Here is a 111,280-nt window from a genome sequence, read left to right as displayed (position 1 = left end):
GCGACAATCAAAATCGGCACTGATTGACGCGCCGCGACAATCACATTCTCATCCTGATTGACGCGCAATTCTCATCTGGTTTGTCGCGCTACACCCAGAAGGTTTCACAGCTTGCGATTCCCGGAACGGAATGTCGCGGTCCCACTCTACTTCACGAGGGAGATTGAGCACGCGTTCGCCAATAATGTTGCGCTGGATCTGGTCGGTTCCGCCACCGATCGAGTTCATGTAGGCGTGAAGCGAACGGTAATTCATGTCTTGCGCGTCGGCAAAGCTTGGATCGTCGAACAGCGCCTGCGCGCCCAATATCTCCCGCATGATCCGTGTATCGTTGTGCAATACACGCGACATGGCGAGCTTCCCGAGCGACATGAGCGGCGAAGCCTCGCCTGACGCTACGGCAGCTTGCGCGCGTTGGCCGTTGTATTCGTTCAGGCGACGCCAGGCGATCGCCTGTGCAATCTCCTGGCGTAGGCTGGCATCACCCAATCGGCCGTGCGCCTTGGCGAGCGTCACCAAATCGACCCGGCTGTCCTGGCTTTGCTTGCTCCTGGCTCGCTCGGCTGAGCCTTCGCCCATGATGAGGCGCTCATAGGCCAGCGCCTTTTGCATGACTTTCCAGCCGTTACCTTCGGTAGACAGCAGATAGGCCGCCGGTACCCGAACATTATCCATGAACACTTCATTGAAGTGACTGTCGCCATTGATCTGATGCAGCGGCCGAACCTCGATCCCCTCCTGCTTCATTGGGCAGACCAGGAAACTGAGACCGGCGTGTTTGGGCACGTCCCAGTCGGTGCGCGCAAGCAGCAATCCAAAAGTGGCGGTGGCAGCGCCGGAAGTCCACACTTTCTGGCCATTGATGACATAGTGGTCATCGGCCAGGTCCGCGCGGGTGCGCACAGCTGCAAGGTCAGAACCTGCGCCGGGCTCGCTGTAAAGCAGGCAATAGGTGAACTCGCCGGTAATCAAACCTTCCAGCAGATCCGTGCGGGCTTGGTCCGTGCCGTATTGCATCACGAGATTGGCACCAATCTGTGACCGGTCCTGCCCGGAACCGGGCGCGCGAACTTTGCGGAACTCGGTCTCCACCAGCTTGCTCTGGTCCGGCGTCAGGCCCAGCCCGCCAAAGGCGGTAGGCCAGCTTGGAACTGCAAAGCCACGCGCGTGGACCATCTGCCGCCAGATAAGAGGCCCGTTGGAATGGGTATCTTGGAACCTAACGGGTTCCCAGTTATCAGCCAGCCAATCGCGGACTTCGGTTATCAGATCCTCGTCAGTCATGCGGTTTTCTCCAGGATCGAGACGAAGCGCTCGCGCGCATGCGCGTTGGAGCCGAGAAACATCTGGTCGTGGCGTGCGCGGCGCAGATAAAGATGGGCGGGATAGTCCCAAGTGAAGCCAATGCCGCCGTGCAGCTGTATGGAATCGCTTGCGATCTTAAGCTGAGCCTCGCTGACGGCGAAGCTGGCCATTGCCACAAGTTCGGCAGAATCGTCGGCGCCCGCCGCCAGTCGTTCTGCTGCGATGCGCGCGCCCGTCAACGCCGATTCCCGCTCGATCAACAGATCAGCCGCCATATGTTTTATCGCTTGGAAGCCACCGACCGGGCGGCCGAACTGGACGCGATTGCGCAGATATTCCACGGTGAAGTCGAAATTGCGCTGCGCCGCACCTGCCTGCCTGCCTGCCAATGCCACGCGGGCGATGTCGAGAGCGTGATCGATCGCCGTTGCATCGGCCCCAACGATTGCTCGCGCTTCCGCCTTGTCGAGGACCAGCTTGGCGAGCGGTTGTGTCATGTCAAAGGTCTTGAGCGGAGTTAGGGCCACACCGGTTCGGTCGGTGACTTCGTACAGCTGGCGACTGGTGCCCGTCCCTGTGACCACGAGCAGAAGGTCTGCCAGCGCGCCATCGCTGACGTAATGCGCCGAGCCCGACAGCAGGCATCCATCTGTCACAACGATCTCGCCATCTGTGGCATCCCACAAGCCCGCAGGACCCGCCAGCGCCACTGTGCCAATGATCTCGCCTGAGGCCAGAGCAGGAAGCAGACGCTGCTTGGCATCATCGTCCTGGCTCCCGACCAACATTGCGGTCGCGAGAACTGCACTAGAGAAAAAAGGGCCAGGAAGTAGCGCGGCACCGGCTTCCTCCATCAAAGTCTCGGCCTCCAGTGCACCTCCGCCAAGGCCGCCGAATGTCTCGGGTATCAGTGTTGCCAGCACTCCAAGGTCCGCCATGGCCCGCCACAGGTCTGGATCATGGGCGGTGTCGGCAGCCATGATTCTGCGCACGTCGGCTTCTGTGCAGCGGTCGGCAAGCAGCCTGGCAAAGCTCTCGCGCATCGCCTGCCGCGCTTCAGGGTCGATCAGCGACATTACACCTCCTATTTCGGACTATATCGTCCGTAAATAGCCGAGGTGGGACGGTCAAGCATGAAATGATTGAGGCCAAGGGGCAAAAGACGTTAGATTGCACCGCTGTAATGGCCACATCGGCCCGCCGTGTTGCAGGTGCGTCAGGAAGCCACCCGGACAGCGGCGCGCGCCGTGCCGGGAAGCTTCATGCGGTAACAACGATGGATCAGATAAACCCGACGATGCTCTAGCAACCGGTGCTCGTCCAGAGCACTAGACCACCATCACCGGCTATCGCCTCCCCGGCGGTGCCCACCGGTTCGTTCTGGCCATTGGTCAGAAAGGCGATTGTCTTCTCATCACTTGCAGGCACTTGGGCAAGGAAGCGTTCGCCAGCCGGTGAACGTCCCACAACCACGCCGAAGCTGGGTTCGCCAACGCGATCATAAATGACGGTGTAGGTCTCTATGGTCCCCGGCCCACAATAGCCGGGCACAAGAGGCGGAACTGGCCCGCGCGCAGCATCGGCCTCGGCTTGGAAGTGGTAGTCCTGGGGGAAAGCCGCTGCAGCGATAGGCGTGCTGCTCAGAACGATGGAATGATTGTGCGTCGCGTATCCGCCGTTCGCAAAGAGGAGGCCTTTGCCGCCCTCGCTGCGCAGTTTCTGAACCATGCCGACGACGGCATGGCTCATGTAATTGCCGATCGGGCCTCCGCCGAAAGTCAGCCCGCCGAAGACCGTTGCTGGCTTGTCGATTGGCCAGTCGAGCACCCGACGCGCCATCTTCGGAACGCATGGAAAACAGCTGTAGAGTTCGACGAAATCGAGTTCGGCCGCTTTGAACTGGTTCAGCTCCAGCGCCTTGTTCAGCGAAACCGCCATGGCCGGTGTACTGGCATAGCCATCACGTGCTAGCGGGTCTTCGGGCTCGTGGGCAGCAGCACCAAGGCCGACAAATACGATCCGTTCTTCTGGCACGCCGCGCCTGCGGGCTTCGGCCAGGCTCGTCACGATGAAGCCCGCGCCTTGGTTGACCGAACTGTTGGCGACCATGAGCTTGTTGTAAGGAAACGCGATCCGCCGATTACCGGCGTTGGGTTCGATGATTTCCTCGGCGCTGACCGGCTTGCGGATCCAGGCGCCCGGATTTTCTTGGGCAGCTTCGGCAAAGCGCGACCATATCGTGCCACTTTCCCGCTGGGCTTCGTCCAGGCTTTGGCCCCAGGCAGCGCGACAGCCATTCTCGTACAAGGGATAGACATCGGTGGGCGTGGCCAAGCCATAGTCGAAGCGGTAGCCTGTTCTTTTGCTTGCTCCGGCTCGGACGATGTTCTGGCGCTCACCGCCCGAGGCTGCGGCTGCTCGGGCTGCAGCGGTGCGCAAGGCTTCGCCACCGACAATGGCCGCGACCGACACTTCGCCCGAAGCGATCCGGTTTGCGGCTTCGTTGAGCAGAATGGTGGGACTGTCACCGCTGGGAATTTCGGTCTGCTCGATGATGCGCGGCGTTGCGCCGACCGCATCTGCGACGAGCGCACCGACTGGGTTGAGCTCCCGGAATGACATCTGGTCCACTATTGCCAGCATGTCAGCATCTGCCAACCAGCCGCCTCCGGCGTCCTGATCCGCGAGCAGCAAGGCGGCTGCCATGAGCTGGGCAGAATCAAGTCCTTCGATCGGATTGGCTGGGCGGTCATTGATCTGGCCTACCCCCACAATCACTGGAATTCGCGATGAAACGTCCGTCATCTTTCAAAATCCTCATCAATCTGGCGTTCAGGGCTGGCGCTCGCGCTGAAAGGCCGGGGCGGATACGAAACCGCCGCCGACTGTTGGTCGGCGGCGGCAGAAAGGCAAAGCGCCTCGATCGTAAGGCAGTGCGTCAGAACTGCTGGGTGACGCTCAAACCGTAAGTCCGAGGTGTGCCCGTAATCGAAACGTTGACGCCCAAGGTGTCCGAAAGGTCCGAACTGGCCGCACGATAGCGCTTGTCAAAGATGTTCTGTGCCCACAGGGCAACCTGCGTGCGCGTGGCGGCGTGATTTGCGGTCAAGCGCGCACCAGCAAGACCAAAGCCGTCTTGGAAGTGATCAGCCGGATCGTTGCGGCTCGCGTCCTCGTACACGTTAAACCGACTGCGATAGGAATAGTTGCCTGAAAGATCGACCTCGGTCGGTCCATCAAGCACGCGAAAGTTGCCGGAGATGCTGCCGCGCCACTTGGACACGCCCTGGAACTTTCTATCCGACAGGTCGCGCGCAGTCGCTCCAACGCCCGTTATATACTTCTTGTACTTCGCGTCCGTGTAGCTGCCAGTCATCACGATGGTGAAATGGCTGATCGGCTGAACGGTGACTTCCGCCTCAAGGCCTTGGATGCGCGCGTTGGCGGCATTCGTTACGCGAGTAACCGGTGCACCGCTTGCATTCACGGTTACAACGCTGCGCTGCAGATCGCTGTAATCCACATAGAAGCCTGCACCGTTGACGCGCAGCTTGCGGTCAAGCAGGTCAGCCTTGAAACCGACTTCGTAATTCTTCGCTTTCTCGGGGAGAAACGGATCATACGAACCCGGTGCAGCTGAACCTGCAGAGATGCCGCCGCCCTTGAAGCCAGTGGAATGGACCGCGTAGAAAAGAAGGTCATCGCTGGGTTTGTATGTCACACGGACGAGATAGGAAAAGTTATCTGCTTCTGCACGGAATCGGCCGAGGCAAGCACCGTTAATCCGGTCTGCAACGGGAACTTGGCATCCACCGGGGTTGAAGCTCCGCGATACTTCCGTTTTTCGGTCATCGGTGTAACGAAGCCCGCCAGTTACGTCCAACTTATCGGTCAGGGAAAATGTCGTCTGGCCGAATACTGACCAACTTTTCGTCCCGAGATCGTTGAGAAGCGTGTTGGGATTGTTAGGGTTGATCGTCGGCAGAGCCCGGGCGAAGTTGTATTCATAGCCAGTCATGCGATAGTAGTAGGCGCCGAGGATGTAATCCAGCCGGTTATCTATCGCCTTGCCGAATGCTTGCAATTCTTGCGAGAAGGTACGGGCGTACTGATGGTTGGGGCTGAACAGAATATTCTGCGGCAAGCCATCAAGATCGCTTTCGACGATGTTGTCCAACCAGCGCAGACCCGTGATCGAACGCAGCGTCACCGCGCCGACATCGGTCGACAGATCGAGCGAAACACCACCGAACTGCACGTCGCTCTTGCCGGGCGAACTGAAAGCGCGGTCAAGGACGTTGGGGGCCTTGCCGGCGCCTTGTTCGGATGCCGCCTGCCCAGGCGCGGCGGCCAGCAAGGCGCCAAACGTCTGCGCAGCGGTAAGACATGCAGGCGAAGTAGAGGTCAGGCGACCGCACCCGCCAGATGCCACCGGCGTGTTGAACAAAAAGAATGGCGTCGTGAAGGCGGCGCCGTTCTTTTGCGCGGCGTACTCGGTTGCAGCAGGACTGTTGGGAAGAATCCCCACCGGCTGCCACGGTGCGCCATTGCCCTTGGCGTGGGTGTAGTCCCCGCGGACAACTGCGGTGACGGCGCCCATTTCCGCCTTCAACGTGCCGCGCGCAACGAAGCTTTCGGCATTGCCGAGCCGCTGGCCCGACCGGAGATCCCGAACAAACCCATCATCATTGGTGTAACCGGCGACGAACCTGGTCGAAAGTCCTTCGGCCAAGGGGATATTGATAACCCCGTTGAGTTCCCGGCGCCCGAAATTGCCGATGCCGGCGTTAACGCGACCTTCGAATTCGTCAGTAGGCTGCGCCGTGGTGATGCTGATCGCGCCGCCAGTGGTATTGCGGCCGTAAAGCGTTCCCTGCGGCCCCTTCAACACTTCGATCTGGGCAACATCCAGAACGTTTCCAGCCGAGAAGCCGCCTTGACCCGGCATATACACGCCGTCGAGGTATACGCCCACGGTGGGCTCGAGCTGCAGAATTCCGCCTGTTGTGGCCTGCCCGCGCAGGTTCAGAATGCTGCCGAAGGCAGGCGAACTTGGCGATGGGTCCAAGCTGAGGCTTGGCGTGAACTTGGCAATGTCCGCAACGCTGCGAACGCCGAGCGTTTCGAGACGTGCGGCGTTGATCGCGGTCACCGCGATCGGCACGCGCTGCAGGTTTTCAGCCCGACGCTGCGCCGTAACGACGATATCCGCCACGCCTTCCTGCGGTTCATCGGCGCTAGCCGACGCCTGTGCTGCGGTGGATCTCGCCGTGCTCTGAGCAAATGCCAAGCCCGGACACGTGGCGACGCCGATCGCACAAGTGGCAAGCAGAAAAGTACGCATTATTTTTCCTCCCCTTCCGAAATTCCGGAATTGCGACCTGCGTCGCATTGTAACCAAAAAATGTGTCCGCCCTCGCTGCAACGCTCGTTGACGGTTATCCGCAGTCGCTTGCAGGCTGGTCGTTTCCAAACCCCTTCAGCGCGAGCAGATGGAGGCTGGTAGCGCATCAACTGATCTCAATCGTCTGCCGCCCGCCTTTGTTCGTCCCGACAGGTTCGCCGCTGCATGTTGACATGTATAACGAGGTGCAATGAGTCAAACAAGGCCCAAATGTAGGGCGGCGGTGTGGAAGCTGAAATTGCCTTGGCGTCCAATTGTTCGGGGACGGCCGCCTGAGGCACGCAAGCGCAGCGTCGGGCTTGTCGGAAACGAGGTAAAGCACTTAAAAAACAAACATATCAAAGGTTTTCCTCGTGCGGCAGTCCCTTGCATGCAGCGCTCCGTTATTCGGCGTCTGCGCGAAGCTAGCATTACACTGGAATCTTCCCGTCATCCCAAATGCTGCGCCATTGAAGTGCTTCCTGCCGCTGCAGCATTCGACGATCTCGGATTATGACTTGTTTAGAGATCAGTTCTCGCACCATAGTGGGATTGGAGCTTCGCATGCGCGTAGCATGGCAACCGACTCGATCCAAAGCCGATGCGCAGATCCGTAGCTCAGAATGGCAGGATCGTGGCCGGTCCACGGATGGCACGAAGCGCTATGTGGGCGGGATAGGGCGCAGTCTTCCAGTATGACGCCGCCCTTGCCGGCGAGTTCAGGTGCGGTCGCGGCCCAGACGGCAGTTGCTGCACCTTGGGCCACGGTTTTTACCAGCGGATCGGGTTTGCCGTCGGTACCAATGAAGCCCATGGCCTGCTTCAGATCGGCACCGTGATAGCGCTGCAACCCGGTAAGGATCGTACCTGGTAGTACTGCACTGGCTGCGATCCGGTCTCTCTCCCAGCGGCGGCTCGCTTCCATTGCAAACAGTATGTTTGCGGTTTTTGATTCTCCGTACGCCGCGAATTCGTCCATCGGCCGCTCGATCCATGCGAGATCGTCGAATCGCACCGGGCGCCCGCGGTGTGCAGCCGAAGTGAGCATGACGATACGCGCGCCTCGTTGGCGGAGAAGCGGGTGGAGCAGGTTTGCCAACAGGAAGTGTCCCAGGTGGTTGCCGGCAAACCGCACGTCGATGCCATTGCCCTGATGACTTTCGGGGGTTTTCGATGCGCCCGCATTTGCAATGAGCAGGTCGAGCGCATCGTGACGTGCGCAGATGGAGTCGGCCGCTCTTGCAACTGAAGCGAAGTCACACAGATCGACCGTTTCGACTTCAACGTGGCGGCCGCTCTGACGCCGCAACGATTCGGCTACGGCGTTCCCCTCTATCCTGTTTCGTACGCCCAGAACGAGGTTGGCGCCGGCTGCGGCAAGTGCTGCCGCTATCTCGACGCCCAGTCCCGACGTCGCCCCGGTGACCAGCGCCAGCTTTCCGGAAAGGTTCGCGGAAGCTGCAACCGCCATTGCTGTGCTCGAACGATCGAAGCGTGCCGCAGGTCTGCTCAAGGTTGAATCCGGTGCTTGGGCAGCGACCGCTCGATCATGCCATAAGTAGTCTCGCCATCCCACTCGTAAAGCACGCCGCCCTGATGGAACGGCAAGCCCACACCGCCATCGTAGGACCAATCCCCAAACAACGGTGTCCCCTGATCGAAAAAGGCTGATTCCCTGACCGTACCCGAAATCCGGATGCGCTCGCCATCGCTGGTTTCGAGCACCACATCCGCGTTTGCTCCGTTCAGATGCAGACGGTTGAGCCACGGCGCTTCGATGACTTTCGCGTAGCGTTTGCGTGCGCCGTCCCACACGAAGGCTTCGTTATAGGCCGAGGTGCCATCGCTGCGGGGCGGAAAGGCGGTCAGCCCGAAGGCCTTGCCGCTCGGGAACAGGGCAGATTGCCAGCAATGCCCGGGGAAGTCGCCGACGTTGCGCACGCCAGTACGCCGGATGCGCAACCCTGGGCCGGTGAACGGCATGCGGTCTTCGCCCTCGATTTCAAGAAAGCCGCTGCAGCGAAACAACTGTTCGTGACGGTGGCCGCCGATCGCGCCGATAGCGCTGGCGGTAGACGTGTCGCCCGCCGCGACAGCCTGCTCGCCAGCAATCCACGGCGGGACAGCCATTACCGCTTCGATCTCCACCCGAACGCGTTTCTCCGGCCCACCCGGATCGTTGCCGATCTGGCGCTGCACCGTCGTGTCGGTCGCCTTGCCGTCGAAGCGCATGGTCCAGCGCCGCAGTGGTTCGATCACCCGGAACGCCAGAGGGCCGGCATCGATTATCTCATGACGAGGCTGGTCGGCGGCAGGGTGAGTTGGGGCGTATCCCCCAGCGCCGTTGAGAATGCGCCCATCCGGAAAGCCAATGTTGGCTTGAATGCCGCGGTTTTCCCATATTTCGGCAACCGCCTCGATGCATACCCGGGGCAAGCCGAAGCGCCCCTGATCGTCCGAAATCCACATCGACACGCTGTCACGCATCTGCGGATTCTCCGGCCTTCGGGCCAGCGGGTAGTCGAGCGAGGCGTCCAAGCCTCCAGTCAAATCGATATTACCCATGCTTCACTCCCCGCGTACTTTCGCAATAAAGTCATTCTAGACCTATCGGTCAAATAATGCCAAGCCCCCAATGCGTTTTGCTCATGCTGCCTGTAAGGGCCTCGGCATGGAGAAAGGACTTCGATGGAACGACCGTATCCAAGGCTGACGCCAGAGAACGCCTTCTTTTGGACTTCGGGGAGCGACGGCACCTTGCGCTTCCTGCGCTGCGCTTCGTGCGGGCATTTTCTGCACCCGCCGTTGCCACGCTGCCCGATTTGCCTTGGCAGCAAGATTGCGAGTGTTGCGGTATCCGGACGCGCAAAAGTCGTGGCCCGCACGATCAACCATCACGCTTGGCACGCCGCGTTTCCGCCACCCTACCTGATCGCCTTGGTTGAAATCGCCGAAGCGCCTTACGTGCGGCTGACCACCCGTATCATCAATTGCGAGCCCGATGAGGTCGAGATTGGCGCACCCGTGCGGGTCGTGTTTGAACGACAAGGGCCAGCCTGGTTGCCTCTGTTCGAGTTGGAGCCGAAGTGATGGACAAGTTCGAAAGCAGGAGCCGCATCACGGGTATAGGGATGTCCCAAGTCGGGCGGCGCCTCGGAGTCGACCCGGTCGGCCTTGCGATTGATGCCTGCATTGCGGCCCTTGCCGACGCAGGGCTTACGCGTCGGGATATAGACGGCCTTGCCTGTCACATGGGCCCCGTATCGTCGGACGGATACAGCGGGGCAGGGATCATCGATGTCGAGGAGGTACTGCGAATACACCCTCGATGGTTCGTGTCTGGCCACGAGATGGCGGGGCACAGCGGTCCACTTTTGCAGGCAGCGCTGGCGATTGCGGCCGGTCTGTGCCGCCATGTCCTTATCTTCCGCTGCACATGGGAGACCACGGCGCTGGCGCGGGCACGCTCGGATCGTGATCCGGCACCGCAAGCCCCATGGGTGGAAGGAGATCATCAATGGCGCCTGCCTTTTGGCGCCTTTTCGCCAGCAAACTGGATCGCGCTTTACGCTGACCGACATTTCAACAAGTACGGAACAACGCGCGAACAGCTGGGTGCAATTGCGCTGAATGCCAGAGCCAATGCGGCGCTCAACGCGTATGCGGTCTACAAGGATCCGCTGACGATGGACGATTATCTGTCGGCGCGAATGATCTCGACGCCGCTCGGGCTCTATGATTGCGACGTGCCTTGCGATGGCGCAGTTGCCATGGTGCTTTCCGCCGCCGACGCCGCCAGGGATACGCGCCGTCCAAATCCGATACGGATTGAAGCGATGGGAGGTCAGACGACCGAACGCTGGAGCTGGGACCAGGATACCATTGATCATGAGCCTTTGATGAAAGGTGCTGCCAGTTCGATGTGGGCGCGTACCGATCTGAAGCCGGCCGACGTCGCAATGGCGCAAATCTACGATGGCTTCACCTTCAACTGTCTCAGCTGGATTGAAACATTGGGGTTCTGTCCGACAGGTGAGGGCGGGCGGTTTGTTGAAGGGGGAACACGGATCGCGTTAGATGGGGAGTTGCCCATCAACACCCACGGCGGACAGCTTTCTGCAGGACGGTTGCAGGGCTATGGTTTTCTGCACGAAGCATGCGTCCAGCTTTGGGGCGAAGCAGGTGATCGACAGGTGCCCGGCGATCCCCAGGTTTCAGTCGTCACAACCGGGGGCGGCGCGCCTGGGGGGGCGATTTTACTGACACAAGGGTGAGCACAGACAAGCTGCCGCCATTGCGCTTGCCAGATCTTGTCCGTAGAGCCAGACCAAATAGTGAAACATGAGGTGATCAACAACCCGTGGCTGAAGATTCCTTCCCCCAGACGGCGAGCGCAAGCAGCTTTACCGGCATATCACTGCAGGTCCTCAAGGCTTCACAGATCGTGGCGAACGATCTCAAAGGTCGGATCGCACGCGGCGAGATCAAGGCGGGGGAATGTCTTCCGCCTGAACCTGAGCTGATGACTCAGTACGACGTATCCCGCCCGACCTTGCGAGAGGCAATCCGCATCCTCGAAACGCAGGGTCTCATCACCACAACCCGAGGGGGTCGCAAGGGTGCGAGGGTACATTACCCTTCGTACGAGCAAGCGGCAGAACAGGCAGCACTGGCGCTGCAGCTCCATGGTGCTTCGCTGTTGGATATAATGCAACTGGCCGCCGCGCTGACGCCAACTGCGGCGCGCCTTGCAGCTGAGCGCAGCCCCAAGCCCGATTTGACGACGGCGTTGCGATATTACGAAGACGTCCCCCGCGGCGCGGGCAACCCGCGCCATGCAACCTTGGCCCTGCACCGGTTAAAGGCCGAGATCTGCGCCATGTCCGGCAACGAGGCGCTGAGGCTGATTGGCGGCATGATGACAATGATCGTCGAGCTTCAGCTGGAAGCCGTACCCAAGACTGCCGAAGATCTGCCCGCCGAGAATCTGGAGCCCTGGCAGAAAACCTACGCCAGAATTGGCGAAGCCTTGCGAGCTATCAAGACGGGCGCGGGTGCCAAGGCGGAACGCTTGCTGCGCCAAAGCCTTGATGAAACCGTCATATACTACCAGCGCATCGTTGCGCCCGATCCGCTTCGATTCGTACCAGACTGGACGCGCCTCACAAACGCGTAAACCCGCGAGCCTGAGGTTTGTCAGGAGCATCTGGTGGGCCTGCTTCGGCAGGCTGGTTTGACTGCACCTGTGCAAAGCATGGCGTGCTCGCGGGTCATGATAAGCGTGCAGCGAATAGCAGGGCGTGGATCATACTGGAACCAGCCTGGCTGCCCATGCAGCAGATATTGCCCGAAGGTTCGGAATGCTTAGAAGCACGCCTTGGTGACCTTTGCGAACATGAAGTGCGCCGTGTAGCGCCTTGTTTGGCTTTTTAAGCGACCCGGATGTGCGCTATACAGCGAACTGGCGTACCATGAAGCTTGCCGGGTGCGAGCTCGAATGATAGTGACATAAGTGTAACTGTTGTGCGAACAACAAGCGATGGGCAGGCAAAATTGAACACTAAGTTGTCGAAACCGGTCCGCGTACCCAAGACAGCCGAACTGGTTGCTGATCATATCCGCCGCCGAATTGTGACCGGCGAACTGAACGAGGGCGATTTTCTTCCGCCCGAGGGCCAGCTTATAGCGAGTCTCGGCATCTCGCGGCCAACTTTGCGCGAAGCGTTCCGCATTTTGGAAGCCGAGGGCTTCATCAGCGTGGTTCGTGGCTCACGGACTGGCGCCCGCGTGCACAGTCCCAAGGTAGATGCGGTGTCTCGCTACGCCGGTTTTGTCCTTCAGTCCAACGGCACACGGATAAGTGACGTCTATGAGGCCCGGCTGGCCTTCGAGCCTCATGTCGCCGCACGGTTGAGCCAGTTGCGTCCAGAAGGCGCGGTCGAGCGATTGCGAAATGAAATCAGTCGTTTGCATGGCTTCATCGACCAGGAGGATTTTGTCAGCTTCATGATCGGAGTGGCCAGTTTCCACCGCCTGCTGATAGAATTGAGCGGGAACCGCACTCTGCTTTTTGTTAGCGATATGCTGCAAGACGTGCTGGCAAGCCACCAGGTACGGTTCGTTTCGCAGGAACTGATGTCTTCCCAAGATCAGCGGAAGATGGGCGAAGCAGGGCTGCGTTCGTTCAATGCGCTCGTCAATCTGATCGAAAACGGTAACGCTGCTGGTGCAGAGGCCCATTGGCGTCTGCACATCCTGAATGCCAACAAGGCTTGGCTTGCCCAGGCAGACGAAGGCAAGCTTGTGGACGTCTTCGAAGCCTGATCACAAACGCGACCATCTGCCTTCCATAATTCCCAGCGGCAGATCGGCTTGCAGGCGGCTTCTGTCTCTCTGCGCTCGCGATTCTTGTCATCGCGCGGCCGCTGGCGTTTGGCAAGTGGGGCGCCCGCGAAATCCCCTCCACCTCACCGACAGCCTGATCGTTGTTTGCCGAAACTTCCCACAGTTGCGCTCAAGCCATATTGACACACATAGTCCAACTTGACACATTAGTTCCAAACATTGGGAGCGCGTGTGAGTCTTTCGCCAAGTTTCATGGAAAACCTCGAAGATGCCGGGAAGCTTTCCGAATGGCTTGACGCATCCGTGCCCCAGCTTGGTGGCGGGTCTCTGCGTGTCGAGGTCATCAGCGGCGGCACAAGCAATATCATTCTCGGACTCGACCGGGGCGGTCCTGCCGCAGTATTGCGTCGTCCATCGGCCGTACCACCGCCGGGAAGCAGCGGGTCCATCCAGCGTGAAGCACGAGTCCTCGCCGCGCTGAACGCTACTGATGTTCCTCACCCACGTCTGTATGCCCGCTGCGATGACTACAGCGTAATCGGCGCGCCGTTTTACGTGATGGAGCGGGTCGACGGTTGGGCAGCCCAGCTGACCGATGTGGACACCGTCTATCCTGCGCCTTTCGACAAGGCGCCGTGGCGTTACGGTGTGCCTTTTGCGCTCACCGATGCACTGATTGCCTTGGCTAGAGTTGATTACAAAGCTGTGGGTCTTGATGGCTTCGGCAAGCCGGAAAACTTCCTTGGTCGGCAGGTCGAGCGTTGGTCAAGCCAGCTTGCCAGCTACAAATCGCTCTATGGTTATGCAGGGCGGGCGCTGCCGGGCTACGACTACGTGCGGGACTGGTTGGCTGCCAACACACCCGAAGCCGGTCCTCCCGGGATCATGCATGGCGACGTGGGAACACCCAATGCACTGTTCTCTCATGATGCGCCGTGCCGCGTTAAGGCGTTGATCGACTGGGAACTCTCGACAATCGGTGACCCCATGCTGGACTTCGCCTGGTTCGCCAATGCGCTGCGCGACGAACGCGAGCCACACCGAACTCCGCCACATGGGACTTTTGATCCGGGCGACTTCCCGACACGGCAGGATCTGGCGCGCTACTATGCTGCTGGCACCGGGCGTTCGATCGCTCACCTCGATTACTACCTGGTCCTGGCACTGTTCAAGGGTGGGTGCATACTGGAGTACAAGGTGGCAGAAGTAATGGCAGGGATAAAATCGGACTGGGCCGGAAACTTCTTCGGTCCAATGGTGCTGGCGATGTTCACCGAAGCCGAGCGCATTGCGCGCCGCGCTGAACGCGAACCGCAACGGCTATGAGTGAACTGGCCGTTTCGTTTGTCCGCTTTCTGGACGAGTTCGCGCGTCTTCGCGGGCGCATTCAGTCGGCATTCCAACCGGTCGAAGGCCAATCCCAACTAAGTGAGCTGGAGACCGTGGTGCTCAACGCGGTCACCGGCGCTACCTCGCCGCCTACCGTGCCACAGATCGGGCGGAGCCTTGGCCACGCGCGACAAGTGATCCAGCGAGCAGCCAATTCGTTGGCCGAGCGCGGCCTGATCGAGCCCGTATCGAACCCTGATCACAAGCGGGCGCATCGTCTTGTCGCAACTGTTGCGGGCATTGATCTCAAGGCTGAGCTTGATCTGGCCGGACTTTCACGAGCGGCTGAACTGACTGCGGGGCTCGATGCCCAGACCCTCGGGCAGGCAACCTATGCGTTGCATGTGATCCGCGAAACCCTCGAAGCAAATCTGCGGCGCGAAGAGCACCGCTAGACACGGAGCTGTACTATGTGGGGCTTTTCCACCGAACCCGAATTCCAGGCCAAGCTTGACTGGATGAAGCACTTTGTGAAGGACGAATGTGAGCCGCTGGACTTGCTGTTTCCCCACAACGGCGATCCGTATGACACGGGCAATGCCACGGCGCGAGCCATCCTCAGGCCGCTTCAGGAGGAGGTCAAGCGACAGGGTCTGTGGGCTTGCCACCTTGGTCAGCACCTTGGTGGGCCAGGTTATGGACAGCTCAAGCTGGGGTTGATGAACGAAATTCTCGGCCGATCGTACTGGGCGCCGACGGTTTTCGGAACGGCTGCGCCCGATACGGGCAATGCCGAGATTCTGGCCATGTTCGGCACCGACCAGCAAAAGGCCCGCTACCTGCAGCCGCTCATGGATGGCGAGATCGTCTCCTGCTTCTCCATGACCGAGCCACAAGCGGGATCTGATCCCAAGGAGTTCGTCTGCCGGGCCTGGCGCGACGGCGACGAGTGGGTGATCGACGGCGAGAAATGGTTTTCGTCCAACGCCAGGCTGGCTTCGTTTCTGATTGTCATGGCTGTGACCGATCCCGGGGCATCAGCTTACAATCGCATGTCGATGTTCGTCGTTCCGGCCGACACTCCGGGAATCAACATCGTGCGCAACGTCGGCACGCTCGACGAGCCGTTTGACGATGACCGGGGAACTCATGGCTACATCCGCTACGAGCAGGTGCGAGTCCCGCTGGATGCGATACTGGGCGGGCCGGGCGAAGGTTTCAAGGTTGCCCAGGCCCGTCTTGGCGGCGGCCGCATCCACCACGCCATGCGCACAGTCGGGCAGTGCAGCCGTGCGATCGAAATGATGGTCGAACGGGCGGTTTCGCGCCGCACGCAAGGCAGGCTGCTGTCCGAACATGAGTTCGTTCAAGGAATGATCGCGGACTCGATCATCGAACTGGAGCAGTTTCGACTCATGGTCCTGAAGACTGCCTGGATGATCGACAACGAGCCCCATGGCGCCGCGCGCACGCATATCGCGATGTGCAAGGTGGCCATGGCCAAGGTCTATCACGACATCGTCCAGCGCGCGATCCAGCTCCACGGCTCGCTCGGAGCGTCGAACGAAACTCCGCTCGCGCGGATGTGGGCGCTGGTGCCCAGCCTGGCTCTTGCTGACGGCCCAACCGAGGTTCATCGGATCCAGATCGCCAAGTCTGCGCTCAAGGATGCGCAGCCTGCTCCGGGCCTGTTTCCCACCGATCACAATGTTACCCGTCGCGACGCCGCCCGTCGGCGTCATGCCGATGTACTCGTTGCAGCAGGGGCCGCCTGATGATCGACCCGCTCTTCGACCTCACCGGCAAAGTGGCGCTCGTTACCGGCGGCAGTCGTGGTCTTGGCTACGAAATGGTGAAAGCCTTTGCCGAGCATGGCGCCGACGTGATCATTGCCAGCCGCAAGCTCGCCAATTGCGAGGCAGTGGCCGAGGAATGCCGTGCTCTTGGACGCCGTGCGCTTGCGGTAGCGGTCCACGCCGCGAAGTGGGCCGAACTCGATGAATTGGTCGAGCGGGCATATGCTGAATTCGGACGTATCGACATTCTCGTCAACAATGCCGGCATGGGACCCATGATGCCCAGTCATGATGTTACCGAGGACCTTTTCGACAAGGTAGTCGGACTCAATTTCAAAGGCCCGTTCCGCCTGGCCTCGCAGGTTGCAAGACGGATGTCCGAAGGTGAGGGCGGGGTAATCATCAACGTCTCCTCAAGCGGGGGGACCATGCCGTTGCCGGCGATCGTGCCTTATGGTTCGGCAAAGGCTGCACTGAACGCAATGACACTGTCGATGGCACACGAGTACGGACCCACAGTGCGGGTGAACACGCTTTCGGCAGGACCCTTTCTGACCGATATCGCCAAAAGCTGGGCGCCTGAAGATCGCAAAACCGCACGCAATGCGGCCGGCCGGCCCGGGCAGCCGCATGAGATTGTCACTGCAGCACTTTTCCTGGCCAGCCCGGCGTCGAGCTATACGACCGGCGCCATGCTGAAAGTGGACGGAGGGATCTGGTGAGCGAGGATCTCACCGGATTGAGGGTCCTTGTCACAGGTGGTGCGAGCGGAATGGCTGCAGGCGCCGTGGCCGACTTTTCTGCCCGCGGTGCCCGGGTCGCTTCGCTTGACGTTGATGTCGCAGGACAAGCCCTTGCCGAGCAGGCAGGCAATCTTGTGAGCTTCTTCCCTTGCGATGTGAGCGATGAAGACCAGGTGACGGATGTCTTTGGCCGCGCCGTTGCTTGGCTCGGCGGACTCGATGCGCTGGTCCATGCCGCTGCCATTGCTCCCGGAGCGCCTGCTGCGGACATCACACTGGCCGAATGGGACCGGGTCTTTGCGATCAACACACGGGGCACCTTCCTCACCAACCGTGCGGCATTCCACCACCTGAAGGACAGGGGCGGACGCATCGTGAACTTTGCTTCGGGCGCTGGCGTTTCGGGCCAGGTGGGAAAAGCGCATTACTCCGCCAGCAAAGGCGCGGTCCTCAGCTGGAACCGCGTCGTAGCCCGCGAATGGGGTTGTCATGGTATTACCGTCAACGCAATCTGCCCGGCCATAGTGACCCCGATGTACAACCAGACCCGGTCGTTGATGACCGCCGAACAACTTGCCGCGCACGATCGGCAAATGGAGCAACTGATCCCGCTCGGCGGGAGGCTGGGCACGGTTGAAGACGACTTTCTGCCGGTCCTGCGATTTCTCGTCGGCCCGGGATCTCGCTTTGTCACGGGCCAGGTTTTCCAAGTCGATGGCGGCATGGTGATGGTTCGTTAATACGAAGAGGCTGGTGCAGGTGCGATCGAGCCTGCACCGAGCGGTCAAGATCGTTCACCGTAGTGCATGTTGCTCGCGGGAATGAAGCACCGAGGTCTGCCAATGCCCGCCGGATCATTTGAACCACCGACCGCCGCCCGCGTCACGGCGCGGCAATGGTACGCCTTGCTGATCCTCACCGTCATCTATGCCTGTCATTCGCTTGATCGCGCCGTTGTCTCGGTGGTAATCGAACCGCTGAAGCATGAGCTCGGACTTAGTGATTCCCGAATCGGTGTCATTACCGGTTTGGGGTACGGACTGATCTACGGCCTGTCCGCACTCCCGCTGGGGTATCTCGTAGATCGCGTGAATCGCGTGCGTTTGCTTACGATACTCGTTGTCGTCTGGAGCGGCACGACCGCTCTTGCCGGGTTTGCACGGGGGTTCTGGGATCTGCTGCTGGCGCGCATGGGTGTGGGCGCGGCCGAAGCGGGCGGGCAGCCTACCGCGCTTTCGCTGCTGGCTGATTACTTTCCGGAAAGCCGGCGTTCAACGGCACTCGGCATATTCTATCTCGGGACTTCGGTCGGCTATGCAGCCAGCTTCCTTATCGGCGGCTTGGTGGCATCGGCATATGGTTGGCGCGCTGCGTTCTTCGTCGCCGGCGTGCCAGGGCTGATTCTCGGGGTAATGCTTTACCTGACGGTCGGCGAACCTGTGCGGACCAGCGACACCGGCGCGGCACGTGATGATGCCCCGCCGCTCCTGGCGGCGTTCCGTTTCCTCTCGCGGATGCCAGCGATCCGGCATCTGTTCGCTGCCATGTTGCTCGCCTCGTTTTCGGTCAGCGTCATGTTGATGTGGATGGTGCCGCTCCTGATGCGCGAGCATGGACTGACACTGGCGCAGGCCGGGACAGTAGGGGCCATCACCATGGGTGTCAGCCAGTCGCTCGGAGCGATCGTTGCCGGGGTTCTGGCCGACAGAATTGCCCGGCGGGGTCGTCATCGGCGTGTTCTGATCCCTGCAATCGCCATGACATGCAGCGTACCGCTTGCCATTGGGGGGGCACTTTCGCCTCAAGCTGTCGTTGCTGTCGGTTGCCTATTGGGCTTCGGGCTGTTCACGAGCGCATGGACTGCGGCGGGCTATACGACGATGATCGGCGAGGTCGAGAGCCGTATGAGAGGCACCATGCTTGGCGCCATGCAGGTTGGGGCCACACTGCTCGGCTCGGCGCTCTCACCCTTTATCACCGGCGTACTCAGCGACACGATCGGTGGAAGGCACTCACTTGCGGTCGCGATTGCGATCCTGTCGCTGACAGGCCTGTGGGCAGCGCTGCACTTCCTGCTGGCCGGGCGCGCGATTGCGCGTGGCCCACTGCCCGGAGCCTGATTGGGCAGCGGATATGTGGCTGCTGTTGCATCCTCATACCCGCTGAATCGATTGTGGTTCTTGTCGGGATCAGGCGCTGGCGAACATTGCCTTGATCTCGCCGGACGTCACCGGTCGCCGCGCTTCGCCGATCAGGTTCATCGAGTCTGTCTTGAGCCCGCCCAGATTCTCGCGCGGGCTTACGTCGACGTGCCGGCCTTCCTCGCGTAGGGCGCTTACCGTGCAGTTCTCTCGTCCACCTCGGAGCGTGAACGGATCGAAGCTGTATTCGCGCAGTGCGTTGAGGTGGGTCAACTTGTCGATCACAGCCGGTTCGAGCCAGTGCAGGGAAGCCCAAAGGTATTCCGGGCAGTTTGGCCACAAGGTGTCGGAGTGCGGATAGTCAGCCTCGTAGCAGACCATGTCGGTGTTCATGTAGTCGAGCGACTTCAGGCCAAACTGGTCGTCGATGAAGCAGGTTATGATGTGGCGTTTGAACACGTCGCTGGGACGCTCCTCGCCAAAGTTCGAAAAAGTCCACTCGCGGTGGTGCTCATAGGTAAAGTCCGCGCGTTCGAGGAGATAGGGAATCCAGCCGATTCCGCCTTCAGATAGCGCCATCCGAAGGTCCGGGTAGCGTTTCCAGAAGCTGGCGAACAGCCAGTCCGCCGCCGAGTTGGAGATCGACATCGGCATGGTCGTGATCCAGGCGTCGATAGGCGTTTCGTCGGACGCGTGCATTGCTTGCGAGCCTGTGCCGATATGGCAGTTCAAGACCATCTTCAGGTCACAGCACTTTTTCCAGAATGGTTCCCAATAGGCATTGTGAAGGCTGGGCAGGCCAGCCATCGCAGGGTTGTCCGGGAAACTGACGGCGTGGACGCCAAGCTTTGCCATGCGGTCCATTTCCCGCAGCGTCTCCGGCATGTCCCACAACGGCAGCAAGATCAGCGGAATCATCCGTCCGGGAATGGTGCCGCACCATTCTTGCAAGTGCCAGTCGTTGTAGGCGCGAACTGCCGTCAGCGCCGCTTCGGCGGCGCCAGTCTGCGCGGCCTTTATGAAATTGCCCCCTGCAAAGGAAGGGAACGTCGGAAAATTGAGTGAGGCCAGCACCCCGTTGGCGTTCATGTCGTCCACGCGGGCCTTTGGATCGAACGTGCCGGGACGAAGCTGCTCATAGCGGGTCGGCTCGACACCGTATTCACTGCGCGGTCGCCCGACCACGGCGTTCAGTCCGATCGTGGGGTAGATCTGCCCGTTCCAGACCCACACTTCCTTCCCATCCTTGTCGATGATTCGCGGCGCTTGGTCCTTTTCGCGCTCGGGATAGTGGCGAATGAAGGCTTCTGGCGGCTCGATGTTGTGATCATCGACACTCACGAGGATCATGTCATTCATGTCCATGGCATTGTTCCTTTCGATTCCTGCAATCTATCATAAATGACGAATCGTTAGTTTTAAACAAAAATCGGTTTGATACGGTCTTGCGGGCAAAGTGTCCGATTCTCTGCCTCGGAGGCCTGGCTTCGTGATGCAGCTATTAAATATATGATGTGACGACGTTTTCTCGGCTTACACTGGGCCGCTCGCTGCGCGCTTTGCCGTTTGCCGCAACAGTTCTGCTTGCCAACCTGTATTACCTAGTAGACTATCGTCGCAGGTCGGGTATGGGCACACGCGTACGCCCCGAGTGGAGAGAGACGATGGCTGACATTCTGGAAAGCGATGAGTGGAAGAAGGCAGTCGACTTCTCCATCACGGACGATGACATCGAACGAGCGAGGAAGCTAACCGGCTACGACGAAGCTTCGCGTGAAGCCGAGTACGTCCAGACGGCGACGGTCGACACCATCCGGAACTTCGCCCACGGCGCTGGCAACGACAATCCCTTGTTCTGCGACGCCGCTTACGCTGCGCAGACGCGCTGGGGCGGTGTTATCGCGCCGGGCATGATGGCCGGAATCATCAACACCCCGATGAAGGGCGACAAGGCGCCGGACGACATCAAGGCCCTTCGCAAGTCGCTGTTCAAGGGCGTGCACGTTTTCGTCTCGGGATCGACCTGGGACTGGTATCGTCCGATTTACCCTGGCGATACACTCTACAGCTTCCGTGGTCAGGACAGCCTCGAGGTAAAGACCTCGGAATTTTCCGGCCGCTCTGTCATTCAGGTACTGCGCGACGTGAAGGTAAACCAGCGCGCCGAGGTTGTGGCAGTCTACAAGATCCTCCAGGTGCTGACCGAGCGCAAGACTGCTGCCAAAAAAGGCAAGTATGCCGGGATCGAGCCTGCCACCTACACCGACGAAGACATCGCCAAGATCGACGCGATCTACGCCGCCGAGCAGGTCCAGGGCGCCGCGAAGCGTGATTTTGCCTCCGTCCAGGTGGGCGACAGTGTCGGCGCCATGGCCAAGGGTCCGCTTACCGTTACGGACGTGATGTGCTTCCACTCGGGGGGCTATGGCTTTGTCCCTTATCGTCCCTGCGTCGGGCGCATAGCCTACAAGAACCGCCAGCGGATTCCGGCGTTCTACGTCAAGAACGAGCAGGGCATTCCCGACGTGGCGCAACGCCTTCACTGGGATCCGAAGTGGGCCCAGGCGATCGGTAATCCGATGGCCTACGATTATGGCGTGATGCGTGAGAACTATCTCTACCATTACCTCACTGACTGGTGCGGTGATGATGGCATCGTCGTCCACATGCACGACGAGATCCGCAAGTTCAACTACATGGGCGACACGCAGACAATCACTGGCGAGGTGACTGGCAAGCGCGAGGAAAACGGGCAGAGCCTTGTCGATGTGGTTGTGCGCATGACGAACCAGCGCGGCGAGGAAACGGTGCGCTGCACTGCCGTCATCGCCCTGCCGAGTGGCGGGCGACCCGCTTTCTATCCGCAGGTTCCGGCAGACCTTGCCGAGCGCGCCGTCAAGATGATGGCTCGCCATTGGGAACTCAGCGCCAAGCGCTGAGGTGCCTGCCAGTCGCGCCCATGCTGCCGTTGACGTCTACAAGGAAAGACAATGCTCGATCTCAGCGCCCGTACTGCTTTCAACGAAGACCATGCGATGTTTCGCGATACCGTGCGCAAGGTGTTCGAACGGGAATTGATCCCCAACCTGCCGCGCTTTGAGCAGGAGGGGATCGTTGATCGCAAGTTCTGGCTGGCCTGCGGAGAGGCAGGGTTGCTTTGTCCGACCGTGAAGGAGGAATACGGCGGGTTAGGCCTCGACTTCGGCTACAACTGCGTGGTCGATGAAGAACTGGCCTACGCCGGCTCGGTCGCGGGCATCACGCTGCAGAGCGATATCGTAGCCGACTATATCGAGGCTTATGGCTCGGAAGAGCACAAGCGCAAGTATCTGCCGCGAATGGTCAGCGGCGAGGTGATCACGGCTATCGCCATGACAGAGCCGGGCACCGGGTCCGACCTTCAGGCGATCCGCACCACCGCCCGGAAGGACGGCAACCACTACGTCATCAACGGCTCCAAGACCTATATCACGAACGGCCAGAACGCCGACGTTTGTATCGTGGTTGCCAAGACCGATCCTGACCTGGGCGCGAAAGGTATTTCGCTGATCCTCGTCGATTCCGACACGCCCGGGTACCAAAGGGGCCGCAACCTCGACAAGGTGGGGCAGCATCAGGCTGATACGTCGGAGTTGTTTTTCGAAGACGTTCGCGTCCCCATTACCAACTGCCTGGGCGAGGAGGGCAAGGGCTTTTCCTACCTCATGACCCAACTGCCGCAGGAACGCCTGTCGATAGCGGTATCCTGCCAAGGGGCCGCGCAGCGCGCCTTCGACGAGGCCGTGAGCTTCACCAAGGAACGCAAGGCGTTCGGCAAGACCGTGTTCGATCTTCAGAACACCAGGTTCCAGCTGGCACAGCTCAAGACGGAGCTGCAGGTCGGCTGGGCGCACCTCGACTGGGCCATCAAGCGTCACCTTGCGGGCGAACTGACCACGGCAGAGGCTTCGGCGTCGAAGCTGTGGCACTCCGAACTTCAGGGCCGCGTTTGCGATGTGGCGCTCCAGCTGCATGGCGGCGCGGGCTACATGAACGAATACCTTGTAGCCCAGCTTTGGCGGGACGCGCGCGTCACCCGCATCTTTGGCGGCACCAGCGAAATCATGAAGGAAGTGATCGGGCGGTCGATCTGAGCATCGGCACGGGAGGGACGCTGACATGCAAGACAAGGTAATTCTGGTGACCGGCGCATTTGGCGCCTTGGGCCAAGCGGTGGTGAAGGAACTGTCAAACCGCGGCGCAAAGGTTGTCGCCATCGATGTCGCCCCTGAAGGAGAAGCCGAAGGAGCGGTTTTGGCGCTGGCGGGAGTGGACATCACCGACCCCGCAGCCACTGCGCGAGCGGTCGCCCGATCGGTCGAACGGGTCGGGCCTCTTGATGGACTGGTCAACGTTGCTGGCGGTTTTACCTGGGAAACCGTTCTCGATGGCAGTGTCGACAGCTGGGATGCCATGTACCGGATCAACGTGCGCACTGCCATGTTGATGAGCCAGGCTGTGGCACGCGAACTTTCGGGGCGTGGTGGGGCTATCGTCAATATCGGCGCCGGGGCTTCTGCCAAGGCGGCAATGGGAATGGGCGCCTACGCAGCGTCGAAGGCCGGCGTCGCACGCCTTACCGAAGCTCTTGCCGAGGAATTGAAGGACAGCGGCGTTCGCGTAAACGCCGTCTTGCCGAGCATCATCGACACTGCAAGGAACCGGGAAGATATGCCCGACGCTCAATTCGACCGTTGGGTCGCTCCGTCGGCTCTTGCCACGGTCGTCGCGTTCCTGCTCTCGGACGATGCCGCCGCGATAACCGGAGCATTGCTGCCGGTAAACGGACGGGTCTGACGGCCCCCCGCCCCCCGTTTCGTAGATCGTAAGAGGTGTAGTCCGCGGCGCTGGTGCTAGCTTTCGCAGGCACTTCCGGCGAGGTCGGGGGACGGCCGCCCCACGAGTGACTGGTCGATCAACGACTGGTCAACCTGTGCCTGATAGCCGCGAAAGGTCATTTGCACCAGCGGCCGCATATTCGCGATGAAGTTGCGAAAGTGGTCCGTCTGCTTGTGCAGTTCGAGCGCTTCCTTGCTTTCCCAGCATTCGGTGACCTGAATCAGATTCGGATTGAGCAGGTCTCGAGCAAATCCATACTCGATGCATCCCTCTTCCGCATGCGTCAGTGCAGCAAGCTCGGCCAAGCCCGTGTTGTAGGCATCGACGTCTTCGGGCGCGAATTCCAAGGTGACATGCAGCACAATCATTGATCTTCGCCTTATGTGGGTTAGCCAGATTCCTGAAAGTCATGCGAGTTCTGGCCAAACTTTCGCCGCCAAATTGCGCTGTGCAGGCGGAAATCTCACTCGCACAGCATGCGTTACATTTGACCTATCTGTCAACAATCTCGTCTCTGGTGACAGTCCCTCCACTCTCACCTTCGGGTATCTCCAAGCGGATCAGCCCTTCCTGGGCGACGCTTGCCAGCAAAGTTCCGTCGTTCGCAAAAATGCGTCCGCGCGCAAGGCCACGGGCGCTTCCGGTCCATTCTGTGCTGAGATCCCATAGCATCCACTCGTCGAACCGGGGCGGCGCATGAAACCAGACGGCATGGTCGAGGCTTGCTTCCTGCATCGGGGTCGTTGTCCAGAAAACACCATGAGGCAGCAGGGTGGTACTGAGCAGCATGATATCCGTGAGATAGGCGAGCATGGCTTGGCCCGCCTTGGCGGTAGCCGGCGGACTTTCGTCGAGGCGGAACCAGAATGCCTGCTTCGGCGACTGCTTTTCCGGCCTTGCGAACTTGCGCGGATGCACGGGTCGCAGATCGTAGTGAAGATGAGGAAACAAGGGGCTCCGGACCCACTTGGTATCGCGACCTGCGGCTAACTCGTCGATGCGGACTTGTTGTTCAGTGCGCAACCCTTCCGGGGCTGGGACCTGCGGCATAGCCGGTGCAAAGTTCAATCCCGGCTCCGACGCCTGACATGAAACAGTGGCGACCAGGGCGGTCTTGCCGTTCTGCAGAGCCGCAACCCTGCGGGTCGAGAAAGTGCGGCTCTCGCGCAGGGTTTCGACATGGTACTGAATCGCTGTCTGCCCATCGCAAGGGCGCAGGAAATGTGCGTGAAGGGAATGAGCCGGGCGGTCGTCCCTGACCGTGGCAAGTGTCGCTGCGAGTGCCTGTGCCACAAGCTGGCCGCCGAAGAGGCGCGGCGGCGGGTTGGCCGGCAGTAGGGCTTCGAAGCAATCGCCGCCCAGCGGACGCAGAGATACCAACTGCTCCAATGTGTTGGGTGCGCTCATGCATGTTCTCCCTTGAACTGGCAACATCTGGCGAAATGCCGAGGTAAACTGCTGAACCACATCCCGGTAGCTGCAAGATCAACGGCACGTGTTGCCTGGCAGAATCCCGGTTTGACGAACAGTTCGAATCATTAGAAAGGTAGATAAGTTTACTTTCAAGGATCAGAAGAATGGCACTCAAGGGATTGGAACCAGGCAAACGGGCTGCTTTGCTGGTGGTCGAAATGCAAAACGGAATAATCAATCCAGCGTTCACGGCGGGGCCGCTCGTGGATCAAGTTGAAGCGCGTGCGATCGTTCCAAAGATCAACAGCTTGGCAGCCGAGTTCCGGGCGCATGGATACCCGGTGGTCCATTGCATCATATCGGCACGGCCCGGCTTTGCGGGCTGGAATAACAACTGTTATCTCGCCCACCACATTTTGCGCGAGAACAGGCTCATCAGCGGTTCGGTCTATGCCGCGCTTCACGATGGCATCGATTTTCAGCCCGAAGATTACATTGAAGAGCGTCATCATGGCATGTCGGCGTTTACCGGTACCCGGTTGGCGCCGCTATTGAGAGCGCACCGCGTCGATACCGTGGTCCTGTCAGGAGTGTCTACCAATGTGGCTCTGATCGGCAGCGCAATCGAGGCCGTGGGGCTCGGCTACCAGGCTTTGCTGGCCGAGGACTGTTCAGCCGGCGCGACTGCGGAAAGCCATGCCATGCAGATCGGCATGAACTTGTCTGCCGTGGCCTCTGTCGGTCGGGCGGACGAGATCATCGCGGCGCTGAAAAATCAGGATGGCAGATAATCTACAGTCGAAAGCCGCACCGACCTGTTGGTCGGCGCGGCTTGTCGCTTATCGTGTAGATCAGGGTATCAGACGTCCCATTCGACCGGAAGCTCGGTCAGGCCGATCAGGCCGCCAGCATAATACTTCAGATCAGTGCCTGGCTGCAGGCGCAGGTTCGGCAGGCGCGGCAGCACCTCCTGCATCACGGCAACCAGTTCCGTCCGGGCGAGGTGCGAACCTGCGCAGCGGTGCGGTCCGGCCCCGAACCCGATATGCCGGTTATTCTCACGTTCAAAGTCAACCGTGAGGGGGTCGGGAAATTCCTTTCCGTCTACATTGGCGAAGGCTGTCCCGGCGACGAACTGGTCCTCCGCCTTGATCTGGACGCCCCTCCATTCGAAATCGCGTGTCGCAGTACGCACCGAGTTCACGACGCTGTAGCGACGCAGGATTTCTTCGGGAAAATCGATCAGAAACGAGCGATTTTCGAGGAGTTTGTCCTGCGCGCCCGGGTGGGTGGCGATGTAGTGGAAGCAATTGGTCATCGTCGCGGTGACCGTATCCAGCCCGGCGATGAAGAACAGGAAAGCATATGCCATGAGATCGGCCTGGGTGATCGGCTCGTCGTCGATACGACCCTCGTTGACAAGGTAGCCGAGCAGGTCGTCGGCGCCCCCATCCTTCCGCTTCAGTGCGATCGCCTCTTCCAGGTAAGCATTGATACGCTGCTGCGCGCCGATGCGGATCTCATTGTTCGAGCCCTGGAAAAGTTCGTCTTTCCACTGCACGAATTCCTCAGTCCGTTCCGACGGCAGGCCGACCATGTCGAGGAACAGCGAGCACGGCAGCGGGATCGTCAGCGCCTGCATCAGGTCGCATTTGCCCGCTGCCTGGACGCGGTCAATCAGCTCATTGGCCATCGCCCGGGCACGCCCGTCGAAGTATTTGATCATCTTTGGTCCCAGCCGCTTGTTGAGCTGGCTGCGGTACTTGGTGTGCTCGGGTGGATCGAGTTCTTCGGGGATCAGCTTCGCTGCGCCCGGGCGCGGCGGGATACCGGTGTGCTTGCTCGAAAACAGCTCAGGGGTTTGCAGCGCCTCGACGATCGCTTCGTTAGACAGGATCATCCAGTGACCGCCGTTTGCCGTCGTCCAGACCACTTCGTGGGGGGCTTCTGCGGTCCATTTGGCATAAAGACCATGCGGGTCTATCTGCAACCGGGGGTCCTTCAGGTAGTCCCAATCCACCACGTAGGTGGGTTCGACGTGATCCGGGACCGGACGGTCCTGCGTCTGAATCACTCCTCCAACCATTTTTCTTGTCCTTCCGTGAGGGATTTTTTGACTATGCTTCGATCACGCTGATTGCGCGTTCGGGGCACGCTTTCATGCCGTGGATGACCTGGGTCCGCAGGCTTTCGTCAGTGACGATTTTGCCGTCCGAGATGCAGAAGCCCTCGTCATCCAGCTCGTAAACATCGGGGCCCTTCATCGCACACCGGGCATGGCCACTGCACTTGCTGCGATCGACCGTGATTTTCAGTTCCATGTTCGTTTCCAATCAAGCCATCAGTTCGGAAAGGCGCTGTGCGACCACCATCGCTGGTCCGTTCGTGTTGCCGGACACCAGCGTCGGGAAAATCGAGGTGTCGCAGACTCGCAACCCCAGGACTCCGCGCACGCGGAGCTCTCCGTCCACCACCGAGCCTTCGTCGGCGCCCATCCGGCACGTCCCGGCAACGTGGTAGGCTGTCCCGCCCCGTTCGATTAGCGCATCGAGGATTTCCTCGTCGGTCTGGACCGCCGCGCCTGGTGTCACTTCGCCGACGACGTATGGCTTCAGCGCTGGCTGGTTCATCAGTTCCCGCACGCGCCGGACCATGTCGATGCCACGTTCACGGTCGATTGCCGCATCGAAATAGTTTGCGTCGATCATCGGCGCTTCTGCCGGATCAGCCGAGGCAAGCCGGATCGTTCCCTGACTTTCTGGACGGGTAAAGTAGGCGAAGACGGTAAGCCCCGGCTCACGCTCGATCTCGTATCCCGCCTTGCCCATCGACATGGTGAAGAGCCCGAAGCCGACCTGAACGTCGGCGTGATCAAGATCCCGCCGTGATTTGAGGAAGGCCACGGCCTCGTGCGCTGTGTGGGTGAGCGCCCCCTTGCGAAACACGAAGTAATTGAGGACCGACCTTATCAGTCCGCCGCCCCGCAGATCACGGTTGTTGCTGCCCCGGCCACGGAGCCTGTAGCGCATGGCGAATACTCTGTGTTCGCGCAAGTTGCGGCCCACATCCGGAGAATCCACCAGGACGGGGATGCCAAAGCCTTCCAGCAGGCCCTTCGGCCCGATACCGGATAGCTGAAGCAGCTTGGGGCTTTCGATTGCGCCGGCCGACAGAATGATTTCGCCATCAACATTGATGGTGCGGTCGCCGCTGGCATCGCGCACTTCAAGCCCGACGGCGCGGTTGCCATCAAAGACGATCCGACGAACGGCTGTGCCGGTGACGATCTTCAGGTTGGCCCGGTTCTTCACCGGATCGAGGAAAGCCCGCGCCGCACTGAACCGCTGGCCCTTGTGCGTGGTCTGGCAATTGTATCCGATCCCCCCGTCGCGCACGACATTGACGCTGTTGACGTCGTCCGTGCGTTGGATGCCGAACTGTACACCTGCCTCCATGAGGGCCTCGGTCAGGGGACTTTTGACCGCATGGACGCTGACCTTGAGCGGTCCACCGGCACCACGTACGGCGACTTCGTCTGCACCGAGTTCGTGATCTTCGAGCTCAGTGTAGCATCGACCGATGTTGTCCCAGCCCCATTCGGTGCAGCCCGCAGCCTTCCAGCTGTCATAGTCCAGAGGTGCGCCGCGCACGTACACCATGCCATTGATCGAGCTGGACCCGCCGATCGTCGAGCCTTTGTACCAGACTTCGTTTGCACGGTTGCCACCCCGGCTCGCCTGGTAGAACTTCACATGGGGATACTTGGGATTATGCAGCTTGCCGATGCCGCGCGGCATCGAGATCAGGAACGTGTTGTCAGCCGGCCCGGCCTCGATGAGCAACACCGACTTCGCTGAATCTTTCGACAGACGGTTCGCTAGGACGCACCCCGACGAGCCTGCTCCGACGATGACATAATCGAACCGCTCCACACCCGCTCCTCGGCTTCTGGCCACTCTGTCCCGCTTCGAGTCAGGTAGGTGCCAACCATCTTTGAGTAGCTATAATCGCTAGACACTATATGGGCAACCTAGTTATACAGTTTATATGAAAAGCGCTCCCGCGGCCAACGGGAGCGCCGCGTGGAAATCGCGCAGCTATGACCTGCTTTGTGTACCGGTCGTCTTCGTCTTCTCGCCGTCAGGAGGGGGGGCAACGCAGCAAGACCGGCATTTTGACAATCAAACGGGAGTTACCGGGATGGGCAAGCTTGATGGGCGTTTTGCGGCGATAACCGGGGCTTCCAGAGGCATGGGCCGCAGGTTTGCTGAAGCACTTGTCTCTGAAGGCGCGACAGTTGCGCTGTTTGCCAGGCCATCGGACAAACTCGACGAAGCCGCAGCGATCCTTGGCGACCGCGCACTTCCTGTCGCTTGTGATGTATCGGATCCCGAATCGGTCCGCGCCGCATTCGCAACCGTGGAACGCGTTTTCGGAGGACTGGATATACTCGTCAACAACGCCGGCGTATCGTTGATAAGCAAGATCGATGAGGTCAGCGACGAAGACGTTCAGAGCGAGGTCGGAATCAACCTGATGGGCCCTATCTACATGTGTCGGTCGGCTTTGCCGCTGCTGCGCCGATCCGGACGGGCGGATATCATCAACATCTCTTCCGAGGCGGTAAAGCTGCCTTGGCCGTCGCAAAGCATATATGCGGCAACCAAGGCGGGGCTCGAAGCGTTTACAACCGGGTTGCGCGCCGAAGTCCGCAGGGATCTCATTCGCGTCACAACCCTGCGCTCGGGTTATGTGTCAGGCGGAGAACTGGCCAGGCACTGGTCAGAGGAGAAAACTGCCGAGTTCTTCCGCGTGGCTGCGGAGACGGGGCACGCCCGGCTTGCGGGTACGACCGGTATTTCCCCGCACTCCATGGCCGAGGCGCTGGTTGCCATCCTGACCCTGCCACGCGACGTGGATGTCGACCTGATCGAGCTTCGGCCCACTGCACCCTGATCATCGCATCAGGGCGGCGAGGCCCGCTGAGAACCTCGCATAACCCCGGCTGTTGTGCGCGTCAGGTGCTTTCGCCGCTCATGGCGTTCTTGATCATGAGGGCAAGAGTCTGGTTGAACGCCATGTCGTCAGACTTCACGCGCGCCGAGGTTCCCTTGTACCAGTGAACCTCGCGACGCTTGAACCGCCACTGCCCTTCTTCCCGCACGAGATCGTCCACGTATTGACCCGCGCCCCCCAGTGTCCACCCCTCTTCCGGGCGCACCTGGATGGTCAGCAGATCGGTAACCGCAGTTGCCGTATCGCCCTCGATTTCGATTGCCGAGTTCATCTGAAGATGCTTGGCACCGAAGGGCTGCGGCTGTTGTTTCTTAAGCTCGCAATAGAGCTGGCGCAGCAGTGGCAGGCGGTCGGCCGGCAAAGAAACGCCCCCCTCAACGAGAACCCCGTCCCTGGCGAAAAGCGCGCGGTACTCCTGTGATCTGTCGTCATCGTCTGCGTAATGGCTATAGCGGGCGATCAGGTTACGGATCTGGTCATAGTCCGATATGGTCATGGTTTCATACTCTCTCTTGCAACGGGGCAGCCTTTGCCGTTCCGCATATTCATACGTGCGTGATGCAAACCGGGTGGGTCTGCCTGTCAGGCCGCCAATGCGGTGAACAGATTGCGACGCGGTTCGCTGATGCCATCCCAAGCTTCGCTTTCGGCTTTCATCCGGCTGTAAAGCCGCTGCACACCAGCGTTGAACGCCATGATCTCGGTGTAGGCCCCAGTGGCCGTGCGCGTGTCGATGATCGAGAATGGGCTGCCGCCGAAACTACCGGATTGGACAACCGGATAACCTTGTGCGGCATAGCGGGCCACCTCGGCGTCGTGGTCGGGCAATTCGAACATCAGATGATGAAAGCCAGGGCCGGCCTCTGAAAAGATGTTGTCGCCGGTGTCCAAAGGCTGGATCAGTTCCAGCAGCGCACCATTGGTAAAACTGAAGGCGACTTCCATTCTGGCTGGCGCAAGCTGGCCGCGGTAGGTCTGATCCGGCACGTCGAAGATGCCTGTGAAAAAAGGTCCCACGCCGAATGTGGTAGTCCACCGTGCAATGGCTTCAGCCATGTCGTCCACGACAAAGGCCACCTCGATCAATTTGCCACTCATAACCTCTCCTCAGGCCCCTTTTTGGATATCGAACCGCTTCATGTATGCGGAAAAACGCTCATGGATCTCGTCGCGGTTCAGGCCGAAATCTTCCAACGCATAGCTCGATCGGTAAACGTGCTTACGCTCCCCTGCGCCTTCTTCGCCCCCGGCGAACCGGCGCATGCCTTCGCGCGCCACATCGGACAGTGGCATTCCCATTTCGTCATAGACCCGTTCGGCAGTCTCGATCGGAGCTCGGGCGACATCGCGCAAGTGAACGTCCACAATCTTGCGGTTGTCGCCCCAGGCATCGCGCGCGGCGAGCGCGCAATCTGTAGCGTGCGCCCACAGTTCAAATTGCTCCCGGCCCACTTCCACAGGATCGACCGAGTCCGATTCCAAGCGCCGCAAGGCGGTGATCAGCGACGATACCGATCCCAGCACGAGCGCAGGATCGCGGTGCGTGTGCAGGATGACAGCGTCGGGATACGTCTTCACCAAGGTGGCCGCAGAAACCAGATGCTCGGGAGATTTCAATAGCCAGCGCTCAGCGCGGTAGTGGGTTTGCAAGTGCTGCAGGAACCGCTTGTGATAAGCGAAGGCCGGCTCCCAATCTGCTTCATGGTCGCGCCAGCGCGCCCAACTCTGCGCCCGCGCGCCGGCTTGACGGTGCTGGCTCATGAATGCGCCATCAATGATGGCGCCGCACTCTGCCGGGCTGGTGGCATGATAGGGCAGGGCGGCCTGAATCTCGTCGGCCATCATGCCCCGCCCGGCAATGAACTGCTGCACTGCGTCGATGCGCGGATCGGTCCAGTAGGTTTCTGGACGGGCTGGGGGGAACGGGGCCGCGATTTCCCAAGTGCGCGCAACGCGATGGGCCGGGTCCTGCGCCAAAAGCGAATGCAGGTTTGTAGTCCCGCTGCGCGGTAGTCCGAGGATTACGATCGGTGCTGCGACGGGCGCGGACCCAATGTCGGGATTTTCGGCGTGAGCATGCTGGATCCGCAGACGGGTGGACAGGCTCTTTACCAGCGCTCGCTCCAGCCGTGACGTACCTTCTGGCGAAAGTTCAGCCTCGGCCCGCACAGATGTGACAAGCCGCTCCAGCGGTTCGCGAAAATCCACCGGCCCCCAGTCCGAGAGACCGGTTTCGGCCATCGCCTGATCACAGAGGGCGTCGGGACAGGGCAAGCTTGGCAATGCGGTCATCGTTTCTGTCTCGGCGTCGGTCATCGGTGGCATGTCTCATCCAGGGGTGGGGTATCCAAATTTGTCATGTTCGCTCTCCAACCCGCATCTCTGGCCTCGAGTTGAACAGAATTTGACAGATCAGTCAATCGTGGACATAGCGCGATGAAATGGTGGACGGAAACACTGTCTGGATCTCGTAGAATAAATGGCAGCCTTGCCATCCGGATATCCGTCTTCCGTCAGAACTTCGAACGGCAGGAGAATGAAGAGCATGTCACGGCAATTCGAAACGATCCGCTACGATGTCTCGGACAACATCGCGATGCTCACTCTGGACCGGCCGGATCGGCTTAATGCTTACACTGCGCAGATGTGCGACGAAATTATCGCCGCCTTCGAACTGAGCGATGCCGACGACGATGTCAGAGCCGTGATTGTGACAGGTGAAGGGCGGGCTTTTTGCGCGGGCGCTGACCTCGAGAACGGTGCACAGACCTTCGACTATGCTGGCAGCGACCTTGGCGGGCCTGTCCGCCCGGATGGCAGCATTGATTGGTCGCACGAAGATGTGCGCGATAGCGGAGGCAAAGCCAGCCTGCGCATCTTCGAAAGCCTCAAGCCGGTTATCGGGGCCATCAATGGTCCTGCGGTAGGGATCGGGATCACCCTGACGCTGCCAATGGACATTCGTCTGGCCGCGAATACCGCAAAGATCGGATTTGTCTTTGCCAGGCGTGGCATCGTGCCCGAGGCCGCGTCTCACTGGTTCCTGCCGCGGATCGTCGGTATCTCACGTGCGCTGGAATGGTGCGAAACAGGAAGGCTCCTGACAGCCGAGGAAGCGCTTGCTGGAGGGCTGCTCCGCTCCGTACACGCGCCAGAGGAGCTTTTGCCCGCTGCCTACGCGATCGCGCGCGAGATTGCTGACAATTCGGCGCCGGTTTCGGTCACGCTGACCCGCCAGATGATGTGGCGGGGCCTTGGATTGAGCCATCCCATGCTTGCGCACCGGATCGACAGCCGCGCAGTCTATGCCCGTGGTCGAGCGGGAGATGCCCGTGAAGGCGTCATGAGCTTCCTCGAAAAGCGCCCGGCGGTCTTTCCCGACCGGGTGAGCAAGGATTTGCCAGACTTCTATCCCTGGTGGGAAGAACCCGGCTGGGCATGATGAAACGCTCAGGGGCCGAGGGCCGCTGAGGCCGCCCGGATCCCTGAAGAACGCCAATGCTCGATGTTGCGACGGACAGCGACTTCGTCGGCAAAAGTGGCGAACTGGCCTGTGGTCCGGCCGCTGGCCAGCGCAGCGGCGATGTCCTCGATCTCGGCGGCAAACAAGCCATGCTGATATTCGCGGTTACCGCCGTCGCCAAACACGCAGGGATTGTATTCCGGCAATTGGTCGACGTCTCGCAAGGCGAAGTCGGAGGTGACGAGGCCCAGCTTTCCCCCATTCAGCAAGCCGCCGGTCCGGTAGATCACACTTTCCTTGCTTCCGGTGATTGTCCACTGCGCTCCGGTCGGGGCAGCCGCGACCCACGACGCGCTGATCGCCACCGGTGCGCCGTTTGGCAGGAAGCCGGAAAGCGCACAACTGTCCTCTCCGTCCACGAACGCAAGCGTTGGATCGGTCGGTGACAGTGGCTTGTATGGAATCATTGTCGCCAAGGCCGCGCCGCTGGCCGCAAGGCCGCCGAACATGAACTCGAAGAGGTCGCAGAAGTGAGAGAGGAGCTGGGGCACGACGCCCCCGCTCTCCGCCAGCATCGTGGCAAAACTGGCATAGAATGGCGGCCAGCCTTCAACCACGCCGTAGTTGACGCATACCGAGACATTAACATTGCGGACGGTACCCAAGGTCCCATCCTGAACCATCTGGCGGATAGTCCGATACGCAGATGTGTATCGCCATTCATGATCCACGGCGTGGAGCAGGCCGCGTGCCTCTGCGCGCGCCTGCGCAGTCTCGACTTCTGCGGTCGTGGAGCACATCGGCTTTTCGCACAGTACATTCCGCCCTGCGTCGATCACCCGATCCAGCAGCACTACGTGGCTGCTGGGCGGAGTGGACAGATAGACAAGATCGGGCCCCGAAGCGAGAAGCGCATCCAGGCTATCAAAGCAGGTCGTGTCATACGCCTCGGCAGCCGCGCGGGCGGCTTCAGGGGCAAGGTCGAAGACGCCGCCCAACTCGGCCGTTTTTGCCAGGGCAATCCCGGGCAAGGCGGTGATGCGCGAAAACATACCCGTCCCGACAACGGCGACCCTCATGACCATGTCCCCTTCGAGCCGCGTCTGGGCTGAACGTCAGGTCTGGCGCTGGCGCTGGCGACGGCCCGGACCGTGACCAGGATTACGCCTGGTAGCCTCCGTCGACCGGCAAGGCCACGCCCGTCACGTACGATGACTTGTCCGAGCAGAGCCAGGCGGCGGCATCGGCGATCTCGTGCGGCTGTCCGGCGCGGCCGATCGGGCAGAGCTGCGCCACGTCCAGCGTCCGGACTTTGGCGGCGGCTTCGGTCATCGCAGTCAGGATGTAGCCAGGACAGATCGCGTTGACTCGGATGTTCTCCTGGGCATGATCGATCGCTGCCACCTTGGTCATACCGACCACCGCGTGCTTTGCTGCCACATAGGCGCCGGCGCGGGGCACTGCCGCTAGACCCGCGCCCGACGAGATGTTGACGATGCTGCCGCTGCCCTGTTTGCGCATCTCCGCCAGTTGGTACTTCATGGACCAGCGGACGCCGTTGAGGTTGACCGCGATCTGCCGGTCCCAGGCTTCTTCCGGAATATCGGCGAACGGTTGGGCCACGGTGCCGACACCGGCCGAGTTTACGGCGCAGTCGAGAGATCCGTAGGTCGCGACAGTCTGGCGCACCGCCTCTGCGACGGCTGCGCTGTCGGATGTGTCGACACCCATCGCCAGCGCCTCTCCCCCGGAATTGCGCACCTCTTGTGCAACTTCCTCGGCATTTGCGAGATTAACGTCGACGACTACGACCCTGGCTCCCTCAGCTGCGAAACCTACGGCGCAGGCCCGTCCGATGCCCGATCCACCACCGGTAATGAATGCCACTTTGCCCTGCAGCAGTGCCATGTCAGCTCCTCTTTTAATGATTTCAATTTGAAGCCGCTTGTTTCGACATTTGACGGATCTGTCAAGTTCTGGACAGATCGATGGATTGCGACACTGGGGCACGTGCGAACGGAGGACGGCGTTGCATCCACATCTTTGCAGCAGCATTGGGGCCGACCATGCCCGCACTTTGCAGTTGACGATCTGTGCCATTCCGTTTCAGTCCGGTCGCTCGAATTGCGCGGTTGGGCTTGAGCAACCTGATGCCGCTTGGGGGTTTGGATGACGGTGACTAAACAGGCTGAAAAATTGGACGTGAGCGGGGATGGTGCCGCCAGAACGTCGCGCGGAAGGGCGACGCGCGCGCGAATCCTGAATTGCGCGCTGCGCCTGATGTGGCGTTATGGCTATTCCGAAATCGGCGTTAACCGGCTGATCGAAGAGGCGGGGGTTCTCAAGGGAAGTTTCTACCACTTCTTCCCATCAAAGCTGGACCTGTTGTTGGCCATGTTCGATCACCTGTGGAGCATACAACGGCGCCAGATCGAACGGATCTACCAGACCAAACTCGCTCCAGCCGAGTCACTGCTCGCTCATATCGACTGGATGTGCCGTGCGCAGATCGCGGCAAAGCAGGAAGAGGGCTTTGTGCCGGGCCATCTGCACATGGCTGCCGGTGTCACCTTGATCGAAGAGTATCCGGAGCTCGCCGAAAAAGTGCGCAGCATGGCGCAGGAACACAACGCCTTCATTTTCCAGACGTTGATGCAGATTACGCCACATGGTGAGGCGGTCGCCCGACGGCAGACCAACATCCTGTTCTATTTCATTGCAGGAGCCATGATGCAAGGGCGGTTGTACAACTCGCTTGACCCGATCAACGAGATCCCGGTTTTCGCCGAAAGTCTCATCCGCTTGCTCCAGTCCGGCAAAGCGTTAGATACACCGGGCGATTCAGCCGATAGAGCCAGCTTTCCCGCTTCAGGGCAGGAGAAAGGGACCGTCTGACCAACTCGGAACTGCAACACCTTCAAGGGAACAGCAGGCCGTGCCAGCGTGGACTGCTGGCGCGTTTCCAGGGTCTATCAAGCTCACAGCTCAGGCGCCGCCACTTGCAACGATATCCTGGCCGGTGATCCAGCGACCGTCTTCACTGCAGAGGAAGGCCACGGCAGCGGCAATATCCTCTGGGGCTCCAAGACGCCCGAGCGGAGCCACGTAGGCCGAAATGCGCTCCTCCGGTGTGGTCTGGCGCAACAGATCGGTATCTACGACACCGGGGACCACAGTATTGACAGTGATGCGACGGGGCGCAAGCTCGGTAGCCCAGCACCGGGTGAACGCTTCAACTGCTGCCTTGCTACCAGCATATACCGAAAGGCCTCCGGATCTTGATCGTGCGGCCATGCTGGAAATACTCACGATACTCCCACCGTCACGCATGTGCTGTGCCGCCGCTTGGCTCATCATGAGCAGCCCGATGGTGTTGAGCGCGAAAACCTCATGGAGCGTCTCTGCAGCCACGCTTGCAAGGGGGGCGAAATCGGGCCGGCCGGCATTGTTTATCAGGATGTCGAGCCCGCCGAACCGTTCCACGGCCGCATTTACAAGAAGAGGACCGGATCCGGCATCTGCGATGTCGGCCCGCAAGGCCAAGGCGTTGTCCCCCAGTTGACCGATCAAGGCCTCCGCATCGTCGGCCCGTGAGCGGTAGCTAAGCACCAGCTTTGCGCCCTCTGCGGCCAAGCGGCGGGCAATACCTGCGCCAATGCCGCGCGTGCCCCCTGTTACGATTGCAACCTTTCCCTCAAGATTCATTCGCCTTGTCCTCGGTTGGTATCATCGGGTGAGCGCCGGCACTGTTGTACGCGTCAGAACGGACTTGGCCAATTGGTCAACTTAATGCCGCGTACCCGTACAATCGGTCAAGGGGCTTTCTTGACAGGTTGGTCATTTCCGGCTTTCGCGACGGTCATGGCGGGTGAGCAGATGGCGAGGGAGTATTCGTAATGAAGACACAGTTTATTCACCACGAGGAAAACGACCGGGTAACGACTCTGACTTTGGCGAGACCGGAGCTGCTTAACGCCATTTCACCGCCCTTGATGACGGAGTTGCTCGCAGCCGTAGCGAGCGTTGCGGCTTCTGAAGCACGAGTGCTGATTCTGACGGGCCAAGGCAAGGCTTTCAGCGCCGGGGTCGATCTGAAGTACGCCCAGTCGCCCGAGTTCAGCCCTGCCGTTCAGAGTCAATTTTCGCAAGAAGCACGTGAATTGTGCAAAATGCTCGAAACAATGCCGCAAGCGGTGATTGCACGCGTAGATGGATTCTGCCTCACCGGAGGACTTGAGATAGCGTTGGCCTGCGACCTGATAGTCGCTTCGGAGCGATCCCGCTTTGCAGACACCCATGCCAGGATTGGCTTGTATCCGGGATGGGGCGGGAGCCAGCGCCTTCCGGCGCGTGTCGGCGCCATGCGCGCACGCGAGATGAGCTTTACGGGGCGGCACTACACCGCTGCGGAGGCGGCCACGATCGGCCTGATCCTTGAGGCCGTGCCTGACGATCAGCTCGACGGGCGTATCCAGGAGATTTGTCGCAGTGTGTTGTCAAACAAGTCCCGTTCGATCGCACAATACAAGAGCCTGTATCGCGCCTCGGAGAACCTCGGACTTGACGAAGGATTGGCGTACGAGGCGGCGATACCCTTTCCGGCCAGGCGCCGACCAGCGCCCGAAGCCGGATAGAGGCCATGCGGCACCGCGAAATGTCAGGCTGCCAAGCCTCAGGCCGCCCCGCCGGCGGCCACCAGATTTTGACCGGTTATCCAGCCGCCGTCTTCGCTTGCCAGGAAGGCAACAATACCGGCCATGTCCTTGGGAGTTCCCATGCGTCCCAAAGGCACGCTTTCACCGATCTGGCGGGCCATTTCCGGGGTCAGACTGCCGCGTAGCAGATCTGTATCGGTTATTCCTGGAAGCACAGCGTTCACCGTGATCCGGCGGGACGCAAGTTCGGCAGCCCAGATCCGGGTGAACGCCTCGACTGCCGCCTTCGTACCTGCGTAGATCGAAAGTCCTGGTACGCGCGCCATCGTGCTTGAGCTCGAGATGCTGATGACCCTGCCTCCGTCCCGCATCAACCGCACGGCAGCCTGCGTGGTGAAGTAGAGTCCTCGCATGTTAAGGCTCATCATCGCCTCGAACTGCTCCGGCGTCGAAGTGTCCAGCCGCGGCATTCCACTCGAACCGCGGGCTGCATTGTTGACCAGGATGTCGATGTGCGAATGTTCGCGCTTGATGGCTTCGAACATGGTGGCGATTGCCGCAAGGTCCGACAGATCGGCGCAGATCGTGGAAGCCGAACCTCCTTCTGCCCGGACAGCGTCGGCCAGTGCCTCCGCGTCGGCACGGCTGCGCGAGTAGTTTATGATGACGTGCGCTCCTTCGGCGGCGAGGCGCACGGCGATTCCCTTGCCAATGCCGCGACCTCCTCCGGTTACCAAAGCGATCCTATTTACAAGTTTACCCATGTGTTCCTCTCTTCAGCGCTCGATTCGTGCGCCCCAGTGCGTGCTGCAACAAGATGTGGCCGTCAGAAGTCTCTGGCGCGCTACGCGCCGCAGGCTGGAATTTTTCTTGCCCTGACCAATGGTGCACATCGGTAAACAAGTTGGCAAGTGTAGGCGAACCTTGCTTGCATCTACCCGACAATACGCATAATGACTTGGGTGCTTGACACGTACCGAGGAAATGCCGTGGCCACTGCAGAACAAACACGAGTGACCGACCTGAACGCGCTTTTTACGCCGACATCGATCGTCATGGTCGGCGCTACCGAAAAGTCGGTATGGTCGAATGGCATTGCCGGACGTCTCGCAGATTATGGTTTTGATGGTCCGGTCTACGTCGTCAACCGCGCAGGAGTGGATGTTCACGGCTTTCCGGGGTTTACCTCGTGCAAAGCCATCGGCAAGCCGGTGGATGCCGCGTACATTTTCGTTCCGGTCGCTGCGGTCTACGATGCGCTCGTAGACGCTGCGGATGCGGGCGTGCGCGGAGTGGTAATTCTGACGTCCGGATTTGCCGAGGTCGATGCCGAGGGTGCGGCGCTGCAGGAGCGGATTGTCGCCCTTGCGCGGGAGCGAGGCATTGCCCTCCTCGGCCCTAACTCGCTTGGCTTCGCCAATGTTGCGGACGGGCGGGCACTGACCGTAATTCCTCCTCGCACGCCGATCATCCATGGCGGCATCGGGATCATCTCGCAAAGCGGCGCAACAGCGGCGGAGATTGTCAAGTTCGCCCACCAGCAGGGCTTCGGCGTTAGTTTCACCGTTGCCACGGGCAACGAAGCCTTGGTCACTACCAGCGATGTAGTGGACTATCTGATTGACCATGAACCCACGCGGGTAATCGCGGTCTATTCGGAGACGATCAACCAGCCGTACAAGCTGCGCCGCGCCGCAATCCGGGCGCGCAAGGCGCGCAAGGCCATTATCATCCTCAAGGTCGGCAAGAGCGAGTTAACCGCGGCGATTGCCCAGGCTCATACCGGGGCTCTGGTGGGTGACGACGGAATATTCGACGCAGCCTGCCGCCAACTCGGAATCATTCGCGTCAGTTCGATCGAGGAGCTGGTGATGACGGCGGGTCTGATCGACCGCGTCGGCCCGATCAGCCGCCCCGGCATAGCCTTCGTCTCCATGTCCGGCGGTAGCTGCGGAATGTTCGCGGATCTTGCCGAGCAGTACGGATTGCCCATGCCGCAGTTCGCGCCAGAGACGGTCGAGCAGCTCAAGGGCGTGATCTCGGATTTCGGGACAACGCTCAATCCGTTCGACATTACAGGCGCTGTCATGCGCGACCCCTCCATCTGGACCCGCGCCTTGCCGATCGTCGGTGCTGATCCCAACGTCGGGATCATCGTGGTCAACGCGAACTCGCCACAATCGCAGCGCGATCTTGCCGGGGCCAACCACCAGGCGGGCGGGTTCATGCCCGGCATCGCCGCCTCGCCCGTTCCCGGCGTTTATGTCACCCAGGTGCTGCAAGCCGTGAACGATTCAATGGCGAGCTTCCTGGAAACCAATAATCAGCCGGTTATGCTATACGGATTGGAATATGGCGCTCGCGCACTGGGCCACCTGAGCCGCTGGTCCAGTTCACTTGATCGTGAAACTGTGGGGTTGGTGGAGAAAGCTGGGGGGTCCCGACCGCAGGGCGAACGTGATGTGCTCAGCTACCTCGACAGCCGTGGCGTCCCGGTCATTCCGGCAAAGTTGGTAACCAGCGCACAAGACGCCGCTTCCCATGCCCGCTCGCTTGGCGGGAAAGTGGCCATGAAGATTGCCTCGCCCGATATTGCGCACAAGACCGAGTTTGGCGGCGTCAAGCTTTCGCTGGAGGGTGATGGCACGGTAGCAGCGGCCTTCGAGGCCATCATGCAATCGGTCACGCAGAAAGCGCCGGATGCGAAAATCGAAGGTGTGATCGTGGCGCCGATGCGCAGCGGCGGTACAGAACTGTTCGTCGGAACGGCGCGCGATCCTCAGTGGGGTCCCGTTATCGCAGTGGGCCTTGGGGGCGTCTGGGTCGAGGCTCTCAAGGACAGTGCCATCCGTCTGCTCCCGGTGAGCAAGGCCGATGTAATCGACATGTTTCAGTCATTGCGCGGTGCCAGGCTTCTTGAAGGTTACCGCGGAAGCATGCCTGTCGATCTGGATGCCGTGGCCGATGTCGTGGTGAAGATTGGCGAAGCCGCTCTTGCGCTTGGGCCAGATCTCGCCTCGCTGGAAATAAACCCGTTATTGGCCGACGGATCGCGGATTGAGGCCCTGGATGGCCTTACCGTCTGGTCGAACTGATTCAAGGAGCTTGAATATGTCCGTTCTCGATATTCCAGAATCACCGTCGATGCAGGATCCGGACCTGGAGATGTTCCGGGACTCCGTCCGCCGGTTTTTCAAACAGCGTGCGACTCCGGAACGCGTGGAGCAGTGGCGCGAGGATGGCCAGGTCGATCGTGCGTTCTGGAATGAGGCAGGCGAGGCCGGTTTCCTCGGCGTCACCGTGCCTGAACAGTACGGCGGCGCAGGTGCGGATTTCCGCTATGACATCGTTCTGGCGCAGGAAGCGCAGCGCAACGATGTCGATGGCTTTGCCGTCACGCTGCACAACGTCATCGTAACGCCCTACGTGCAGGGTCACGCGACTGAGGAGCAGAAGCAACGCTGGCTTCCCAAGCTGGTGAGTGGTGAGTACATCGCCGCCATCGCGATGAGCGAGCCGGGAGCGGGCTCTGACCTGCAGGCAATCCGGACGACTGCCATCAAGGACGGCAACGGGTATCGGATCAATGGCTCGAAGACGTTTATTTCCAACGGCCAACTCGCAAATTTCATCGTCGTTGTCGCTAAAACCGATCCCAGCCTAGGCGCGCGGGGAACATCGTTGCTGGTCGTCGAGACCGATAAGGTTGAAGGTTTCCGCCGCGGTAAGAAACTCGACAAGATCGGAAACGAGGCGCAGGACACTTCGGAATTGTTTTTCGACGATGTCTGGGTGCCGAGCGAGAACCTTCTCGGTCCGGAAGAAGGTAAGGGCTTCTTCCAGCTGATGGCAGAACTGCCGCGTGAGCGGATGGTGATCGCCGTCAGTGGTATCGTCGCCATGGAGCGCGCCATCGAGGCGACAGTAGAGTACACGAAATCGCGCAAGGCATTTGGCCAGTCGATCTTCGACTTCCAGAACACGCAGTTCAAGCTGGCTGAGTGCAAGACCAAAGCGACGGTGGCCAAGGTGTTCGTCAACGACTGCATCGAAAAATCGCTCAAGGGCGAGCTTGATGGCACGACCTCGGCAATGGCGAAATATTGGGTCACGGAAACCGAATGGGACGTTGTTGACACATGCTTGCAGTTGCATGGAGGCTATGGCTACATCAACGAGTACCCCATTGCGCGCATGTTCCGCGATTCCAGAATCCAGCGGATCTATGGCGGCTCTACGGAAATCATGAAGGTGTTGATCGCACGCACCATGTGATGCCTTCACAAGTAATCGAGGGGTCGGCCGACATGGTCAGCCGCACCTCCATATCAGTCTCGCGACTTCCCTCGGTCGGCAGGCTTGCTGATCGACCAAAAACTGCGTCCTGTCCGGTAATAGAAAGTCGTTGCGATCTCGCTAGAGATCCTAACGACTTCACATGTCTCACCGATGCGCCTGTTGCGCCGTCAGGCAAATCCACTCTTTACCGATCAGTCAAATTTGTTATCGTGACCTCCGAAGGCGTGGTCAGGCGCGTGCACGACTGCTGGCGTAGACCATGCGGGAGAACCCGTCGGGAAATGGATGGAGAGGACGACAATGATCGATGTGCTGAAGAATTTCCGACTGGACGGTAAGACCGCCCTCGTTGTGGGCGGAGGTCCCGGGATCGGGTCTTCGGTCGCGCGCGCCTATGCGCAAATCGGGGCAAATGTTGTGGTCAGCGCCCGCTCGGGCGATCGCATGGAGCAGTTGGCCAAGGAAATCAGGGAAGATGGCGGCAATGCCATCGGCGTGGCTTCGGATGCGGGGCGCAAGGAAGACCTTGAGGCACTCGTTGAGCAGGCGCGCAAAGAATACGGGCCGATTCATGTCCTCTTCTTCAACGCTTATGTCGGACCACTGCCGATTGACGCTGACCTCTTCTCGACGAGCGACGAGCATTTCGAGGCGGCTTTCAACCTTAATATGCTGACACCGTTTCGCCTCGCCAAGATGCTGGTGCCAGACATGAAGAAAGAGGGTTACGGCTCGATCATCAACTTGCTGACTTGTGCCGCTTTCACGCCCATCCTCCCGCAGATATCCTATGGTTCGACCAAGGCGGGCCTGCACATGCTGACTCGCTACCTTGCCAAGGCTGTCGGCCCCGATGTGCGCGCAAACTGCATCTGCCCGGGCTCGACATCAGCCGATGGCATCACTCGCCCGGCATTCGCCGAGCACGTCGCGAAGAATGCGATCGCCCGGACGGGGCATGCCGACGAGGCGATCGGCGCGGCAGTGCTGTTGGCATCCCCCGCGTCGACCTACACGACAGGCCAGTGCATTTTCGTGGAAGGCGGGCGGGTCAGCACGATCTCCTGACCGGAGATCGCCGCGTGTTCGCTAACGAACAATGACCAGTCGGTCATACCGCTCCGCGCTTGAATGACAGTGCGGAGCGGCAGCGCTGGCAAGGAATTTTCACCACGTCAGATTAGGGAACCTGAGCGGGCAGATTGCCGCTAAGGCACCCCGTCAAGCCTGCTTTAGCGGTTGGCGTGAACTACCACGCGGCCAATCGAGTGGCGGTCCCGCGCGGCCTCCATCGCAGCGACGAAATCACCAAGCGCGTAAGTGTGCCCGACAGGCGGTGCCAGTCGGCCCTCTTCGGCCAGCTGGTCGATGGCGGCCTCGTTCTTCGCGAACAGCGCCGGCTCCATGAGTGCGAACTGGCGGATGTCGACGCCCACCAGTGACGCACCCTTGAGCAGCGCCAGGTTGGTGGAGAGGCAGGGGATCTGACCACCTGCAAAGCCGATCACGAGATGACGTCCGCCCCAGGCGAGCGAGCGAAATGCAGGTTCGGTGGCAGCATCGCCGACCGGGTCGACAATCACGTCCACTCCTTTCCCGCCGGTGGCTTGCTTGACTCGTGCGCGCCAGTCGGCGGAGAGGGAATCGATCGCGTAATCAGCTCCGCCCTGCAGTGCGAAAGTGCGTTTCGCGTCGCTCGAGGCGGAAGCGATAACCGTGGCACCCAAGGCCTTGCCGACTTGCAACGCGGCATATCCGATCGCTCCCGATGCCCCCAAGACCAGCAGCGTCTCACCTGCCTGCAGCCGTCCTCGTTGCACCAGCGCATGGTAAGCGGTCCCATAGCTGACCCTGAAGATAGCTGCCTCGTCAAAACTGAGCCTATCTGGGATATTGCGTGCCGCCGCCATAGGTGCGTTTGCCACCTGACAAAGTCCAAGATTGAAGCCTACCAAGGTTACACGCTCGCCCAAGCGTGACGGCGGCACATTCGCACCAACGGCGGTAATAATGCCCGACGCTTCGCTACCCGGCACGAAAGGCAAGGCTGGCTTTATCTGATAGCCGCCGACCGCCACGAGCACATCAACAAAGCTGATCCCGCAGCTGTGAACATCGACGCGGACTTGTTCCGGGCCGGGTGCCCCAGGATCGTGCGCTTCCAGCTGGAACGAGGCTGGCTTTCCAAATTCGCGCACGAGCACGGCTTGCGGTAGAGACGTTCTCCGTTTCAAATTGTCGGCATCGGCTTCTGGTTCGCTCATCAATACCTCCTGAGCAACCACAGTTTGATCGCCCGATCTCGAAGGCCCACGTTTCAAACTGCGGCATTACCGAAGAATCGTCTGCAACCGGGGCCGTGGAGCACCGGAAACGCGACTCGCCAGAAGTCTGGCGTCTCCACAGGTTGCTTACAAGTATTACTTGGTGATATAGGATGGCGCGATTGAACGGCAAGGAACAGAAACAATGGATTTTCAAGGAACGGCAGCGGTGATCACGGGCGGAGCCTCGGGGCTGGGTGAGGCAACCGCCCGCGCGCTGGCCGCTCAGGGCACAAAGGTCGCGCTGTTCGACCTCAACGCCGAAAAGGGCGAGGCGCTGGCCAAGGAACTTGGCGGCATCTTCTGCAAGGTCAATGTTACTTCGGAAGCCGATGTCGATGCAGGCTTTGCAAAGGCTCGTGCCGCACACGGGCAAGAGCGAATTCTCGTCAATTGTGCCGGCACCGGCAATGCGGTGAAAACGGCCAGCCGTGATCGCAAGACCGGCGAAATCCGCCATTATCCGCTCAAGGACTTCGAGTTGATCATCCAGATCAACCTGATTGGCACCTTCCGCTGCATCGCCAAATCCGCTGCCGGCATGTTGGCAGCTGATCCGCTGGCTTCCGGCGAACGAGGGGTGATCATCAATACCGCAAGCGTCGCTGCCGAAGATGGCCAGGCCGGACAGGCAGCCTATTCTGCCTCCAAGGGGGGCGTAGTCGGTATGACCCTCCCCATCGCCCGCGACCTTTCAAAGGAAGGCGTCCGTGTGAACACGATCCTTCCCGGAGTGTTCGAGACCCCGCTGATGCTGGGCGCACCGGACCACGTGAAGGATTCGCTGGCGGCCTCGGTGCCTTTCCCCAAGCGCCTTGGCGTGCCGGCCGAATACGCGAGCCTCGCACTTGAAATGATCCGCAACTCATACTTCAACGGAGAAGACGTGCGGCTCGACGGTGGCATCCGCATGGGCTTCCCAAGCTGATCGGCTGAACATCGGATCGAAGGATGCACCGGCCTTGTCCCTGCGACGGGTCGGTGTCATCCCAGTTTGCCTTTGAAAGGCGGGAGAACGCATGCGCCTGCTACCATTACTCACCCCCGAGAACGCACCGTTCTGGACTGGCGGCGCGCAGGGAAAACTGCTGATTACCTGTTGCAGCGATTGCAGCGCAGCAATCCACCCCCCGGCGCTGATCTGCCCGACGTGTCTGTCCCGCAATGTCGTTCCACGGGCGGCAGGCGGCACGGGTATGATTTACAGCTACACGATCAACCACCAACCGTGGCTTCCCGACATGGTCGTGCCTTTTGCGTTGGCGATTGTCGACGTTGACGGAATGCCAGGGGTCCGCATCACGTGCGAAGTGATCGATGCCCCGCTCGACGAGGTCAAGATAGGTAGCAGGGTAAGCTTCACGTTCCTGCCTGTCGAGGACGTCTGGGTGCCGCAGGTTCGGCTAAGCGGCGCCGCCTGACCACGGCGTAACTCAAGCCGGCGCTATGCCGCGCACATGGAGTGGCGGGAACAATGATCCCTCAGCCTGCCAGTCGATCCGCACCTCTCGGTGGCTGATCAGCCACTCTTCTCCGATCTTCACGAACCGATCCTGATACACGCCGTGATGGTCCAGCCCGATATTGGTCAGCACCTGAAAATAGGTTCGTCCCTTCGCCGTTTCCCCGAGTAGCTCGATCCGGCTCGTTGTCAGATGGTGCCGCGTGACGAGCAGGCGGGGATGCGGCGGGCTCCGGCTCAAGCGTCGGGCAATTTCTTCGCGGCCTTGGCTCGTCTCGGCGTTGAAGTGCAGAATGCCATCCGGCGTGAAGACTGCGGCCAGTTCCTCTGTCTGCCCGCGGTCACCCGCGATGGTGTAGCGGGCCATGAGATGGCGAATTGCCTCGCGTTCGGCATTCGCGCCAGCGTGTTCATTCATGCTGTGGCCCATGTGGCCGCGAACGGGAGGGTGGCAGCATTACTACCATAATCCAGGCGGGGCGTGGACGTCGCACCAGGCCGCCAAAGATCGCTTTGCAGGTCAAGCAGACGCCCTGATCCCCGAAGCGGCATAACGGCCTTCGGCCAGCCCGAAGCGGCTGATGTAGCGCTGGAACTTGCTGCGGACGCCCTCGCCGGTGAGTCCGAAGTCCGCGATATCGTAGGAATAGTCTCCGGCATGGCCACGCGGGGTCGCCGTCAGCCTCTGGTCAAGTAGGCGGAGATAATCTTCGGTCAACGGAAGTCCGGTGCGTTGGTAGATGGACTTGACTGTCTCGATGGTGTTCGCGCCAAGATCGGCCTGATAGACGTCGAAGATATCGGTGTCACCGAGTGCATCGCGTGCCTCCATGCCACGCTCGACGCCGATAGCCATGAGATCGCAGAGGTGACTGCCCAACTCATGGCGATCGACATGATCCGTATCGGCTTTTCGAAATGTGGTCAGCAGATCACACACAGACGGGATCGTCGCAACGGGATCACGATGACTCCACAGGATGATCGAGTCCGGGAACACGGTCCGAATGTCGCGCAGAGCAAACATGTCGAGTGGGTATTTGAGATTCCAGCGATCGGGAGGGCAGCGCCATTGCAGCAACTTGAGTATCTTGGCGAGGTACTCATAGCTTGGCAGCAGATCCTGCTTGAGAAGCCATTCGGCGTAGCTTGGTGTCCTGAACAGAGTGCACCACACGAAAGACCGGAAGGTGTAACCGACTAGGCTGCCGTGCTCGGTCGAATCGGCAGGGCCGACCGGCAGTCGGGCTTGAAGGCCGGGATGGGCGCGTTCCTGCGCCTCGCACAGCAATCTCTGGCGCTCGTAACGCGGATCTTCGTTGCCAAGCGCCGCGTCGGGCGGCGGGGTCAGATCCTGAACTTCCCAGTTGCGTGGTGACCGCGCTAGAGGATCCTCCGAGAGGAAGTGCGCCAGCGCCGTAGTTCCCGAGCGGGGCAGGCCCATCAGGAACACCGGACGGCGGATGTCCTGTTCGAGAATTTCCGGATGCCGCGTAAACCAGTCCTGAAGTTTCAAGCGCTCTTTCAGCGCGTGAAGGATGCGGCCGCTCGCCTTTTCAGTCCCGAATGTATTGAGCCGGGCCTCTTCGCGTATCGATTTGCACAGCACCTCCAGCCCGTCTTCGAACGGTCCCGGACCGAAATCGACCAAGCCTGTTTCATCTCTTGCCGCCTGAATCATGGTCTTGGGGTCAAAAGTCATAATCGTCCCGTCAAATCCCTGTTCGTATGTACCGGTGTGCCCAGCATGCGTAGTTGACTTACCAGTCAAATTGCATATGGATTGCACATTGGCAATGCAGATTTTGGTCGAGGTGGCGCCGCCGTCTTCCTGAGGATCGCCAATGTGGCCTGTGCGGCCATCCCGAGGCGACATCCTCATATCAGCAAAGCGGGTGAGAAACGCGAATGATTTCGGGCTCAAAGATTCTGGTGACGGGCGTGACGGGTACGGTGGCTTTGCCCATCGCGATGCGGCTGGCGCAGGCCAACGAAGTGTGGGGAGCAGCGCGTTTCGCCACCGACGCAAGCAGGCACGCCATTGCTCAGTTCGGCATTCGGCCTCACGCGATCGATCTGGCCGCCAGCGACCTCAACGATCTGCCCAGCGACTTCGACTACGTGCTCCACTTTGCCTGGATGCGTGCCCCGTTGCGCCAGCTTGACGAAGCCATCAAGGTCAATGTCGAGGGTGCCGGGCTTGTCCTGCAGCATTGCCGGAACGCCAAGGCTGCCCTCGTCGTGTCGTCAACGGGAATCTATACCGGCAATCCCGATCCGTGGCATGTATACACGGAAAGTGACCCGATCGGTAATGGCACTACGGCCTACACTGCCACCAGCCCCACATGTAAGGTCGGTTTGGAAGCAGTGGCCCGTTTTTGCGCTCGCATGTTCAATCTGCCCGTCACGATTGCCCGATTAAATACGGTTTGCGGCCTGGACGGCACCTATTTTGAGATCATGGCCAAGTTCGCCGTACAGGGCCGACCAATTCCCTTTACGGTTGTGTCCGACCCCAATCCCCATAGCCCGATTCATACGCTCGACATGCAGGACCAGGTCGAAGCTCTGCTTGGCTCGGCTGGTGTTCCGGCGCTGATCACCAACTGGTGCGGTGATGAAGTGATTTCCACGCAGGCCGTGGTTGCGGATATCGCCGCCTTGAGCGGCCATCCAGCCAGCATCGACGTCAGGCCACACCTCGGGGCGGCGGCTGGTAACATCGGCGATAGCAACACACGCCGCTCGATCACGGGACCTTGCAAGATTGCCTTCGAGCCCGCGTTCGCGGCGCTGTTTCGCGAGCATGAAACGGTTTGGACGAGAGACGGTGTCCTGGCAGGCGGATAGGCCAAGGCTGATGGTCTGTCACCACATTGCAACGTCGGTGGCGGTCGTTGGCAAGGTGGGATCAGGTATGATCGGTTCAGCGGACAAGACTACGAACGCGCGTCCAGCAGCACACGAGGCACGCTTCAAGTGACCAGTGACGCAGCGGCCTTTGGGAGAGAAATATGAGCAGCCTCGCCACGACCAAGAAATCGATTTGCCGGACCTGCGGCATGGGCTGCCCGGTGGTCATCAAGTTCGAAGACGGGTCTCCGGTTTCGATCAAGGGCGACAAGGACGACGATGTCTTCAAGGGATTCTTCTGTTCGAAGGGACAGCAAGGCTTTGACCAGGTAAATTCGGTCCATCGCCTGTTGCATCCCGTGAAGCGGGGGCCTGACGGAAGCTTTGCGCAGATTTCGAGCGAAACTGCGCTTGATGAAATCGCGGAGAAACTTGCCGTAATCCTCTCGGAGAGCGGTCCCCGGTCAATTGCTTGCTACATGGGGCAGGGCGGGACCCCGGAATTCAGCAGTTACATTTTCGGCGAGGCTTTTCTCGAGGCGATCGGTTCGCCGGACTGGTACACGGCGATGAACATCGACCAACCAGGCAAGGCGATGGCCTGGGCCATGTTGGGTTCGTGGGCAGCCGGTCCTCTGGGGGCAGAGACCGCAGACGTCCGCCTGATCGTAGGACAGAACCCAATAGTTACCTTTGGTGCCGAGGTGGGGCCGCCTCATAAATTGAACAAGGCGCTTACGGGCGGCCTCAAGATGATCGTCATCGACCCTCGCCGATCAGAAACCGCAAAGCGCGCCGAAATCCACATGCAGCCCCGGCCCGGCGAAGATTCTTCGATCCTGGCGGCCATAATCAACGTGATCTTGTCGGAACAGCTGCATGACAAGATCTTCTGCGAGGAAAATGTTCAGGGGGTTGAGGAGCTCGCTGCCGCCGTGGCACCGTTCGCGCCGGAGATGGCCGCCGCGCGCGCTGACATTCCCGCTGATCAGATTCGGGACGCCGCACGTCTTTTTGCTGGCTCGGAACGCGGCGTCGCGGTGGGCGCCACTGGCGCGAACATGTCGGGCCACTCTTCGCTCAACGAATACCTGCTGCTGATTCTGAATACCCTGTGCGGTCGCTATCCCCGCGAAGGCGACAAGGTGCGGGTGCCCGGGGTTCTACTGCCGCCGGCGCAGGCAAAGGCCCAGCCGCGCCCGCCACGGCCTTACCGCAATCTCGGGCATCCGATGGCCGTTCGCGGCCTGGAGATGTCAGCCACGGGCATGCCCACCGCAGCACTGCCCGATCAGATCCTGCACGGCCCGATCCGCGCGCTGATCTCGATCGGGGGCAATCCCGCGACTGCCTTCCCTGACCAGGTCAAGACCGTGCAGGCGCTGGAAAAGCTGGACCTTTTCGTGCAACTCGACATCCGCATGTCCAACTCGTCGAAGGTAGCCGACTACGTCATCCCCTCACGCGTGGGCATGGAGTTGGAAAACTGTTCCTACTGGCGCGAGCTCATGGGCGTTTACTATCCTGATTTCGCCGGAAACGTACCGGGAATGTACACCCCCCCGGTATTGCCGCCGCCGGAGAATGCCGACGTCAAATCTGGGTGGGAGGTGTTTTACGGCATCGCGCAGCGGATGGGCCTGCAGTTCACCGTTCCACCGCGAGTGGCGGAAAGCGGGCTGGAGCGGGGCCCCACCGCCGAGGTTCTTCTCGACATGCAGAACAAGCCGAGCAACCTCGAACTCCTCGCTCAACTGACAGCCAACGCAAACGTTCCGTTGGCCCGCGTGCTCGAGGCACAGGGCGACCCCGTGCTGCCCGACCTCATCCTTGTCGGCCCGCGAGATCCCGATTGCACGGCACGGCTCGATGTCGGGAATGCCGATATGCTCGTCGAACTGGCAGAGGTGGCCCAAGAGGACCTCTGGAGCGATCCGGACTTTCCGTATCGACTGACTTGCCGCCGCAATTTCAAGATCTTCAATTCGTCCGGGCGCGACCTCCCGGCGTTCCTCAAGGGCCGGCAGCATTACAATCCCGCGTTCATGCATCCCGATGACATGGCCGAGCTTGGCGTGGAAGCGGGAAACATGGTGGAAATCCGGTCGTACTACGGCGCCATTCCCGGCATCGTCGAACCCGATGAAACACTGCGCCGGGGGCTGGTCTCGATGTTTCATGGTTACGGCGCATTGCCGGGTGAGGGGCAAAATGTGCGGGAGGTTGGGAGTTGCGTAAACCTGCTGGTTAGCGCGGAGGATCGGTGCGAGCCGGTGTCGGGCATGCCGCTGATGAGCGCGATCCCGTTGCAGGTACGCCGATGGGCAGGCAGTGAAGCTGTAACGGTAAGCCGCGATGGACAGCTTGAGGTGCTCACTCCCGCCGGATGACAGCGGTTCGGCGTGGGTGGCTTGCCGATCGACCTTGCCAAGGCGAGGCAGCCCGATGCGCCATTTTTTCGGCAATGCGCCAAGCGTCGGTCAGGCGTTCGCCACATCGCTCTCCAAGCGCTGCAGAAACCCGTCAAGAAACGACCGCCCGTGCCGTAAGGCAGGGCGGTCGCGATGTTTCCTGCACGTAACCCGCGCCTTAAGGCGCGGCGCTACCTTGCCTCGTTTACTTGTGGGTCGATGTGCTGATCTCTGGGCGTGGCGCGTTCGCGTCGCCATCAAGGAACCAGTTAAGCGACTTGTGGAAATGTTGGAGGCCGACTTCGTTGCGCCCGAACATGAGGGGGAACGATGCGTCGCCGTTTGCTACCTGTTGGACCAGAGCATTGATGTAATAGTCTTCGTCCACGATGATCCGGACAAGTGCCTGACGGTTAAGCTCCAACTGGGCAGCCTCGTCTTCCGTCTCAGGCGCCTTGGGCGTGATGTGATGGAAGATTGTCGTGTGTTCACCTGGCGTCGCTCCCGGAATCATGGTCATGATCTGGATGACGTCGAAACCGGTCGGCACGGCGACGTTCGGGAACAGGTTGTAGATCGCACGGAAGTTGTTGAGTTCGCGAGTCCAGTAATCCTTAGGATCGACCGAGCGCATATCTTCAAGCGCCTGCCCCGTTGCGGTTACGAAACGCATGTGAGGGCCAAAGCTCTGGAACGCCTGTGCAGGGGGGCGTCCACCACTTGCGATCTGGTTCAGGGTCGTCTTGTGGAGCACCGGTACGTGATAGGTCTCAAGGAACCCTTCGACGCCGAACTTCCAATTGGCGGCCTTGACGTCCATAGTCCCGAGATAATGCCAGTCCTCGTACCCGTAGCGGGCGATCTCGTCGAGCATTCCTTCGTAAAATGCGTCAACGTCCAGCTCGAGCCCGGGGGTCAGAATGGCGAATATGAGGCCGGCCTTCTCGGTGCACGGCAGTTCAACGAGCCCCTTGCTCGACTTGTCGACGTCCCCGAACTGGTCTGAACTGTTCACGGCGATCAAACCACCGTCGTTGCCGAAGGTCCAAGCATGGTAGGGGCACGTGAATCTTGCCGCCTTGCCGCAGGGCTGGTTTGTCAAAGGCGCGCCACGGTGTGTACACGCGTTGAGGAAGGTGTGCAAAACACCAGCCTTGTCGCGCGTGATCAGCAAGGGCAGGCCAAGCATGTTCAACGTCTTGAACGACCCCGGCTCACGCATTTCGGCGCTGACACCGATGACGAGCGGAATGCGCTTGAACAGCGCAACCTCGGCCCGGTGGCGTTCTTCATTGCCATAGACGTCGACCACGTCGAGGTTCATGATCTCGGGCGCCATGTGCGTGGTGCGCTTGTCATGGTGCTCGATAAGCTCTTGAGCAAGCCGGTTGATGCCCTCGTTCGGAGTGTCAAGCGGGCCGATCTTTTCGACTGCGACGTAGCCGGTGCCTTCAAAATCTTCTTGTTGGCTCGCTACTGTAAAAGTTGCTTCTTCCATGTCAGATGTCCTCTCTCAGGAGCGCGCGGCGTTAAGATGACCGTGGCGTTGACAGTTTGATGTTGTTCAAATTGCACACAGGTGTCAACCATATATTGCACAGAGGTGTGCAATCAGGAGAATTCATGAGTTCGTTAGCCAGATCGGAACCGTTGCAGTCCAGGCCCCGCACGCCGACTCGATTGCGGAAGACTCGCAGTGACCTCCTGCGCGCTGCACTGGTAATTCTGACGCAAGATGGAGAACATGCCGTCACGATGGTCGCAGTTGCCAAGCAGGCCAAATGTTCGCGGCGGACAGTCTATCATCACTTCCGGGATCGTGCCGACCTTCTGCATTGCCTCCACGAAAGTGTCGCAGTCCAGCTAGAAGATTCAGCTAGCGCGAGGCGGATACCCGAGGATCCTTTTGCCTTTCCGGTGGAGATTGCACGCACCGTACCCGAAATCATGCGTGCAGAGACACACAACCTGATTCGCGATGGACGGCATCATCCGCACCTGGCCGCGCTTGAGGCGTCGCTTGTGGAAAACGAGCGGTTGGCTCGCTCGCTGTTGCAGCCAGGCGTCGACACTGCGGTTGCTGCCACGCTGTTCATGACAGCCGCGCGGATCGGCGCGGACATATTCATGTCCAGCGTCGGGGACGACGATGGTGCACGCCGTCAGGCAGCTGGCCGTTTCACCGAAACACTGCGCCATTTGCTGCTGCACGGAATGCTTGATGCCGAGAAGTACCAGCGCTTCGCCGAAAATCTGGCAGCACGGCAGGACGACGCGGACAGTCAGGACGAGACGCCGTGATCGCTATGCGATTGGGAGCATGGTCTGCACATGTCGAGGTGGCCCAGGGCTTGTCAGCAATGGAAGTGCGTGGTCGATTCCACTGGTAATCTGCTGGTCCGTGCTGAATTGGCTGGATGGGTCGTATCTTCGTACCCAAAAGCAATGCCGAAGAGCAGCTTCATATTCACATCCACGCCAAGCTGGTCGTGAACGATGTCGGCGTAATGGCTTAGCGCGCCTTGCGCACATGATGCGACGCCATGAGCGGTCATCGCTAGCATCAACGACTGAGCATAAAGACCACAGTCCGCAGCCTCGCGCATACCGCACCACCCGGGCATGAACAAAAAGGCTGCGTGCGGTGCGTCGAAGAAGCGGTAGTTGCGCAAGAACGAAGCGAAACGTGCGTCCGTATCGTCGCGGGCGACTCCTGTGGCGGCGAAGAGCGCCTTTGCAGCGTCAATCTGGCGGCTTCGGTATTCGCCTTCGTAGGCCATCGTCAGCGGCACATCGGGAGTCGGTGCAGCGCCGGCTCGAGCGCGTTCGACCAGTTGGTCGCCCAGTCTTTGCGCGGCGTTGCCCGATACGACATGGACGAGCCAAGGTTGTACATTGCAGTTGCTTGGCGCCAACTGAGCCATCGAGAAGATGGTTCTCAAAGTTTCTTCAGGGACAGGATTTGGCCGGAACCCGCGAACGGAGCGGCGCTCCTTCAGCAACTGGTCCAGCAAATCGGTTTTGGCTGACACGGCAACGCGCTCCTCTTGGAGTGATGTACAATTAAGGTGCGGCTCGTCCGGCAGTCATCGCCGAGGCGATGAGGAATGCGGCCGAGCGGACCATTTCATCAGGCGGGAACTCGGCATAGACGTGGGCGATTGCCGCCAGACGTTCGAGCATTGCAACAAGCACCCCGGCCGTAGCAGCGGCCTGCACGCCGAAGGGAAGGCCGTATTCACCGTCCCCCAGCTGCTGCGCGAGGGCGTCAAGCAGAGGACGGGCAGACTGTTCACGCGCGACAGCAAAACGCGTATCGCCCTCTTCGGCGGCCAGGTTGCGCACACGGAAAAGTGTACGGTGACCGTCCCAGTAACGGATGTAGGCCTTGACCAATGCTTCTGACCTGGCGAACGCATCTTTTGCCGCCCAAGGTCCCGCTGCCAGCGACAGGATTTCATCGGGAATTTTGCCAACTTCTTGCAGTGCAGCCAGCACGACATCTATGACGTCGTCAAAATACACGTAAAAACTAGCGGTAGAGATCTCCGCTGCTCGAGCGATCTCAGCCACGCGCAGTTCACGCAACCGCCGGGTCTCCAGCAGGCTGAGCGTAACCTCCACGATGCGCGCACGCGTTCGCATGCCCTTGGCACCCATAGTCTGACCGTGCTGATTAAGCGGTGCATGAGTCCGGAGCTTCGGCCTTGTCGAAACTGATGTCGAACTCTCGGTAATCATATCCAACCCTTGCGTTGCGTGCCTGACTCGGACGACCGGGGCCAGGATAGCGACGCGTACACTGCTTTTCCAACGCCGGGTGCGAAAGATTAGCCGCAGTGGAACCGGCCAATCCAGCCACGCCGTATGCTCGCAGTCGCCAAGCAGCAAACGCCGCCTTCTGGTTACCCGCTGCGGAAGCTTGAGATAAAACAAAGACCGGGTGGTTGGGAACTCCGGATGAAGCTGGCTGTGACGGCACGCTGGATTCGCGAAAAGCTGCTCGGGCGAACTTTTGCGCCATGCCGGCTCCCCCGCGTGATCGGCGATGGGAGCCGCAGGCGGTCTTACTTGAGCTTGGCAACTTCGGTTCGGGTCAAGCTGGTCACCGGCTTGCCATCGACGACAGTGATCGTGTCGGCGGGGATGGTCACGAAGCGAGAACCGAGGATGATCCGGACACCTTCGGTTGTCACGCGATCGACCGTGCCGAGGAGCGCCTTGTTGGCGTCACGAATGACTTGGCCCTGACGGACACTGGGCGCGTCGGCGAGGGCGGGAGCAGCAGCACACAAAAATGCAGCTGCAATCAGAAACTTGCGCATTGAACCACCTTACTTCGGATTTGATACAAACGGTCTCAGGGCGCGCATGCAAACACGCCAGTGAGGCTATTGCGACTGCACACTATTGACTGATGTGTCAAGAAAATGCCGGACGAAACAGGTTATTCGGCGAATTCGGCTTGCACCTTGCGTTATGGCTCGCCAAACACCAAAACGTTCGGCTACATAGATTACTAGGTGTTACAGTTGTAAAGGATAGAGGCATGAGGACGCGGTTTACCGAACTTTGCGGAATCGAGTATCCAATCGTTCAGGGCGGCATGCAATGGGTGGGCCGCGCAGAACTTGCTTCGGCTGTCTCCAACGCGGGCGGCCTCGGAATCCTGACAGCTCTCACTCAGCCTACGCCAGAGGCGCTACGTCAGGAGATCGAGCGCTGCCGTGACATGACTGACAAGCCGTTTGGCGTGAATCTGACGATCCTTCCTTCGATGAATCCGCCGCCTTACGCCGAATACCGCCGAGCCATAATCGAATCCGGGGTCACTGTGGTCGAGACGGCTGGGCACAAGCCGCAAGAGCATGTCGCGGATTTCAAGGCCAATGGTGTCAAGGTTGTCCACAAGTGCACCGCGGTCCGCCACGCGGTTTCTGCCGAGCGCATGGGTGTCGATGCGATCTCGATTGATGGGTTCGAGTGCGCTGGACACCCCGGTGAAGACGACATACCCGGCTTGATCCTCATTCCTGCGGCCGTCGACAAGCTCACGATTCCGGTGATAGCGAGCGGCGGTTTCGGCGATGGCCGCGGTCTGGTTGCGGCTCTTGCGCTTGGCGCAGAGGGCATCAACATGGGAACGCGGTTCTGTGCTGTGCGAGAAGCTCCGATACACGAGAACGTAAAGCAGCTGATCGTAAACAACGACGAGCGCGCCACGAATCTGATCTTCCGAAAATTCCACAACACGGCCCGCGTGGCCAAGACCAGTGTATCAGACCAGGTCGTCGAGATATCTGCGCGTGAAGGATCCGAGTTCAAGGACATAGCCCATCTGGTGCCGGGTGCCAGAGGTCGGCTCGCCCTCGAGTCTGGCAATCTTGACGAAGGTTTGATCTGGGCAGGCATGGTGCAGGGGCTGATCCATGACATCCCGACCTGCAAGGAACTGATCGATCGCATCATGGGAGAGGCTAACGCCATCATTCAGGAGCGCCTTTCCCGGTTCGCTGCGCTCTCCGCGCACCAACCTCTGGAAGCCTGATCATGGCTGTCGCTCCCATCTTCGACCTGTCTGGCCGCACCGCTCTTGTAACTGTTGCGTCTTCGGGCATTGGCGCTCGCTTCGCGCGCATTCTCGCTGCGTCGGGCGCCAACGTTGTGGTCGCCGCGCGCCGCGCCGATCGCCTTGCTGCGCTCTGTTCCGAGATCGAGTCCGCCGGCGGCCGAGCGATCGCAGTATCGCTCGACGTCGCCGACGAAGCCTCGACCATTGCTGCATATGACGCTGCGGAAAAGGCCTTCGGGACGGTTGACACCATCATCGCCAACGCCGGTGTGAACAGCGAAGGGCTGGTAACCGACATTCCAGCTGACGAATTCGATCAGACGGTTGCTGTCAACCTGCGCGGAGTTTTCCTGACCGTGCGCGAGGGTGCTAGACGCCTCATCGCTGCGGGATCCGCACAAAAGGAAAACGGCAGAGTTATCATCACTGCTTCGATCACTGCAGATGTCGTCTCGCCAGGTCTTGGAGTCTACAGCGCCACGAAAGCGGGGGTGATCCAGTTCGGCAAGGTTATGGCGCGCGAGTGGGTCCGCAAGGGCATCAATGTCAACATGATCTGCCCGGGCTATATCAAGACCGAACTTACAGCAGACTGGTTCGAGTCAGAGGGCGGCGCTCAGCAGGTGGCCGCATTCAACCGCCGCCGCCTGATGCAGGAAAGCGATCTCGATGTGCCGCTTCTGTTTCTGTCGTCCGATGCTGCGCGCGGCGTAACCGGTACGACCATGACCATCGACGACGGGCAATCCTTTTAAATCCTTAGTGTTAAGTGGAGATCACACATGAGCGAAGCATATATTGTCGAAGCTGTCCGAACAGCTGGCGGCCGCCGCAATGGGCGGTTGCTGGGCGTTCACCCCAATGATCTCGGTGGGCTGGTGCTGACCGCGATCGCCGAGCGCAGCGAGATCGATCCCGCCGTGATCGAGGATGTGATCATGGGCTGCGTCGGCCAGGCCGGCGAGCAGTCCATGCATATCGGGCGCAATGCCGTCCTCGCCTCTTCGCTGCCGCAGAGCGTCCCGGCCGTGACCATCGACCGACAGTGCGGCTCGTCGCAGCAGGCCGTGCAGTTCGCCGCCCAAGCGGTTATGTCAGGCACCCAGGACGTGGTGATCGCCGCTGGGGTGGAGAGCATGAGCCGCGTACCCATGGGCACTGCCATGATTCCCGGCAGCGGCGCAGAGCCATGGAGCAAGAAGGTGCTCGACCGCTTCGGCGTGGCCGCCTTCACCCAGTTCGCAGGTGCTGAGGCAATCGCCAATAAGTGGGGCTTCAACAGGGAGCAGCTCGACGCATTTTCGCTCGAGAGCCATCGCCGCGCCATGGCCGCCATCGAATCGGGAGCATTCAAGGATGAAATCGTCCCCGTTCGCATTACTCTGGCCGATGGTAGCACTGCCTTGCACGATCAGGACGAGGGCGTCCGTTTTGACGCCAGCATGGAAGGGCTGGGGAACCTCAAAACCCTGATCGAAGGCGGGATGATCACCGCCGGCAATGCGAGCCAGATCTGCGATGGTTCGTCGGCTATGCTCGTCGTGTCCGAAAAGGCCCTCAAGGAACATAACCTCACGCCGATCGCGCGGATCGTCAATCTTACAGTGACTGGTGGCGATCCGGTAATCATGCTCGAAGAGCCGCTCTTTGCAACTGACCGGGCGCTAAAGCGCGCTGGCATGACCATCAACGATATCGATCTCTACGAGGTAAACGAGGCCTTTGCTTCGGTGCCGCTCGCCTGGCTCAAGCATGTTGGTGGCGACCCGGCGAAACTCAATGTCAACGGCGGCGCCATCGCACTGGGCCACCCACTCGGCGCGTCGGGCACGAAGCTCATGACCACGCTTGTGCATGCGCTGAAGGCACGGGGAAAGAAGTACGGGCTCCAGACCATGTGCGAGGGCGGGGGCATCGCGAACGTGACAATCCTGGAAGCGTTGTAAGTAACGGCAAAGGGGGAGCGGCGCAGAACGCCGTCTCCCCTTTGCGGCGCAGGAAGGCGCTACAGGTCAATACTCGCAGGGAATCGGCCTGAACCGCAATCTTGATACGTCAGGCGCAAATCTGCTGTTGCTCACCGTGCCGGGATCACCCCGCCACGGCCAACCGGCGCGTCGCTGGTTTGCTGGACAGCTTGGTCTATTGGTGCGCTTTGCTCACGCCGCCCAACTCTGTTTCGCAACGTAGTCCGCTACGATCTCGCCCGGAGCGATGGTGGCCAATAGTGGCAGGTGCATCGAAACCTGCATCTGGTGGGTTTCGGCCGTGCCCCCTGCCGTGCAGTCTTCCGCCAGCACAACGCTATAACCCAAGGCAATTGCCTCGGTTGAGGCTCCGGGCAGCGCGATGTTGGTCGAGACACCGCATAGAACGATAGTCTGGACACCTTCGCCGCGCAGGATTGCATCGAGTTCGGTGCCGGTAAATGGGGCCATGCCATGCGACCGCTCCATGACGATATCGCCCGGCATGATCGGTAGATCATCATGGGTGAGCGCCTCGACCCGCCCGGCCATGACCTTGCCACCCTTTTTGAGCTGACTTGCCAGGACGCAGTTTACCGGAAATCCCTTGAAGTCGGCGCGGGGAACGATGTTGCAGAAGATGACTGGTGCGCCGGCTGCGCGGAACGCATCGGCCAGCGCGGCAATGCGTGCCACGATACCGCGCACTTCAACCTGTTCGACCAGCGGGCTGAACGTATATCTGGCATTGGTGATGCCGTTCTGAACCTCCGAGATGAGCAGCGCCGGCCGCTGTCCCTTGTCGAGCCCGTTGAGCCTCATCGTCATCTCCTTCACCAATCCACCCTAACGGCGCGCAATTTCGAACTTTTCCTTCTCACGGTCCCATGTCGTGGGCGTGCAGCCATCGTCGCGCAGCTGATATTTGAGGATCTTGCCGGTTGGATTGCGAGGCATGTCCTTGTCCCGGCGAAACTCAATGTAGCGCGGCACAGCGAAGAACGGCACCTTATCGAGGCACCAGGTGCACAAATCCTCGGCAGTGAGTTGAGAGCCATCGCGCAGAACTGCCGTGACCTTCACGTCGTCTTCACCCATAGGTGAAAAAACCGCGTGCACGGCTACGTCCATGATGTCGGGGTGGTTCTGGAAGGTCGCCTCCATCTCGAAACTCGAAATATTCTCGCCTCGGCGGCGGAGGTAATCCTTCTTTCGATCAAGGAAATAGAATTCGCCGTTCTCGCCGAACATGCCGATGTCTCCTGTATGGAGCCACAAGTTGTTCATGATCTTGAGCGTTTCGGCCGGGCGGTTCCAGTAGCCACTGAACATCACATTTGGCCGCTTGGGCCGGCAGACGATCTCCCCACGTTCGCCAACCGGCAGCGGGTCGTCGTTCTCGTCGACGATCTCGACGTCGAATTCCTCGGCACGGGGGCCGGAGGAGTTGAAGTCGAGCCGTGTCTCGAGGGGCCCGTAGACCATCATTGCCGCTTCGGTGAAGCCGTAGCCCGGCGCCCCCATGACGCTGGTACCAAAGCGCGTGCGCCACTTCTCCTGCAAGTCTTTCGGGAACGGCGCGGCGCACACCACGCGGACCTGCCCGAAGCAGCGCTGTGATGCCTCGTTGTCCGGGGCCTCGGCGATAAGCGGGTGCATCGAGCCGAGCAGGCTCAGTACGGTCGCGCCGGAGCGCTCTACGTCGTACCAGAAGTTCGACAGCGAAAAGCGGGTGTAGAAAGCCGCGCGAGCCCGGGCGATGGCAACCGACAACACAGTGCCTGCGGTCGCGTTCATGTGGAACAGAGGTAGCGCCGACCACATCACATCGGTCGAGCGGATCCCCAGGGCAGTAAGGACCTGCCGCGCAAGGTTACACGCGTAGCCATGGCTGATCATGCAGCCCTTGGACGGACCGGTGGTGCCCGACGTGTAGATCAGCATGGCCAGGTCGCTTGGCTTGTTCTGCACCATCATCGACCGGTCATCGCCGTCGATCTTCATCGTTTCCAGAAGATGAATCCCAAGGGACGTGTGGGATTTCAGCAATTCGTCGCCGCGATGGAGAAGGGTGCTCAGATTCGGCAACTGGTCGGCGAGATCGAGGACACGGTCTGCATAATCGTGTTCGGTCACGATCACGTTCGCGCCAGCATCTGCAATCTGGTGACGGAGGAACTCGCCCTTGTAGGCGGTGTTCACCGGCACAGAGATCGCGCCGAGCTTGTTGACGGCAAACCAACAGAGCACGGCATCGACGTTATTGTCCAGGATCGAGGCTACGGTGTCGCCCGGCTTGACGCCAAGAGTTGCGAGTCCACGGGCCAGTGCATCACTGAGCCGGTCGATGTCGGCATAGCTGTACAGGTCGCCCTTGAAGTCCAGATATGGCTTGTCGCCCATCTCGGCAGCCGCCTGCGCGAAAAGGCCGGTGATTGTTTCGTCACGTCCGGCTTCCCACTCACCCATCGCAATTCTCCATTTTTCGGCCTACACCTAGCGCAGGGATCGCTTGCTCGCAACCATTCTGTATATAAAGTTTTACTAGGTATGGTCGATGATGCTTGAGCGAGACCGCGGCCCCGACAGGGGCGTGACAACCGCTACTCAGGGGTTGACAGGGCTTGCTAATCGGCACGGCCTGGAACTTGAACGACGCTTCTGCGAGCTGCCTCGCCATGGAATCGCGCTCGCTTGATCGGCAAAACGCAATCACCGGCCAGCGGATCATCATCCGCTGGCCGGTGTCATGGACATGGTTCACAGCAATCGCTGATCTGCGGTGAGGCAAACGACCTCAGTCGAATAGCGTGCCAGCTTTGCCCAGGAGCGAACCGCCATCAATTGTCAGGACGTGGCCAGTGACATATCTGGCCTCGTCGGAGGCAAGGTAGAGGAAGCCGTGGGCCTGTTCGATTGGCTCGGCTGCGCGACCGACGGGTATTCCGGCGGCCATCGAAGCGCGCTGTTCGGGTGTGGAATGGGTCATGATGTGGTGACCCAAGGTCATCCCGGGGGCGACCGCATTGACCGTGATCCCCCGCCGCGCGAGTTCGAGGCCCGCTCCGCGAACAAACCCGTTGATCGCCGATTTTACGGCCGAATAATGCGAAAGGCCAGCGTAGGCTTGCGACAGTCCAGCGGTCGATGAAGTCAGGAGGACGCGGCCACCCTTGCTCTTCTCGAGGTAGGGCAGGGCATCCCGGGTGAGCCAGAAGCAGGCGTAGACACCGGATTTGAAGGTCGCGTCGAGTTCGTCCTCCGAAAGCTGGTCAATCGCGCCATGAGACACGTGGGCAGCGTTGTGCACCACGATGTCGACTGTCCCGAAGGTATCGACCGCATGCTTGACCAGATTGCGGCAGTCCTCGCGATTGCCGACATCGGTTCTGATGCGAGTGGCGTGGCCACCATTGGCCACGATGCCATCGACGACCTCCTGCGAGGGTCCGTCGGAAAGCGCGCCGATCACCACTTTCGCGCCTTCGCTGGCAAAAAGCTCGGCGATTGCGCGACCAATTCCGCGTCCACCGCCGGTTACAATTGCGACCCGTCCATCAAGCTTGCCCATTTTACTCTCCATTCGGTCTGCTTCTCGCTTCGGCGCGCGAGTTGGTTGATGATGCTGGTACGGACGTAGACCGCTGGTCTTGCCCGGGATTGATAACGGGAGGGGCCTGAAGATTGGCAAGCATACCTTCGCGGCCTTGCTCGAAGTTGCGGCTCGATCCCTTGCTGCGCACGACTTTCGTAAGGTCGGGCAGTCCGTAAGTATGGCACATGCCGCCCATCATTGCTCCATCTGGCTTATCGAGGGCATCGAGGTCCATCGTGCGCCCGGCGGCTACCATGATGGCGCGCCGCAGGACGAACGCCTGTTCAGCGGCTTCGATGGGGAGGGCATCGGTCCATTCGCGGAACCCGCGGTTCAGCGATTGCCCGCCGAAGGGTTCAGGACCGATCACAAGCGGTTCTTCGACATCCCACTCCATCACGACCTCGCCGTCGCGCCACAGGGTGCATCTTGCCAGATCGAATTCGAAGTTGCGGCCTTCGATCCGCTTCAAGCGGCGGTCTGGTACGACAACCTCGTAGCTGCGGTGTTCGCGACCGTGCCAGGCATGCGCAAGTGCCAGCCCGGCCAGATCGAACATGTGGGTGCATTGCTGGCGCATGTTGAGCAGCGTTCCAACCGCAGAAGCGCGCTCGATCAGCGGCTTGCCGATGAGCGTGCGGAGCGGCAACGCTGCGCCGGGGCACGTGCTCCACGGCGCACGGAGCGTTGTCGCGGTAACGTCTGTCACAACTGCGCCATCGTGCGAAACTGTGACGCCGAAGTGGTGAAAATCATCCTCGATCCAGGCAGCGACGGTGCCAACGTTGTTGCGCTGTAGGTCGATCAGGCGGCGCAGCGCTCCCCCCGGTCGCGGATAGTCCCGCCGCATGAGCGGTGTGGACCGCACCGTCACGTCATCGTACCGATCACGCCGCCATCGACATGGATATTGGCGCCGTTGACGAAACCGGCCCAGGGACTTGCGAGATAAGCGATCATCGAAGCGATTTCTTCAACCCGTCCAACCCGCCCAACCGGAATCTTCAGCATTGTCTCGGCAGCGGTCTTCTCGATCGTTTCCCAATCTGCCGGCCAGCCCTTGCGCAGGCCTGTCCGCTCCAGATAGTCGCGAAGCTGGCTGGTAAGTACCGCGCCGGGGCTGATTGCATTGACCGTGACGCCGCAACCGCGCAGCCATTTCGACGTAGACACCGCGAGGTTGACCATGGCCGCCTTGGCCATCCCGTAGTCGGGCTGGTGTCCCATTGGCTGGGTCGCTGCAGCACTCGCCACCAGGATGATCCGCCCGTAGCCTTGCTCGCGCATGGCCGGGGCCAAGCGGTTGATAAGCTGCGCCGAGTACCCCGCATTGAGCTGGAAACTCGCACGGTAGTCATCCGCAGTCGTGTCGGCATAACCAGGTTCGGCACGGGCCCGCCCGCCCGCATTACAGACGAGAATGTCGACGGCGCCAAGCGCGCTGCTGGCGGCCTTTGCCACAGCCTCGACGTCGGCTTCGATTCCGACATCTCCTGTCACCGGATGAGCAACACCACCGTCCGCAACGATGCTGGCGACAACCGCCGCCACCTTTTCAGCACTTCGCCCGTGGACGGCAACAGTCGCACCCTCCGCTGCCAGAAAACGGGCGGTGCTCGCACCGATGCCGTCACTGGCACCGGTGACAAGGGCGCGGCGGCCACTCAGCTGCAGATCCATGACGCGTCCTTTCTCAATGGCTACATGGCGTTCAGGCGGTCACGACTTCACTGAACATCTTGCGCAGTTCCGGCAGCGACGGCTTGAGCGATGGCGTGCGAGGTACGTCATCGACGAAGCGGAACGCCACTGGTACCTGGTAGGGCAGCAGGTTCGCCTTGGCATGAGCGGTCATCTCTTCGGCGCTGGGTTGCTGTGCTCCGGCGCGCAACATGATCGCGGCCACAGGCACCTCGCCGAGGCGCTTGTCCGGAATACCGACAACCACCGCTTCGCGCACGGCAGCGTGCTTTTCAAGAGCTGCAACTACGTCGTCGGGATGGATCTTGAACCCGCCGCGATTGATCGCGTTGTCGGATCTGCCATGTACGAAGAGGAAACCGTCTTCGTCGATTGTCACCCTATCGGTGGTGCGATGCCACTCGTCATTTCCCATCTGGGGCGCGCGAAGTTCCAGCACACCCTCCTGGCCCAAAGGCAAGATTTCGCCGGTCTCAGGGTTGATCGCGCGCGCATCCACATCGGCATGGAGCCTGCCTGCACTGCCGCGCTTCTGAGCCCAGAGCGTGCGGAAATCGCGCAGAGTCCATCCCGCGATCGAGCCTGCAAATTCTGTAGCGCCATAAGTCTGTAGGATTGGTAGATCGTAGCGGCGAAGAAACTCGTCGGCGATCTCCGGGTCCAGCGGTGCCGTGCCAGTGCGGATCGCCTTCAGGCTCGAAAGATCCTCGGGCGGAATATCTGCCTCAAGGATCATGCGCAGTCCTGTGGGAACCACTGCAGTAACACGCGGCCGGTGGCGCACGATGGCCTTGTGCCAGTCCGTCACCCGAAACTTTTCCTGCAGGCAGCCTTTTCGCCCGGCGATCAGCGCGGTGAGCGCGGTGTAAACGCCACCGATGTGGGTCAATGGGGCATTCAGTAAAACCGTGTCGGGACGCAGCTTGGCGGCCTCACCGGGCACACGATCCCGCTCGTAGAACAGCGCTCCGGAAAAGCTCTTGTCGAACGACCGCCGGGTCAAAGGAATCCGTTTCGGGGTTCCTGTCGTGCCGCTGGTCAGCATTTCCACCGCCACGCCCGGTTCGGTAGCGCGGATCGAACCGCCAGTGGGCTTTTCGCGCCCGGCTGCAAACTGAATTGCGCCAAGATTAGCGGGAACTGCAATGACGGCCGAACCTGCGGCAGCGATGGCTCCAGCGATCTCTGGCACATCCAGATCCGCCGGCTCTCCGAGAAGCACAGGAAGATCAAGGCCAGCAATGTCTCGGAGCAGCTTGTCCTTTGGCAGAAGCGGATTCAGAGTGACCAGGCACCTTTCGGTTGCCAGAACCGCCAGGATCGCGGCGAGGTGGCCCGGACGGTTGCGGATGAGCACGCCGACCCGGCCGTCCTTGCCCACACCAGCCTGCGTCAGCAGCGCGTCGATTGTTTCGATCCCGCGCGCCAGATCGCCCCAGCTGTACCATATCTCGTCATGCTCCAGCGCATTGGCGGTCGGATCGACGGCCAGCACTGCCTTGAGCTCGCTTGCAAGGTCTTGCACCCGTTTAACGCTCCTTCTCTGAATTCCTGATGGAATAACGCCAAACTGCGCGGGAGAACCAGCAGAATCGGCATCGACATGGCAAATCTATATATAATGTTATCCCATCTTGCCACCCTGCTGATAGGGTCGTAGAATCGGATCGCAAATTCGCTGTCTGCAAGCGTCGGCGATTCCGGAGGATGTGCACCATGAACTTGAACGACATGATCCTGATCAGCGTGGACGACCACAACGTCGAGCCGCCCGAAGCCTTCATCCGCCATTATCCCGAGGCGCACCGCGCCGAGGCACCCCGGATTGTCAAGCGAGACGGGAAGGACGTCTGGACCTTCCAGGACAAGATCATCCCGACGATCGGCACAAACGCAGTGGTCGGCCGGCCCCGCAGTGAATATGGGATGGAACCTGACGAATTCGAACAGATGCGCCCGGGGACCTACGATCCGATGGCGCGTCTTGCCGACATGAACGCCAACGGCCAGTTGGGGGCGATCAACTTCCCGACCATGCCATCGTTCGCGGGAAATACGTTCTTTCAGTTCAACAACGAGGCCGCTACCCGCGCTACGCGCGCCTATAACGACTGGCATGTGTTCGAATGGTGCGCTGCAGGTCCCGGTCGCTTTATTCCGATGATCATTCTGCCGATCTGGGATATGAAGGCGACGCTTGAGGAACTGAAACGTATGTCCGACGCTGGCGTCCATGCCGTTTCGTTCCCGGATAATCCGTCGAAGTGTGGCTTCCCCAGCATTCACAATGATTACTGGGACCCGATGTGGAAGGCGCTTAATGACTATCGCATGGTCATCAACTGCCACATCGGCACCGGCACCGTAGCTGCCCACGCCTCGGATGACTCGCCGATCGATGCGTGGATCACAACCATGCCGATCTCGATCGTGAATTCGGCGGCCGACTGGCTGCATGCGCCTATCTGGAAGAAGTTTCCGGATTTGCGCATGGCTCTTTCAGAAGGTGGCATCGGCTGGATCCCCTACTTCCTCGAACGGGCCGACTTCACCCACGAGCACCATCACGAGTGGACATTTACCAACTTCGATGGTGAAAAGCCCTCGGACCTGTTCAAGCGCAAGATCATCACCTGTTTCATCGACGACCACGTGGGCATCGAAAACCTGCACCATATGAACGTCGATATGGTGACCTGGGAGTGCGACTATCCGCACTCTGATACGCTGTGGCCAAACTGCCCGGAATATCTGTGGGAGTCGGTCAAGAACATCGACAAGACGGTGATCGACAAGATCACGCATCTCAATGTCATGCGAGAATACAGCTTCGATCCCTTTGCGATTCTTGGTCGTGAGAATTGCACCGTTGCTGCCTTGCGCGAACTGGGCAAGGACGTCGATGTGAGTCCGCGTACCAACCTTGGCGGGCGCAAGACCGACAGCATGACCGTGGCCGCAGGCGACCGCAAGCCGGTTACCTCGGGTGAAATCATCAAGATGCTGACGGCAGGCGCTTGATCAACGTCATATAACCGGCACCCGGCGGGTAGGCACCTGCCGGGCGGTTTGTTTTATTGCGAAATCGCCGTAAAATCAGGGGCGAAGCACAATTCCCCCATCGACGTTAAGAACCTGCCCGGTCATCCATCGTCCCGCCGCAGAACATAGCAGTAGCAGGGCCCCGACAAGTTCGTCCGGTTCTCCGAAGGCGCGCAAGGCAGCCTTCGCCTCGGCAATCTTCACATAGGGCGAGTCAGGCGGAGTAAGCGCGAGCCCAGCTTCGCTGGCGGTCATGCCGGGGGCGATTGCGTTGACAGCAATTCCGTCGCGCCCAAGCTCTTTGGCAAGCGTTGTGGTCAATCCCAGCAGAGCAAGCTTGCTCACACCGTAGACACTTGCTGCAGGGAACGCGCCCGACGAAAGAATGTTAACGATCCGGCCTCCGCCACGCTGCCGCATCTGTGGCGCAGCAGCCTGCGCGCAGTTCAGAGCGCCAGTGACATTGACCGCCATAATCCTGTTCCAGTCCTCGATGGACGTAGCAATCGCTGGCTTGAAATCCAGTTCGGCCATCAAGGCGGCATTGTTGACGATGATGTCCAGCCCGCCGAACTCGCTCACCGCCTTGGCGACCATCGCCCGCACGCTGTCGGGATCTGTAATATCAACCTTTGCCGGAAGGGCGCGCCCACCGGTGGCGACAATCTCCTCCACCACGGCAACCGTCGCGTCGCTGCGCGATGCCACCACGACGTTGGCGCCCGCTGCCGCCAACCCATGCGCAAACGCGCGTCCGATGCTGTTCCCGCGCGCGCCCACGCCTGTAACGATCGCGGTTTGACCATCAAGGCGGAACTGGTCGAGTGAAAAAGCCATAAGCTGTCCTTGGTGGTTATCTGTTGCGCTCGAACATTATGTGCCGGTGCCGGCTGTCTTCGATCTGCTAAGTCAGGTTCGGCAAACCCGCCCTGCGCGGCAGCAGCAATGAGATGAGCGCAGCGCTCAGGGTCAGGCACATAATGACGACAACAGTCAGCATGAACGCATGGGCATCTGGATAGGTGCCGCGCGTACCCTGTTGCGAAATCGTGCTTGTTGCGAGCAGGACCGCGATGAGCTGGGAACCGACACCCATGGCGATCGAGCGGACAACGGCAAGCATTCCTGTAGCCTCGCTGGTCCGATCTGGCGGTACTGCGCTGATCACGACGTTGGGACCGGCAGCATATAGGATCGCCGTACCCAGGGTGATGATGCAGAAGCTTAGCCCGATCTGCCAGACGTTGTCGTGGAATATCAGGACGAACACCCATCCCAGAGCAGACAGCATGCCGCCCCCGGCCATGACTGCACGTCCACCCAAGCGCGTCGTGGAATAGCCACTCAGCGGACCGGCGAAAAAAGCAAGGACGTTGGCCGGAAGTTTGACAAGGCCAGCCACAGCAGCACTCAAGCCCAACCCGATGCCTGTCCATACCGGCGCCTGCATCATGATCGAAAAGACGAGGGTCATCTGCAGCCCGCCGAGTGCGATCAAGCCGTAGGAGGCGTTGGCGATCGCGACATTGCGGTTTGCGAACAGTCTGACATCGATCAGGGGGTCAGCATGCTTCAGGCTACGACGAATCCAGATCACAATCAGCGCCAACCCGCCGGCAAGCAGCCCGAGCACGGTGGGACTGGTCCAGCCCCAATCCTTTCCTTCGCTGATGGCGATGAGTATGGCGAGCAATCCGGGCACGAAAAGCAGTGCGCTGCCGACGTCCAGCTTCGCGCGGGGTCCCTTTTGTGCGGTGGATCGGGGCACGAAGAGCAGCAGTAGAGCGAACGACAGCGTGGCCATCCCCGCGCTGGCATAGAAGATCGCCTGCCAGCCAAAGTTGTCGACTATCGATCCCCCGATCACAAGTCCCGCTGCCGACCCGGCCGAGGCGCCTGACATGATCACGCCAACCGCCAGCGGCACCTTGGTTGGTTGCATGTTTTCACGCGCCATACCGAAGCATAGGGGGAGTATCGCACTCGAAATGCCTTGCAGCCCACGGCCGATAAGAATCAGAAGAAACGAGGAAGAAAGTGCGCTCAGCAGCGACCCGCACGCGATTACTGCCATCAGAACCAAGGACACACGCCGGCGTCCATAGATATCACCAAGCCGGGCGATGATGGCCGCAGCAGCCGCGCCGACGAGCAGATAGACCGTGATCAGCCAACCCACCGCAATCGGGTCTCCGAACGCCTTGATCAGCTGTCCGCTTGCAGCATAGATCATCGCGGTTTCGAAGGCTGCGGTAACCTCGACGACAAAAAGGGCGCACATCAGTAGGATGGAGGCTGTTCGGCTCATGAGCATAGGGTCCGTCGGGTAGGCCGCGCCGATATCGGCGAGACGAGTAGCATTCATCAATCGCGTACGAGCAGCATGGCGCCGCCGAGCGGGCCGCCGCCCATGCCGCAGACGGCCGTGCGAGGATCACCGCTCACCTGCCGCCCGCCACCTTCACCCCACAGCTGGGTGCAGGCCTCGTGGAGCAGTCCGAAACCATGCAGTCTTCCGGCAGAGAGCTGCCCGCCACCGGTATTGGTAGGAAAGCGCCCGTCGATCAGGAGTTGGCCATCCGCAATCAAATGCTTTGCCTCGCCATGGCCGCAAAATCCCAAGGCCTCGAGCCATATCGGGACGAACATGCTGAAGCCGTCGTAAAGGGCCAGGACCTGGACGTCCTCGGGTTTCAGGTCCGTCCGCCGCCAAAGGTCCCGACCTGCGTCGTGGGCGGCCATCGTGGTCAGGTCTGCTCGCTGGTCCCAAGTTTCCTTGCTTTCCATCCCCGCGCCGAAAGCCTCGATCCGCAGCGGCGGCTTTCGGCAATCGCGTGCTGCATCCAAGGCAGAGACTATGAAGCAGCAGGCACCATCGATCGGAATGTCGCAGTCGAACAGGCCCAGCGGGGTGGAGATCATCCGCGCAGCAATGTAGTCTTCCATGGTCAGCGCGGTTTTCATCACGGCTCGGGGATTGTGCAACGCGTTAGCGCGCTGGCTCACAGCGATCATCCCGAGGTGTTCGCGCGTAAGGCCGAATTCGTGCATGTAGCGAGTGGCCATCCAGCCGGTCCAGTTGGCTGCCGACGGTGCGTTCATGGGCAGATACCATTCGAACCAGCCGCCTACCCGGTCCGACGTGCCCGATGGGACGCTGGCCCGCTTTCCGGCGCTCTGCGACGACGATTCGGTGAGTAGCCGGAAGCAGAGGACATGTCGGGCATGACCCGTCGCGACTGCCATGGCTGCAACCATCAGCGCACTCATCTGTGCTGGCCCTTCGGCTGTATTACTGTGCCAGGTAGTCTTGAGACCGAGCGTGTTGCGCGCTTCGCCCACGCCCAAAGGCGACATCCCGGGCGATGAATCCATTTTCCCCGGAAAGGTGCAGATGCCGTCGATATCGTCCCGCGTCAGTCCCGCGTCGACAATTGCCTCGATCGCCGCTTCGGCAAGGAGAAGCGTCGGTGCGATGCCGGTCTTGCGGCCGATCGTTGACATGCCCGCTCCGGTTATCGCGACGGGACGGCCAAAGTTCTCAAATAGGCTCACGCCAGGTTCTCCTGCTCGCTGGGTGCCACGACAAGCCCGCAATCGAGCATCTCGGCTATTTCTGTGGGTGTGAAACCAAACTCGGCGAGCAGTTCGCGGCTATGTTCGCCCGTTACCGGTGGAGCCCGGTCGAGCTTCACATCCATGTCGTGGAAATCCAGGAACGCGCCCACCTGGTCGAATTGGCCGTAAATGCGATGGGGGTAGGTCGCTACCAGTCGGGCGGCGCGATTGGCTGGATTATCGAGGAACGGCAAGCGCTGGTCACGCATTGCCTCAACCGCCGCGCCGCCTGCTGCAGCCACTTCAGCCAGAGCCACGGCTACGGACGTCTGGATGAAGTGCCGTTCCAGTCCCGCGATGTCATCGACCCCGGCGATTTCCAGTAAGCGGTCGTAAGCACCGGCCGATTCGGTTACGGTCATGATCCATCCATCAGCGCAGCAGAACAGACGCCGCTGGGGCGAAAGACCCATCTGGTCGCCATCAAGCTGCGGATAGGGCGCGATGCTGCCATCGGGCAGAACGACGGTTTCGCGCAACGTCAACAAGCCGGCACCAAGGAGCGAGGCGGCGACCGCCGAACCTTCACCGGTACGATCACGGTGGTGCAGCGCCAGCAGGGTCGCCACCAGCGAAGCCATGGCGCACTGGTGATCCATCATGCCGAACCGGTTCCATATGGGGGGGTTGCCTGGCCCGGCGCTCTCGTATTCCCAGCCACAGGCCGCCTGAAACAGCTGGTCGTAGCCGGGCCAGTCCTTGCGTGGCCCGGTTGGCCCGTACGAGCTTACATGAGCGTAGACGATCCGCGGATTGATCGCCCGGAGTGTTTCATAATCCAGGCCCAGCTTGCGCGCAGCGGGCATCCGCAGGTTGTGATGCACAATATCGGCCCACTTTACGAGCCGCTCGAGCACTTTGCGGCCTGCCGGATTCTTGAGATCTACCGCGATCGCTCGCTTGCCCCGCTGGCATGCGGTGAACGACCACTCCACCCAGCGCATCTGGTCACCGCTCGCAGCTTCCAGCTTGATGACCTCGGCACCCATCATCGCCATGATCATCGGCGCGAACGGCCCTGCAAGGAAGTTGCCGAGATCGAGTACTTTCACGCCCTCGAGCGGCATGCGCAAGGTGGTACCCGCCGCCGCACGAAGCGGGCGCGGGGCCCATCGAGCCACCACCGCCCGGGCATCGTCAATTACGGGGGCGGGGTTGCGCACCTGCGCGGGTGGATTGACCTGCAGTGGCGAACCAGGCTGGAGCGTGCGTCCAAGCACCGGGTCATCGATTGCGACGACATATCCATTCGCGCGCGCCTGCTCGTCGAAGTATGCCTCGCCCATCGACAGGCACGGCTGCACGCTGACATCGTGAGCCCACAGTTCGTCGAGCCATTCTTGCCGCGGACGGGTACGAAAAACGATCTCGTTTGCGCCCCAACTCGGCAGGACCGGAAAGCTCTTTTGCGCAACGGCTTCGGCCCGCACGTGGGGGTCAAGTGCATCGAGCCCCTCTTTCATCTTGGGCGCATGGTCAGGGGAGCTCATGACATGAAGCCATTCCCCGTCGCTGCACTGGAATGTGAAATAGGGTATGTTCTTGTTGCGCCCGTCGCGAAGCGACTGCGTTTCACGCTCCGCGCGGTGCCAGAACATGATGACTGATGTCAGCGCACCTTGAACTAGGCTGGTATCGGCCGCGCCGCCACGCCCCGTCTTGTCCCTCGCGATGAGGCGGGCGACTATGCCGGCGGCACTGAGGTAAGCTGCACCGCCTTCACCCAGCAGGAAACGCAGGTAAACCGGCCCTTCGCGTTGAGCCGAGCGCTGCTCGTCGCAGAAGCCCGCTTGCGCCATTGCCAGGGCTTCGTCCACCGGCGTTCCGGCCAGGGGATGGCCCGTCGGCCAGCTGCCGATGTGGCTCGATATCAGATCAGGAAATTGCGCTGCCAGGTTTGCGTTGTCGAAGAATCCGTCAAGGTCGCCGGGCATGCGATCGTGAATCAGGACGTCGGCGGCTGCGAGCAGGCGAGTCAGTTCCCCCGAGCCATCCGGACTTTTCAAATCCAGAACAAGGGATCCCTTGCTGCGGTGGATCACAGCAAAGTTGGGCGTTCCGCGCTCGGGATCGCCGCTCGGCGGCTCGATCCTGACCACTTCGGCACCAACCTCGGCCAGCAGCATTGCCGCCAAGCCCGCTGCATGATTGGTCGAAAGATCGACGATCCGGACGCCGGCCAGGATTGCGGTCAACTCAAGTATCCTTCCCATATCGTTCCGACGACTTTGCACCGGTGTTAGCGCATGCCGGCACCCTCGGCCAGACCATCTTACTTGTTTAGCATGGTATGTTCTAAAAGACCGTGTTGATCATGCTAGCGGAACGAGGCAACCGGTGCTAGCAAACACTGCGCATGATCGCTTGAACTTATATAGCTTGGTAAGATATGTGCTTTGAGAATCGAACCAGATCGCTAAGGGGCCGTTCGCAATGAACTTCGACCTGTCGGATGAACAGAAAATGCTGGCCGAGCAGGCGAATGGCCTGCTCGCCGAACGATCCCCACCCGATCGCCTGCGGCAGCTCATCGATGCAGGTGCCGAATGGGACGAGCCGCTGTGGCGTGAACTCGCCGAAATGGGCTTCCTCGGCGCGGCGATTCCCGAACAGTTCGGTGGCGTTGGGATGACCCGGCTTGATCTTGCGGTGATCAGCGAGGAGCTGGGCCGGGCCAACGCTGCCCTGCCATTCTTCTCCTCGATCGTTCTTGCCGCCGAGGCGATAATGCTGGCCGGTAGCGAAGAACAGAAGGCCCGCTGGCTTCCTGCGCTCGCCTCGGGTGATACGATTGCGACCTTTGCCTATGCAGAGGGTCCGGGCGGCTGGACAGCCGATGTCCTGACTGCCCAAGTTCGCGACGGCGTGCTCGACGGGCAGAAAGGGCCCGTGGCCGACGCCGGGATTGCCAGCCTTGCCATAGTCCTGGCACATGACGGATCCGGCCAACCTACGCTGGGCCTAGTCTCGCTGGATCACCCTGGCGTGACCCGGACCAAGCTTGCGAGTTTCGACCAATTGCGCGCGCATTACGAGTTGCGGTTCGACGGTGTGCCGTTCGAGCCGTTGGCTGCTGCTCCCGCAGACGAAGTACTGGCCAAGCTGTTCGATCTCGCTGCAGTTCAGGCCGCGTTCGAGGCCGTTGGCGGTGCTGACGCCTGCCTCAAGATGGCCCGCGACTATGCGATGGACCGGCAGATCTTCGGCCGCCCGCTGGCTGGTTATCAGGCCATCAAGCACAAGCTTGCCGACATTTTCGTTGCGATCGAGCTGGCCCGGTCGAGCGCGTTCTATGCAGCCTGGGCTGCGACGTACGGCGAGGAAGAACTGCCCGCTGCAGCAGCAGCGGCGCGGCTGAGCGCAACCGGCGCGTTCGAGCAAGCGGCGCGTGAAAACATTCAGGTCCATGGCGGCATCGGCTATACGTTCGAAGCGAACTGCCACTTCTATTATCGCCGGGAACGGACCCTCGCGACGGCGATCGGCAACAGGGAGGTCTGGGCGAACCGCCTGATCGATTCCTTCCTGACGCAGAATGCAAACGTGGCGGAGGTAGCCTGATGGACTTCACAGATTCACCCGAAGAAGCCGCTTTCCGCACCGAGGCGCGCAATTGGCTGAATGCAAACGCGCCTGCGCACGAACTGCCACGCGGGGTCACTCTTGATGACGCCGACGAGGTCGCGCGTGGCACAGCTTGGCAGCGCCGGCTTGCAGAGGCGGGCTATGCTGGCATTCTGCTGCCCCAGGCGCTTGGTGGGCGCGGGGGGACGATCATGGAGGCGGTGGTCTTCGGTGAGGAAGAGGCCCGCTTCAACCTGCCAAAGGGCCCTTATATCATTATCGGCCTCTCGATGGCCCTCCCTGTCATCGCCAAGCACGGCACCCCGGAACAGATCGAACGGTTCGCCGCTGCGACGCTGCTGGGTGACCTGACATGGTGCCAGTTGTTCTCCGAACCCGCGGCTGGCTCCGACCTTGCTGCGGTGCGCACACGTGCGGTGAAGGACGGCGACGACTGGGTGGTAAACGGGCAAAAGGTGTGGTCGAGCTGGGCGCATTTGTCCGACTGGGGTATCCTCATCGCCCGGACCGATCCCAGCCTGCCGAAGCACAAGGGGCTCAGCTTTTTCGTCGTCGACATGAAGACGCCGGGGATCGATGTACGGCCGATCCGTCAAATTTCGGGCGCGTCCGACTTTAACGAGACCTTCTTCACCGACGTCCGTATTCCCGATAGCTGCCGTATCGGTGCAGTCGGGGAAGGCTGGGCCTGCGCGATGACCGTGCTCACCGGGGAACGGTTGAACCAGGGCGGCAGCGACAATGGCGAGGGCATCGGCGGTCTGATCCACTACGCTGCACGCACTCCGCGCGGCCGCGGCACTGCGCTTGACAGCGAGGCCGTGCGCCTGTCGCTTGCCATGGCATACGCCGAGGAGCAGGCCGAGCGGCATTTCCAATCGCGCATGCGCACCATGGTTTCTCGTGGCGAGAATCCCGGCGCGATGGCCGCTGTCGTCAAGCTGGCTTTTGCCAGTCGCTACCAGAAGACGGCAGGGCTGGCGATGGAACTTCGCGAAATGGCGGGTATTGCACACCGTCCCGAAGAGGCTGACACTGCGCGCATTTGGTACGACTATATCTGGTCGACAGCGCTGCGGATCGCCGGTGGTGCCGACGAGGTTTTGCGCAACCAGATTTCGGAACGCGTGCTGGGCATGCCCGGTGACATCCGGGCGGACAAGAATGTCCCCTTCGACCAGCTCTGATCACTCCAACCAGCGGGCCTCTTTTGCGGGGCGCCTGGTATTCGTCGCGGGCGGCGGAAGCGGGATCGGCGAGGGGATTGCTCATGCCTTTGCCGCAACAGGCGCTTGCGTCGTTGTGGCGGACATCGATCCCGGCCGCGCAAGCGCTGCGGCAGCCGCCATTCGCGCCGAGGGTCACAAAGCGGTCGGCATGACGCTCGACGTTACCGAGCCCGGTGAATGGGGCAGGGCGCTGGACAGTGCAGAGCAGCAGTTCGGACCGCTTGGCCTGTTGTGCAACAGCGCTGGGGTGGTCGGTGCAGGGGTGCCGGTGTGGGACATTCGTCCCGATCGCTTCAGCCGGCTGTTCGATATCACCGTCCTTGGGGTGCTTCACGGCATCCGGGCTGCTGTTCCCAGAATGCGTGCCAATGGCGGCCACATCGTTACCGTAGCTTCAATGGCCGCAATCAACTCGGTTTCCGGGCTGGGAGATTACAGTGCGGCCAAGGCAGCTCTGCTGGGCCTGACGGACTCCCTTTCCTCCGAACTCGAGGGGAGCGGCATCGGAGCCTCGATCGTCATGCCGGGGCTTGTCCGCACGCGGCTTCGCGAGACTTCGGCAGCATTGTTGGGCGAGCAGGAAACGCGGATGCCCATGGTATCCATTCCCACCGACCTTTACATGGAACCCGGCGCGGTGGGGCGCATCGTCCTTGAAGCCGTGACCGAGGGAGAACGCTACATTTTCACTCATGAAGAGCGCAGGGCCGAAGTGGCACGTCGCTTTGCGGCTATCGAAGCGGGCTTCAACCGCCTGTCGGCCACACATCCACAGCAACGACAGCACGAGGCCGATCAATGAGCGACGGGAACGATTGCGGGCCTGCACCCGAGATTCTGGTGGAACGCGTTGAGGGGGTGATGACCATCATCTTGAACCGACCCGACCGCCTGAATGCGCTCGTGTCTTCAATGATGGCGGCTATGGCGGACGCCGTAGCCGATGCAGCACGTGATCCAGAGGTGGGCTGCGTGGTTCTGACCGGTGCCGGGCGGGGCTTTTGCGCGGGAGGCGACATCAAGGGTGGTGGAGAGGCAGCAAGCGCGACACCAGAGCGGGGAGGAAGGGTGGAGCAAAGCTTCACGCGCCTGCGGGGATTCATGGAAACCTCCCGCCTCCTGCACGAAATGCCCAAGCCTACGATCGCGATGGTCAATGGTCCTGTCGCAGGTGCCGGCATTGGCTTGGCCGGCGCATGTGATCTGCGCTTTGCCGGTGAGTCTGCGACGTTCCTTTCGGCGTTCGACCGAATTGGAGCCTCGGGCGACTTTGGCGCTACGTGGTTCTGGTCGAAGATCCTTGGCAGCGGGGCGGCACGCGAGCTGTTCTTTCTGGGCGAAAAGCTGGGTGCATCCGATGCTCTGGCCAAAGGAATTTATAGCAAGGTCTTCGCTGACGCAGACTTGCGGCGAGAAACGATGGCGCACGCAAAGCGGCTTGCCGACGGACCGCGCATGGGTTGGCGCTACATGAAGGCAAACTTGAACATGGCTGAGGACGGCCAGTTTGAAACTGCGCTCGACCACGAGGCGATGAACATGTGCCTCTCCACCTCCGCTGCTGCTTCGATCTATCTTGCTGCAAAGAAGCGCGCAGAATCCGATCGAAGCTGAAGGCAAAATCGTACTCCGTCATTCATAGCCGACTTGAATGAATTTTTTGGTACTGCGGCAACTCGCTGCCGGACTGTTGTAGTTGAAGGATCACGCATGAACGTTCACGAATATCAGGGCAAAGAACTGCTGGCCAAATTCGGCGTCGGCATCCCGGCCGGCATCGCCGCGCTGACGGTCGAAGAAGCCGTTGCAGCCGCCAAGCAGCTCCCCGGACCTCTGTATGTCGTGAAGGCGCAGATCCACGCGGGCGGCCGCGGCAAGGGCAAGTTCAAGGAACTCGGCCCCGATGCCAAGGGCGGCGTGCGCTTGGCCAAGACCATCGAGGAAGTCGAGGAATTCGCCAAGGAAATGCTCGGCAACACCCTCGTCACCATCCAGACGGGTGAAGCAGGCAAGCAGGTCAACCGCCTCTACGTGACCGATGGCGTTGATATCGCCAAGGAATATTACCTGTCGATGGTCGTCGATCGCGGCACCAGCCGGATCGCGCTGATCGTGTCGACTGAAGGCGGCATGGACATCGAGGAAGTCGCCCACTCGACGCCGGAAAAGATCGCCACGATCGTGATCGATCCGGTCGAAGGCTTCATGCCGCACCACGGCCGCGCTGTCGGCTTTGCGCTGAACCTGACCGGTGACCTCAACAAGCAGGCCGGCAAGATCGCTGGCCAGCTCTACAATGCGTTCGTGGCGCTCGATTGCGACATGCTCGAAATCAACCCGCTGGTGGAAACGAAAGACGGCAACCTGCTCGTCCTCGACACCAAGATGAGCTTCGACTCGAACTCGCTCTACCGTCACACCGACGTCTTCGCGCTGCGCGACGAGACTGAGGAAGACCCGGCAGAAATCGAAGCCAGCAAGTATGACCTTGCCTACATCAAGCTCGACGGCAACATCGGCTGCATGGTCAATGGCGCTGGCCTTGCCATGGCCACGATGGACATCATCAAACTGAACGGCGAATTCCCCGCCAACTTCCTCGACGTAGGCGGCGGCGCCAACAAGGAGAAGGTGACGGCTGCCTTCAAGATCATCCTCAAGGACCCGGCGGTGAAGGGCATTCTCGTCAACATCTTCGGCGGGATCATGAAGTGCGACATCATTGCCGAGGGCATCGTTGCTGCGGCCAAGGAGGTGAACCTCTCGGTTCCGCTGGTTGTCCGCCTCGAAGGCACCAACGTGCAGCAGGGCAAGGACATTCTCGCCAATTCGGGCCTGCCGATCGTCGCCGCCAACGATCTGGGCGATGCCGCCCAGAAGATTGTCGCTGAAGTTCGAAAGGTCGCGTAAATGTCCATCCTAATCGACAAGAATACCAAGGTCATCACGCAAGGCATGACCGGCGCTACCGGCACGTTCCACACCGAACAGGCGCTGGCATACGGCACCCAGATGGTTGGCGGCGTGACCCCCGGCAAGGGCGGCACGACGCACATTGGCCTGCCCAACTTCAACACCGTGGCCGAAGCGAAGCACGTCACGGGCGCAACCGCATCGTGCATCTATGTGCCGCCTCCGTTCGCTGCTGATTCGATCCTCGAAGCCATCGATGCCGAGATGGAACTGATCGTGTGCATCACCGAGGGTATCCCGGTGATGGACATGGTGAAGGTCAAGCGCGCGCTGGTCGGTTCCAAAAGCCGCCTGATCGGGCCGAACTGCCCCGGCGTGCTGACGCCGAACCAGTGCAAGATCGGCATCATGCCGGGTTCGATCTTCAAGGAAGGCACCGTGGGCGTCGTCTCGCGCTCGGGCACGCTGACCTATGAAGCGGTGTTCCAGACATCGAACATCGGCCTTGGCCAGACCACTGCTGTGGGCATCGGCGGTGACCCGGTCAACGGCACCAACTTCATCGACGTGCTGGAACTGTTCCTGGCCGACGAGGCGACCAAGTCGATCATCATGATCGGCGAAATCGGTGGCGACGCTGAAGAAATGGCCGCGCAGTTCCTGATCGACGAAGCCAAGCGTGGCCGCAAGAAGCCGATGGCCGGCTTCATCGCAGGCCGCACGGCACCTCCGGGCCGCCGTATGGGCCACGCCGGTGCGATCGTTTCGGGCGGCAAGGGCGATGCGGACAGCAAGATCGCAGCGATGGAAGCCGCCGGCATCAAGGTCTCGTCCTCGCCTTCGCTGCTGGGTGAGACGCTGGCCGAAGTGCTGAAAGTGCGCGTCTGATCGCGTGAAAGGTCTACGCTCCGGAAAGGCCGCCATGCGTTGGGGCCTTTCCGGCTACTTAATATCCAGCTGTTACGATGGGGACCCGCGTCGCGTGACGTTGAACCAACGTCAGATAAACGCCTACTTTCGCCAACACGCAGCGCTGGCGCCCGTAATAGGTGCGAACAGCAAACGGCCTTGGCCGTGCTTGCCAGAACTAAGGTTTTGGCCTGCCCTCGTTGCCCGCGCTCCCCTGTCGAGGACGGCTAACAGACAAAAATCGACGCTGCTCTGCAACAACTTCCTGGATTGCGGCCCGGGCATCGCGGCAGAAGTACGGCAGATTAACGAAGCCGTGCGGCATCGCGGCGTAAGCCGTGAGACGCACGGGCACGTCGGCTTGGCTTAATGCTTTAGAGTAAAGAATGCCGTCATCGTATAGTGGGTCATGCCCTGCAATCTGGATCAGTGCGGGCGGCAGGCCGCGCAAATCCGGCGCACGAAGTGGAGAAAAGCGCCAGTCCTCGCCGCTGTTTCCACCCAGGTACGATTTGATGAAGGCGCGAATTGCTGCAAGGTCCAGCATTGGAGCGTTCGAGTTTGTAACATAGGATCTGGTTTCAGCGACCAAGTCGACAGAAGGATAGATCAGCGCCTGGTGGTGAATCTCCGGGCCTCCCTCTTCGCGGGCCAGGAGGCTGGCTACGGCTGCCAGGTTCCCGCCAGCGCTCTGCCCCATTATACCTATCCGCCCCGCCTCGGCGCCCAGTTCGGTCATTTTCGCTGCCGCCCACTTCAGTGCATCGAAGCAGTCGTTCACTCCCGCCGGGAACGGATGCAGTGGCGACAAGCGATAGTCTACCGAGACGACGATAGCATCAAGATCCCGTGCAACAGTACTGGCGATCCAGTCAGTTCCGTTAAGGTCCCCGGCCGACCAGCCTCCACCATGAAATACCACCACAAGCGGCCGAGGCACCGCTGCCGACAGTTCAGGGGTGTAGATTCGTACAGGGATGGCGCATTCTCTGCCTGGAATGGCACGGTCTTCAATATGCACGCCACGAACGGGGACGCCACCTATCATCCGCGTCATTGCCGTGGCTCGTGGCCTGGGTTTCTTCTGGGCCTCTGCGTCAGGAGGTCTGACTTCGGTGGTCGCCTCAATCAGCTTCCCCAGTAACCTTGCGCCAGCCGTCAGTGGTTTTTGCACAACCGGTCGAGAAAGCAGATCCTGTGCCCTTGCACTTTGGTCGCCGGAACCATCAAGCAGGTTCGCGACGCTCCTACTGCTAGCAAGCTCGCGCGCTAGCTTGATACCGCCGAACACAAGTGCGCCGCTTGCGGCAAAAAGCGCGCGACGCCGCCTTATTCGATCAGCCATGGCGTGTGCAACTCCTTGATTTTCGGCAGCCGACCTATCCGCTACGCAATATTTTCCCGAACAGCGCAGGTTCGACTGACTGTGGCCACATGAATGCGATGTTGATCTTCTCGCCGTCGGCAACGGGAGAATTGCAGGACATTGATCGTGAGCGCTTGGGAAGGCGTGCTGGTCTCTGTCTTCCACCGACGGCGATCAAATCTCGATCAAGCTGACTGATCAGTACATTCAAACAGATGCGTCAAGGTGCCACGCACTTGAAGCTTGCTGCAAGATTAAGGTCACCCGTTCCTCGGTACACCGGCCGCGACGGAAAATCGCACAACGGACGAGTGCGGCCCGCAGCGCTGGGTCTGGCATCGGTCGTTATCAGGCTGCCAAGCGCAGGGGCAGTCCCGCCCTCTGCCCACGCCTCAAGAACCGGGAGCGAGTCAAACGTTGCCTGGAACCCCCCGACAGGGCCTGGCGCACCATGGGCAAAGCCTGGGATTATATAGAACCGGAAGAAGTCTCGTGTGGCAGTTAGCCCCAACAGCTTCACGATCTTGGTGTAGTAGTCGATCGGCACCTGGGGTCCGATGATACTGTCCGCCACCCCGGTAACCATCAGGATCTTCACGCCCTTGCGGCGGGCGACGTTTGCATTGGCCGCAGTAGTCATGCTGTCTTTTAGAGACGCAAACCGCTTCCACTGCGCCACCCAGAATGTGGGATCATGCGTGATGATGTTTTCGTCCGGTTTGCGGGTGACGAAGTAGCGAATAGGATCCTGGGAACCGTTCGCGTTGAAGTTCTGGCGGTAGTCGGGGGTCGCACCAAAATAGGGTATAGTCGCCGGACCGCCGAAAACCATGTAGCCCGCCATACTCTTTTCGTTATTTAGTTCAAATGGGAAGGGATTGCGCGCTCGAACGGTCCCCAACGCTTTCATTTGGGCGTCGCTGAGGCAGGTGTCGCCAGTGTCTGCGCCATCAGGACAACGCAGCGAGTCTACCGGGAACTTTGCCTCGCACGCGTCTGGATTGGAGATGAGCTGGTCGGCCGCTCCATCCATTGGGTCGCAGATCGCCAGCGCTTTCGTCCGGATCATCGCCTGCTTCGCCGGATTTATGTACGACCCCGGCACGGCGTTGGCGCCATAGAGTTTCTTGAACATTGTTGCGTTGTTCAGCACTCCGGCAGCCGTGTTGATCCCGGGATAGTATACGATCGCTCCACTATACTTTTCAGGCCAAAGGGACACTGCCGCCAAAGACTCCCCGCCGCCTCCGGAACCGCCGTTGATGTACTGTTTGGTCGGAGCTGACCCATAGAACCTGATCATCAGAGACTGCGCGACGTCCAGTGTCTTGCGCAACGAAGCGCTGGTGAAGTTCACGAAAGCCTCCTCATTCATGCCAAACGTGGCATCGACGAGTGGGCAAAATGGTCCGAGCGGTGCTGATTGTGGAGTACAGGTTCCGGTGTGGCCGCTATCGCTGCCGAACGTGGCGTAGCCTCGATCGAGCGGAGTTGGAGACTGGGAAGGTGCGTGGACGACGTTGTCGAGCCCCGTCCTAACGATCCCGTTGAAGCCACCGCCAGCAAACTGCATTGCCTTGTTGTTCCAAGAAGACGGGAGATTGGTCTGGAACTTGATTGGCGGCGCTTGCGGATCGACCGGGCTTATGATTCCGACGACTTTGCAATACTCCGGAGTAGAGGCAGTCGCACCGACCAGAGTTGCGCTTTGCACCGCGGCGCCAGTCGTGGGAAGCGTTATGGTCGTCGCGGCAATCGTGGCCCCCTGAAGTTCAGCACACCGCTGCGTGAAGCTTGCTGCTGTCGGCGTGGGAACGGCTGTTTGTGCGGAGCGATACGATGGCGCTTGCATCGTGCCACTGCAGCCCGCGATTACCAGCGACAAAACGTTGCAGACGATGGTCGCATGGATTCGCGAACCTTTGGCCCGATATCGCTTAGAACCCTCTGTCATGATTCACTCCTCCACGAATTTTTGAGTGCGAGCAGGCACAATAGCTGGCGGCGCACCATTGGGATTCCATGTCGAGCCTTCAGCACGCCGCGTGGCGTTTGCTCTCGCGGTGTGCTGGGCTCTGTGGAAATCTAACGCGATCTATTGTGCGTCCGCGCCGAAGCGGACGCGCATGCCTAAGCCGAACATGCGTGGTTCGCTGAACAGTGCGGCCCCGACGCCAATCGACTCGTAGGTCGGGGCGTAGTAGCTGTAGAATACTTTGTCCGTCACGTTGGTGACGAAGGCGAACAGCTGGATCGGAGAGCCCATGACATTGTCGAGAGACGCACGGAGGTTCAGAATTCCATAGGCTTTCTGATCGGCGGTCGGGTCTACAACCGTCGCGAACGGGTTGGGGTTTCGTTGAGCGCCCGTCCAGTTGTAGTCGCCGAATAGCTCTAGATCACCAAGCCCCGCGATCTCTCGGTCATATGTCGCCGTTACACCAAACCTGTCTCTCGCTCCCCCGAACTTTGTGCCAGAGAAGTCCGTCGGCACGCTGTTCACAACGCGGGTGAGCTTGTCGTACACCCCGTCGAAATGGCTGTAAAATCCGCCAAGGGTCAGCCCGAAACGGGTTGCAAAGGTGGCCTCAATCTCAGCTCCCTTTAGCGTAGCCTGAGGGCCGTTTAGAACCAGGGTTCGGATTTGATTGTCGACAGGGTCGCGGAAGACGTTGGTGAATTGAATGTCATCGTACTTCGTTCGATAGAGTGCAGCATTAAGACGCAATTTATTCGCACCGACTTCTATCTGGGTTTTCGCGCCCAGTTCAATGTCGGTCACGAACTCAGGCTGAAATTCCGTTTCTGGCGATCCAGCCCGCGCGTTTACATTGAAGCCACCGCCCTTGTAGCCACGGCGGGACGCCACATACAGCAGGGTATCGTCATTCGCCTGCCAGTTAATGCCTGCGTTCCAGGTCGTCGCACTAAAGCTGCTTGCAAATGGAATGCACGTCCGACCACCTGCCGGAGGCGGAGTCGGACAGACGCCGCTGTCGGGTGTGGGAACAACCGTGGGCGACAGATAGCTTAGGTTCTTCAGCGTGCGTTTGTCATCTGTGTAGCGGACGCCGCCCGTGATGCTGACGCCGGTTAGCAAATTCCCAAGATCATATGTGGCGGATGCAAAGGCTGCTTTGCTCTTGAACGTGCGCTGCGAAACCGTGATGCTCGGCCTCAAGCTGGGATTGAACTGAAGGATCGCGTCGAAGGTATTCGTCCAGGGTTTGACATCATCCGCGTAGAGACCGGTTATCCAGTCAAGTTTGTCGTCGAAGGACTTCCCCTGGAGCTGAAGCTCGCCAGAGAACTGTTTTTGCGAGGGCGGACCGCTGGTACCGCCTGTCCAGCCGGTCTCCGGCACATACGCGAGAAGGGGGAGTGGCGAGGAATCAATGTCGTTCGTGTTGCGATGCCTGTAGGCACGATAGCCCAGAACCAACTTCACGAGATACTTTTCGGAGAACCGATAGGTCGAAATGTTGGTTACGCCGTGGGTCTCAGTCACGTCGTAGAAATCGGTCACAGAATGGGCCGTCTTCCGAATGCCACGAGCCTGCTGGAGCGCCAGAAACGGAGCCAGAAAACTTAAGGGAGCGGCAGAATTGACCGAGGTCAGAATCATGCCTGCTCCATTCGTGTCGCTCTTGCTGTAGTCGACCAGCAGATAGTTCTCGAAGTCCGCGGAAGGCCGGGCAGCGATACCCAACCGCGCAGCCTTGTAACGGCGGTCGTCGAGATTGACGCCATTGGTGACTTCACGGGTGTAGCCGTCACGGTCAAAGATATCGAAAGCCGCGCGTACGAGCAGTTTATCATCGACCAATGGCGCATTGAGCGCTCCTTGGAAACGCCGCAGACCGAAATCACCCACTGTCGCTTCGGCGTATCCGCCAAATTCGTAAACAGGCCTTTTGGGCTCGAGCAGGACGGCGCCGCCCGTTGAGTTACGTCCGAATAAGGTGCCTTGGGGGCCCTTGAGCACCTGTACGTTTTGCAAATCGTAAAACGAGCCGCCGACAGCGGTGATCGTCGGCACTTCTGCGACGTAAACAGTTACAGCCGGATCCCCACCGCCGACGGCACCTGAAAGGCCTCGGATCGTAAAACTGGCGGCAGAACGGGTCGATGTGGGGTTTCCTACCGTCAGAGAGGGTACGCGCCCGGTAAGGTCTCGCGGATCGACGATGTTCAGCTTGCGAATTTGCTCGGTGGCGATCGCGGTAACGGCGGCAGGCACCTTCTGGAGAGGCTCTTCCGTCCGCCGGGCCGTCACGACAATATCCTCAATCTGCGCCGCCGAGGACTCATTCTGGTTTTGCGCAGCGCCACTGGAGGGCAAAACCAAGTCTTGTGCACGTGCCGGATTAGTAACCGCCACGGCAACCGCTGCGGCAGTCGACATCAGGCACGCAAGTCGCATGCTCATAGAACTCTCCCTTGAATGTTAGCATTTTTTTGCCGAGGTTCAGCACCCCCGGATGTCCGCTTAAAGTGCACTCATCCGCTTTTCGCGTCAAGAATTTTAGTTGACTCATTTGTCAAATAGTTTTCAATCTGTTTTACAAGTTAGATTATCTCGTATCGTTATCATGTTGAACACGCGGCGCGAGCCGACGTTGCACGGATCGTGCTGAAGGACCTGCTTCCCCGCGCCTTTTGGGAGCGCTAGGTCGACATGGTCACGGAAGACACGACCTGAGTGATGTAAATTACCGGCATCCGCACACTCGAAGACTCCGCCTGACTGCGTGTGGCAACCGACCAGTACTCTCGCTTTGCTGTCGGTTGGCCGATGCAGAGCCGACAGAACACCAGTGTGGTGCTAACCGCGCTGCGCCCGTGGGTGGCAGCAGTTGCGCTCGGCTTTGGCAGAATTGCGCCGGCAGGACTGGTCTCGGATCTGCCGGGGGTGCCAAAAGGCACACTAGGCTGGATCAATATCGATGTGTCGGGTGAGCTTATTGCAATCGACAGCCAGGTCCGTCCAGTCGCGCTATAGCTGGTGCTCGATTTCGTCAGGACGTTTGGAGTTATAAGCCTGAATGCAGCTTGAGCTTTTTGCGTAGTGCCGGCTTGGCCTTAGCCACCACCGGTTCGACTGGCGCCGCCCAGCGTTCGGAAACCAGCTTCTCTGAGATCCTGATTCGGAAGTTTCTCAATTCCAGCAATATCTTGCGGTTCTGCACGTGACCATGCGGATTGAAGCGATCAGTGCCCAGGCGGTTGAAGATGCGATGGACTTTTCCCAGTCCTTGGCAAGCCGTCGGCAGCGGCCGAGCCATGCGAAGGTTCGCTCGACAACCCATCGCGGGGTAGCACCTCGAAGCCTTTGGCCCTGTCCGATCGCTTGATGATGTCGATTGTCCACTTGCCCATGCCGACGAGAGCGGATCGCAGTTTGTCGCCTGCATAGCCGCCGTCGGCGAACACGTGGCGTAGCCATGGGAACCGCGGGCGCGCTGCAGCCAGCACATCAACAGCCCCGTCGCGGTCTTGGATGTCGGCAGCGTGGACGAGGATGAAGATCAGGAAACCGCAGGTGTCTGTCAGGATGGGCCGTTTACGGCCTTTGACCTTCTTGCCAGCGTCAAAGCCAGATATTCCGCCACTTTCAGTAGTCTTCACCGACTGGCTATCGATCACTCCAGCACTAGGTGAGGCTTCGCGTCCTTCGATTTCCCGCAGGTTCTTGACCAGCACGGTGTTGATGGCTTCAAACAGACCGGCATCGCGCCAGGCGTAAAAGTAGCGCTGCACCGTCGACACCGGCGGAAAGCACTTGGGCAAAAGTCGCCACGCGCACCCGCTCGCGGCAATGTAGAGTATCGCGTTCGGAACTTCGCGCATGTCTGCCGTTCGAGGTCGGCCTCCACGCCTGGCCGGAGGAACGAATGGCGCTGTCAGCGCCCACTCCACATCTGTCATATCCGATGAATATCGCAGTCCCTCCCGGCTATGCTCGCGCCGGGCAATACCAGTCCATGTCACCATTCACTCCATCTCTTCGCAAAGAGGTGTGAATCACAACATGCGGGTATTGCTCAACAACTTTCGGTTCGGGCTCTGATTCCGCTGGCAATCGCGCCGGTTCACTGGAGCATTCGATGGGTGCAACCTTGAAATCCATTTAATGACGCAAGTAGCATGTTTCCAAAATAGCTATGAATGATCGACAAGGTGCAGTGAAAGCGCTTCGGCTGCATCCCGTTGATCGTCGTTCAGTGGGCTTATCAAATTTGCGCTCTGAATGTCTGATTATCGCCAACTGATGCCCGATTCCGGACAGTTTCGAACGTCCGCGAATCCAGATGTGACCATGCCGTCAGTTTCTTGACTTTCGCCATGCTACGCCGTGTGCATTTGCTTGTTGCCTTCCCCTGATCTGATGCCCTTTTGATCTGCCTCGCGAGCGCAGCCGGTGGTCGGTTGCCTTGCTCACATGAGGCAGCCGATGACCGTCATCCCGATCCAATCGCAGGCATCGTCGCGCGGTGCGCGCATGCTCCGCACTGCGCTGGGGCCGGCGATTGCGGCCTGGCTCGAGGACGCCTCTGTAATCGAAGTCATGCTCAATCCCGACGGACGACTCTGGATCGACCGGCTGGGAGCCGGAATCGCCGATACGGGGAGCGGGATGTCCGCTGCCGATGGCGAGCGGATCATCCGGCTAGTTGCGCACCATGTCGGGGCCGAAGTTCATGGCAACTCGCCGCGAATATCGGCGGAGCTTCCCGATACTGGGGAGCGGTTTGAGGGGCTGCTGCCACCTGTCGTGGCCGCACCGAGCTTCGCGATCCGAAAGCCTGCCGTCGCAGTGTTCACGCTCAGCGACTATGTCACGGCGCAGATCATGTGCCGATGGCAGGCCGATGCACTTTGCCATGCGGTTGCGGACAAGAAAAACATCCTCGTCGCCGGCGGGACATCGACCGGCAAGACGACCCTTACCAACGCACTGCTTGCCGAGGTCGCCAAGACCGCTGACCGCGTGGTCCTGATCGAAGACACCCGCGAACTGCAATGCGCCGCGCCCAACCTCGTATCGCTTCGTACCAAGGACGGCGTTGCAACCCTCTCCGACCTGGTTCGCTCGGCCCTACGGCTGCGGCCAGACCGCATTCCCATCGGTGAGGTGCGCGGTGCCGAAGCCCTCGATCTGCTCAAGGCCTGGGGCACCGGTCACCCAGGTGGGATCGGCACCATCCATGCCGGATCCGCGCTCGGCACGCTGCGGCGCATGGAGCAACTCATCCAGGAAAGCGTGGTCACCGTGCCGCGCGCGCTGATTGCCGAGACAATCGACGTCATCGCCGTACTTGTCCGTGACGGCACCGGGCGGCGGCTCGCCGAACTCGCCCAAGTCACCGGGCTCGATGAGCACGGCGACTACCGCATTCTTCCCATAAACCCCCATCCCCGAGGAGACCGTTCGTGATCCATACCTTTTCCCGTGCCCGCACCCGGATGTCCGCAGCCGTGCTTGGCAGCCTTGTGATGCTTGCGGTCGCCACGCCAGCCCATGCCGCCGGATCATCGATGCCATGGGAGGCCCCGCTTCAGTCGATCCTCGAATCCATTCAGGGGCCGGTGGCCAAGATCATCGCGGTGATCATCATCATCTCGACCGGGCTGGCGCTTGCCTTCGGCGATACGTCTGGGGGTTTCCGAAAGCTGATCCAGATCGTGTTCGGCCTGTCGATCGCCTTTGCCGCCTCGTCCTTCTTCCTGTCGTTCTTCTCGTTCGGCGGCGGAGCGCTGGTCTGATGGACACCACGCCGCCTGGATTGCCCGACGGATTTGTCGTTCCCGTTCACCGCGCGCTGACCGAGCACATCCTGCTCGGCGGTGCGCCACGCGGCCTCGCGATTGCGAACGCCACGCTGGCAGGGGCGATCGGCCTCGGTCTCCGCCTCTGGATCGCGGGCCTGGTGATCTTCGCGCTCGGCCACATGGTTTCGGTCTGGGCGGCGCGGCGCGATCCCCAGTTCGTCGATGTCGCGCGGCGGCACTTACGTTTTCCCACTTATCTGAGGGTCTGAGCCAATGCTCTCGCTTCGCGAATACAGGAACAAGGCTGAGCGGCTTGCGGACTTCCTGCCTTGGGCGGCGCTGGTCGCGCCCGGCGTGGTGCTCAACAAGGACGGCAGCTTCCAGCGCTCGGCCCGCTTTCGTGGTCCTGATCTCGACAGTGCGACGCCTGCCGAGCTGATCGGAACGACGGCCCGGCTCAACAGTGCACTGCGTCGGTTGGGGTCGGGCTGGGCGATCTTCGTCGAGGCGGTGCGCCGCCCCGCACAGGACTATCCCGACAGCACCTTCCCGGATCCGGCCTCAGAACTGGTCGAGCGCGAACGCGCCGCGCAGTTCGCCGAGGAAGGCGCGCATTTCGAGAGCGGCTATTTCCTGACGCTGTTGTGGATGCCGCCTGCCGAGGACGCCGCGCGCGCCGAGAGCTGGCTTTACGAGGGCAAGGTTGAAAAGGGCATCAATCCCAAGGAGCTGCTCGATCTCTTCATCGATCGCACCGAGCGGCTGTTGCGCCTGATCGAAGGTTTCGTACCCGAAGTCGCCTGGCTCGATGACGCCGAGACGCTGACCTATCTGCACAGTTGCATCTCGACGCGGCTTACCCAAGTTCGCGTTCCCGAAATCCCGATGCACCTCGACGCGCTGCTGGCCGACGAGCCGCTCACCGGCGGACTCGAACCGCGCCTGGGTCGCGCGCATCTGCGCACGGTGACGGTAAACGGCTTTCCCAGCGCGACCTTCCCGGGCCTGCTTGACGAGCTTAACCGGCTCGCTTTTTCCTACCGTTGGTCGACCCGCGCGATCATGCTCGACAAGACCGATGCGACCAAGCTGACCGCGAAGATCCGCCGCCAATGGTTCGCCAAGCGCAAGTCGGTCGCCGCGATCCTCAAGGAGGTCATGACCAACGAGGCATCGACACTGCTCGACAGCGATGCCTCGAACAAGGCTGCCGATGCCGATGCAGCGCTGCAGGAGCTTGGCGCCGACCATGTCGGCCAGGCCTATGTCACCGCCACGGTCACCGTCTGGGACGAAGACCCCGCTCTGGCGGCTGAGAAACTGCGTCTGGTCGAAAAGGTCATCCAGGGCCGCGATTTCACGGCGATTGTCGAGGGTATGAACGCGGTCGAGGCCTGGCTCGGATCGCTCCCCGGCCATGTCTACGCCAACGTCCGGCAGCCGCCGATTTCCACGCTCAACCTTGCCCACATGATCCCCCTATCAGCCGTGTGGGCCGGGCCGGAACGGGACGAGCACTTCCGCGCACCGCCGTTGTTCTATGCGCGAACCGAAGGCTCGACTCCGTTCCGGTTCTCACTCCATGTCGGCGATGTCGGCCATACCCTGATCGTCGGCCCCACGGGTGCGGGCAAGTCGGTCCTGCTCGCGCTGATGGCCATGCAGTTCCGGCGCTACAGCCAAGCTCAGGTTTTCGCGTTTGATTTCGGGGGCTCGATCCGCGCTGCTGCTTTGGCCTGCGGTGGTGACTGGCAGGATCTGGGATCAAGTCTTTCCGAAGACAGCGCTGGCGCAGTGCAGTTGCAGCCGCTGGCGCGCATCAACGAAGCTGCGGAGCGCAATTGGGCGGCCGAGTGGTTGCAGGCCATTCTCGCTTCTGAAGGTGTCACCATCGATCCGGTGACCAAGGAGCATCTCTGGTCTGCGCTTACATCTCTGAGCACGGCACCGGTTGCCGAACGAACGCTGACCGGCTTGGCCGTACTGCTCCAGTCGCAGGCACTCAAGCAGGCCCTGGCCCCTTACTGCATCGGCGGGCCGTTCGGACGACTGCTCGATGCGGAGGTCGAGCATCTGGGCGTGGACAGCTTTCAGGCTTTCGAGACCGAAGGCCTGACCGGATCGGCTGCAGCGCCCGCAGTGCTTTCCTACCTGTTCCACCGGATCGAGGGGCGGCTCGACGGCTCGCCGACGATGATCATCATCGACGAGGGCTGGCTGGTGCTCGACAGCCCGGCGTTTGCCGCACAGCTGCGCGAATGGCTCAAGACGCTGCGCAAGAAGAACGCGAGCGTGGTGTTTGCGACCCAGAGCCTCGCCGACGTCGAATCCAGCGCGATCGCGCCCGCCATCATCGAAAGCTGCCCGACCCGCATCTTCCTGCCCAACGAGCGCGCGGTCGAACCGCAGATATTGAGCATCTATCGCCGCTTCGGCCTCAACGACCGCCAGATTGAGATCTTGGCCCGTGCGACACCGAAGCGCGACTACTACTGCCAGTCCGCACGCGGCAACCGGCTGTTCGAACTGGGGCTGGGCGAGGTCGCACTCGCGTTTACCGCCACGTCGTCGAAGACCGACCAGCTGACGATCGGCGAACTGACGCAGGCGCACGGAGTTGACGACTTCGCGCGCCAGTGGCTGCGGCGTCGTGGTCTAGCCTGGGCCGCCGACATGCTGCCCGCACCGCAACCTGTTCCCCCAGCCCGAAGCCCCAAATCCCCCTCGGGCCAACCCCAGGAGTAGTGCCCATGAAATCGCCTCATATAAAGAGAACCGGGCTTCGCCATGTGCTGGCGGCCGGGGCGGCTATCCTCTCGCTGACCGCGACGGTGCTCGTGCCCACACCGGCTTATGCCCAGTTCGGCGGCATTGTCTACGATCCCTCGAACTACGCGCAGAACGTGCTGACCGCAGCGCGCTCACTCGAGCAGATCAACAACCAGATCCGTGCATTGCAGAACCAGGCGACCTCGCTGATCAACGAAGCGCGCAATCTCGCCACTCTGCCGACCAGCGTGCTGGCACCGCTCCAGCAGCAGATCCAGCAGACGCAAGCGCTGCTCGGGCAGGCCAAGCGGATGGCCTACAATGTCCAGCAAATCCAGACTGAGTTCGCGCGTCAGTACAGGTCGATGGACCTGACCGCATCGCAGCGAACCATGGTCGATGGCGCGGAAGGCCGCTGGCAGAACAGCGTGGCGGCGTTCGAGGACGCACTCAAGGTCCAGGCCGGCGCGGTCGCCAACATCGAGGACACGCGAAACGCGGTGACCGACCTTGTGACCGCCAGCCAGTCGGCGAGCGGCGCACTGCAGGCCGCCCAAGCCGGCAATCAGCTCCTCGCGGTCCAGTCGCAACAACTCACCGATCTGATCGCCAGCGTGACTGCGATGGGGCGCGCCCAGACACTCGATGCCGCGAACAGTGCTGCCGCCAAGGCCCAGGCACGCGAGCAGCTGCGCCGGTTTCTCGCTCCCGGGCGTGGCTACGTCACCACTTCGGTCCAGATGTTCCGGAACTGAAGCGATGGACACCAAGCTCTTCGCGCGGATCGGAGCCGGTGCCTTCGTGGCCATCGCTTTGACCATGACCGCACTTCAGCTGCGCGAAGAGCCAGCCCGGACAGTGCCCGAAATCGAAACCGTCATCGACAGCGAAGGCGACCCGCTCGCAGCAATGCTGCGTGAGTGCGCCGCGATGGGCGAAGAGGCGCTGGACGTTCCAGCCTGCCGCGCAGCCTGGTCAGAGAAGCGGCGGCGCTTCCTTGGCATCAAAGGCGAGGCCAGCAGTCCGGTCACGACGGAGAGCGTACCTATTGTGGTGCCTGCGGATACTAAACCAGCAAAGGGCCAATGACATGGGTGGCACCGGCGTCATCGACCGCTTCCTCGACATCTTCTCGCGCTACATCGACAGCGGCTTTGGCCTGCTCCACGGCGAGGTCGCGTTCATTGCGACCACGCTGATTGTCATCGACGTGACCCTGGCCGCCCTTTTCTGGTCCTGGGGCGAGGCTGACGACGTGATCGCGCGCCTCGTCAAGAAGACACTTTTCGTCGGCATTTTCGCCTACATCATCGGCAACTGGAATAACCTTGCCCGCATCGTCTTTGAGAGCTTTGCCGGTCTCGGTCTAAAGGCCAGCGGCACGGGGTTCACAGCGACGGAACTGCTCCAGCCCGGCCGTGTCGCACAAGTTGGGCTCGATGCCGCCCGTCCGCTGCTGGACTCGATCTCGGGTCTGATGGGCTACGTCAGCTTCTTCGAGAACTTTGTCCAGATCGTTATCCTGCTGGTCGCCTGGGCGATCGTCATCATCGCCTTCTTCGTCCTCGCGATCCAGCTGTTCATCACGCTGATCGAGTTCAAGCTGACCACGCTGTGCGGCTTCGTGCTGATCCCTTTCGGACTGTTCGGCAAGACCGCCTTCATGGCCGAACGTGTGCTTGGCAACGTGATCTCGTCGGGCATCAAGGTCCTGGTCCTCGCGGTAATCGTCGGCATCGGCTCGACCATCTTCACCGAGTTCACCAGCGCGATCGGTGCAGAGCCTACAATCGAGGACGCGCTGTCGCTTGTGCTTGCCAGCCTCGCCCTGCTTGGCCTCGGCGTGTTTGGCCCCGGCATCGCCAATGGCATCGTCTCGGGCGGACCACAGCTTGGCGCAGGCGCTGCAGCTGGCACCGCATTGCTTGCAGGCGGAGCCGCAGCTGGCGCGGTGGCAGGTGGACGGATGGCAGGCGGCGCAGTCGCGAGCGCCGCGTCCAATGTTGCCCACGGCACCTCGCGCGCGGCGGGCGGTGCGACCATGGCCTATGCACTCGGCTCTGCCGGCAAAACCGGAGGCGATGCGGTGGGCTCGGGCATGGCTGCTGTCGGCGACGCCGCTGTCGGTGCCGCCACCTCGCCGCTGCGTAAGGCTAGCGACTCCATGCGCCAGTCGTTTCGCGATGGGGGCCGCGCTGCGATCACCAACACCGGCGGCGATATCTCGCCTTCGGGCACACCCGGCCCCAACACGCCGCCCGCCGCACCTGCCGAAGGCGATCAGGGTCAGCCCAGCTGGGCGAAGGCGATGAAGGACCGGCAGACCGTGACTCACAGCCTGGGTGTGGCTGCGCACACACTCAAAGCCGGCGACAGCCATGGCGGCGGCGCTTCCATCGACACTTCGGAAAAGGACTGACCCATGTTTCGACGACCCTCGATCCGCTACGGCAAGACCCCCGAACCTGAAACGCCTTACCAGCGGGCGGCGCAAGTCTGGGATGACCGCATCGGATCGGCCCGCGTCCAGGCGCGCAGCTGGCGGCTCGCCTTCTTCGGTGCGCTTGGCCTCTCGACCTGCCTCACTGCCGGGATCATCTGGCAAGGTGCACGCGGGTCGATCATTCCCTGGGTGGTTCAGGTCGACAAGCTCGGTGAAGCGCAGGCCATAGCCCCTGCCGATGTCGGTTACCTGCCTTCCGATCCGCAGGTCGCATTCCATCTGGCACGGTTCATCGAGCAAGTCCGGGCCATCCCCCACGACCCGATCATCGTCCGCCAGAACTGGCTGCGCGCCTACGACTTCGCCACCGACAAGGGTGCGCTTGCGCTCAACGACTATGCCCGGACCAACGACCCTTTCGCCCTGATTGGGCGCGAACAGGTCGGGGTGGACGTGACCAGCGTGATCCGCGCCTCGCCGACGAGCTTCCGCGTCGCTTGGGTCGAGCGCCGCTACCGCGACGGAAGTCTTGCCGAGACAAGCCGCTGGACCGCGATTCTGACCATCGTCGTCCAGGTCCCCCGCACCCCCGATGCCGTCCGCAAGAACCCGCTCGGCATCTTCGTCAACGCCATCAACTGGTCGAAGGAACTCGGATCATGATCAGCACTCTGGTCGCGGCATGCCGCCGCATCGCCGCCACAATGCTCGCAGCCAGCACGGTGGTGGCTTACCCTGCGCAGGCTCAGGAGCATCAGCCTGCCGCGCCTGCACTGTCCAATGCGGTGTCGCAGGCACCTCCTTCGCCGGGCGTGATCGTGGCCATCCCTGTGCCACTCCCGCTTCCCGGTCAGCTCCAATCACTTCCGCGGCGCCTCCCACCCCACGCCGCGGGCCGCTCCCATCCGTCCGGGAGTAACCCCACTCTGCAGGACAGGGTGGGAGCGGCGATGGAGGCGGCTCGGGTCCAGCCCGAGCGCGCCGGGTTCCTCAACGCGATGCAGGTCTTTCCCTACACCGAAGGCGCGCTTTACCAGGTGTATGCCAAGCCCGGTCAAGTGACCGACATTGCGCTGCAGGAGGGCGAGCAGCTTGTCGGCTCGGGGCCCGTCGCGTCGGGCGATACAGTGCGCTGGATGATCGGCGACACGGTGAGCGGGGCTGGCACCAATGCGCGGGTCCATATCCTGGTCAAACCGATTCGGCCCGACATCACGACCAATCTTGTGATCAACACCGACCGGCGCACCTACCATGTCGAATTGCGCGCCAATCCGTCGGTCTACATGGCGTCTGTCTCCTGGACCTATCCGCAGGATGAGCTGATCGCTTTGCGCCAAGCGCGTACCGAAGCAGACCGCACCGCCCCGGTCGCGGCAGCCATGGACCTCTCGCTGCTTAACTTCCGCTATGCGATCGACGGCGACAAGGCCGAGTGGCGTCCGCTCCGCGCCTTCGATGACGGTACCCGCGTGTACATCGAATTTCCCGAAAGCACCGCGCAAGGCGAGCTTCCGCCGCTGTTCGTGATCGGAACGGGCGGCGATGCCGAACTGGTCAACTACCGCGTCTCCGGTCGCTACATGATCGTCGATCGCCTGTTCGCCCAGGCCGAACTGCGGATCGGCGGGCGCAAGGGGCAGAAGGTCGTCCGTATCACGGCCAACAAACGGGTGCGGGCATGACTGACCAGCCTCAGCCCCAGATCCAACCCCCGGCCGAAGGCGACTCGGTGATGGACCCTGAAGCCACTGTCAAACTTCGTGGGGATCCGCCGCGCGTCATGCGTCTGTCGCGCAAGGCGATTGGCATTGCTTCGGCTTGCGGGTGCGCGATTGTCGGAGGTGCGCTTATCTACGCGCTGCAGCCCCAGGGGCACAAGGACGCAGACGAACTCTACAACACCGATGGCGTAACCGTCGCGGACAACCTTGCCGGCGCGCCGAAGGACTACGAGTCGGTGCCCAAGCTCGGTCCGCCGCTACCCGGCGATCTCGGCAAACCGATCCTCGACGCCCAGCAGCGCGGTGACATGGCCGCCTTGCCGCCAGCGGGTGTGGCGACCGGGGCACCCAACACTGCGGCAACAGCCGCCGATGTGGCGCGCCAACGTGCGGAACAGGAGCGCGAATCTGCGCGCGCGAGCCGCCTGTTCTTTGGTGGGGGCACCACTGCGAACAGCAGCGGCTCGGCTAGTGCGCTTGCGCCTGTTGCCGGAGATCTCGAACAGCCTGTCGCTGCCCCCCAAGACGAAGCGGGCCGCAAGCAGGCCTTTCTCGAGCGCACCAGCGATCGCCGGACTGTTTCGGCTGAACGTTTGCGAGGACTCGCATCGCCGGCGATATTGCAGGCGGGATCAGTTATTCCGGCGGCATTGATCACCGGGATCCGCTCGGATCTGCCGGGGCTGGTGACCGCGCAGGTCACCCAGAATGTTTATGACAGCCCGACCGGGCGCATTCTGCTGATCCCGCAAGGGTCGCGGCTGATCGGCGACTATGATGCTGATGTCTCGCTCGGTCAGAGCCGGGTGCTGCTGGCCTGGAACCGGCTGATCCTGCCCGACGGGCGCTCGATCGTGCTTGAACGGCAACCGGGGGCGGACCCGCGCGGCTTTGCCGGTCTGCAGGATCGCACGGATTATCACTTGGGCGGTGTCCTCAAGGCGGCCCTTGTGTCCACACTCCTGGGTGTCGGCTCGGAGCTTGGGGCGGGCAATGACAGCGACCTCTCGCGGTCTATCAGGCGAGGCACGCAGGACAGCGTCAATCGCGCAGGCGAACAGGTCGTGAGCCGCGAACTCAATGTGCTGCCCACGCTCACGATTCGGCCCGGATCCCTGGTTCGTGTGCTGGTGACCCGCGATCTCGTGCTTGGAGACGGACAATGACGCGGCTCAAGCTTACCGACTTGGCCGATGAAAAGCCTGTAAAACTGAACGTCGACGTTTCGGCGCGACTGCACCGGGAGTTGATCGCCTATGCCACTGCGTTGAACGAAGGTGATCCCAATGGCGCGCCGCCGCCTGAGCGGCTCATTCCGCCGATGATCGAACGGTTTATTGCCACTGACCGTAGCTATGCCCGCACGCGCCGATCGACCCATCGCGAATAGCCTCCCGGTCACAGATGTGTTGGCGGCAGATGGAGATCAGGGCGGACTTGCCAGTAAGGCCCGATACCCGGTAGTCATCATCGCCCGCGCCTCGCGGATCAGCCGAAACGTATGGCGCCGCTCTGAAGAGCCTTTCCATTCGGCCGACCGGCCAAAATCCTGCCCCTGATAAATTGCCTGCATGGCCACATCGCGTGCACTGGTACCGGGCACCGCCATGATATCGAGAATGCGCAGGAGCAGATCGAGCCGGTAGCGTTGGTACGAACTGGGGGTGTCTGCGCCAATGTTCGGTGAAGGCGCGACACCATCCACATGCGCTTTTAGCCGGGTCACTGCGCGATATCGCAGTGCGAGATGGCAATCGATCGGGATGATGGCCGCGAGGCTGGTCATGCTCGCATCGCACGGCATTGTGACACGGACGGTTCCAAGAGGCGACTGCAGCGCCAGATGTCGCATGGTCTCGCATGCGTGGTCCGCCATCAAACCATGCGCAGTCACAAGCTGGCGCGCGTCTATTCCTTGCTGCCCCGTAAGCGCGGGACCTAGCACGACAGTTCCGGGATGTGTTTCGGGCAACCAGGATGCGGGCTGTTCGTCGGTACCGCGCGTTGGATCGAACGGGAAAGGCAAGGCCCCATTGCCGGGCCATCTCCTCATGTTCGAGCGACAGGCTGTGGGGAGAAAGCATGCGATACGCCGCTTGGTATTGCGGATCGCGACGCAGGAATTCCTGGGCGTAGTCCGCATAGTCCCATTGGCCCATCGCATCCATTTGCCGCACTCCGAAACAAGAGCCGAAGATCGATGATTACCGACAAGCCGACTATTCCCAGGGCTGGGGAGGGGGCTCCCCAGAAGTGGGGATGGACTTTTCAAAACTCCTGGCCTGGCGATGGGGATCAACGCCAGACGCCGAGCCCGACGGCCGTGCCGTCCCCAATAGGTGAACGCTGATGTCATGAGAGGAACTATTGCTCGGGATCTGCGAACTGGATTTCTCGCGATTGGGCATTTCTAGCCTTGGCACCGGCCGCGTCGCTGCGGGGCGTCAGTCCGTCCCAAATGCCTGCCATGAAACAACGGACCCGCACACCGCACACTCATCTCCTGGCAGAGGCGCCGTAGATGCTCCGGTGCCCGCCCCGGCGCACAGTGCAACCCGGCTGTGCCGGGTCCTCCGCTCTGCTTCGGCCCTGCGGGTGCAATGCGCACCTGCAGGGCGGGCGTGGGCATCCTGCCGCCGCCCTCGCCATTCGGGCAAGAGTCCGTGTCGGCCGGAAAACGCTCATGTTCCCATTTGATCTCAGCCAGTTCCTCGACCGGTTGCTCCTCGTTGGGCATTTGCGCCGGCGCCGTCGCCTGCACGCCATGCGTATCGCGCTGAATTCACTGCCCACGTTTCATCAGACCGTCTTCCGGCTCATACGCTTCGAGGGCCTGTCCAGCACTGCGGCGGCGGAACAATTGGGTGTAAGTCTACTCCAGGTCGAAGACGCACTCGCCGACGTCCTTGTCGCGCTGGTCGAGGCCAACCGATGGTGAACAGCGGCGCATTGCTTCGGCACCAAACCGCAAATCCAGAAGTCGCCAGCACGCAGCACTGCGCAAGTAGCGGCCAATCACACAGACAAGGTGTCCTGAAAGATTGGGAGTTAGTGCAGAACGTACCCGTGATCGACGACTAAGGTGCCGCGCTGTGTGCCGCGGCAACGTCCTGCTCCAGCGCTGCAATCCGCTCGGAACAAACGGCGTGGACGACTCTTCCCAATTCCTCAATCTGCTCTGCGAGCCACGCAAGCTCCTCAGCGCTGATCGTGTAATGCTTCGAGTAGCGCGCCTTGACGTAGGCCTCTTTCAACTTCTCGAACAGGGCTCGCTGCTTGCGATCTTCGTTCGGCCAAACGTGGGCCAGACGACGATCGAGCCGTTCTGCCTGTGTTCGCAGAAAACCGAGGTTGTGGACGTGTGGCGTTTATGCCGACCGGCGGACTATGTCGAGCTGGCGCAGGGATCGGCGGTTCTCCAACAACATGCGCGCAATGGGCGCGGCATAGTTTCGCGGTCTCGCGCCACGTCCAATTGCCGGTAAGGTGCGAATTTCGTGTCCGCTATACCGCTCATTTTCGCAACCAAAGCTTGCGTCTAATGCGCGGGCAAGCGAGACTCTTGGGGTGAGGAAAGACGTCGACCACCTGCCACCGATCCAGCAGCAGGAGCTGGAGCGGGTGACGCAGATCCTGATGGACGAGTTTACCGTTGCGATTTCGCGCGCCACGCAACCGTGGAAGAAAAACGGCAAGATCCAGAAGATTGTCCTGTTCGGCAGTTACTCCCGTGGGGATTGGGTGGATGAGCCGGACAACGGCTACCAATCGGATTACGATCTGCTGATCATCGTCAGCCATCCTGACCTGACCGACATCGCAGAATACTGGTACGTCGCCGAGGACCGGATCATGCGTGATCCGGCCATCGCCCGCCCGGTGAACATCATTGTCCACACGCTGGACGAGGTGAATCAGGGCCTTACACGTGGCGAATACTTCTGGGTCGACATCGCGCGCGACGGGATCGCCCTCTATGAGCTGCCCGGCACAACTCTCGCTACACCACAGCCGCTGACGGCTGTTGATGCCTATGAAATGGCGACGAATTATTTGGCGCAATGGCATCCCAGCATCGAAGATCTCCTCGCCGGTGCCGAACTATATCGCGAACGAGGCAATGCGAACCTTGCGGCCTTCACGCTTCATCAGGCGGCAGAACGGGCCTACATCTGCTACCTTCTGGTCCGCAGCCAATACGTCCCGCGCTCCCACAACCTGAAGTTTCTGCGCTCTCTGGCCGAGGACAAGGAGCCGGCGCTGATCGACTGCTGGCCGCGAGCGACCAAGCTCGACCGGCGGCGGTTCGAACTCGCAAAGCGCGCTTATGTCGAAGCACGGTATTCTGCCAGCTATGAGATCGGCATCGACGATTTGCATGCAATCCGGACAGCCGTCTGCAAGCTACGCGACACGGTGGAGAGCGTGTCGCGAGCATGGATCGATAGCCTGCAGCAGGCGGTCGCTTCCTGATCCCGGCTACAGCGCGTCGAGAAAAGCGAGCAGCTTATCCGCAGGTTTGAAGCGTCCGGTCTTTTGGCCGTTGAAGGGCTCTATCTTCGCCAACGCCGCTTCCTTCAAGGCGAGGTGAGCATGGAGGTAGACCTGCGTCGTCTTGATCGATGCGTGGCCGAGCCAGAGCGCGATCACCGAACAATCGACGCCAGCCTGAAGCAGCTCCATGGCGGCGCTATGACGCAGGACATGTGGAGTGACATTCTTGTGCCGAAGCGATGGACAGTGTTCTCGTGCTGTCGCGACATGGCGAGCCAGCAACCGCTGTACGGCGTCACAGCTTAGCGGGCCGCCGTGGATGTTGGGAAACAACCGCGTTGAGCCGCGAATGCCCGCCTCCATCAGCCAGACCTGAAGGGCACTGCGCGCCTGTTTGGTCAACGGGGTACATCGCTCCTTCCGGCCCTTGCCAAGGCAACGGACATGAGGGCCAACGCCGAGGAATACGGCGTCGCACTCAAGCTGCACGATCTCCGACACCCGAAGACCGGTCTGCACGGCCAGCAGAAGCAGCATGTAATCGCGCCTGCCAATCCACGTGCTGCGGTCCGGTGCCGCCAGGATCGCGTCGATCTCGCTGCGTTCGAGGAAATGTACCTCGCGCTTGTCATGAAGCTTGCCGGGGATGGCGAGAACGCGCTGGATCTGCCCGCTGTAGGCGGGCTCTTCGAACGCCACGAAGCGAAAGAAGGCGCGGATCGCTGTAAGACGCAAGTTGCGGGTCTTGATCCCGATCGACCGGTTAGCCTCGAGATCGTCAAGGAAAGCCCCAATGAACGCGGCATCCAGATCGATCAGATCGAGCCGGGATGGCTGCTTGCCCAATTTTGCCTGAGCAAAGGCAAGCAGTAGCCGGAATGTGTCGCGATAGGATGCAACGGTATGGGGACTGACGTTGCGCTGCTGGATCAGGCGCTGCATGAAAAACCGCTCGATGAGTGACGGCAGGATCGTGACGTTGGTCATGACAACGCCTCCCAACGCGCTTCCAGCCTCCCGACGGCCTGCTCCATGAGCTCGGGGCAGGCCGACAGGTACCAATAGGTATCGCGGGTCTTGCTGTGACCAAGGTAAGTTGAAAGCGTCGGCAGAAGTTGTTCTACGTCAGCGCCGTCACGGTACCAGCCCACGATGGTCCGGACCGCAAAGGTGTGACGGAGATCGTGGATGCGTGGTCCGCGCGTGTGGAGTTCTGGATTGCGCAAGCCGATCCGGCGCAGCACTCCGACGAAGATGCGTTCCGGGTATTGAGGTCGCAGCTGTTGGCCGCGGCGGAGCACGAAGAACCATGGGCTTCGGCGACATGCAGGATTGCTGTCGCGTTCGGCTGCATAATCGACGAGCGCCTGTGTCGATGTAGCATGCAGAGGGACGAGCCGATGCCTGCCGCCCTTGGTCTCACGCAACGTCAGCACGCCGGCGTCGAGATCGACATCACTGCGTCTAAGACTGATTGCTTCGCCAAGGCGCATGCCTGTCGCTGCAAGCAAAGCGAACAGACAATGGTACGTCAGCCGGTTCACGCCCTTCGCCAGCCCCCAGTTGAGCGTTCCCTTCAGCAACCGCGCGATCTCATCGTCGGTATAGATGTAGGGGCGGCCCCGCTTGGGGGACGGAAAAATACCAGCGGGTGGCGTCTCAGTACTGAGCTCGAAGTTGGACAGATGCCTGGCGAACCCGCGTACTGCGGATAGGCGCTGGGGCCAGGACGTACGACGAGCCTGCATGGCCCACGTAAGGGTCAATTTGCGCGTGATGACGCAGGCCTGTTCCGCCTCCATGAACGCGACGAAATTGCCCAGAAGCCGCTCCTCTGCGGAGTAGCGATAACCAAACCCGCGCCGCATGCGCAGGTAGCGCTCCAGCGCCCTCCGAAGCGCGCTCATGCCTGTTCTCCCGGCCATGCCGAGCCCAAGGCGCGCAGGCTGTCCAAATCCACCTTTGCATAGATGCGGGTCGTATCCTGCTGCTCATGGCGAAGGAGCTGGCCGATCTCCGTCAATGTTGCGCCCGAACGCAAAAGGCCGGTCGCAAGGCTGTGCCGAAACGCATGGGAGCCACGGTGTGCAATGCCCGTGATCCCGGCGCGTCTGATGGCTGATCGCGCAACTGTCTGGACGCCGGGCGCCCCCTTGAACCCGGTAAAGGGCGCGACGGAAATCAGGAACAGTCGTCGTGTATCCGAACGAGGGCGGCCGTCGTTGAGGTATGCCGCAATCGCCTCCCCGACATCGGGTGGCAACGGCATGATGGCTGTCTTGCGTCCTTTGCCTCGAACCGTGAACTGCCCGGTATGCCAGTCGAAATCATCGAGACTGAGCATGGCCACTTCGCGGGCGCGCAATCCCAGGCGGGCAAGCAGCATGAGGATCGCATAATCACGTCTTCCAAGCGCGGTGCTTTTGTCACAACGATCAAGGATCCGCTGGACCTCCTCGAGTGGCATGAAGCTTGGAAGCTGGCTGCTGCGTATGCGGCGGATCGATGGGATGGCTGTCGTCAAATCGGCGTCAATCAGACCTTCGCCGTTGAGATAGCGCAGAAATACCCGCAACCGCGAGCACATGATGCGCGCTGTCGTCGGGCCGTGATCATGGGCGTGCTTCTCGACATACCGCGCGATCCGACGCGCAGTGAGGCGCCCGAGATCAGCATTGGTCCTGATACCTATGTCATCCAGGAAACGAAGCAGAAACCAGACATGGCTCGCGACCGATGTGGCCACGAGCCCGCGCTTATGGACCAGATAGGCGCGATAGGCTTCGGCAATCAGCTCACGCGGATCAAGTCGCAGAAGCTGTCGCGGGGGAATAACGTTGGCTTCGCGCAGCATCGTCAATAGCCGGCGCAAGGCCTGAGCATCGGACTGGCGGGTCGGTCGATGCCGCGCCCGCTCGGTGAGATAGGCTCGGACGAGAGCTTCCTCGATCTCTTCTACGCCTTTGCCCGTCGCCCTGAGCCAGTGACCGAAGTCCTGCACCAGACTCAGAAAGCGCTGCGTGATCACGTGGCTGTAGCCAGCCTGCCGATGACGCTCGACATACAAATCGAAATGCTGACCCAATGGGCCATTCTTCAGTCCGCGTACGACACGGCTGCTATCCAGGTAATCTTGGCTGATCATGGTCGCTCCTCCGCGCACGTCATGTGCGCAAGGAGCAGGAAACTATGCCGCGCCGAGTCTTCCTAACGCGCTGGCACTTCGCCCAAAAATCCTCGCCCTCGGCATAGTCCGCCGGTCGGCATAAAGCCCATTATGCCGCGCGCGGCATAACGGGCTGTAGAAACTGCAGACCAACAAAACACAATGATACAGGAATTCTGCTGACTGATGCAGATCAAAAGCTGCAGGTCTAAAAAACTCTTTTTCCAAGGCAACTTTGGCAAGTACGTACCGCTGCAAAGCGGTAGGAAACCACTCTTCAAAATACTCTCTCGCCATGGCCAGCGCCTGTTTTGGCGTCTTGGGTTTCGGCTCATGGAGTTCAGTGTCGTCGGCTTCATAAAGCGCGATCCCGTCCCGGGCTACATCGATGAAGAAGTAGCGACCGTGCGCCAGCCCGTCGTTCACCTCACCCAGGGTGTGGACAATGAAATTGACCGGGGTCTTGAGCGATCCTGTGATGCCATATTCGCGCATCAGCCGGTCATCGAGGCGGGTCCAGTATTTGACCCGGTCAGTCAGGCGTTGGTCATTGACGAGGATCAGCAGGTCGTAATCCGACTTGTAACCCTTGGCGGTATGGGGCTCGTCGATCCAGCCACCGCGTGCATAAGAGCCGTAGAGGATCACCTTAAGGATCCGCCCGGCCTTCTTCCAGTCCTGCGCGGCTAGAGCGAGCGCATCGTCGAATTCTTCGAAGACGAGTTGCAACACGCGAGCAAGTTCACGCTGCTTGTTCGCTGGCAGATGGTCGAGATCGGTGCGCATGACAGGCGGATTCTAGCAGCAAATGACCGGCCACGCCCAGCCTTTTGAACAGCGCAGGGGGTAAATCCTGTGATCGACGGAAACCGGCATCTTACCGCAATCTGACTGTCACCCCTGTTCGTCGTGCATATGGGCGGGCGCGACCGGGCTATCGATGCGCATGTCCAGGCCCCCCGCTAAAGGCATCGGTCCACGCTCCAACCGCGCGGCTCCATGCCCGGTCAACTCTCCTTAAGCCTCTGAAAATATTCCCATTATAAAATGGATGCGACCGGGCGCCCTGTCATTCTGTCCGTGCGACCAAGATGAGTCGCAACTCAAACGGAAGGAGACGGCCATGAACAAGGACGAACATGTGGAACAACCCGTGATCGAACTGGGCGAGGCATCGCAGGTCACCCGCGGCCAGGCGATCATCGAGCTCGATGTCAACGGCGGCCAGCTGCGCTTCGGGCTCGGCATCGTCGAAGATTGAACCACAACCGGGCGTGCGTCCGCAGCAGCGGGCGCACGCTTGCGGAATAGCTGGGGGATGTCATGGCCGCACCACTGCGCGAAGGCTTGAACTTTTGCCTGATCGCAGGCGAGGCAGTCTTTCTCGACATCAGCACGGATCGATACTTCCGCCTCACGCCGCAACAGAATGCGGATTTCCTCGCGCTTCTGGCGCAGGGCACGGTTTCGAGTGCTGACCTTAGTGCGAACTGGCTGTCGCAACTGGCTGGTACCACGACAATCGATGGCCAGCTGGAACCATGCCAGTGGGCCATGCCCTCACGTGCTTTTGCCGATGATCCGGGCGCGGGTTTTCCCATAGCGGAAACGTCCCTCGCACTGGTTGCCCAGCGACGCTTCGAACGCGCGTTGAAAACGGGTCCGCTGGCGTTGCAGCTGCGCCTTCTGGCCAATAAACTCTCGTCGCTCCCGGCGTGCATACCGGCACCAGACAACCGGGCAGGCCGCGTGGTACGCGGATTTGCGTTCGCCTGTTACTTACGCAGCGCGGCAGATCGCTGCCTTTCCCGTTCGCTAGCCCTGGCTGATCAACTGGCGCGGCGCGGATGCCGAACGCACGTCGTCTTCGGTGTCAAACTCGCGCCGTTTGCAGCGCATTGCTGGGTTCAGGCCGATGATCTCGTGCTCAACGAAACCGTCGAGGAGGTCGCGCGCTACACGCCGATCCTCGTCGTATGATTCCGGTCCAGGCCATATTCTCGCTGCCGCTGACCAAGGATCGGGCCGTAGGTGCGATAATCTCCCGGGTCGACGACCGGACGCAGCTGGGTGAGAGAGCGCCATCGCTCTGGGTGGCCAGTGAAAGCCATATTTTGACGCTGGGCGACCGAGGCCTTCTGATCGGCATCTACTTTGCGGGCAAGGGTCAGCGCGCGATGGACCGGATTGCCCTGCCCAAGAGTGCGATGCCCGCTGAAGACATTGCGCGCTGGCTCGTGCGCGAAGGTTGGGGTGCCTATGTCGCCATCCTGCGTGATCCGGAGACGGGAGACTGGTCCGTGCTGCGCGATCCGTCGGGCCTGCTCCCGCTCTACCGCATGACCGGCGAGGATCGGACAGTCTTCGGGACCGATCCCCGATTGTTCGAAGCCGTGACGGGCAAGTCCCCACAAGTCTGCTGGAAGCAGATCGGCACCCATCTGCGCCGCCCTGAATTGCGTCAGCGGAAAACCTGTCTGGTGGACATCGCGGAGGTCGAACCAGGTACGCTGACATCAGCCTCCGATCCTGAAGTGTCGCGCCTGATCTGGGATCCTGCGGACTTTGTCCGCGACGCGGGGATCACGTCGTTCAGCGAGGCGGTGGCGCAATTGCGCGAAACCGCCTGCGATGTCACCGGTGCGTGGGCGGCCTTGGCGGGCCATGTCGTGGTCGCGGCATCGGGCGGGGTCGATTCCTCAATTATCGCTGCAGCACTATCGGTCAATGGCCAGTCGTTTGAATGCGTGACCCTTGCCACCGCAGACCCCAGTGGCGACGAGCGCGCCTGGGTACAATTGCTAGCCGAGAAGCTGGCGGTGCCGATGACGGCGTGCACCTATGATGTCGGACGCATTGATCTTGCTGGCCCGGTCTCTGCGACAATGACCCGACCGAGCGGCAAGGCGTTCATGCAGGAAGTCCGTCACCACCTCGCCCGGACCTGCGAGACAGGCGGTGCATCGTGGGCCTTCGACGGCAACGGTGGCGACAACCTGTTCTGCTTTGTGCATTCGGCGGCACCGGTGCTCGATCGCCTCAAACATGATGGGCTTTCATCACGGACGTGGGCCACTTTCCTCGACATGTGCCAATTGACCGGCGCCGATGCGGGGACGATGGCGCGGGCCGTTGCGCGCCGCTGGAAACGCGGTGAAGCAGCAGCGCCTTGGCCTAGCGACTTTCGGCTGTTGGATACGGCGTTTCCGCTGCACGATGACGCGGCCCTGACCCCCTGGTTCGATGTTGCCACAGGCCAGCAGCCGGGCAAGCGCGATCACTTGCGCTTGCTCCAACGGACCCAGAACTTCGTGCACGGTATCGATGATCCGTTGCGCTTCTCGCCCTTGCTCAGCCAGCCCATGCTGGAATTGTGCTTGTCCATCCCCACCTGGCTCTGGTGCAGCGGCGGCATCAACCGTGCTCCTTCCCGCAAGGCCTTTGCGCCGGAACTTCCGGTGTCATTGGCGCGTCGAACGTCCAAGGCTGGCCCCGACAGCGTGATGCGTGAGGTATTTGCGCGCGATAGATCGGTCATCCGCACTATTCTGCTCGATGGGCAGCTTGCTGCCAATGGCGTGATTGACCGGGTCGCGACCGAAACGGCGCTGGCAGCAGACCCCCATGCCGAGGATCCTATCGTCTACCGGTTGCTCGATCTCGTCGAGGCCGAGGCCTGGGCACGATCATGGGGCTGAAACCTGGTCGGACAGGCATGCCAGCTGGGATCGTGGCGGAGCGCCTGCCATGATCTGCCAGCGCGCGTACTGGGCAGCCTTGGCAGGCGAACAATCCATCTTGTGCATCAGCCAGTAGGAAAACCAGTCCAGATTACGCTCGTACATCGCAAGCCGGTGCACCGGTTGCCATTTGAAGTGCGGTTCGCCCGGAAAAACCCGCAGTTCGATCGGTTTGCCCAGTCGGCGGAACGCAGCAACAACATCGAGGCCGATTTCGTATTCACTGTCGCCGGTCTGGATCAGCAACGGCGCATTGACGCTGGCCGCATTGGCCGCGAGCGACATCTGCTTCCAGAATTGTGCCGCGTCAGGCTCGAAGAAGCGGTAGCCGAACTTGCGCCCGAAGTCCTCAAACGCCGGACCGCCCATCAACGGATAGGCGACCATGTCCTCGCAGCATGCCCCCATCGCCGCGACCTTGAACAATGCACTGTTGAGCAGCGCCCATTGCGTTGTCGATGTGCCATCGCTGAAACCGCTGATGCCCATCCGCGCACGATCGACCGCACCGGTCCCGACCGCCAGCGCAATCGCCTGCTCGAGCGCAGATTGCACGCTGCGCCGATCGAGCCAGTTATCCCGGTTTTTCTGGAGCAGGTCCAGCTCGGCACGAGCCTGCGCGACGCTCTCGACAAGATCGGGCCTGGCAAAGCTCAGCACGGCAAATCCACGGGCGGTCAGAGCCTGTATCGGCACTTCGTCTCCGGTCCCGCCCCGCAGGAAGCCATCACTGACATATTGCACCACGACCAGCGGATGCTGCTCGCCCGGCTTGTGAAACGGCGGCAGCACCAGGTCGGCGTAGCATTCCACCCCATAGGCATTGCGAAACTTAAAACGTCGCACCGCCCCGACCCGCATTTGCGCCCACTGCGGGTTGGGATCATGGATAATCCGGCTCTTGCCCGTGTCGGCATCGATCGCGGCAAGCACGCGCGGGTGCCTTGCACTTTCTCGCGCACAAACGAGCTGGCGGCTGACCAGCTTGCAGCCGACGAGCGCATCATCGGTCACGAACACACGCTTTGGCTGGGCAGCTGCGATCGGCCAGCGCAACAGCGCAGTCTGGCTATTGCCCCAGCCCGTGCGCTGCAGGATGTAGAGCACGCGGCCATCCTCACGCCACCACAAGTGTTGTGCACCTTCGCAGGTGGGCATCGCGCAGCGCAGAATCCGCCTATCAGGCCGTCGCAGCACGATGCGGGTTGGAGCAATCAGACGGCCGGGCGCTTTGCTTTCGAGCCACGCTGCTGTTCGCCCTGTACCTGGCGTATAGAGCCGTGCGCCTTCCGGCTGTGCTGCGGGATCTGGCGTAACCAGCACTGTCTGGTCCGCAGCGGTCGCCTCACGCGTGGCGCCGGTGGCCAGGTCGATTTGCGTATAGCGCAGCGGCGCTGGCGCTGTCGGCAGCGGATGATCGGCAAATTGCGGGGCAAAGCGATCATCGAACAAGTAGCCCTGACGGCCCTCGGCAGCGATGGCCGCCATCTGCAGGCGCAATTCGGGCCGCGTCGCGACAATCAGGCTGGCTCCGTCCGGGCTCCAGGCAAGATCCTCCACATCATCGGCCAGCGCCGAAACCTGCCGGGCTGGAGCTGTGCTGCGGCTTGCCACGATCCACGCCTGCGTTGCCGTCTCCACACGCTTGAGAAACGCGATCCACTGGCCATCAGGTGACCACTTCGGCGTGATCACTTTGCCAAAGCCTGCCGCCACCGCCGGAAAATTGCGCAAGACGAAAGTTGCCCGCACAAAGCTGCCGCCGCTGTCGCGTTCGCGTGGGGAGGCCTTTCCGTCAAGCGGCATGACCATCAGTCGCTGGCAAAAGCCGTTGCGATCAGGATCGGCCCGGCGCGTGACGAATGCGATTTTCTGTCCATCGGGCGAAACACCGAACGGGCTGGGCGAATCGTAGGGGTCCGATCGCCCGATATCGGTCAAGGTCGCCAGATCCCGGGCGGTTATCAGACGGCTTCCGCCTAGCTCGGGCGTGCTCCTTTCAGCACTCGCATCACAAATGTTCTCTGCCGCTGGCTCTGGCAGCGCCACCGGCAGCACGGCTTGCGCAGCGAGCGCGAAGGCTATCAGGCTCACCAGCGCCTCGCCACGCCGATCGCGATAAACCGCCCGATCGCCGAATAGTTGGTCGAGTCGAACGGCGTGTCCGTCGGCCCGGTTACCGCGATCCTGCCGGGACGGGCATTTCCCAGATTGTTGACGGTGAGCGACAGGGCAAGGGGCGGCTCTGCATCCGGCGTCGCCTTTGCGATCAGATCATAGCGCAGCGCCAGATCGAACGTCACCTGGGGCCGCAAACGCGCGGCCTGAGCAAAGCGGGCATCGCGCAGCGCCCCGGTGTAGTTGGTGAACATCGACCCGGCAAACCGCGGTGACTGGTACGTTACGCCCGACCGCGCCCGCATGCGCGGCGGGTTGAAGACCTGGCCTGACAGCAGCGTCTGCGGCAGCGCTGCGGTCAGCTGCTGCTTGCTGTCGAGCCAGCTGCCCGCGACTTCGAGCGCGAGGTTGCGGTCAGCGGATAGAGCTGTCTGCCAACGTGCCCGCACATCGACGCCACGGATCTTCTGCGCGGCGACATTGGTGTAGCGGTTGTCGACCAAGGCCGTCACCGCGTCAGGGGAATAGGCTTGGCCTGAGAAATTCTGGAGACCGAACTGTGCGCCTGCGATAATCCCGGCAAGCGTTCCTGCCGCAGGATCGAACCCGATCAATGTCGCAAATCCGGGGTTGTTGAACGCTGCGGCTATCGATCCGGCGATCGGTTGCACGACCCGGTCGGTGTAACGAACGTCGAAGTAGCTCGCCTCCACGCGCAGGCCCGGCACCGCACCCGGCTCGAACACAGCGCCGGCTTGCCAACTGCGTGCCCGCTCAGGCTTGAGTCCGGGATTACCGCCACTGGTATAAAGCACCGTGCCAGTGGCACCGACCGAAGCACCGGGAAGCAAATAGGCCTGATGCCCGACATATTGCTGGAAGAGCGTGGGGGCCTTGAATGAGCGCGCCCAGGACGCCTTGAGGGTGATGTCCTCCAAAGGAGCATAGACGATGCCGATCCGGGGCGTCGCAAGCTTGGCGATGCCGGGATAGGACTCATAGCGCGCCGCCGCCGTCACGCTGAGCCGCCGCACCCCGGAGATGGCGTTGGCGGCGGTCACAAACGGCAGGTTGATCTCCGCAAAGCCGTACGTGCTGCCCTGCGCGACATCGAACGCATCAGGGGCTGCAGCGCCGATGACGCGCGAGAACGCCATGCCGTTGTTGCGGTAACCGGCACCCATCGCCATGCGGGCGTCGCCGCCGCCCAATGCGAACAACGGCCCCTCGGCATTGACTTCTGCCGACCAGGCAGAGTTGCAATAGCAGCCCGTCGTGCGGGTTTCTATGCTGCCTGCAGGACTGAAGCGGGTATCGTAATGCGTGCGGTCGCGGCCCCAGGTGCCCAGCACCCGCATCGTCCAGTCGGATCCCAGCGCTACGCTAAGTTCTGGAGAAATGCTGTATGTCTCCGCGTCCGGAGCGAAGACATAGCGCGCAGCCGCTGTTCCGCCCGTCGTGATCGAATGGCGATTGGCATAGAGCGCATCGAAACTTAAGCTGATCCCGGGTGCCAGTTCATGATGCCCCGCGAGCGTCAGGGCATGTCGGCGCTGTTCGGGATAGAGCGAATTGGCCCCATCGAGCGGGCTGGTGTAGTCGCGGTCCTTTGCTGCGATCGCCGAATTGCGCGCGAAGTCATAGGCGGCGATCAAACCACCATGGGACCAACGCGTGCCAGCAACCAGATCGAACTGCCCCCTGACGTTTCCGCCATCGGTACTGGCTCCGAACTGG

Annotated in this window: 100 protein-coding genes and 4 pseudogenes (1 of these 104 running past the window's edge); 54 read left to right on the top strand and 50 right to left on the bottom strand. The window is 60.9% G+C overall.

Annotated elements, in window-relative coordinates; all coding sequences use genetic code 11:
- Window positions 1-48 precede the first annotated feature (48 nt).
- From GGQ88_RS11050 to GGQ88_RS11025, 6 genes are all read right to left on the bottom strand, one after another.
- Window positions 49-1,284 (bottom strand): acyl-CoA dehydrogenase family protein, encoded by a 1,236-nt coding sequence (locus tag GGQ88_RS11050; RefSeq protein ID WP_183613211.1) that lies wholly within the window; start codon window positions 1,282-1,284, stop codon window positions 49-51.
- Window positions 1,281-2,381, bottom strand: a complete 1,101-nt coding sequence (locus GGQ88_RS11045; RefSeq protein WP_183613210.1) for an acyl-CoA dehydrogenase family protein — start codon at window positions 2,379-2,381, stop codon at window positions 1,281-1,283. Before GGQ88_RS11045 ends, GGQ88_RS11050 begins: the two co-directional genes overlap by 4 nt.
- Window positions 2,382-2,607: 226 nt before the next feature.
- Entirely contained in the window at window positions 2,608-4,110 is a 1,503-nt protein-coding gene (locus GGQ88_RS11040; RefSeq protein WP_183613209.1) for an acetyl-CoA acetyltransferase, read from the bottom strand.
- A 133-nt stretch (window positions 4,111-4,243) separates the two neighbouring features.
- The gene (locus GGQ88_RS11035) at window positions 4,244-6,649 is read right to left on the bottom strand and encodes a TonB-dependent receptor (RefSeq protein ID WP_183613208.1); all 2,406 of its coding nucleotides are present in this window, start codon (window positions 6,647-6,649) and stop codon (window positions 4,244-4,246) included.
- Between the two features lie 568 nt (window positions 6,650-7,217).
- On the bottom strand, window positions 7,218-8,201 hold the full coding sequence (locus tag GGQ88_RS11030; RefSeq protein ID WP_183613207.1) for an SDR family NAD(P)-dependent oxidoreductase: 984 nt from the start codon (window positions 8,199-8,201) through the stop codon (window positions 7,218-7,220).
- Entirely contained in the window at window positions 8,198-9,253 is a 1,056-nt protein-coding gene (locus GGQ88_RS11025) for a hypothetical protein (protein WP_183613206.1), read from the bottom strand. Before GGQ88_RS11025 ends, GGQ88_RS11030 begins: the two co-directional genes overlap by 4 nt.
- Before the next feature lie 123 nt (window positions 9,254-9,376).
- On the opposite strand from GGQ88_RS11025, the gene GGQ88_RS21295 reads away from it, so the two are divergent.
- The 10 genes from GGQ88_RS21295 (at window position 9,377) to GGQ88_RS10980 (ending at window position 19,021) form a co-directional block, all read left to right on the top strand.
- Window positions 9,377-9,778 carry a Zn-ribbon domain-containing OB-fold protein gene (locus tag GGQ88_RS21295; protein WP_246385835.1) on the top strand — a complete coding sequence of 134 codons (402 nt, stop codon included), beginning with the start codon at window positions 9,377-9,379 and terminating at the stop codon, window positions 9,776-9,778.
- Window positions 9,778-10,962 carry a thiolase family protein gene (locus GGQ88_RS11020; RefSeq protein ID WP_221214618.1) on the top strand — a complete coding sequence of 395 codons (1,185 nt, stop codon included), beginning with the start codon at window positions 9,778-9,780 and terminating at the stop codon, window positions 10,960-10,962. Before GGQ88_RS21295 ends, GGQ88_RS11020 begins: the two co-directional genes overlap by 1 nt.
- Window positions 10,963-11,048: 86 nt before the next feature.
- Window positions 11,049-11,864 carry a GntR family transcriptional regulator gene (locus GGQ88_RS11015; protein WP_183613205.1) on the top strand — a complete coding sequence of 272 codons (816 nt, stop codon included), beginning with the start codon at window positions 11,049-11,051 and terminating at the stop codon, window positions 11,862-11,864.
- A 377-nt stretch (window positions 11,865-12,241) separates the two neighbouring features.
- On the top strand, window positions 12,242-13,012 hold the full coding sequence (locus GGQ88_RS11010; protein ID WP_183613204.1) for a FadR/GntR family transcriptional regulator: 771 nt from the start codon (window positions 12,242-12,244) through the stop codon (window positions 13,010-13,012).
- Between the two features lie 273 nt (window positions 13,013-13,285).
- Window positions 13,286-14,359: a phosphotransferase family protein gene (locus GGQ88_RS11005; protein WP_183613203.1), complete on the top strand. Its 1,074-nt coding sequence runs from the start codon at window positions 13,286-13,288 to the stop codon at window positions 14,357-14,359.
- Window positions 14,356-14,817 carry a MarR family winged helix-turn-helix transcriptional regulator gene (locus GGQ88_RS11000; protein WP_183613202.1) on the top strand — a complete coding sequence of 154 codons (462 nt, stop codon included), beginning with the start codon at window positions 14,356-14,358 and terminating at the stop codon, window positions 14,815-14,817. The genes GGQ88_RS11005 and GGQ88_RS11000 overlap by 4 nt, the downstream gene beginning before the upstream one ends.
- Window positions 14,818-14,832: 15 nt before the next feature.
- Complete coding sequence (locus GGQ88_RS10995) at window positions 14,833-16,137, top strand: acyl-CoA dehydrogenase family protein (RefSeq protein WP_183613201.1); 1,305 nt, start codon at window positions 14,833-14,835, stop codon at window positions 16,135-16,137.
- Window positions 16,137-16,880: an SDR family NAD(P)-dependent oxidoreductase gene (locus GGQ88_RS10990; protein WP_183613200.1), complete on the top strand. Its 744-nt coding sequence runs from the start codon at window positions 16,137-16,139 to the stop codon at window positions 16,878-16,880. Before GGQ88_RS10995 ends, GGQ88_RS10990 begins: the two co-directional genes overlap by 1 nt.
- Window positions 16,877-17,641 (top strand): SDR family oxidoreductase, encoded by a 765-nt coding sequence (locus GGQ88_RS10985; protein ID WP_183613199.1) that lies wholly within the window; start codon window positions 16,877-16,879, stop codon window positions 17,639-17,641. Before GGQ88_RS10990 ends, GGQ88_RS10985 begins: the two co-directional genes overlap by 4 nt.
- A gap of 66 nt (window positions 17,642-17,707) precedes the next feature.
- Complete coding sequence (locus GGQ88_RS10980; protein WP_183613198.1) at window positions 17,708-19,021, top strand: spinster family MFS transporter; 1,314 nt, start codon at window positions 17,708-17,710, stop codon at window positions 19,019-19,021.
- 69 nt (window positions 19,022-19,090) lie between these two features.
- Here the strand turns inward: GGQ88_RS10980 and GGQ88_RS10975 are convergent, their stop codons facing one another.
- The gene (locus tag GGQ88_RS10975) at window positions 19,091-20,407 is read right to left on the bottom strand and encodes an amidohydrolase family protein (protein ID WP_183613197.1); all 1,317 of its coding nucleotides are present in this window, start codon (window positions 20,405-20,407) and stop codon (window positions 19,091-19,093) included.
- A gap of 299 nt (window positions 20,408-20,706) precedes the next feature.
- Here GGQ88_RS10975 and GGQ88_RS10970 point away from each other — a divergent pair, with 299 nt between their 5' ends.
- Genes GGQ88_RS10970 through GGQ88_RS10960 form a run of 3 tightly spaced genes read left to right on the top strand, consistent with a single transcriptional unit; the run spans window position 20,707 to window position 23,878 of the window.
- Window positions 20,707-21,981 carry an FAS1-like dehydratase domain-containing protein gene (locus GGQ88_RS10970; protein WP_183613196.1) on the top strand — a complete coding sequence of 425 codons (1,275 nt, stop codon included), beginning with the start codon at window positions 20,707-20,709 and terminating at the stop codon, window positions 21,979-21,981.
- Window positions 21,982-22,032: 51 nt separating this feature from the next.
- Window positions 22,033-23,175: an acyl-CoA dehydrogenase family protein gene (locus GGQ88_RS10965; protein ID WP_183613195.1), complete on the top strand. Its 1,143-nt coding sequence runs from the start codon at window positions 22,033-22,035 to the stop codon at window positions 23,173-23,175.
- Window positions 23,176-23,200: 25 nt separating this feature from the next.
- Window positions 23,201-23,878 (top strand): SDR family NAD(P)-dependent oxidoreductase, encoded by a 678-nt coding sequence (locus tag GGQ88_RS10960; protein WP_183613194.1) that lies wholly within the window; start codon window positions 23,201-23,203, stop codon window positions 23,876-23,878.
- A gap of 56 nt (window positions 23,879-23,934) precedes the next feature.
- Here the strand turns inward: GGQ88_RS10960 and GGQ88_RS10955 are convergent, their stop codons facing one another.
- Together GGQ88_RS10955 and GGQ88_RS10950 are read right to left on the bottom strand one after the other, a co-directional pair.
- Window positions 23,935-24,288 carry a putative quinol monooxygenase gene (locus GGQ88_RS10955; RefSeq protein ID WP_281372448.1) on the bottom strand — a complete coding sequence of 118 codons (354 nt, stop codon included), beginning with the start codon at window positions 24,286-24,288 and terminating at the stop codon, window positions 23,935-23,937.
- 124 nt (window positions 24,289-24,412) lie between these two features.
- Window positions 24,413-25,387: an acyl-CoA thioesterase domain-containing protein gene (locus tag GGQ88_RS10950; protein WP_183613192.1), complete on the bottom strand. Its 975-nt coding sequence runs from the start codon at window positions 25,385-25,387 to the stop codon at window positions 24,413-24,415.
- Between the two features lie 110 nt (window positions 25,388-25,497).
- Between GGQ88_RS10950 and GGQ88_RS10945 the strand changes: the two genes are divergently transcribed.
- Window positions 25,498-26,124 carry a cysteine hydrolase family protein gene (locus tag GGQ88_RS10945; protein ID WP_183613191.1) on the top strand — a complete coding sequence of 209 codons (627 nt, stop codon included), beginning with the start codon at window positions 25,498-25,500 and terminating at the stop codon, window positions 26,122-26,124.
- A gap of 68 nt (window positions 26,125-26,192) precedes the next feature.
- Here GGQ88_RS10945 and GGQ88_RS10940 read toward each other — a convergent pair whose 3' ends face one another.
- From GGQ88_RS10940 to GGQ88_RS21650, 3 genes are read right to left on the bottom strand one after another with little or no spacing between them, the layout of a single operon-like run.
- The gene (locus tag GGQ88_RS10940; RefSeq protein ID WP_183613190.1) at window positions 26,193-27,419 is read right to left on the bottom strand and encodes a cytochrome P450; all 1,227 of its coding nucleotides are present in this window, start codon (window positions 27,417-27,419) and stop codon (window positions 26,193-26,195) included.
- 31 nt (window positions 27,420-27,450) lie between these two features.
- Window positions 27,451-27,654: a ferredoxin gene (locus GGQ88_RS10935; protein ID WP_221214617.1), complete on the bottom strand. Its 204-nt coding sequence runs from the start codon at window positions 27,652-27,654 to the stop codon at window positions 27,451-27,453.
- A 12-nt stretch (window positions 27,655-27,666) separates the two neighbouring features.
- Complete coding sequence (locus GGQ88_RS21650) at window positions 27,667-29,265, bottom strand: GMC family oxidoreductase N-terminal domain-containing protein (protein ID WP_183613189.1); 1,599 nt, start codon at window positions 29,263-29,265, stop codon at window positions 27,667-27,669.
- Between the two features lie 115 nt (window positions 29,266-29,380).
- Here GGQ88_RS21650 and GGQ88_RS10925 point away from each other — a divergent pair, with 115 nt between their 5' ends.
- Complete coding sequence (locus GGQ88_RS10925) at window positions 29,381-30,289, top strand: SDR family oxidoreductase (protein WP_343057175.1); 909 nt, start codon at window positions 29,381-29,383, stop codon at window positions 30,287-30,289.
- A gap of 61 nt (window positions 30,290-30,350) precedes the next feature.
- On the opposite strand, the gene GGQ88_RS10920 is transcribed toward GGQ88_RS10925, so the two are convergent.
- The 3 genes from GGQ88_RS10920 to GGQ88_RS10910 form a co-directional block, all read right to left on the bottom strand.
- Window positions 30,351-30,845, bottom strand: coding sequence for a nuclear transport factor 2 family protein (locus GGQ88_RS10920; protein ID WP_183613187.1), 495 nt, complete (start codon window positions 30,843-30,845; stop codon window positions 30,351-30,353).
- Window positions 30,846-30,931: 86 nt separating this feature from the next.
- Window positions 30,932-31,447 (bottom strand): VOC family protein, encoded by a 516-nt coding sequence (locus GGQ88_RS10915; protein WP_183613186.1) that lies wholly within the window; start codon window positions 31,445-31,447, stop codon window positions 30,932-30,934.
- A gap of 9 nt (window positions 31,448-31,456) precedes the next feature.
- Complete coding sequence (locus tag GGQ88_RS10910) at window positions 31,457-32,674, bottom strand: sulfotransferase family protein (RefSeq protein ID WP_183613185.1); 1,218 nt, start codon at window positions 32,672-32,674, stop codon at window positions 31,457-31,459.
- A gap of 220 nt (window positions 32,675-32,894) precedes the next feature.
- Here GGQ88_RS10910 and GGQ88_RS10905 point away from each other — a divergent pair, with 220 nt between their 5' ends.
- The gene (locus tag GGQ88_RS10905) at window positions 32,895-33,791 is read left to right on the top strand and encodes a crotonase/enoyl-CoA hydratase family protein (RefSeq protein WP_183613184.1); all 897 of its coding nucleotides are present in this window, start codon (window positions 32,895-32,897) and stop codon (window positions 33,789-33,791) included.
- 8 nt (window positions 33,792-33,799) lie between these two features.
- Here the strand turns inward: GGQ88_RS10905 and GGQ88_RS10900 are convergent, their stop codons facing one another.
- Together GGQ88_RS10900 and GGQ88_RS10895 are read right to left on the bottom strand one after the other, a co-directional pair.
- Complete coding sequence (locus GGQ88_RS10900; protein WP_183613183.1) at window positions 33,800-34,891, bottom strand: Gfo/Idh/MocA family protein; 1,092 nt, start codon at window positions 34,889-34,891, stop codon at window positions 33,800-33,802.
- Between the two features lie 82 nt (window positions 34,892-34,973).
- Window positions 34,974-35,720 carry an SDR family NAD(P)-dependent oxidoreductase gene (locus GGQ88_RS10895; protein ID WP_221214615.1) on the bottom strand — a complete coding sequence of 249 codons (747 nt, stop codon included), beginning with the start codon at window positions 35,718-35,720 and terminating at the stop codon, window positions 34,974-34,976.
- A 261-nt stretch (window positions 35,721-35,981) separates the two neighbouring features.
- Between GGQ88_RS10895 and GGQ88_RS10890 the strand changes: the two genes are divergently transcribed.
- Window positions 35,982-36,707 (top strand): TetR/AcrR family transcriptional regulator, encoded by a 726-nt coding sequence (locus GGQ88_RS10890; RefSeq protein WP_183613182.1) that lies wholly within the window; start codon window positions 35,982-35,984, stop codon window positions 36,705-36,707.
- 90 nt (window positions 36,708-36,797) lie between these two features.
- On the opposite strand, the gene GGQ88_RS10885 is transcribed toward GGQ88_RS10890, so the two are convergent.
- Window positions 36,798-37,517 (bottom strand): SDR family NAD(P)-dependent oxidoreductase, encoded by a 720-nt coding sequence (locus tag GGQ88_RS10885; protein WP_183613181.1) that lies wholly within the window; start codon window positions 37,515-37,517, stop codon window positions 36,798-36,800.
- 191 nt (window positions 37,518-37,708) lie between these two features.
- Between GGQ88_RS10885 and GGQ88_RS10880 the strand changes: the two genes are divergently transcribed.
- On the top strand, window positions 37,709-38,446 hold the full coding sequence (locus GGQ88_RS10880; RefSeq protein ID WP_183613180.1) for an enoyl-CoA hydratase/isomerase family protein: 738 nt from the start codon (window positions 37,709-37,711) through the stop codon (window positions 38,444-38,446).
- Between the two features lie 38 nt (window positions 38,447-38,484).
- On the opposite strand, the gene GGQ88_RS10875 is transcribed toward GGQ88_RS10880, so the two are convergent.
- On the bottom strand, window positions 38,485-39,231 hold the full coding sequence (locus GGQ88_RS10875; protein WP_183613179.1) for an SDR family oxidoreductase: 747 nt from the start codon (window positions 39,229-39,231) through the stop codon (window positions 38,485-38,487).
- Between the two features lie 225 nt (window positions 39,232-39,456).
- Between GGQ88_RS10875 and GGQ88_RS10870 the strand changes: the two genes are divergently transcribed.
- The 3 genes from GGQ88_RS10870 to GGQ88_RS10860 all read left to right on the top strand — a co-directional run bounded on the left by GGQ88_RS10870 (window position 39,457) and on the right by GGQ88_RS10860 (window position 43,834).
- Entirely contained in the window at window positions 39,457-41,562 is a 2,106-nt protein-coding gene (locus GGQ88_RS10870; protein WP_183613178.1) for an acetate--CoA ligase family protein, read from the top strand.
- A gap of 16 nt (window positions 41,563-41,578) precedes the next feature.
- On the top strand, window positions 41,579-42,742 hold the full coding sequence (locus GGQ88_RS10865; protein ID WP_183613233.1) for an acyl-CoA dehydrogenase family protein: 1,164 nt from the start codon (window positions 41,579-41,581) through the stop codon (window positions 42,740-42,742).
- 324 nt (window positions 42,743-43,066) lie between these two features.
- Window positions 43,067-43,834 (top strand): SDR family NAD(P)-dependent oxidoreductase, encoded by a 768-nt coding sequence (locus GGQ88_RS10860; RefSeq protein WP_221214614.1) that lies wholly within the window; start codon window positions 43,067-43,069, stop codon window positions 43,832-43,834.
- Window positions 43,835-43,998: 164 nt separating this feature from the next.
- Here GGQ88_RS10860 and GGQ88_RS10855 read toward each other — a convergent pair whose 3' ends face one another.
- On the bottom strand, window positions 43,999-45,030 hold the full coding sequence (locus tag GGQ88_RS10855; RefSeq protein ID WP_183613177.1) for an NADPH:quinone oxidoreductase family protein: 1,032 nt from the start codon (window positions 45,028-45,030) through the stop codon (window positions 43,999-44,001).
- A 205-nt stretch (window positions 45,031-45,235) separates the two neighbouring features.
- Here GGQ88_RS10855 and GGQ88_RS10850 point away from each other — a divergent pair, with 205 nt between their 5' ends.
- Window positions 45,236-46,018: an SDR family NAD(P)-dependent oxidoreductase gene (locus GGQ88_RS10850; protein WP_183613176.1), complete on the top strand. Its 783-nt coding sequence runs from the start codon at window positions 45,236-45,238 to the stop codon at window positions 46,016-46,018.
- Window positions 46,019-46,109: 91 nt separating this feature from the next.
- On the top strand, window positions 46,110-46,511 hold the full coding sequence (locus GGQ88_RS10845) for a Zn-ribbon domain-containing OB-fold protein (protein WP_183613175.1): 402 nt from the start codon (window positions 46,110-46,112) through the stop codon (window positions 46,509-46,511).
- A gap of 12 nt (window positions 46,512-46,523) precedes the next feature.
- Here GGQ88_RS10845 and GGQ88_RS10840 read toward each other — a convergent pair whose 3' ends face one another.
- A complete protein-coding gene (locus tag GGQ88_RS10840) occupies window positions 46,524-46,970 on the bottom strand; it encodes a nuclear transport factor 2 family protein (RefSeq protein ID WP_183613174.1) in 447 nt (148 codons plus the stop codon).
- A 102-nt stretch (window positions 46,971-47,072) separates the two neighbouring features.
- A complete protein-coding gene (locus GGQ88_RS10835; protein WP_183613173.1) occupies window positions 47,073-48,233 on the bottom strand; it encodes a sulfotransferase family protein in 1,161 nt (386 codons plus the stop codon).
- Between the two features lie 227 nt (window positions 48,234-48,460).
- Here GGQ88_RS10835 and GGQ88_RS10830 point away from each other — a divergent pair, with 227 nt between their 5' ends.
- Window positions 48,461-49,405, top strand: coding sequence for an NAD-dependent epimerase/dehydratase family protein (locus GGQ88_RS10830; RefSeq protein WP_183613172.1), 945 nt, complete (start codon window positions 48,461-48,463; stop codon window positions 49,403-49,405).
- A 164-nt stretch (window positions 49,406-49,569) separates the two neighbouring features.
- Window positions 49,570-51,798, top strand: coding sequence for a molybdopterin-containing oxidoreductase family protein (locus tag GGQ88_RS10825; protein ID WP_183613171.1), 2,229 nt, complete (start codon window positions 49,570-49,572; stop codon window positions 51,796-51,798).
- 226 nt (window positions 51,799-52,024) lie between these two features.
- Here the strand turns inward: GGQ88_RS10825 and GGQ88_RS10820 are convergent, their stop codons facing one another.
- Entirely contained in the window at window positions 52,025-53,317 is a 1,293-nt protein-coding gene (locus tag GGQ88_RS10820) for an aromatic ring-hydroxylating oxygenase subunit alpha (RefSeq protein WP_183613170.1), read from the bottom strand.
- Between the two features lie 59 nt (window positions 53,318-53,376).
- On the opposite strand from GGQ88_RS10820, the pseudogene GGQ88_RS21805 reads away from it, so the two are divergent.
- Together GGQ88_RS21805 and GGQ88_RS21290 are read left to right on the top strand one after the other, a co-directional pair.
- A pseudogene (locus tag GGQ88_RS21805) lies at window positions 53,377-53,643 on the top strand (TetR/AcrR family transcriptional regulator); the annotation flags it as partial.
- A 123-nt stretch (window positions 53,644-53,766) separates the two neighbouring features.
- Window positions 53,767-54,120, top strand: coding sequence for a hypothetical protein (locus GGQ88_RS21290; RefSeq protein WP_246385829.1), 354 nt, complete (start codon window positions 53,767-53,769; stop codon window positions 54,118-54,120).
- Window positions 54,121-54,173: 53 nt separating this feature from the next.
- Here GGQ88_RS21290 and GGQ88_RS10810 read toward each other — a convergent pair whose 3' ends face one another.
- The 3 genes from GGQ88_RS10810 to GGQ88_RS10800 all read right to left on the bottom strand — a co-directional run bounded on the left by GGQ88_RS10810 (window position 54,174) and on the right by GGQ88_RS10800 (window position 56,144).
- On the bottom strand, window positions 54,174-54,821 hold the full coding sequence (locus tag GGQ88_RS10810) for a nitroreductase (protein ID WP_221214613.1): 648 nt from the start codon (window positions 54,819-54,821) through the stop codon (window positions 54,174-54,176).
- Window positions 54,822-54,882: 61 nt separating this feature from the next.
- The gene (locus tag GGQ88_RS10805; RefSeq protein ID WP_183613167.1) at window positions 54,883-55,464 is read right to left on the bottom strand and encodes a TetR family transcriptional regulator; all 582 of its coding nucleotides are present in this window, start codon (window positions 55,462-55,464) and stop codon (window positions 54,883-54,885) included.
- A gap of 422 nt (window positions 55,465-55,886) precedes the next feature.
- On the bottom strand, window positions 55,887-56,144 hold the full coding sequence (locus GGQ88_RS10800; protein WP_183613166.1) for a hypothetical protein: 258 nt from the start codon (window positions 56,142-56,144) through the stop codon (window positions 55,887-55,889).
- Window positions 56,145-56,368: 224 nt separating this feature from the next.
- Between GGQ88_RS10800 and GGQ88_RS10795 the strand changes: the two genes are divergently transcribed.
- The 3 genes from GGQ88_RS10795 to GGQ88_RS10785 are packed head-to-tail and all read left to right on the top strand — an operon-like array spanning window position 56,369 to window position 59,337.
- Complete coding sequence (locus GGQ88_RS10795; RefSeq protein WP_183613231.1) at window positions 56,369-57,367, top strand: NAD(P)H-dependent flavin oxidoreductase; 999 nt, start codon at window positions 56,369-56,371, stop codon at window positions 57,365-57,367.
- Window positions 57,368-57,369: 2 nt separating this feature from the next.
- Complete coding sequence (locus tag GGQ88_RS10790) at window positions 57,370-58,146, top strand: SDR family NAD(P)-dependent oxidoreductase (RefSeq protein WP_183613165.1); 777 nt, start codon at window positions 57,370-57,372, stop codon at window positions 58,144-58,146.
- A gap of 27 nt (window positions 58,147-58,173) precedes the next feature.
- Complete coding sequence (locus tag GGQ88_RS10785) at window positions 58,174-59,337, top strand: acetyl-CoA C-acetyltransferase (protein ID WP_183613164.1); 1,164 nt, start codon at window positions 58,174-58,176, stop codon at window positions 59,335-59,337.
- A 213-nt stretch (window positions 59,338-59,550) separates the two neighbouring features.
- Here GGQ88_RS10785 and GGQ88_RS10780 read toward each other — a convergent pair whose 3' ends face one another.
- The 6 genes from GGQ88_RS10780 to GGQ88_RS10755 form a co-directional block, all read right to left on the bottom strand.
- Window positions 59,551-60,180, bottom strand: a complete 630-nt coding sequence (locus GGQ88_RS10780) for a cysteine hydrolase family protein (protein ID WP_183613163.1) — start codon at window positions 60,178-60,180, stop codon at window positions 59,551-59,553.
- A gap of 24 nt (window positions 60,181-60,204) precedes the next feature.
- Window positions 60,205-61,827: an AMP-binding protein gene (locus GGQ88_RS10775; RefSeq protein WP_183613162.1), complete on the bottom strand. Its 1,623-nt coding sequence runs from the start codon at window positions 61,825-61,827 to the stop codon at window positions 60,205-60,207.
- A 328-nt stretch (window positions 61,828-62,155) separates the two neighbouring features.
- Window positions 62,156-62,929, bottom strand: coding sequence for an SDR family NAD(P)-dependent oxidoreductase (locus tag GGQ88_RS10770; protein WP_183613161.1), 774 nt, complete (start codon window positions 62,927-62,929; stop codon window positions 62,156-62,158).
- Between the two features lies 1 nt (window position 62,930).
- A complete protein-coding gene (locus GGQ88_RS10765) occupies window positions 62,931-63,821 on the bottom strand; it encodes a DUF2889 domain-containing protein (RefSeq protein ID WP_183613160.1) in 891 nt (296 codons plus the stop codon).
- A gap of 2 nt (window positions 63,822-63,823) precedes the next feature.
- Window positions 63,824-64,633 carry an SDR family NAD(P)-dependent oxidoreductase gene (locus GGQ88_RS10760; protein ID WP_183613159.1) on the bottom strand — a complete coding sequence of 270 codons (810 nt, stop codon included), beginning with the start codon at window positions 64,631-64,633 and terminating at the stop codon, window positions 63,824-63,826.
- Between the two features lie 31 nt (window positions 64,634-64,664).
- Window positions 64,665-66,179, bottom strand: a complete 1,515-nt coding sequence (locus GGQ88_RS10755) for an AMP-binding protein (protein WP_183613158.1) — start codon at window positions 66,177-66,179, stop codon at window positions 64,665-64,667.
- Window positions 66,180-66,370: 191 nt separating this feature from the next.
- Between GGQ88_RS10755 and GGQ88_RS10750 the strand changes: the two genes are divergently transcribed.
- The gene (locus GGQ88_RS10750; RefSeq protein ID WP_183613157.1) at window positions 66,371-67,675 is read left to right on the top strand and encodes an amidohydrolase family protein; all 1,305 of its coding nucleotides are present in this window, start codon (window positions 66,371-66,373) and stop codon (window positions 67,673-67,675) included.
- 75 nt (window positions 67,676-67,750) lie between these two features.
- On the opposite strand, the gene GGQ88_RS10745 is transcribed toward GGQ88_RS10750, so the two are convergent.
- From GGQ88_RS10745 to GGQ88_RS10730, 4 genes are all read right to left on the bottom strand, one after another.
- Complete coding sequence (locus GGQ88_RS10745) at window positions 67,751-68,533, bottom strand: SDR family oxidoreductase (RefSeq protein WP_183613156.1); 783 nt, start codon at window positions 68,531-68,533, stop codon at window positions 67,751-67,753.
- Window positions 68,534-68,600: 67 nt separating this feature from the next.
- Entirely contained in the window at window positions 68,601-70,004 is a 1,404-nt protein-coding gene (locus GGQ88_RS10740; RefSeq protein WP_221214612.1) for an MFS transporter, read from the bottom strand.
- A gap of 56 nt (window positions 70,005-70,060) precedes the next feature.
- The gene (locus GGQ88_RS21285) at window positions 70,061-71,251 is read right to left on the bottom strand and encodes a thiolase family protein (protein ID WP_343057173.1); all 1,191 of its coding nucleotides are present in this window, start codon (window positions 71,249-71,251) and stop codon (window positions 70,061-70,063) included.
- Window positions 71,248-73,509, bottom strand: coding sequence for a CoA transferase (locus GGQ88_RS10730; RefSeq protein WP_183613154.1), 2,262 nt, complete (start codon window positions 73,507-73,509; stop codon window positions 71,248-71,250). Before GGQ88_RS10730 ends, GGQ88_RS21285 begins: the two co-directional genes overlap by 4 nt.
- Before the next feature lie 238 nt (window positions 73,510-73,747).
- On the opposite strand from GGQ88_RS10730, the gene GGQ88_RS10725 reads away from it, so the two are divergent.
- From GGQ88_RS10725 to sucD, 6 genes are all read left to right on the top strand, one after another.
- Entirely contained in the window at window positions 73,748-74,875 is a 1,128-nt protein-coding gene (locus tag GGQ88_RS10725) for an acyl-CoA dehydrogenase family protein (protein ID WP_183613153.1), read from the top strand.
- Window positions 74,875-76,086 (top strand): acyl-CoA dehydrogenase family protein, encoded by a 1,212-nt coding sequence (locus GGQ88_RS10720; protein ID WP_183613152.1) that lies wholly within the window; start codon window positions 74,875-74,877, stop codon window positions 76,084-76,086. Before GGQ88_RS10725 ends, GGQ88_RS10720 begins: the two co-directional genes overlap by 1 nt.
- Window positions 76,064-76,930 (top strand): SDR family oxidoreductase, encoded by an 867-nt coding sequence (locus GGQ88_RS10715; protein ID WP_183613151.1) that lies wholly within the window; start codon window positions 76,064-76,066, stop codon window positions 76,928-76,930. Before GGQ88_RS10720 ends, GGQ88_RS10715 begins: the two co-directional genes overlap by 23 nt.
- Window positions 76,927-77,742 carry an enoyl-CoA hydratase-related protein gene (locus tag GGQ88_RS10710; RefSeq protein WP_183613150.1) on the top strand — a complete coding sequence of 272 codons (816 nt, stop codon included), beginning with the start codon at window positions 76,927-76,929 and terminating at the stop codon, window positions 77,740-77,742. The genes GGQ88_RS10715 and GGQ88_RS10710 overlap by 4 nt, the downstream gene beginning before the upstream one ends.
- A gap of 96 nt (window positions 77,743-77,838) precedes the next feature.
- Window positions 77,839-79,038, top strand: coding sequence for an ADP-forming succinate--CoA ligase subunit beta (gene sucC / locus GGQ88_RS10705; RefSeq protein WP_183613149.1), 1,200 nt, complete (start codon window positions 77,839-77,841; stop codon window positions 79,036-79,038).
- Entirely contained in the window at window positions 79,039-79,929 is an 891-nt protein-coding gene (sucD, locus tag GGQ88_RS10700; RefSeq protein WP_183613148.1) for a succinate--CoA ligase subunit alpha, read from the top strand.
- Between the two features lie 199 nt (window positions 79,930-80,128).
- Here sucD and GGQ88_RS10695 read toward each other — a convergent pair whose 3' ends face one another.
- From GGQ88_RS10695 to GGQ88_RS10685, 3 genes are all read right to left on the bottom strand, one after another.
- On the bottom strand, window positions 80,129-81,295 hold the full coding sequence (locus GGQ88_RS10695; RefSeq protein ID WP_183613147.1) for an alpha/beta hydrolase: 1,167 nt from the start codon (window positions 81,293-81,295) through the stop codon (window positions 80,129-80,131).
- 241 nt (window positions 81,296-81,536) lie between these two features.
- Window positions 81,537-83,030 carry a tannase/feruloyl esterase family alpha/beta hydrolase gene (locus GGQ88_RS10690; protein ID WP_183613146.1) on the bottom strand — a complete coding sequence of 498 codons (1,494 nt, stop codon included), beginning with the start codon at window positions 83,028-83,030 and terminating at the stop codon, window positions 81,537-81,539.
- A gap of 381 nt (window positions 83,031-83,411) precedes the next feature.
- Entirely contained in the window at window positions 83,412-85,745 is a 2,334-nt protein-coding gene (locus GGQ88_RS10685; protein WP_183613145.1) for a TonB-dependent receptor, read from the bottom strand.
- 366 nt (window positions 85,746-86,111) lie between these two features.
- Between GGQ88_RS10685 and GGQ88_RS10680 the strand changes: the two genes are divergently transcribed.
- On the top strand, window positions 86,112-86,318 hold the full coding sequence (locus tag GGQ88_RS10680; RefSeq protein ID WP_183613144.1) for a hypothetical protein: 207 nt from the start codon (window positions 86,112-86,114) through the stop codon (window positions 86,316-86,318).
- Between the two features lie 156 nt (window positions 86,319-86,474).
- Here GGQ88_RS10680 and GGQ88_RS21800 read toward each other — a convergent pair whose 3' ends face one another.
- Entirely contained in the window at window positions 86,475-86,762 is a 288-nt protein-coding gene (locus tag GGQ88_RS21800; RefSeq protein WP_425490439.1) for a transposase, read from the bottom strand.
- Window positions 86,696-87,244, bottom strand: a pseudogene (locus GGQ88_RS21795) (IS5 family transposase); the annotation flags it as partial. The gene GGQ88_RS21800 and the pseudogene GGQ88_RS21795, both read right to left, overlap by 67 nt.
- Window positions 87,245-87,770: 526 nt before the next feature.
- Here GGQ88_RS21795 and trbB point away from each other — a divergent pair.
- The 11 genes from trbB to GGQ88_RS10620 are packed head-to-tail and all read left to right on the top strand — an operon-like array spanning window position 87,771 to window position 97,415.
- Window positions 87,771-88,754, top strand: coding sequence for a P-type conjugative transfer ATPase TrbB (trbB, locus tag GGQ88_RS10670; protein ID WP_183613142.1), 984 nt, complete (start codon window positions 87,771-87,773; stop codon window positions 88,752-88,754).
- Window positions 88,751-89,083 carry a TrbC/VirB2 family type IV secretion system protein gene (locus tag GGQ88_RS10665; protein WP_343057172.1) on the top strand — a complete coding sequence of 111 codons (333 nt, stop codon included), beginning with the start codon at window positions 88,751-88,753 and terminating at the stop codon, window positions 89,081-89,083. The genes trbB and GGQ88_RS10665 overlap by 4 nt, the downstream gene beginning before the upstream one ends.
- On the top strand, window positions 89,083-89,358 hold the full coding sequence (locus GGQ88_RS10660) for a VirB3 family type IV secretion system protein (protein ID WP_183613141.1): 276 nt from the start codon (window positions 89,083-89,085) through the stop codon (window positions 89,356-89,358). The genes GGQ88_RS10665 and GGQ88_RS10660 overlap by 1 nt, the downstream gene beginning before the upstream one ends.
- 4 nt (window positions 89,359-89,362) lie before the next feature.
- Window positions 89,363-91,834: a conjugal transfer protein TrbE gene (gene trbE, locus GGQ88_RS10655; RefSeq protein ID WP_183613140.1), complete on the top strand. Its 2,472-nt coding sequence runs from the start codon at window positions 89,363-89,365 to the stop codon at window positions 91,832-91,834.
- A 5-nt stretch (window positions 91,835-91,839) separates the two neighbouring features.
- The gene (trbJ, locus tag GGQ88_RS10650) at window positions 91,840-92,613 is read left to right on the top strand and encodes a P-type conjugative transfer protein TrbJ (RefSeq protein ID WP_183613139.1); all 774 of its coding nucleotides are present in this window, start codon (window positions 91,840-91,842) and stop codon (window positions 92,611-92,613) included.
- Between the two features lie 4 nt (window positions 92,614-92,617).
- The gene (trbK-alt, locus tag GGQ88_RS10645) at window positions 92,618-92,947 is read left to right on the top strand and encodes a putative entry exclusion protein TrbK-alt (protein WP_183613138.1); all 330 of its coding nucleotides are present in this window, start codon (window positions 92,618-92,620) and stop codon (window positions 92,945-92,947) included.
- Window position 92,948: 1 nt separating this feature from the next.
- Window positions 92,949-94,277 carry a P-type conjugative transfer protein TrbL gene (trbL, locus tag GGQ88_RS10640; protein WP_183613137.1) on the top strand — a complete coding sequence of 443 codons (1,329 nt, stop codon included), beginning with the start codon at window positions 92,949-92,951 and terminating at the stop codon, window positions 94,275-94,277.
- 3 nt (window positions 94,278-94,280) lie between these two features.
- A complete protein-coding gene (gene trbF / locus GGQ88_RS10635) occupies window positions 94,281-94,964 on the top strand; it encodes a conjugal transfer protein TrbF (RefSeq protein ID WP_183613136.1) in 684 nt (227 codons plus the stop codon).
- Window positions 94,961-95,986, top strand: coding sequence for a P-type conjugative transfer protein TrbG (gene trbG, locus GGQ88_RS10630; protein ID WP_183613135.1), 1,026 nt, complete (start codon window positions 94,961-94,963; stop codon window positions 95,984-95,986). Before trbF ends, trbG begins: the two co-directional genes overlap by 4 nt.
- Window positions 95,983-97,191 (top strand): TraB/TrbI/VirB10 family type IV secretion system protein, encoded by a 1,209-nt coding sequence (locus tag GGQ88_RS10625; protein ID WP_183613134.1) that lies wholly within the window; start codon window positions 95,983-95,985, stop codon window positions 97,189-97,191. The genes trbG and GGQ88_RS10625 overlap by 4 nt, the downstream gene beginning before the upstream one ends.
- Complete coding sequence (locus tag GGQ88_RS10620) at window positions 97,188-97,415, top strand: DUF2274 domain-containing protein (RefSeq protein WP_183613133.1); 228 nt, start codon at window positions 97,188-97,190, stop codon at window positions 97,413-97,415. Before GGQ88_RS10625 ends, GGQ88_RS10620 begins: the two co-directional genes overlap by 4 nt.
- Window positions 97,416-97,451: 36 nt before the next feature.
- Here GGQ88_RS10620 and GGQ88_RS10615 read toward each other — a convergent pair whose 3' ends face one another.
- On the bottom strand, window positions 97,452-97,811 hold the full coding sequence (locus tag GGQ88_RS10615) for a DNA -binding domain-containing protein (protein ID WP_183613132.1): 360 nt from the start codon (window positions 97,809-97,811) through the stop codon (window positions 97,452-97,454).
- A gap of 241 nt (window positions 97,812-98,052) precedes the next feature.
- Window positions 98,053-98,184, bottom strand: a pseudogene (locus tag GGQ88_RS21790) (transcriptional regulator domain-containing protein); the annotation flags it as partial.
- A 524-nt stretch (window positions 98,185-98,708) separates the two neighbouring features.
- Between GGQ88_RS21790 and GGQ88_RS10610 the strand changes: the two are divergent.
- Entirely contained in the window at window positions 98,709-98,963 is a 255-nt protein-coding gene (locus GGQ88_RS10610) for a hypothetical protein (protein ID WP_183613131.1), read from the top strand.
- Between the two features lie 139 nt (window positions 98,964-99,102).
- Here the strand turns inward: GGQ88_RS10610 and GGQ88_RS10605 are convergent.
- Window positions 99,103-99,393, bottom strand: a pseudogene (locus tag GGQ88_RS10605) (HEPN domain-containing protein); the annotation flags it as partial.
- 199 nt (window positions 99,394-99,592) lie between these two features.
- Between GGQ88_RS10605 and GGQ88_RS10600 the strand changes: the two are divergent.
- The gene (locus GGQ88_RS10600) at window positions 99,593-100,498 is read left to right on the top strand and encodes a HEPN domain-containing protein (RefSeq protein ID WP_343057171.1); all 906 of its coding nucleotides are present in this window, start codon (window positions 99,593-99,595) and stop codon (window positions 100,496-100,498) included.
- A gap of 6 nt (window positions 100,499-100,504) precedes the next feature.
- On the opposite strand, the gene GGQ88_RS10595 is transcribed toward GGQ88_RS10600, so the two are convergent.
- Genes GGQ88_RS10595 through GGQ88_RS10580 form a run of 4 tightly spaced genes read right to left on the bottom strand, consistent with a single transcriptional unit; the run spans window position 100,505 to window position 104,471 of the window.
- Window positions 100,505-101,506, bottom strand: coding sequence for a tyrosine-type recombinase/integrase (locus GGQ88_RS10595; protein ID WP_183613130.1), 1,002 nt, complete (start codon window positions 101,504-101,506; stop codon window positions 100,505-100,507).
- On the bottom strand, window positions 101,503-102,426 hold the full coding sequence (locus GGQ88_RS10590) for a tyrosine-type recombinase/integrase (protein ID WP_183613129.1): 924 nt from the start codon (window positions 102,424-102,426) through the stop codon (window positions 101,503-101,505). The genes GGQ88_RS10595 and GGQ88_RS10590 overlap by 4 nt, the downstream gene beginning before the upstream one ends.
- Entirely contained in the window at window positions 102,423-103,664 is a 1,242-nt protein-coding gene (locus GGQ88_RS10585) for a site-specific integrase (RefSeq protein ID WP_183613128.1), read from the bottom strand. The genes GGQ88_RS10590 and GGQ88_RS10585 overlap by 4 nt, the downstream gene beginning before the upstream one ends.
- Before the next feature lie 42 nt (window positions 103,665-103,706).
- On the bottom strand, window positions 103,707-104,471 hold the full coding sequence (locus GGQ88_RS10580) for a nucleotidyltransferase (protein WP_246385827.1): 765 nt from the start codon (window positions 104,469-104,471) through the stop codon (window positions 103,707-103,709).
- Window positions 104,472-104,808: 337 nt separating this feature from the next.
- Here GGQ88_RS10580 and GGQ88_RS10575 point away from each other — a divergent pair, with 337 nt between their 5' ends.
- The 3 genes from GGQ88_RS10575 (at window position 104,809) to GGQ88_RS10565 (ending at window position 107,383) form a co-directional block, all read left to right on the top strand.
- Entirely contained in the window at window positions 104,809-104,946 is a 138-nt protein-coding gene (locus GGQ88_RS10575; RefSeq protein WP_183613127.1) for a benenodin family lasso peptide, read from the top strand.
- A 62-nt stretch (window positions 104,947-105,008) separates the two neighbouring features.
- A complete protein-coding gene (locus GGQ88_RS10570; protein WP_183613126.1) occupies window positions 105,009-105,665 on the top strand; it encodes a lasso peptide biosynthesis B2 protein in 657 nt (218 codons plus the stop codon).
- Window positions 105,662-107,383: an asparagine synthase-related protein gene (locus GGQ88_RS10565; RefSeq protein WP_183613125.1), complete on the top strand. Its 1,722-nt coding sequence runs from the start codon at window positions 105,662-105,664 to the stop codon at window positions 107,381-107,383. The genes GGQ88_RS10570 and GGQ88_RS10565 overlap by 4 nt, the downstream gene beginning before the upstream one ends.
- Here the strand turns inward: GGQ88_RS10565 and GGQ88_RS10560 are convergent.
- Together GGQ88_RS10560 and GGQ88_RS10555 are read right to left on the bottom strand one after the other, a co-directional pair.
- Window positions 107,372-109,519 carry an Atxe2 family lasso peptide isopeptidase gene (locus GGQ88_RS10560; protein WP_183613124.1) on the bottom strand — a complete coding sequence of 716 codons (2,148 nt, stop codon included), beginning with the start codon at window positions 109,517-109,519 and terminating at the stop codon, window positions 107,372-107,374. The two genes, GGQ88_RS10565 and GGQ88_RS10560, sit on opposite strands and share 12 nt — an antisense overlap.
- Window positions 109,516-111,280: the 3' portion of a TonB-dependent receptor gene (locus tag GGQ88_RS10555; protein WP_183613123.1), read on the bottom strand. Its footprint extends 758 nt past the window's final position; 1,765 of the gene's 2,523 nt are visible here — the last part of the coding sequence; its start codon lies off the right edge, out of view; the stop codon is at window positions 109,516-109,518. The genes GGQ88_RS10560 and GGQ88_RS10555 overlap by 4 nt, the downstream gene beginning before the upstream one ends.

The sequence above is a fragment of the Novosphingobium hassiacum genome (assembly GCF_014196055.1).
Classification (GTDB): domain Bacteria; phylum Pseudomonadota; class Alphaproteobacteria; order Sphingomonadales; family Sphingomonadaceae; genus Novosphingobium; species Novosphingobium hassiacum.
This window is presented reverse-complemented; position numbering and strand designations above follow the sequence as displayed.

What these genes read in the sequence shown, in the direction of transcription:
- GGQ88_RS10860 (WP_221214614.1), top strand. Translation starts at nt 43,067, where the DNA reads ATGATCGATGTGCTGAAGAATTTCCGACTGGACGGTAAGACCGCCCTC.
- GGQ88_RS10590 (WP_183613129.1), bottom strand. Translation starts at nt 102,426, where the DNA reads ATGAGCGCGCTTCGGAGGGCGCTGGAGCGCTACCTGCGCATGCGGCGC.
- GGQ88_RS10585 (WP_183613128.1), bottom strand. Translation starts at nt 103,664, where the DNA reads ATGATCAGCCAAGATTACCTGGATAGCAGCCGTGTCGTACGCGGACTG.
- GGQ88_RS10970 (WP_183613196.1), top strand. Translation starts at nt 20,707, where the DNA reads ATGGCTGACATTCTGGAAAGCGATGAGTGGAAGAAGGCAGTCGACTTC.
- GGQ88_RS10980 (WP_183613198.1), top strand. Translation starts at nt 17,708, where the DNA reads ATGTTGCTCGCGGGAATGAAGCACCGAGGTCTGCCAATGCCCGCCGGA.
- GGQ88_RS10740 (WP_221214612.1), bottom strand. Translation starts at nt 70,004, where the DNA reads ATGAGCCGAACAGCCTCCATCCTACTGATGTGCGCCCTTTTTGTCGTC.
- GGQ88_RS10770 (WP_183613161.1), bottom strand. Translation starts at nt 62,929, where the DNA reads ATGGGCAAGCTTGATGGACGGGTCGCAATTGTAACCGGCGGTGGACGC.
- GGQ88_RS10785 (WP_183613164.1), top strand. Translation starts at nt 58,174, where the DNA reads ATGAGCGAAGCATATATTGTCGAAGCTGTCCGAACAGCTGGCGGCCGC.
- GGQ88_RS10760 (WP_183613159.1), bottom strand. Translation starts at nt 64,633, where the DNA reads ATGGATCTGCAGCTGAGTGGCCGCCGCGCCCTTGTCACCGGTGCCAGT.
- GGQ88_RS10825 (WP_183613171.1), top strand. Translation starts at nt 49,570, where the DNA reads ATGAGCAGCCTCGCCACGACCAAGAAATCGATTTGCCGGACCTGCGGC.
- GGQ88_RS10565 (WP_183613125.1), top strand. Translation starts at nt 105,662, where the DNA reads ATGATTCCGGTCCAGGCCATATTCTCGCTGCCGCTGACCAAGGATCGG.
- GGQ88_RS10710 (WP_183613150.1), top strand. Translation starts at nt 76,927, where the DNA reads ATGAGCGACGGGAACGATTGCGGGCCTGCACCCGAGATTCTGGTGGAA.
- GGQ88_RS10940 (WP_183613190.1), bottom strand. Translation starts at nt 27,419, where the DNA reads ATGGTTGGAGGAGTGATTCAGACGCAGGACCGTCCGGTCCCGGATCAC.
- GGQ88_RS10790 (WP_183613165.1), top strand. Translation starts at nt 57,370, where the DNA reads ATGGCTGTCGCTCCCATCTTCGACCTGTCTGGCCGCACCGCTCTTGTA.
- GGQ88_RS10890 (WP_183613182.1), top strand. Translation starts at nt 35,982, where the DNA reads ATGACGGTGACTAAACAGGCTGAAAAATTGGACGTGAGCGGGGATGGT.
- GGQ88_RS10750 (WP_183613157.1), top strand. Translation starts at nt 66,371, where the DNA reads ATGAACTTGAACGACATGATCCTGATCAGCGTGGACGACCACAACGTC.
- GGQ88_RS10925 (WP_343057175.1), top strand. Translation starts at nt 29,381, where the DNA reads ATGAAAAGCGCTCCCGCGGCCAACGGGAGCGCCGCGTGGAAATCGCGC.
- GGQ88_RS10845 (WP_183613175.1), top strand. Translation starts at nt 46,110, where the DNA reads ATGCGCCTGCTACCATTACTCACCCCCGAGAACGCACCGTTCTGGACT.
- trbE (WP_183613140.1), top strand. Translation starts at nt 89,363, where the DNA reads ATGCTCTCGCTTCGCGAATACAGGAACAAGGCTGAGCGGCTTGCGGAC.
- GGQ88_RS10975 (WP_183613197.1), bottom strand. Translation starts at nt 20,407, where the DNA reads ATGGACATGAATGACATGATCCTCGTGAGTGTCGATGATCACAACATC.
- GGQ88_RS10960 (WP_183613194.1), top strand. Translation starts at nt 23,201, where the DNA reads ATGCAAGACAAGGTAATTCTGGTGACCGGCGCATTTGGCGCCTTGGGC.
- GGQ88_RS10850 (WP_183613176.1), top strand. Translation starts at nt 45,236, where the DNA reads ATGGATTTTCAAGGAACGGCAGCGGTGATCACGGGCGGAGCCTCGGGG.
- sucC (WP_183613149.1), top strand. Translation starts at nt 77,839, where the DNA reads ATGAACGTTCACGAATATCAGGGCAAAGAACTGCTGGCCAAATTCGGC.
- GGQ88_RS10830 (WP_183613172.1), top strand. Translation starts at nt 48,461, where the DNA reads ATGATTTCGGGCTCAAAGATTCTGGTGACGGGCGTGACGGGTACGGTG.
- GGQ88_RS10805 (WP_183613167.1), bottom strand. Translation starts at nt 55,464, where the DNA reads ATGCGAACGCGTGCGCGCATCGTGGAGGTTACGCTCAGCCTGCTGGAG.
- GGQ88_RS21800 (WP_425490439.1), bottom strand. Translation starts at nt 86,762, where the DNA reads ATGGCTACGCCACGTGTTCGCCGACGGCGGCTATGCAGGCGACAAACT.
- GGQ88_RS10915 (WP_183613186.1), bottom strand. Translation starts at nt 31,447, where the DNA reads ATGAGTGGCAAATTGATCGAGGTGGCCTTTGTCGTGGACGACATGGCT.
- GGQ88_RS10685 (WP_183613145.1), bottom strand. Translation starts at nt 85,745, where the DNA reads ATGAGCATGCGACTTGCGTGCCTGATGTCGACTGCCGCAGCGGTTGCC.
- GGQ88_RS10800 (WP_183613166.1), bottom strand. Translation starts at nt 56,144, where the DNA reads ATGCGCAAGTTTCTGATTGCAGCTGCATTTTTGTGTGCTGCTGCTCCC.
- GGQ88_RS10895 (WP_221214615.1), bottom strand. Translation starts at nt 35,720, where the DNA reads ATGGCACTGCTGCAGGGCAAAGTGGCATTCATTACCGGTGGTGGATCG.
- GGQ88_RS10680 (WP_183613144.1), top strand. Translation starts at nt 86,112, where the DNA reads ATGCAGAGCCGACAGAACACCAGTGTGGTGCTAACCGCGCTGCGCCCG.
- GGQ88_RS10900 (WP_183613183.1), bottom strand. Translation starts at nt 34,891, where the DNA reads ATGAGGGTCGCCGTTGTCGGGACGGGTATGTTTTCGCGCATCACCGCC.
- GGQ88_RS10780 (WP_183613163.1), bottom strand. Translation starts at nt 60,180, where the DNA reads ATGAGGCTCAACGGGCTCGACAAGGGACAGCGGCCGGCGCTGCTCATC.
- GGQ88_RS11025 (WP_183613206.1), bottom strand. Translation starts at nt 9,253, where the DNA reads ATGGGTAATATCGATTTGACTGGAGGCTTGGACGCCTCGCTCGACTAC.
- GGQ88_RS10795 (WP_183613231.1), top strand. Translation starts at nt 56,369, where the DNA reads ATGAGGACGCGGTTTACCGAACTTTGCGGAATCGAGTATCCAATCGTT.
- GGQ88_RS10865 (WP_183613233.1), top strand. Translation starts at nt 41,579, where the DNA reads ATGTCCGTTCTCGATATTCCAGAATCACCGTCGATGCAGGATCCGGAC.
- GGQ88_RS10570 (WP_183613126.1), top strand. Translation starts at nt 105,009, where the DNA reads ATGGCCGCACCACTGCGCGAAGGCTTGAACTTTTGCCTGATCGCAGGC.
- GGQ88_RS10580 (WP_246385827.1), bottom strand. Translation starts at nt 104,471, where the DNA reads ATGCGCACCGATCTCGACCATCTGCCAGCGAACAAGCAGCGTGAACTT.
- GGQ88_RS10880 (WP_183613180.1), top strand. Translation starts at nt 37,709, where the DNA reads ATGAAGACACAGTTTATTCACCACGAGGAAAACGACCGGGTAACGACT.
- GGQ88_RS21295 (WP_246385835.1), top strand. Translation starts at nt 9,377, where the DNA reads ATGGAACGACCGTATCCAAGGCTGACGCCAGAGAACGCCTTCTTTTGG.
- trbJ (WP_183613139.1), top strand. Translation starts at nt 91,840, where the DNA reads ATGAAATCGCCTCATATAAAGAGAACCGGGCTTCGCCATGTGCTGGCG.
- GGQ88_RS10995 (WP_183613201.1), top strand. Translation starts at nt 14,833, where the DNA reads ATGTGGGGCTTTTCCACCGAACCCGAATTCCAGGCCAAGCTTGACTGG.
- GGQ88_RS10965 (WP_183613195.1), top strand. Translation starts at nt 22,033, where the DNA reads ATGCTCGATCTCAGCGCCCGTACTGCTTTCAACGAAGACCATGCGATG.
- GGQ88_RS10875 (WP_183613179.1), bottom strand. Translation starts at nt 39,231, where the DNA reads ATGGGTAAACTTGTAAATAGGATCGCTTTGGTAACCGGAGGAGGTCGC.
- GGQ88_RS11020 (WP_221214618.1), top strand. Translation starts at nt 9,778, where the DNA reads ATGGACAAGTTCGAAAGCAGGAGCCGCATCACGGGTATAGGGATGTCC.
- GGQ88_RS10720 (WP_183613152.1), top strand. Translation starts at nt 74,875, where the DNA reads ATGGACTTCACAGATTCACCCGAAGAAGCCGCTTTCCGCACCGAGGCG.
- GGQ88_RS10715 (WP_183613151.1), top strand. Translation starts at nt 76,064, where the DNA reads ATGTCCCCTTCGACCAGCTCTGATCACTCCAACCAGCGGGCCTCTTTT.
- GGQ88_RS10615 (WP_183613132.1), bottom strand. Translation starts at nt 97,811, where the DNA reads ATGACCAGCCTCGCGGCCATCATCCCGATCGATTGCCATCTCGCACTG.
- GGQ88_RS10840 (WP_183613174.1), bottom strand. Translation starts at nt 46,970, where the DNA reads ATGAATGAACACGCTGGCGCGAATGCCGAACGCGAGGCAATTCGCCAT.
- GGQ88_RS21290 (WP_246385829.1), top strand. Translation starts at nt 53,767, where the DNA reads ATGCGTGCAGAGACACACAACCTGATTCGCGATGGACGGCATCATCCG.
- GGQ88_RS10955 (WP_281372448.1), bottom strand. Translation starts at nt 24,288, where the DNA reads ATGATTGTGCTGCATGTCACCTTGGAATTCGCGCCCGAAGACGTCGAT.
- GGQ88_RS10775 (WP_183613162.1), bottom strand. Translation starts at nt 61,827, where the DNA reads ATGGGTGAGTGGGAAGCCGGACGTGACGAAACAATCACCGGCCTTTTC.
- GGQ88_RS10625 (WP_183613134.1), top strand. Translation starts at nt 95,983, where the DNA reads ATGACTGACCAGCCTCAGCCCCAGATCCAACCCCCGGCCGAAGGCGAC.
- GGQ88_RS10945 (WP_183613191.1), top strand. Translation starts at nt 25,498, where the DNA reads ATGGCACTCAAGGGATTGGAACCAGGCAAACGGGCTGCTTTGCTGGTG.
- GGQ88_RS10855 (WP_183613177.1), bottom strand. Translation starts at nt 45,030, where the DNA reads ATGAGCGAACCAGAAGCCGATGCCGACAATTTGAAACGGAGAACGTCT.
- GGQ88_RS11000 (WP_183613202.1), top strand. Translation starts at nt 14,356, where the DNA reads ATGAGTGAACTGGCCGTTTCGTTTGTCCGCTTTCTGGACGAGTTCGCG.
- GGQ88_RS10745 (WP_183613156.1), bottom strand. Translation starts at nt 68,533, where the DNA reads ATGGCTTTTTCACTCGACCAGTTCCGCCTTGATGGTCAAACCGCGATC.
- GGQ88_RS10885 (WP_183613181.1), bottom strand. Translation starts at nt 37,517, where the DNA reads ATGAATCTTGAGGGAAAGGTTGCAATCGTAACAGGGGGCACGCGCGGC.
- GGQ88_RS11040 (WP_183613209.1), bottom strand. Translation starts at nt 4,110, where the DNA reads ATGACGGACGTTTCATCGCGAATTCCAGTGATTGTGGGGGTAGGCCAG.
- GGQ88_RS11050 (WP_183613211.1), bottom strand. Translation starts at nt 1,284, where the DNA reads ATGACTGACGAGGATCTGATAACCGAAGTCCGCGATTGGCTGGCTGAT.
- GGQ88_RS10990 (WP_183613200.1), top strand. Translation starts at nt 16,137, where the DNA reads ATGATCGACCCGCTCTTCGACCTCACCGGCAAAGTGGCGCTCGTTACC.
- GGQ88_RS11035 (WP_183613208.1), bottom strand. Translation starts at nt 6,649, where the DNA reads ATGCGTACTTTTCTGCTTGCCACTTGTGCGATCGGCGTCGCCACGTGT.
- GGQ88_RS11005 (WP_183613203.1), top strand. Translation starts at nt 13,286, where the DNA reads ATGGAAAACCTCGAAGATGCCGGGAAGCTTTCCGAATGGCTTGACGCA.
- GGQ88_RS10820 (WP_183613170.1), bottom strand. Translation starts at nt 53,317, where the DNA reads ATGGAAGAAGCAACTTTTACAGTAGCGAGCCAACAAGAAGATTTTGAA.
- GGQ88_RS10620 (WP_183613133.1), top strand. Translation starts at nt 97,188, where the DNA reads ATGACGCGGCTCAAGCTTACCGACTTGGCCGATGAAAAGCCTGTAAAA.
- GGQ88_RS10725 (WP_183613153.1), top strand. Translation starts at nt 73,748, where the DNA reads ATGAACTTCGACCTGTCGGATGAACAGAAAATGCTGGCCGAGCAGGCG.
- trbK-alt (WP_183613138.1), top strand. Translation starts at nt 92,618, where the DNA reads ATGGACACCAAGCTCTTCGCGCGGATCGGAGCCGGTGCCTTCGTGGCC.
- GGQ88_RS10595 (WP_183613130.1), bottom strand. Translation starts at nt 101,506, where the DNA reads ATGACCAACGTCACGATCCTGCCGTCACTCATCGAGCGGTTTTTCATG.
- GGQ88_RS10660 (WP_183613141.1), top strand. Translation starts at nt 89,083, where the DNA reads ATGGACACCACGCCGCCTGGATTGCCCGACGGATTTGTCGTTCCCGTT.
- GGQ88_RS10920 (WP_183613187.1), bottom strand. Translation starts at nt 30,845, where the DNA reads ATGACCATATCGGACTATGACCAGATCCGTAACCTGATCGCCCGCTAT.
- GGQ88_RS10695 (WP_183613147.1), bottom strand. Translation starts at nt 81,295, where the DNA reads ATGGCTGATCGAATAAGGCGGCGTCGCGCGCTTTTTGCCGCAAGCGGC.
- GGQ88_RS10910 (WP_183613185.1), bottom strand. Translation starts at nt 32,674, where the DNA reads ATGCCACCGATGACCGACGCCGAGACAGAAACGATGACCGCATTGCCA.
- GGQ88_RS10610 (WP_183613131.1), top strand. Translation starts at nt 98,709, where the DNA reads ATGTTCCCATTTGATCTCAGCCAGTTCCTCGACCGGTTGCTCCTCGTT.
- GGQ88_RS10935 (WP_221214617.1), bottom strand. Translation starts at nt 27,654, where the DNA reads ATGGAACTGAAAATCACGGTCGATCGCAGCAAGTGCAGTGGCCATGCC.
- trbB (WP_183613142.1), top strand. Translation starts at nt 87,771, where the DNA reads ATGACCGTCATCCCGATCCAATCGCAGGCATCGTCGCGCGGTGCGCGC.
- GGQ88_RS10905 (WP_183613184.1), top strand. Translation starts at nt 32,895, where the DNA reads ATGTCACGGCAATTCGAAACGATCCGCTACGATGTCTCGGACAACATC.
- GGQ88_RS11045 (WP_183613210.1), bottom strand. Translation starts at nt 2,381, where the DNA reads ATGTCGCTGATCGACCCTGAAGCGCGGCAGGCGATGCGCGAGAGCTTT.
- GGQ88_RS10835 (WP_183613173.1), bottom strand. Translation starts at nt 48,233, where the DNA reads ATGATTCAGGCGGCAAGAGATGAAACAGGCTTGGTCGATTTCGGTCCG.
- trbL (WP_183613137.1), top strand. Translation starts at nt 92,949, where the DNA reads ATGGGTGGCACCGGCGTCATCGACCGCTTCCTCGACATCTTCTCGCGC.
- GGQ88_RS10575 (WP_183613127.1), top strand. Translation starts at nt 104,809, where the DNA reads ATGAACAAGGACGAACATGTGGAACAACCCGTGATCGAACTGGGCGAG.
- trbF (WP_183613136.1), top strand. Translation starts at nt 94,281, where the DNA reads ATGTTTCGACGACCCTCGATCCGCTACGGCAAGACCCCCGAACCTGAA.
- trbG (WP_183613135.1), top strand. Translation starts at nt 94,961, where the DNA reads ATGATCAGCACTCTGGTCGCGGCATGCCGCCGCATCGCCGCCACAATG.
- sucD (WP_183613148.1), top strand. Translation starts at nt 79,039, where the DNA reads ATGTCCATCCTAATCGACAAGAATACCAAGGTCATCACGCAAGGCATG.